Annotated in this window: 66 protein-coding genes and 4 pseudogenes; 39 read left to right on the top strand and 31 right to left on the bottom strand. The window is 72.5% G+C overall.

Annotation, left to right across the window (positions count from 1 at the left end; genetic code table 11):
- Positions 1-172 precede the first annotated feature (172 nt).
- On the top strand, positions 173-1090 hold the full coding sequence (locus ACFQE5_RS05230) for a LysR family transcriptional regulator (RefSeq protein WP_379583390.1): 918 nt from the start codon (positions 173-175) through the stop codon (positions 1088-1090).
- Positions 1091-1112: 22 nt separating this feature from the next.
- Here the strand turns inward: ACFQE5_RS05230 and ACFQE5_RS05225 are convergent.
- Positions 1113-1867: pseudogene (locus tag ACFQE5_RS05225) on the bottom strand (SDR family oxidoreductase).
- 173 nt (positions 1868-2040) lie between these two features.
- Positions 2041-2790, bottom strand: a complete 750-nt coding sequence (locus ACFQE5_RS05220) for an IclR family transcriptional regulator (protein WP_379583388.1) — start codon at positions 2788-2790, stop codon at positions 2041-2043.
- Between the two features lie 48 nt (positions 2791-2838).
- On the opposite strand from ACFQE5_RS05220, the gene ACFQE5_RS05215 reads away from it, so the two are divergent.
- The 15 genes from ACFQE5_RS05215 (at position 2839) to ACFQE5_RS05145 (ending at position 20164) form a co-directional block, all read left to right on the top strand.
- Positions 2839-4050, top strand: coding sequence for an FAD-dependent monooxygenase (locus ACFQE5_RS05215; RefSeq protein ID WP_379583386.1), 1212 nt, complete (start codon positions 2839-2841; stop codon positions 4048-4050).
- Entirely contained in the window at positions 4043-5509 is a 1467-nt protein-coding gene (locus ACFQE5_RS05210) for an aldehyde dehydrogenase family protein (protein ID WP_379583384.1), read from the top strand. The genes ACFQE5_RS05215 and ACFQE5_RS05210 overlap by 8 nt, the downstream gene beginning before the upstream one ends.
- A gap of 16 nt (positions 5510-5525) precedes the next feature.
- Entirely contained in the window at positions 5526-7634 is a 2109-nt protein-coding gene (locus ACFQE5_RS05205) for a hydantoinase/oxoprolinase family protein (RefSeq protein WP_379583382.1), read from the top strand.
- Positions 7635-7644: 10 nt separating this feature from the next.
- A complete protein-coding gene (locus ACFQE5_RS05200; protein WP_379583380.1) occupies positions 7645-9642 on the top strand; it encodes a hydantoinase B/oxoprolinase family protein in 1998 nt (665 codons plus the stop codon).
- Positions 9639-9920 carry a hypothetical protein gene (locus ACFQE5_RS05195; RefSeq protein ID WP_379583378.1) on the top strand — a complete coding sequence of 94 codons (282 nt, stop codon included), beginning with the start codon at positions 9639-9641 and terminating at the stop codon, positions 9918-9920. Before ACFQE5_RS05200 ends, ACFQE5_RS05195 begins: the two co-directional genes overlap by 4 nt.
- The gene (locus ACFQE5_RS05190) at positions 9917-10678 is read left to right on the top strand and encodes an SDR family NAD(P)-dependent oxidoreductase (RefSeq protein ID WP_379583376.1); all 762 of its coding nucleotides are present in this window, start codon (positions 9917-9919) and stop codon (positions 10676-10678) included. Before ACFQE5_RS05195 ends, ACFQE5_RS05190 begins: the two co-directional genes overlap by 4 nt.
- Positions 10675-11367, top strand: coding sequence for a class II aldolase/adducin family protein (locus tag ACFQE5_RS05185; protein WP_379583374.1), 693 nt, complete (start codon positions 10675-10677; stop codon positions 11365-11367). The genes ACFQE5_RS05190 and ACFQE5_RS05185 overlap by 4 nt, the downstream gene beginning before the upstream one ends.
- Before the next feature lie 48 nt (positions 11368-11415).
- Positions 11416-12483: an ABC transporter permease gene (locus ACFQE5_RS05180; protein ID WP_379583372.1), complete on the top strand. Its 1068-nt coding sequence runs from the start codon at positions 11416-11418 to the stop codon at positions 12481-12483.
- Between the two features lie 52 nt (positions 12484-12535).
- Positions 12536-13693 carry a sugar ABC transporter substrate-binding protein gene (locus tag ACFQE5_RS05175; protein ID WP_379583370.1) on the top strand — a complete coding sequence of 386 codons (1158 nt, stop codon included), beginning with the start codon at positions 12536-12538 and terminating at the stop codon, positions 13691-13693.
- Positions 13693-15252: a sugar ABC transporter ATP-binding protein gene (locus ACFQE5_RS05170; RefSeq protein WP_379583368.1), complete on the top strand. Its 1560-nt coding sequence runs from the start codon at positions 13693-13695 to the stop codon at positions 15250-15252. The genes ACFQE5_RS05175 and ACFQE5_RS05170 overlap by 1 nt, the downstream gene beginning before the upstream one ends.
- 99 nt (positions 15253-15351) lie before the next feature.
- Positions 15352-16260, top strand: coding sequence for a polysaccharide deacetylase family protein (locus ACFQE5_RS05165; protein WP_379583366.1), 909 nt, complete (start codon positions 15352-15354; stop codon positions 16258-16260).
- On the top strand, positions 16257-16943 hold the full coding sequence (locus tag ACFQE5_RS05160) for an isochorismatase family protein (RefSeq protein ID WP_379583364.1): 687 nt from the start codon (positions 16257-16259) through the stop codon (positions 16941-16943). The genes ACFQE5_RS05165 and ACFQE5_RS05160 overlap by 4 nt, the downstream gene beginning before the upstream one ends.
- Before the next feature lie 12 nt (positions 16944-16955).
- Positions 16956-18020, top strand: coding sequence for an LLM class flavin-dependent oxidoreductase (locus tag ACFQE5_RS05155; protein WP_379583362.1), 1065 nt, complete (start codon positions 16956-16958; stop codon positions 18018-18020).
- A 72-nt stretch (positions 18021-18092) separates the two neighbouring features.
- Complete coding sequence (locus tag ACFQE5_RS05150; RefSeq protein ID WP_379583360.1) at positions 18093-18812, top strand: SDR family NAD(P)-dependent oxidoreductase; 720 nt, start codon at positions 18093-18095, stop codon at positions 18810-18812.
- Between the two features lie 71 nt (positions 18813-18883).
- Entirely contained in the window at positions 18884-20164 is a 1281-nt protein-coding gene (locus ACFQE5_RS05145; RefSeq protein ID WP_379583358.1) for a hypothetical protein, read from the top strand.
- A gap of 52 nt (positions 20165-20216) precedes the next feature.
- On the opposite strand, the gene ACFQE5_RS05140 is transcribed toward ACFQE5_RS05145, so the two are convergent.
- Both ACFQE5_RS05140 and ACFQE5_RS05135 read right to left on the bottom strand, forming a co-directional pair.
- Positions 20217-20900, bottom strand: a complete 684-nt coding sequence (locus ACFQE5_RS05140; protein ID WP_379583356.1) for a DUF6777 domain-containing protein — start codon at positions 20898-20900, stop codon at positions 20217-20219.
- 153 nt (positions 20901-21053) lie between these two features.
- Positions 21054-21392, bottom strand: coding sequence for a hypothetical protein (locus tag ACFQE5_RS05135; protein ID WP_379583354.1), 339 nt, complete (start codon positions 21390-21392; stop codon positions 21054-21056).
- A 125-nt stretch (positions 21393-21517) separates the two neighbouring features.
- Between ACFQE5_RS05135 and ACFQE5_RS05130 the strand changes: the two genes are divergently transcribed.
- From ACFQE5_RS05130 to ACFQE5_RS05105, 6 genes and pseudogenes are all read left to right on the top strand, one after another.
- A complete protein-coding gene (locus ACFQE5_RS05130) occupies positions 21518-23548 on the top strand; it encodes a glycosyltransferase (RefSeq protein WP_379583352.1) in 2031 nt (676 codons plus the stop codon).
- Positions 23549-23553: 5 nt separating this feature from the next.
- A complete protein-coding gene (locus ACFQE5_RS05125) occupies positions 23554-25023 on the top strand; it encodes an oligosaccharide flippase family protein (protein WP_379583350.1) in 1470 nt (489 codons plus the stop codon).
- Positions 25016-27274 carry an ArnT family glycosyltransferase gene (locus ACFQE5_RS05120; RefSeq protein ID WP_379583348.1) on the top strand — a complete coding sequence of 753 codons (2259 nt, stop codon included), beginning with the start codon at positions 25016-25018 and terminating at the stop codon, positions 27272-27274. The genes ACFQE5_RS05125 and ACFQE5_RS05120 overlap by 8 nt, the downstream gene beginning before the upstream one ends.
- Positions 27271-27915: a hypothetical protein gene (locus ACFQE5_RS05115; RefSeq protein WP_379583346.1), complete on the top strand. Its 645-nt coding sequence runs from the start codon at positions 27271-27273 to the stop codon at positions 27913-27915. Before ACFQE5_RS05120 ends, ACFQE5_RS05115 begins: the two co-directional genes overlap by 4 nt.
- A gap of 4 nt (positions 27916-27919) precedes the next feature.
- Positions 27920-29032 carry a GNAT family N-acetyltransferase gene (locus ACFQE5_RS05110; RefSeq protein ID WP_379583344.1) on the top strand — a complete coding sequence of 371 codons (1113 nt, stop codon included), beginning with the start codon at positions 27920-27922 and terminating at the stop codon, positions 29030-29032.
- Positions 29029-30033: pseudogene (locus ACFQE5_RS05105) on the top strand (glycosyltransferase family 4 protein); the annotation flags it as partial. The gene ACFQE5_RS05110 and the pseudogene ACFQE5_RS05105, both read left to right, overlap by 4 nt.
- 92 nt (positions 30034-30125) lie before the next feature.
- Here ACFQE5_RS05105 and ACFQE5_RS05100 read toward each other — a convergent pair.
- Positions 30126-31247: a GNAT family N-acetyltransferase gene (locus tag ACFQE5_RS05100; RefSeq protein WP_379583342.1), complete on the bottom strand. Its 1122-nt coding sequence runs from the start codon at positions 31245-31247 to the stop codon at positions 30126-30128.
- A gap of 127 nt (positions 31248-31374) precedes the next feature.
- On the opposite strand from ACFQE5_RS05100, the gene ACFQE5_RS05095 reads away from it, so the two are divergent.
- A complete protein-coding gene (locus ACFQE5_RS05095; RefSeq protein WP_379583340.1) occupies positions 31375-32619 on the top strand; it encodes a hypothetical protein in 1245 nt (414 codons plus the stop codon).
- Here ACFQE5_RS05095 and ACFQE5_RS05090 read toward each other — a convergent pair.
- The 5 genes from ACFQE5_RS05090 to ACFQE5_RS05070 form a co-directional block, all read right to left on the bottom strand.
- Positions 32589-33404, bottom strand: a complete 816-nt coding sequence (locus ACFQE5_RS05090) for a PIG-L deacetylase family protein (protein WP_379583338.1) — start codon at positions 33402-33404, stop codon at positions 32589-32591. The genes ACFQE5_RS05095 and ACFQE5_RS05090 overlap by 31 nt on opposite strands.
- On the bottom strand, positions 33401-33643 hold the full coding sequence (locus ACFQE5_RS05085; RefSeq protein WP_379583336.1) for a hypothetical protein: 243 nt from the start codon (positions 33641-33643) through the stop codon (positions 33401-33403). The genes ACFQE5_RS05090 and ACFQE5_RS05085 overlap by 4 nt, the downstream gene beginning before the upstream one ends.
- 164 nt (positions 33644-33807) lie before the next feature.
- Complete coding sequence (locus tag ACFQE5_RS05080; protein ID WP_379583334.1) at positions 33808-35244, bottom strand: Hsp70 family protein; 1437 nt, start codon at positions 35242-35244, stop codon at positions 33808-33810.
- A 72-nt stretch (positions 35245-35316) separates the two neighbouring features.
- The gene (mmuM, locus tag ACFQE5_RS05075) at positions 35317-36225 is read right to left on the bottom strand and encodes a homocysteine S-methyltransferase (RefSeq protein ID WP_379583332.1); all 909 of its coding nucleotides are present in this window, start codon (positions 36223-36225) and stop codon (positions 35317-35319) included.
- A 29-nt stretch (positions 36226-36254) separates the two neighbouring features.
- Entirely contained in the window at positions 36255-37622 is a 1368-nt protein-coding gene (locus tag ACFQE5_RS05070) for an FAD-binding oxidoreductase (protein WP_379583330.1), read from the bottom strand.
- Between the two features lie 149 nt (positions 37623-37771).
- Between ACFQE5_RS05070 and ACFQE5_RS05065 the strand changes: the two genes are divergently transcribed.
- Complete coding sequence (locus tag ACFQE5_RS05065) at positions 37772-38470, top strand: winged helix-turn-helix transcriptional regulator (RefSeq protein ID WP_379583328.1); 699 nt, start codon at positions 37772-37774, stop codon at positions 38468-38470.
- A 27-nt stretch (positions 38471-38497) separates the two neighbouring features.
- On the opposite strand, the gene ACFQE5_RS05060 is transcribed toward ACFQE5_RS05065, so the two are convergent.
- The gene (locus ACFQE5_RS05060) at positions 38498-39016 is read right to left on the bottom strand and encodes a GNAT family N-acetyltransferase (protein WP_379583326.1); all 519 of its coding nucleotides are present in this window, start codon (positions 39014-39016) and stop codon (positions 38498-38500) included.
- An 89-nt stretch (positions 39017-39105) separates the two neighbouring features.
- Between ACFQE5_RS05060 and ACFQE5_RS05055 the strand changes: the two genes are divergently transcribed.
- Both ACFQE5_RS05055 and ACFQE5_RS05050 read left to right on the top strand, forming a co-directional pair.
- Positions 39106-39372, top strand: coding sequence for a type II toxin-antitoxin system Phd/YefM family antitoxin (locus ACFQE5_RS05055; RefSeq protein ID WP_379583324.1), 267 nt, complete (start codon positions 39106-39108; stop codon positions 39370-39372).
- Complete coding sequence (locus ACFQE5_RS05050; protein ID WP_379583322.1) at positions 39369-39752, top strand: type II toxin-antitoxin system VapC family toxin; 384 nt, start codon at positions 39369-39371, stop codon at positions 39750-39752. Before ACFQE5_RS05055 ends, ACFQE5_RS05050 begins: the two co-directional genes overlap by 4 nt.
- A gap of 239 nt (positions 39753-39991) precedes the next feature.
- Here ACFQE5_RS05050 and ACFQE5_RS05045 read toward each other — a convergent pair whose 3' ends face one another.
- A complete protein-coding gene (locus ACFQE5_RS05045; protein WP_379583320.1) occupies positions 39992-41611 on the bottom strand; it encodes a DUF222 domain-containing protein in 1620 nt (539 codons plus the stop codon).
- Between the two features lie 502 nt (positions 41612-42113).
- Here ACFQE5_RS05045 and ACFQE5_RS05040 point away from each other — a divergent pair.
- On the top strand, positions 42114-42959 hold the full coding sequence (locus ACFQE5_RS05040; protein ID WP_379583318.1) for a methylenetetrahydrofolate reductase: 846 nt from the start codon (positions 42114-42116) through the stop codon (positions 42957-42959).
- On the opposite strand, the gene ACFQE5_RS05035 is transcribed toward ACFQE5_RS05040, so the two are convergent.
- From ACFQE5_RS05035 to ACFQE5_RS05015, 5 genes are read right to left on the bottom strand one after another with little or no spacing between them, the layout of a single operon-like run.
- A complete protein-coding gene (locus ACFQE5_RS05035; protein ID WP_379583316.1) occupies positions 42937-43548 on the bottom strand; it encodes a DUF1638 domain-containing protein in 612 nt (203 codons plus the stop codon). The two genes, ACFQE5_RS05040 and ACFQE5_RS05035, sit on opposite strands and share 23 nt — an antisense overlap.
- A gap of 37 nt (positions 43549-43585) precedes the next feature.
- Positions 43586-45496 carry an ASKHA domain-containing protein gene (locus ACFQE5_RS05030; RefSeq protein ID WP_379583314.1) on the bottom strand — a complete coding sequence of 637 codons (1911 nt, stop codon included), beginning with the start codon at positions 45494-45496 and terminating at the stop codon, positions 43586-43588.
- A gap of 28 nt (positions 45497-45524) precedes the next feature.
- Positions 45525-46379, bottom strand: a complete 855-nt coding sequence (locus ACFQE5_RS05025) for a dihydropteroate synthase (RefSeq protein WP_379583311.1) — start codon at positions 46377-46379, stop codon at positions 45525-45527.
- A 21-nt stretch (positions 46380-46400) separates the two neighbouring features.
- The gene (locus ACFQE5_RS05020) at positions 46401-47066 is read right to left on the bottom strand and encodes a corrinoid protein (protein ID WP_379583308.1); all 666 of its coding nucleotides are present in this window, start codon (positions 47064-47066) and stop codon (positions 46401-46403) included.
- Complete coding sequence (locus ACFQE5_RS05015) at positions 47063-47827, bottom strand: IclR family transcriptional regulator (protein WP_379583304.1); 765 nt, start codon at positions 47825-47827, stop codon at positions 47063-47065. The genes ACFQE5_RS05020 and ACFQE5_RS05015 overlap by 4 nt, the downstream gene beginning before the upstream one ends.
- Positions 47828-47949: 122 nt before the next feature.
- On the opposite strand from ACFQE5_RS05015, the gene ACFQE5_RS05010 reads away from it, so the two are divergent.
- A complete protein-coding gene (locus ACFQE5_RS05010; RefSeq protein WP_379583302.1) occupies positions 47950-49389 on the top strand; it encodes a trimethylamine methyltransferase family protein in 1440 nt (479 codons plus the stop codon).
- Between the two features lie 4 nt (positions 49390-49393).
- On the opposite strand, the gene ACFQE5_RS05005 is transcribed toward ACFQE5_RS05010, so the two are convergent.
- The 5 genes from ACFQE5_RS05005 to ACFQE5_RS04985 form a co-directional block, all read right to left on the bottom strand.
- Positions 49394-51229 carry a putative nucleotidyltransferase substrate binding domain-containing protein gene (locus ACFQE5_RS05005; protein ID WP_379583300.1) on the bottom strand — a complete coding sequence of 612 codons (1836 nt, stop codon included), beginning with the start codon at positions 51227-51229 and terminating at the stop codon, positions 49394-49396.
- 107 nt (positions 51230-51336) lie between these two features.
- Entirely contained in the window at positions 51337-52881 is a 1545-nt protein-coding gene (locus ACFQE5_RS05000) for an APC family permease (protein WP_379583298.1), read from the bottom strand.
- Positions 52878-53912 carry a glycine betaine ABC transporter substrate-binding protein gene (locus ACFQE5_RS04995; RefSeq protein WP_379583296.1) on the bottom strand — a complete coding sequence of 345 codons (1035 nt, stop codon included), beginning with the start codon at positions 53910-53912 and terminating at the stop codon, positions 52878-52880. The genes ACFQE5_RS05000 and ACFQE5_RS04995 overlap by 4 nt, the downstream gene beginning before the upstream one ends.
- Entirely contained in the window at positions 53909-55471 is a 1563-nt protein-coding gene (locus tag ACFQE5_RS04990; RefSeq protein ID WP_379583294.1) for a GMC family oxidoreductase, read from the bottom strand. Before ACFQE5_RS04990 ends, ACFQE5_RS04995 begins: the two co-directional genes overlap by 4 nt.
- A gap of 38 nt (positions 55472-55509) precedes the next feature.
- Positions 55510-56979 carry an aldehyde dehydrogenase family protein gene (locus ACFQE5_RS04985; protein WP_379583292.1) on the bottom strand — a complete coding sequence of 490 codons (1470 nt, stop codon included), beginning with the start codon at positions 56977-56979 and terminating at the stop codon, positions 55510-55512.
- Between the two features lie 189 nt (positions 56980-57168).
- On the opposite strand from ACFQE5_RS04985, the gene ACFQE5_RS04980 reads away from it, so the two are divergent.
- The 5 genes from ACFQE5_RS04980 (at position 57169) to ACFQE5_RS04960 (ending at position 66004) form a co-directional block, all read left to right on the top strand.
- Positions 57169-57966: an IclR family transcriptional regulator gene (locus tag ACFQE5_RS04980; RefSeq protein WP_379583290.1), complete on the top strand. Its 798-nt coding sequence runs from the start codon at positions 57169-57171 to the stop codon at positions 57964-57966.
- A gap of 91 nt (positions 57967-58057) precedes the next feature.
- Positions 58058-60496 carry a GcvT family protein gene (locus ACFQE5_RS04975; RefSeq protein WP_379583288.1) on the top strand — a complete coding sequence of 813 codons (2439 nt, stop codon included), beginning with the start codon at positions 58058-58060 and terminating at the stop codon, positions 60494-60496.
- 266 nt (positions 60497-60762) lie between these two features.
- A complete protein-coding gene (locus ACFQE5_RS04970) occupies positions 60763-63153 on the top strand; it encodes a M4 family metallopeptidase (protein ID WP_379583286.1) in 2391 nt (796 codons plus the stop codon).
- Positions 63150-65681 (top strand): hypothetical protein, encoded by a 2532-nt coding sequence (locus tag ACFQE5_RS04965; protein WP_379583284.1) that lies wholly within the window; start codon positions 63150-63152, stop codon positions 65679-65681. The genes ACFQE5_RS04970 and ACFQE5_RS04965 overlap by 4 nt, the downstream gene beginning before the upstream one ends.
- Positions 65678-66004, top strand: a complete 327-nt coding sequence (locus ACFQE5_RS04960; RefSeq protein ID WP_379583282.1) for a hypothetical protein — start codon at positions 65678-65680, stop codon at positions 66002-66004. The genes ACFQE5_RS04965 and ACFQE5_RS04960 overlap by 4 nt, the downstream gene beginning before the upstream one ends.
- Positions 66005-66022: 18 nt before the next feature.
- Here ACFQE5_RS04960 and ACFQE5_RS04955 read toward each other — a convergent pair whose 3' ends face one another.
- From ACFQE5_RS04955 to ACFQE5_RS04930, 6 genes are all read right to left on the bottom strand, one after another.
- A complete protein-coding gene (locus tag ACFQE5_RS04955) occupies positions 66023-66553 on the bottom strand; it encodes a hypothetical protein (protein ID WP_379583280.1) in 531 nt (176 codons plus the stop codon).
- Positions 66554-66636: 83 nt separating this feature from the next.
- Positions 66637-67149, bottom strand: coding sequence for a GreA/GreB family elongation factor (locus ACFQE5_RS04950; protein WP_379583278.1), 513 nt, complete (start codon positions 67147-67149; stop codon positions 66637-66639).
- Between the two features lie 199 nt (positions 67150-67348).
- Positions 67349-67765, bottom strand: coding sequence for a MaoC/PaaZ C-terminal domain-containing protein (locus tag ACFQE5_RS04945; protein ID WP_379583274.1), 417 nt, complete (start codon positions 67763-67765; stop codon positions 67349-67351).
- Positions 67762-68211 carry a MaoC family dehydratase N-terminal domain-containing protein gene (locus ACFQE5_RS04940; RefSeq protein WP_379583271.1) on the bottom strand — a complete coding sequence of 150 codons (450 nt, stop codon included), beginning with the start codon at positions 68209-68211 and terminating at the stop codon, positions 67762-67764. Before ACFQE5_RS04940 ends, ACFQE5_RS04945 begins: the two co-directional genes overlap by 4 nt.
- A gap of 91 nt (positions 68212-68302) precedes the next feature.
- Positions 68303-68677 (bottom strand): cupin domain-containing protein, encoded by a 375-nt coding sequence (locus tag ACFQE5_RS04935; RefSeq protein ID WP_379583269.1) that lies wholly within the window; start codon positions 68675-68677, stop codon positions 68303-68305.
- Positions 68678-68741: 64 nt separating this feature from the next.
- Positions 68742-69803 (bottom strand): methyltransferase domain-containing protein, encoded by a 1062-nt coding sequence (locus ACFQE5_RS04930; protein ID WP_379583267.1) that lies wholly within the window; start codon positions 69801-69803, stop codon positions 68742-68744.
- A 138-nt stretch (positions 69804-69941) separates the two neighbouring features.
- Here ACFQE5_RS04930 and ACFQE5_RS04925 point away from each other — a divergent pair, with 138 nt between their 5' ends.
- A complete protein-coding gene (locus ACFQE5_RS04925) occupies positions 69942-70754 on the top strand; it encodes a GNAT family N-acetyltransferase (RefSeq protein WP_379583265.1) in 813 nt (270 codons plus the stop codon).
- A gap of 28 nt (positions 70755-70782) precedes the next feature.
- On the opposite strand, the gene ACFQE5_RS04920 is transcribed toward ACFQE5_RS04925, so the two are convergent.
- Together ACFQE5_RS04920 and ACFQE5_RS04915 are read right to left on the bottom strand one after the other, a co-directional pair.
- Positions 70783-73416 carry an ATP-binding protein gene (locus ACFQE5_RS04920; protein ID WP_379583263.1) on the bottom strand — a complete coding sequence of 878 codons (2634 nt, stop codon included), beginning with the start codon at positions 73414-73416 and terminating at the stop codon, positions 70783-70785.
- Positions 73417-73608: 192 nt separating this feature from the next.
- Positions 73609-74031 carry a VOC family protein gene (locus tag ACFQE5_RS04915; RefSeq protein ID WP_379583261.1) on the bottom strand — a complete coding sequence of 141 codons (423 nt, stop codon included), beginning with the start codon at positions 74029-74031 and terminating at the stop codon, positions 73609-73611.
- 394 nt (positions 74032-74425) lie between these two features.
- On the opposite strand from ACFQE5_RS04915, the gene ACFQE5_RS04910 reads away from it, so the two are divergent.
- Entirely contained in the window at positions 74426-76900 is a 2475-nt protein-coding gene (locus ACFQE5_RS04910; RefSeq protein ID WP_379583259.1) for a glycoside hydrolase family 65 protein, read from the top strand.
- A 545-nt stretch (positions 76901-77445) separates the two neighbouring features.
- On the opposite strand, the gene ACFQE5_RS04905 is transcribed toward ACFQE5_RS04910, so the two are convergent.
- The gene (locus ACFQE5_RS04905; protein ID WP_379583257.1) at positions 77446-79287 is read right to left on the bottom strand and encodes an ABC transporter substrate-binding protein; all 1842 of its coding nucleotides are present in this window, start codon (positions 79285-79287) and stop codon (positions 77446-77448) included.
- A 100-nt stretch (positions 79288-79387) separates the two neighbouring features.
- Between ACFQE5_RS04905 and ACFQE5_RS04900 the strand changes: the two genes are divergently transcribed.
- The 4 genes and pseudogenes from ACFQE5_RS04900 to ACFQE5_RS04885 all read left to right on the top strand — a co-directional run.
- A complete protein-coding gene (locus tag ACFQE5_RS04900) occupies positions 79388-80269 on the top strand; it encodes a nitrilase-related carbon-nitrogen hydrolase (protein WP_379583255.1) in 882 nt (293 codons plus the stop codon).
- Positions 80270-80293: 24 nt separating this feature from the next.
- Entirely contained in the window at positions 80294-81133 is an 840-nt protein-coding gene (locus ACFQE5_RS04895; RefSeq protein ID WP_379583253.1) for a polysaccharide deacetylase family protein, read from the top strand.
- Positions 81134-81541: 408 nt separating this feature from the next.
- Positions 81542-82529: pseudogene (locus tag ACFQE5_RS04890) on the top strand (IS701 family transposase); the annotation flags it as partial.
- Between the two features lie 248 nt (positions 82530-82777).
- A pseudogene (locus tag ACFQE5_RS04885) lies at positions 82778-83038 on the top strand (hypothetical protein); the annotation flags it as partial.

Genomic DNA, 83038 nt, shown 5'->3' with positions numbered 1-83038 from the left:
GGGGCTCGACCGGAGAACGGTCGAGCCCCACCGATCCAGTGGCCGACCGTCGTCGGCTGGGATATCGCTGTCAACTGTCGCTGTCGGTGCCCGACGGTTCTCCTGGCCCCGGCGCACCGGTACGTCCGGCCGCGCCGCCGCTATAGGCTCGATGGCCGTACGGACGCACCCCATGCCGAAGGGAGCGACGGCCCACGTGACGCTGGACCTACGCAAGCTGGAGCACTTCGTCCACGTCGCCGACGAGTTGAACGTCACCCGCGCCGCCCAGCAGCTGCACCTGAGTCAGCAGGCGTTGAGCACCTCGATCCGGCACCTCGAGCGGGAGCTGGGCGTCGTCCTGTTCGACCGGGCGGGACGTGGTATCAGCCTGACCCCGGCCGGGGCGGCGCTGTTGGAGGTCGGGCGACCGTTGCTCGCCGCCGCCGAGGCCGCGGTCGCGTGGTCGCGCGAGGTGGGGCGCGGTGAGGCCGGGCGGCTGCGCGTCGGGCGCACGCCGGCGGTCACCGGCGAGGAGGCCCACGCCGCCCTCCACGACGTCCAGCGGCACCACCCGGAGGCGTCACTCACCGTCGAGGAGGTGTACCCGGCGGCGCTCGTGCGCAGGCTGACCGATGGGGACCTGGATCTCGGATTCGCGCGGGCGATGGGCGTGCCCGCACATCTGGAGACCGCCATCGTCGGCAGGCACCGGATCCGGCTCGCCGTGGCCACCCACCATCGGCTGGCCGGACAAGAGCAGGCCGGTTGGGACGAGCTGGCCGGTGAGGAGCTGGTGGTCTGGGCACCGCCCGGGGTGTCCGGCTACACCGACGTCCTGCTCTCCCGATGCCGCGAGATGGGTATCCACCCGCGCCATCGAGTGAGCTCGCTGCAGGGCACCCCGCCGGTGACGGCGGTGGCCGGCTCCGACAGCGTCGCCCTGGTGACCGCGCCGCGCGGCCCCGCGGCCGACGGGCGAACCATGGTGATCGACCTGGTCCCCGGCCGGTGCGTGCCGCTGCAGGCGATCTGGCTGCGGCACACCACCTCACGGCTGCGCCGCGCGTTGCTCGAGGGTCTGGCCGCCGACCCGGCCCCGCAGTCCTGACCCGCGGCGCGGGCCGGGGAGGTCAGCGCGTGGTGTAGCCGCCGTTCGCGAAGATGGTCTGGCCCGTGATCCACCAGCCGTCCGTGGCCAGGAACGTCACGATGGGTGCGATGTCCTCGATCTTTGTGAGCTCGCCGTTCATCGACTGGGACTTGTGGAAGGCCACCCGCTCGGGTGTCTCGGCGGGGTAGAAGAACGGCGTGTCCATCGGTCCCGGGGCGACATTGGTCACGGAGATGCCGCGAGCGCCGAACTCCTTGGCCGCCGCCCGGGTGAAATGTTCCAGCGGCGATTTTCCGCCGGCATAGGTGGAGTATCCGTCGGTGAACGCGGCGAGCAGCGACGTCACGATCGAGATGATCCGACCGTTGTCGTTGAGTCGCCGGCCCGCCTCCCGGAGGAAGAAGTAGGCCGCCTTGGCGTTGATGTCGAACATCGCGTCGTACTCGGCCTCGGTGGTCTCCACGATCGGCTTGCGCAGCACCGCCCGACGGTGTTGACCGCCACGTCGACCCCGCCGAAGCGGTCGACGGCGGCGTCGAACAGCCGCTCGATCTCCGCGACCTGGGTGAGGTCACCCTGCACCGCGATCGCCTCCGAACCGGCCGCGGTGACCGCCTCCACGGTCTCGTCGGCGTCGGGTTTGGTGTCGTCCCCGTGGTAGTGCACGACGACGCGGGCACCGTCGGCGCCGAACGTCCTGCTGATCAGGCCGCCGAGGTTCTTCGCGCCGGCGCCGATGACAGCGACCTTGCCGCGCAATGACTGATCCGTCATGGGTTCTCCTGGTCGGGTGAGGCCGGCGCGCCGATCGCGGGCGCCGGCGGGGCGGTGCCGCCCACGACCAGAACGCTAGGCAGCGGCGGCCGCCCCGGGAAACGCACGTTTCTTGTGGGCCCACAACGTTTCTCGATGGGTCGGTCGCACGAACCCAGATGGTCCTGTATGGACTACTTCGCGGAGCCGGCGGCGAGGTCGCGCTCGATCACGGTTGTCGTCGTGGACAGCTCGGTTGCCCAGTGCGGCAACCGGTCGCGGTGGAACCGGACCGTGGGCATCGCGATGGAGATCGCCGCGATCGGCTGCCCGGAGGGGTCGTGCAGCGCCGCGCCGACCGCGGTGACCCCCGCCTCGGTGAGCTGGTCGTTGATGGCGAACCCCCGCTTGCGGATCAGGGCCAGTTCCCGCCGCAGCCGATGGAGGTCGATCTCGTCAAAGGAGTCGTACAGGGCCTCGAGCTGATCCACCGGCATGAGCGCGAGCAGCGCCCGCCCGCCCGAGGCCCGGTGCGCGGGCAGCGCCTGGCCGACGCGGTCCCCGACGCGCAGCGGCTGGTCGCCCTCGACGGTGGCCAGGAACCGGACCTCGGCGCCGACCAGCACCATCAGGTTCGTCGATTCGTGCAGCCGTTGCGCGAGCGCGCGCAGGTGCGGCAGCGCCACCCGCCGGAGCAGGGCGAGCGGCGCCTCGGAGGTCGGCGCAGGGCGCAGCATGCGGCCCGCGGTGTAGCGGCGGTCCGGCCGCTGCTCGGCGAAGTCGCGGTAGACCAGCATCGCCAGCAGCCGGTGGGCGGTGGACGGGGAGACGCCCAGCCACTCGGCGGCGTCGGTGACGCGCACCGGACCTTCCTGCTGCAGCAGCTGGGCGAGGCGCAACGCGTGGTCGACCGAGTCGATCGCGTACGACGGCTTATTCCTCACAGCAGAAAATACTATCCCATTCTTCAGAATCACCGCATGGTTGGCCGCATGACGATGACCCCCACCCGGTCCGATGAGATCGTCGTCGTCGGCGGCGGCATCGGCGGCTTGGCGACCGCGCTCGCCTGCGCGCAGGCCGGGCGGCCCGTTCGCGTGCTGGAACGCGCCGACGAGTTCGGCGAGATCGGCGCGGGCCTGCAGCTGGCTCCCAACGCCACCCGCATCCTCGACCGGCTCGGCGTGCTCGGCCGGGTGATCGACGCGGGCGTGCTGCCGCAGCGCCTGGTGTTCAACGATGCCCTCACCGGCCGGCGGCTCACCCATCTCGACCTCGGACCGGCGTTCCGGCGCCGCTACGGCGGACCCTACGTGGTCGTGCACCGCAGCGACCTGCTGGAGATCCTGCTCGCGGCCTGCCGCGAGCACGGGGTGCTGCTGGACACCGGCAAGGAGGTCACCGCAGTGGGCACCGAACCCGACCGGGCCACCGTGGCCTGCGCGGACGGCTCGGGCTACGACGCCGCGCTGGTCGTGGGCGCCGACGGGCTGCGGTCCGGGTTGCGCACGCTGCTCAGCGACGACGAACCGCTCTGCTCCGGCTACGTCGCCTACCGAGGCGCGGTGCCGCTGGAGCAGGTCGACGCGCACGCGCCGCTGACCGACGTGGTGGTGTGGTTCGGGCCAGGGCTGCACCTGGTGCAGTACCCGCTGCGCTCGGGCCGGATGTACAACCAGGTGGCGGTGTTCCGCAGCCGGCGGTTCGAGGCGGGCGAGCCGGAGTGGGGCACCCCGGAGGAACTGGACGAGGTCTTCTCGGCGACCTGCGAGCAGGTGCGCACGGCGATTCCCGCGCTGTGGCGGGACAAGCGCTGGCCGATGTTCGACCGTGAGCCGATCGACGAGTGGGTGGCCGGACGCGCCGTGCTGCTCGGCGACGCCGCGCACCCGATGCTGCAGTACCTCGCTCAGGGGGCCTGTCAGGCGATCGAGGACGCGGCCGCGCTGGCCGACGCGGTGGTCAAGCACCTGCCCGTCACCGGCGCCGACCTCGCCGCGGTCGAGCAGACCCTGCGGACCTACCAGGCAGACCGGGTCCCGCGCACCGCCCGGGTGCAGCGCAGCGCCCGGGTCTGGGGCGATGTCTGGCACGTCGACGGGCTGGCCAGGGGCCTGCGCAACGAGCTGTTCGCGCGCCGCGAACCCGACGACTTCACCGACACCGACTGGCTGTACGGCACCGAGGAGCCCACCCATGCCTGACCTGATCCCACCCGAGGTCGCGAAAGTTCTGGATCGGGAGTGGCGGCTGCTGATCGCGGGCAAGCTCACCCCTGCCGCCTCCGGCCGCACCTACCAACGGGTCGGCCCGTACACCGAGAGCGTGATCGCCGAGGTGCCTGACGCCGGCCCGGCCGACGTCGAGGCCGCGGCGGTGGCCGCCCACGACGCCCGCGCCGCCTGGCGGGACACGGAACCGCTGGAGCGCGCGCGGCTGGTGCAGGCGCTCGCCGACGTGATCGAGCGGCACGGCGAGGAGCTGGCCCTGCTGGACACCGTCGACGCGGGCTCCCCGATCTCCAACTCGCGGGTCGATGTGGCCACCGCGGTGGCGCAGCTGCGGATGTTCGCCGGCCAGGCGCTGGAGCTCAAGGGCACCTCGGTGCCGGCGAGCAGCGGCCTGCACGTCACCGTGCGCGAACCGGTCGGCGTGGTCGCCCGGATCGTGCCCTACAACCACCCGCTCATGTTCGCCTGCAAGATCGGCGCCCCGCTGATCGCGGGCAACCCGACAATCCTCAAACCACCGGAGGCCGCGCCGCTGTCCGCGCTGCGCCTGGCCGAACTCGCCGGGGACCTCTTCCCGCCCGGCGTGCTGTCGGTCGTGGTCGGTGACGGCCCGGCGGTTCCCGATGCGCTGGTGCGCCACCGCCACGTCCGCCGGATCGGGTTTATCGGTTCCGAGCCGACCGGGCGGGCCATCCAGCGCGCCGCGGCCGAGACCGGCGTCAAGGATGTGACCCTGGAGCTGGGCGGCAAGAACGCGATGGTCGTGTTCGCCGACGCCGACCTCGACCGGGCCGCCGAGGGCGCGGTGTTCGGCATGAACTTCACCTGGTCCGGCCAGTCCTGCGGCTCCAACTCCCGGCTGCTGGTGCAGCGCGAGATCCACGACGAGCTCGTCGCGCGGGTCGTCGCGCGGATCGAGCGGCGCGCGATCGGCGACCCGTTCGACGAGACCACCGAACAGGGCACGATGATCAACCGCGCCCAGTACGAGAAGTCGTTGTCCTACATCGACATCGCGGTCGGCGAGGGCGCCACCGTCGCCACCGGAGGCGGCCGCCCGCCGGGCCTGGACCACGGGCTGTTCGTCGCGCCGACGGTGCTCACCGGCGTGCGGCCGCGCTCGCGCATCGCCCAGGAGGAGGTGTTCGGCCCGCTGCTGTCGGTGATCGCGTTCGAGGACGAGGCCGACGCCGTCCGCATCGCCAACGACGTCGACTACGGGCTCACCGCCAGCGTCTGGACCCGCGACGTCGGCCGAGCGCACCGCGTCGCCCGCGCCTTCGAGACCGGCTTCGTGTGGATCAACGGCTCGTCCCGGCACTTCCCGAACGTGCCCTTCGGCGGCGTGAAGGGGTCCGGCGTCGGCCGCGAGGAGAGCCTCGAGGAGCTGCTCAGCTACACCGAGCTCAAGGCCATCAACGTCCTGTTCTGAGACCGAAGGAGCTCTCATGCCGTACGTCATCGGCATCGACACCGGCGGCACCTTCACCGATGCCTTCGTCGCCGACCAGCACAACCGGCTCGCGGCGGCGAAGACCCCGTCGACGCCGCCGAACTTCGCCGACGGTTTTCTCACCGCGATCGACGACCTGGCCGCCGAGCTGGGCATCGGCGTGCGCGAGCTGCTGGCCGAGACCGACTACATCGTGCACGGCACCACGTCGACGCTGAACGCGATCGTCACCGGCGACGTCGCCCAAGTCGGGTTCCTGACCACCCGCGGCCACGCCGACTCGATCAGCATCATGAACCTCGAGGGTCGCTACGCGGGGCTGGGCAGCGACGAGATCCAGCACATGGCCCGCACCACCAAACCCGCCGGGCTGGTTCCCCGCCACCGCGTCCGGGAGATCGACGAGCGCGTCGACTACAAGGGCGGCGTCGTCGTCCCGCTCGACGAACGGGGCGTGCGCGAGGCGGTGCGCGCGCTGGTCGCCGACGGCGTCGAGGCGATCGCCGTCTCGTTGTTGTGGTCGTTCCGCAACCCGGCGCACGAGCAGCGGGTGCGCGAGCTGATCGGCGAGGAGGCGCCCGGCCTGTACGTCGCGTTGTCCAGCGAGGTCAGCCCGCGTATCCGGGAGTACTCGCGCAGCGTCACCACGATCATGAACACCCAGGTCGGGCCGCGGCTCGGCGCCTATCTGGAGCCGCTGGAGGCCGAGCTGCGCCGCCGCGGGCTGACCGGTGCGCTGCTGGTCATGCAGGGCGCCGGGGGGTGCGTCACCTCGGCCGACGCCCCGGCGCACGCGATCACCACCATCGGTTCGGTGCTCACCGGCGGCGTCGTCGGCTGCACCCGGATGGCCGCCGCGCTGGACACGAGCAAGGTCATCTCCACCGACATGGGCGGCACCACGTTCCTGGTCGGGCTGGTGGTCGACGGCAAACCGGTGACCACCACCAGCACCGTGCTCAACCAGTACGCGGTCAGCACCCCGATGGTGGACGTGCACACCATCGGCGCCGGTGGCGGGGCGATCGCCTGGGTCGACCCGGGCGGAAACCTGCGCGTCGGCCCGCGTAGTGCGGGCGCCCGGCCCGGTCCCGCCTGCTACGGCGAGGGCGGGTGGGAGCCCACCGTCACCGACGCCGACCTGGTCCTGGGCATCATCAACCCGGACAACTTCCTCGGCGGCCGCAAGAAGCTGGACGTGCAGGCCGCTCGCGACGCGATCGACAAGGTGGTGGCCACCCCGCTGGGGATGTCGGTCGAGGACGCCGCCGCCGCGATCTACGCCATCCAGAACGCCCAGACCGCCGACCTGGTCCGCAAGGTGGTCGTCAACTCCGGGCAGGACCCGCGCGAGTTCAGCCTGTACGCGTTCGGCGGCGCCGGGCCGATGCACTGCGCGAACTACGCCGCCGACCTCGGGGTCAAGGAGGTCGTCGTCCCGCTCGGCTCCACCGCGGCCGTGTTCTCCGCCTACGGGCTGGCCGCCTCCGACATCGTGCTCACCGCCGAGCGCTCCCAGCCGGCCGCGATGCCGGTTGACGCCGACGCGTTCAACTCGGTGTACGCGGCGCTGGAGTCCGAGCTGGAGCAGCGGCTGTCCGAGCAGGGTCTGGCCTTCTCCGCCATCGCCTACGAGCGGGAGGCCGACATCCGCTACACCATGCAGCTGGCCGAGGTGTCCACGCCGGTGCCCGGCGGGACGCTCACGCCCGCGCAGATCGAGCAGGTCGGCCGCGAGTTCGAGGATCGTTACGAGGCCCTCTACGGCGAGGGCACCGGGTTCCCCGACGCCGGCCTGCAACTGATCACCTATCGGGTGCGGGCGGTCGGCACCCTGCAGATCCAGCCCGAACTACCCGAGCACGCCGTGCTGGGCGGCGTACCGGTGCCCAGCGGCGAGCGGGAGGTGTTCCTCGACGTCCGCACCGGTCGCCGACCGGCGACGATCTACGACTACCGCGCGCTCGGCACCGGTCACGAGATCCGCGGCCCCGCCGTCGTGGAGGCGCCGACCACCACCGTCGCGCTGCCGCCCGGCACCCACGCCACCGTCGACCGGCTCGGCAATCTCGTCATCCGCTACGGCGACACCCACAACGGCTAGGAGCGCCCTGATGCCTGTCATCCCCATCGCCGGCTCCGAGCGGTTCGCCCAGTCCGGCCAGCCCCTCGACGGCATCGACACCGTCGGCGACGTCACGCTGCACCGCATCCCCGCCGACGCCGCGGAGGTGGATCCGCTCACCTACGAGGTGGTCCGGCACCGCCTGGTGGCCATCACCGACGACATGGGCGACGCGGTGAAGCGGATGTCCGGCTCGGTCGTGGTCACCGACTGCAACGACTTCGGCACCGGCATCATGGACGAGGTCGGCGAGACCGTGCAGGTCGGCCTGTACAACACCCAGCTCGGCTCCGCGCTGGACATGGCGGTGCGCTGGACGCTGCGGAACCGGTCGGCCAACCCCGGCATCGGCCCCGGCGACCAGTTCCTGCTCAACGACCCGTGGGTCGGCGGGGGCCTGCACCAGAACGACGTCACCGTCCTGGCGCCGTTGTTCCACGACGGGCGGCTGTTCTGCTGGACCAGCGTGGTCGCCCATCAGGTCGATCTCGGTGGGGTGTCGCCGGGCAGCTGGTCGATCTCCGGTCGCGACGTGTTCGCCGAGTCCCTGCCCATCCCGCCGGTCAAGATCGTCGATGGCGGGCGGCTCCGCGCCGACATCGAGGACATGTACCTGCGCCGCTCCCGGGTGCCCAAGCTGATCGGGTTGGACCTGCGGGCCAAGATCGGCGCCAACAACGTGGCGCACGACCGGCTGACCGCGCTCCTCGGCTCCTACGGCCCGGACACGGTCAAGGCCGTGATGAAGAAGATGATGAACGACGCGGAGGCCCGGCTGCGGGCCAAGCTGCGCGAGCTGCCCGACGGCACCTGGTCGGCCGTGGCGCATCAGGACGGCGCCCGGGCCGGTGACCGCGACATCCACAAGATCGTCGTGGCGATGACCAAACGCGACGATCGGCTGATCTTCGACTTCACCGGCACCGACCCGCAGGTCGAGGGCATCATCAACTGCACCTTCGCCGGGCTGCGCGGCGGCCTGCTGCCGATCCTGCTGACCATGCTCTGCCCGGACATCTCCTGGTCGCCGGGCGGAATCTTCCGCTGTGTCGACATCATCAGCGAGCCCGGCACGATCAACAACTGCACGTTCCCGGCCGGTATCGGCAAGGCGTCGGTCAACTCCGCGTGGGCCACCCAGAACGCGGTGTCGGAGACGGTGGCCGCGATGCTGGGCACCCACCCCGAGCTGAGCCGCTCGGCGATGAGCGTCTGCCAGGGCACCTTCGACCTCGCGCTGCTGGCCGGAGTGGACCAGCGCGGAGGTGGGTTCGCGACCATGCTGTGCGACTCCATGGCCGGCGGGATGGGCGCCAAGATGGACGGCGACGGCGTCGACACGGGCGGGCAGAACTGCATCCCCATGGGCCGCATCGCCGACGTCGAGATCAACGAGTTCAGCTTTCCCATGCTGTACCTGTGGCGGCGGGAGGAGGCCGACTCCGGCGGACCCGGCCGGTGGCGCGGCGGCGTGGGCGCGTCCAGCTGCTTCATCCCGTACGACTCGCCCGCAGGCGAGGTGCACCTCGTGGTGTCGGCCAACGGCAAGGCGGTCCCGCAGTCACCCGGGATCTACGGCGGGTACCCCGCGGCCACCCAGTGGGACGTGCTCATCCGCGACACCGACGTCCGCGACCAGCTGGCCGCGGGTCGCATCCCGCAGTCGATCGAGGAGCTCGGTGGCAGGCCCGACACGCTCCCGCCGCACCTGGAGACCGATCTCGCCGCCGACGACGTCTACTTCACGCACTGGCAGGGCGGCGGCGGAATGGGCGACCCGCTGCAGCGTGAACCCGAGCGGGTCGCCGCCGATGTCGCGGCCGGCAAGGTCTCGCAGCGCGCGGCCCGCGACGTCTACGGCGTCGTGCTGGGTGACGTCGGTGCCGACGGCACCCACACCGCCGACGTCGCGGCCACCGAGGCGCTGCGGCACCGGCTGCGCCACCAGCGCGCCGGTCTCACCCCGCCCGAAGGAGCAGACACGTGAATCTCGATCTCAACCTGGAGACCGACGACTCCGGTGCCGTGCGGTGCCGGCACTGCGGGGCCCGCGTCGGCGACTCCGTCGGCGCCCCCATGGCGCACGCGTTACGCCACGAACGCCCCTCCACCGAGGCCGGGCCCGGCGTGCACGCCGATCCGTCCGCGTTCGTGGACCGGCCGATCCTGCTGCGCCAGGCGTTCTGCCCCGGCTGCCTCGCCCTGCTGTCCACCGAGATCGTTCCAGCCGACGAACCGTCGTACCGAACCTGGAGCCTGACATGAGCCTCCGTGGCCTCGACCAGAAGATCATCGTCGTGACCGGCGCCGCTCAGGGGATCGGCGCGGGCTACGCCCGGCGTCTCGTCGAGGAAGGCAGCACCGTGGTGCTCGCCGACCGCAACCGGGACGGCGTCGAGGCCACCGCCTCGTCGCTCGGCGGTCCGGGAAAGGCGACCGCCTACCAGCTCGACGTGTCCGACCGCGCCGGCTGCGAGGCGTTCGCGGCCCAGCTGACCGCGGCGTACGGGCGGGTCGACGGGCTGGTCAACAACGCCGCGGTGTTCTCCACCATCCGGATGAAGCCGTTCTGGGAGATCACCGACGAGGAGTGGGACCGGCTGATGGCGGTGAACCTGCGGGGGCCGTGGCTCCTGGTGTCGGCGCTGCTGCCGCTGCTGCGGGCCGCCGAGTCCGCCAGCGTGGTCAACATCGGTTCCGACGCCGTGCAGCTCGGCAGGCCCGGATACCTGCACTACGTCGTCAGCAAGGGCGGCGTGCACGGCATGACGTTCTCGATGGCCCGCGAGCTCGGCGAGTTCGGCATCCGCGTCAACACCCTCTCGCCCGGGCCGGTCTACACCGAGGTCGCCCGGGAGACGGTGACGCCGCAGCAGCGGGAGTCGATGATCCGCGCCCAGGCGCTGCACCGGCCCGCAGGCCCGGACGACATGTCCGGCATGGCGGCCTTCCTGCTGTCCGACGACTCCGCCTACCTCACCGGGCAGACCATCAGCGTCAACGGCGGGCTGGTGCACCGGTGAGCGCCGATATCCGCGGGTTGGTCGCCCTGTCCTCCCGCATCCTCGGCGCCAGCGACCAGGGCGACCTCGTCTGGGGCCATTCGTCGGCCCGCGATCCCGAGGGTCGCGGTGTCTGGATCAAGGCGGCCGGCTGGGGGCTGGAGGAGATCACGCCGGCCCGCGTGCAGCTGGTCAGCCCGGCCGGTGAGGTGCTCGAGGGCGAGGGGGCCCGGCACAGCGAGTACCCCATCCACACCGAGATCATGGCGGCGCGCCCCGAGGTCGGCGGTGTCGTGCACACCCACTCGCCCTACGCCGTCGCCCTCGCCGCCGCAGGCCAGGAGCTGCTGCCGGTCAGCCACGCCGCCAACTTCTTCGTGCCGCCCGGGGTGCCCCGGTTCACCGAGACCGCCGACCTGATCCTCACCCCCGAGCTCGGCAAGAAGGTCGCCGCGACGCTCGGGTCGGCCTCGGCGGTCTTCCTGGTCAACCACGGCATCGTCACCGTCGGCCGCACCCTGCAGGCCGCCACCGTCGCCGCGGTCATCCTCGAACGGGCCGCGTACCAGCAGTGGATCACCCGCGGCTTCGGCACCTGGCCCACCTGGTCGGATCCGGACGAGTCCCGCGCCAAGCGCGAGCACATCTTCCACCCCGAGGCGGTGGACCAGGTGTGGGACTACCTCGTCCGCCGTCTGGAGCGGGCGTGATGGTCGAGGGCAGCGGCCGGGCCGGCGGCTGAGGAAAGGAACCAGAACATGACGGTCGACAACAGCGCCGTCTCTGCCGCCGCCGCACCGCACGGTGCCCGGACCGGCGGCGCCGGCGGAGGCAGGCCACCGGCTCCCGCGACGGCCGCGGGCCGATGGCGAGGCCTGCGCGGCCTCGGCTACCGCTACGGGGTGCTCGTCGTGTGGGCGGTGGAGATCGTGATCTTCTCGATCCTCGCGCCGCAGACGTTCCCGACGGTCGCCAACGCCACCTCGATCCTCAACGCGCAGGCCGCGCTCCTGGTCCTCGCCCTGGCCGTCGTCCCCACGCTCGCGGCGGGGGAGTACGACCTGTCCGCCGCCGCGACGATGACGCTGTCGGCCACCATCGCCGGCCAGCTCAGTGGGGTGTCCGGGTGGAACCTGTGGCTCGCGGTCCTGCTCGGCCTGCTGGCCGCGGTCGCGGTCGGCCTCCTCAACGCCTTCCTCGCCGTCCGGGTCGGTGTGCAGAGCATCGTGGTCACCCTGGGAATGGGCACCCTGCTCGTCGGGCTCTCGGTGTGGTTCAGCAACTCCATGACGATCGGGGGCGTTCCGCGCGAGCTCGGCGCCGTGATGAACACCCAGCTGCTCGGCGTCAACGCGGCCGTGTACTACGCGCTGCTCATCGGCGCCGTGCTGTGGTTCGTGCACCGGCACACCCCGCTGGGCAGGCACGTGCTCTTCGTCGGGCAGAACCGGGAGGTCGCGCGCCTGTCCGGGGTGCCGGTCGCCCGCATCCGGACGCTCTGTTTCGTCACGACGAGCCTGCTGTCCGGCATCGCCGGGATCATGGTCATCGGCATCGCGGGGGGCCTGCAACCGACCTCGCTGCAGAGCCTGCTGCTACCGGCCTTCGCGGCGGCCTTCCTCGGCTCGGCCATCTTCGAGCCGGGCCGGGTCAACCCGCTCGGGACCATCGTCGCCGTGCTCTTCCTCGCGACGGGCATCACTGGGCTCGTCCTGCTCGGCCTCGAGGGGTGGATCCGGGACGTCTTCTACGGCGCCGCCGTCGTGCTCGCCGTGACGGTCTCGCGGCTCGCCTTTCTCCGTACCCAACGTCGAACCGTGCTGTGAAACCGATCCGCCACGATCTGTCTCCTCTCGGCATACAACGAGGTGTCGAATAGTGCATAACATCAAGCGATCTCTCGCGGCGATGCTCACCGCCGGGGCCGTCGTCGCCGCTCTCGGGGCCTGTTCGAGTCCGGGCGCGGGAGGAAGCGGCCAGGGCGGCGCCTCCGGCGATGTGCCCGCCGTCGTCGCGGAGAACCTGGCGAAGTACCGCGACGCGGCACCGCCGGACTACGCGGGCGAGCCCTTCGACGCGTCGCCCGCCAAGGGAAAGCAGGTCTGGTGGGTGACCATGTACAGCGGCAACCCATTCCTGGCCGCGGTCGGCGCCAACTTCAAGGCCGCGCTCGAGCACGCCGGCGTCGAGGTCACGACGTGCGACGGCAAGAGCAATCCGGTGGACTACAACAACTGCATCTCGCAGGCGGTCGCGCAGGGCGCCGACGCCATTCAGGTCGACGGTCCCGAGGCGGCGACCTACGCCAATGCGCTCGCCGAGGCGAACGCGGCCGGCATTCCCGTTCTGTCGGGGGCCGCGGTCGATGCCTCGGGCGAACTCCACCAGGGCCTGGCCGGGCAGAGCAGCCAGGCGTTCGTGCGCTCCGGTGAGCTGGTCGCCGACTGGATCGTCGCGGACTCGGGGGGAAGCGCGAACGTGCTCTTCCTGACCACACCCGATGTCATCGGCTCGCTGCAGGAACAGGAGGCGTTCAGCGCCCGGATGACCGAGGTCTGCCCGGCCTGCACGGTCACGGTCAAGGGCGTCACGATCGGCAACTGGGCGAGCGATCTGGGCCCGACGACGAGCGCCGAGCTCACCAGGAACCCGACCATCGACTACGTCGTCCCGGCGTTCGACCCGATGACCCAGTTCACCAACCCGGCGATTCAGCAAGCCGGCAAGTCCGGCCAGGTGAAGGTCGCGACGATCAACGGGAGCTACCAGCCGATGCGCGAGCTGGCCGACGGTGGTCTCGTGGCGGCCGAGATCGGAAACGATCTCAACGCGCTCGGCTACATCGAGGCGGATCTCGTCCTGCGCGCCCTAGTCGGCGCCCCGACGGTCCAGAACGCCATCGCACCGGTCCGGATCTTCGACTCGAACAACGTGGGCGAGCTCGCCCTGAGCCCGGAGACCACGATCGACGGTTCGTGGTACGCGGGGCAGGGAGTGACGGCCGACTACTTCGCCCGGCTCTGGGCGGGAACGTGATGGGTGAGTCCGGGACGGCCGTCGCGCTGAGGAACGTGCGCAAGGCCTATATCGAGGGGGTGCCGGTACTCGCCGGGGTCGATCTCGATATCCCGCACGGTGCGGTCACCGCGCTCATCGGCGCGAACGGCTCGGGCAAGTCCACGCTCGTGAAGATCCTCAGCGGATATCACCAGGCGGATCCCGGCTCGCAGATCCGCATCGGTGGCCGCGCCATCGGGCACCTCACGCCCGAGACCGCCAGGGCCGCGGGCGTCCGCTTCGTCCACCAGGACAACACCCTCGTCCCCGGTCTCAGCGTGCTCGACAACATGCTCGTCGGGGCATACCCGACGACGAGACTGGGGACCATCCGCTGGGCGCGCGAGCACCGCACCGTGACCGGACTGCTGGAACGCTGGGGGATCGACGCGCGGACCACGGACGACGTGGGCGCGCTTCCCCGCGCGACCTCCGCGAAGCTCTCGGTGCTCCGCGCGCTTCGCACCCGGCCGGGGGAGTCGCTGCGAGCGGTCATCCTGGACGAGCCGACCGCGGCGCTGGGCAAGGACGATGCGGCGGAGGTCCTCGAGTGGATCCGCGGCCTCGCCGCCGACAACGACGTGGGTGTCCTGTTCATCGGCCACCGGCTCGACGAGATCCTCGGCGTCGCCGACTCCGTCGCGGTGCTGCGCGGCGGGCGCGTCGTCGCCCACGAACCGTCCCGGAGCCTGACGCACGAACAGCTCGTCGAGCACATCGTCGGGACGGCACCCGGGCGGTTCTACCCGGACCGCGTCACGCCGTCGGCAAGTGCCGTCGGGCTCTCGGTGCGGTCCCTTGGCGGTGCCGCCCTGGGCGGTGTCTCCTTCGACGTCGCCGAGGGCGAGGTCGTCGGGGTCACGGGGCTCCCCGGATCCGGTTTCGAGGACCTCGCCCGGCTCCTGTTCGATCCTGACCTCGCGACGTCGGGGACGATCGAGATCGCGGGTCAGCGCATCGACGCGGCGACGACGCCGATCGCCGAACGCGTGCGCCTGGGGCTGGTCCTGGTTCCCGACGACCGTAAGCGTCTCGCCCTCGCCACCGAACTGAGCCTCAGCGAGAACGTCTCGTTACCCAGGATCAGGACCTTCATTCGTGGGGGATTGCTCCGCAGGACGGAGGAGAGCCGCCACACGGGGATTCTGATCGAGGACTACCGGGTCGTGCCGGCGGTCCCGCAGATCGCGGCGAACCGGCTCAGCGGGGGCAACCAGCAGAAGGTCGTCATGGCCAAGTGGCTGAGCACGAAGCCGAGGGTGCTCGTCGTCCACGAGCCGACGCAGGCGGTCGACGTCGGCGCCAAGTCCGAGATTTTCCGGCTCCTCGCGGCCTCGTCCGCGCGGGGGATGGCGACCGTGATCGTGAGCGTGGAATACGAAGACCTCGCGCATCTGTGCGACAGGGTGCTGGTGATCGGCGGCGGCGGGATTGTCGCCGAGTTCGGCGGTGACGAATTGACGACGGATGCGGTGACGGCGGCGGCATTTTTGTCGTCGACTCGGACAGGTCTGAACGGGAAGACCGTAGACGCCTGATCCGCGAGGAAGTTCTGCCTACCGGAATTCTATTGCAGAGTTCGTGTACGTGGTCGAGCATCGATCATGCCACCCGTGCACCTGTGGGAAGAGGAAAACATGCTGGAACCTCCGTACGACTATTGGCCGATCGTTGCGCGCCCGCCTCTGGTCTATCCGGACGGAAATCGGATGGCCTGTTATCTCGGATTGAACATCGAGCATTTCTACCTCGGCAAGCCATCCACGTGCCGAACGCCCGTCACGGTCGGCCTTCCCGTCGATCCCCTCAACTACGGCTGGCGGGACTACGGCGTGCGCGCGGGGTTCTGGCGGATGCTCGAGGCCATGGACGACTTCGGTCCCGCAATCTCGGTGCTGCTGAACTCCGACGCGGCCGTCCGCTATCCGGGGATCGTGCAGGCGGGCGTGGACCGAGGCTGGGCGTTCCTCGGTCATGGCCGCACGAACAGCGAACTCTGGACGGGTTTCGCCGAGGAGGAGGAGCGAAAGGGCATCGCCGAGATCGTCGCCACGCTCACCGCGGCCACCGGAAAGGCCCCGCGAGGCTGGCTGGGGCCGGCCCTCACCGAGACCGCCCACTCCGTCGAGATTCTCCGCGAGAACGGTTTCACCTACTCGCTCGACTGGGTGGCGGACGACCAGCCCTTCCCCATGGGCGACGAGCACAAGCGGTTCCTCTCGGTGCCCTACTCCATCGAGATCAACGACATCCCGGTGTTCATCGACCAGGCGATGACGCCGGCGCAGTTCACCCAGCTCATCGTCGACCAGTTCCAGGTGCTGTACGAGGAGTCCGCGACGCGGCCCGGTGCGGTGTTCTCCGTGTCGATCCACCCCTTCCTCGTCGGACAGCCGTTCCGGTTCCGGCACTTCGCGGAGGCGCTCAAGGAGATCTCGTCGGTCCCGGGCGTCTGGTATGCCAACACCGACCAGATCGCGGAATGGTATCTCGCCAACGAGTACGACGGCGCGCTCAAGAGCATCGCGGAGTTCCAGCGATCGTGACCGCGAGCGAGATGGATGGGGGAGAAAAGGACTTCTTCGCGGCCCGCGGGTTCGGCAATCGCATCGGGTTCGGAGACCGACCGGCGCTTTTGGTGATTGACTTCATGTGCGGGTTCACGAGTCCGGACTACCCGCTCGGCGCGAACCTCGATGCCGAGATCGACGCCAGCCGCACGATCCTGGACGCGGCCCGCCGGGCCCGGGTCCCCGTCGCCTACACCGTCGTCCAGTACGACACGGTCGACGGCGGTTTTGCCGGCGTGTGGCAGCGCAAGCAGCACGGCCTGGCCAGCTTGCTCGCCGGCGACAAGGCCGTCGAGATCGACGGGCGGGTGGCCCCGGTCACCGGTGAGCCCACCTTCGCGAAGAAGTACGCCAGCGCGTTCTTCGGCACCGATCTGCTGACCTGGCTCGTCAGCCGGTCGATCGACACGGTCGTGCTCGTGGGCTGCACGACGAGCGGATGTATCCGGGCTACGGCGGTGGACGCGGTGCAGTACGGGCTGCGGCCGATGGTCGTCGCCGAGGGGGTCGGAGACCGTTCCGCCCCGGCTCACCGGCAGGCGCTGTTCGATCTCGACCAGAAGTACGCCGACGTGGTCTCGGCGAACGAGGTCCTCGGGTATCTGGAGGGGCTCGGGGCCCCCGGCCGGGACCGCAACAAGTCCAAACACGATTCTTGAGGGTGTCAGACAGTGGTCAAAGTTGGGATTTTCCTGCCGAACGGAAGCAACGGCTACATCATGTCGGCGGGAAGTCCGCAGTATCTGCCGACCTTCGAGCACAACAAGCAGATCGCCGTCGAGGCCGAACGCTCCGGATTCGACATGATCCTTTCGATGATGAAGTATCGCGGATTCGGTGGGAGCACCGGATACTGGGACCACTGCCTGGAGTCGTTCACGCTCATGGCGGGCCTGGCATCGGTGACGACGACCCTCGAACTCTTTCCGACCGTCACGATCCCCGCGTTGCACCCGGCCGTGGTCGCCCGCTACGTCTCGACGATCGATGACATCAGCGACGGCCGGTGCGGGCTGAACATCGTCACCGGCTGGAACAGGGACGAGTACGACCAGATGGGGCTCTGGCCCGGGGACGACTACTACACCGAGCGGTACGAGTTCGCCGGCGAGTACGTCGGGTTGCTGCGTTCGCTCTGGGAACACGGCAGGGTCACCGCGAACACCGAGCACTTCACGCTCGACGACTGCACGGTCTATCCGCAGCCCAAGCACCGCGTGACCATCGTCTCGGCGGGCCAGTCCCCGGCCGCGGCGCGGTTCGTGTCCGAGTTCGCGGACCGGAATTTCGTGCAGGCGGGCCCGGACAAGCTGGCCGAGATCGTCGGCAAGGTGAAGGCCGCAGGCAGCGAGAAGGGCCGGGATGTCGGGACCTACGCCGTGTTCCATCTCATCGCGGACGCCGACAGCGCGAAGGCCTACGCGATGCAGGACGAGATCGTGCGGCGAGCCGACAGCGAGGCCATCGGGAACATGATCGCCAGCGCCATGCTCGACGCGAATCCGGACGGCATCTCCCGCCACCAGGCGACCGGTATGTCGCGCCCGCCCGAGGACGGCAACAGCGCCTTCATGACCATCCCGACCGTCACCGGGTCGTACACCGAGGTCGCGGAGCGTCTCGACAGGATCATCGAGGACACCGGCATCGACGGCGTGCTGTTCAGCTTCCCCGACTTCGTCGCGGGGGTACGTGACTTCGGCGACAGGATCCGGCCGCTGATGAAGAACCTGTGAGCGAGACGTGGGCGTCGTCGGCAGGGGTCGAACCGCCCGCGGGTGCCCCGCGCACACGACCGAGCGTGCGCGGTGACCGGCCGGAACGCGGGCGGCCGACTCGCCGGACAGGTCGCCGTGATCACGGGCGGCGGATCCGGCATCGGGCGGGGCCTCGTCCTCGGATTCGCGCAGGAGGGCGCACGGGTGGCGGTGCTGGAGCGCGATCCCGTGCGCGGCCGGGCGGTGGTCGAGGCGGTGGCAGCGGCGGGCGGTGACGCGCGATGGTTCGACTGCGACGTCAGCCGGGCGGAGCAGGTGACCCGCGCGGTCACCGCGGCGGCCGACGAGTACGGGTCGATCGATGTACTGGTCAACAACGCCGGTATCACCACGACCGCGCCGCTCGGCGAGCTGTCCCTGCGGCAGTGGAGCGAGACGATCGCGGTCGACCTCACGGGCGTCTTCCTGATGACGCAGGCGGTGTCGGGCGTGATGATGGGGCAGCGCCGCGGTCGCATCATCAACATCGCGTCCCAGTTGGGTCTTCGGGGTGCACCGCAGATGGCGCACTACTGTGCGGCGAAGGCCGGTGTGCTCGGCCTCACCCGCGCCTGTGCGCGTGAGCTGGTGGCTCACGGGATCAGGGTCAATGCGATCGCGCCCGGTCCGACGATGACCGAGAATCTCGCCGGCGTGCCCCAGGGCATCCTCGACGAGATCCGGTCGGAACTGCCGATCGAGTGCTTCGCGGCACGTCACCGTTGCCGCGGAACGCTCGGGCGAGCGGCAACGCGCGATCGCTATCAGTGACCATCGGTCGCGTTCTGCCGAGGAATGCTCCCTCGATCGTGGCATGGACTCCGGCGCGGGCCATTCATAAAGTGATCACCGTGCTGTGCCTGCTCCGGCCCGTTCGTGTCCTCGCCGTCGGGATCGCGATGGCCGCGACACTGACCGCGTGCAGCGCATCGAACCCGGTCGACCAGCCCGGGCGCAGCTCGGCGCAGGTACCGGCGTTCGACCCGCCGGTCGCGTTCGGGCCGACGGCGGCGGTGCTCTCGCCCCGGAACGGGCCGCTCCCGATCGTGCAGCTGCTGGACGGGCAGGTGGGTTGGGCTGCGGCACCGGACGGGCTGACCCGGGTGGATCTGGCCTCCGCGACCGTGGGCTCGTCCGCGGCACCGACCGGCGAGGGGCTCCGGCAGGGGCAGGTGTCGGTGGGTGCGCCGGTCATGGCCGGGGTCGGAGATCGACGCCTGGCGATCGCGGCGTTCCCCGTCGTGCTCACCGAGGCCGGTGCCGCTGCGCGGCAGCCGGCGGCCGAGCTCGTCGCCGCGGATGCCGCCTCCGGCGAGCGACTGTTCACCCTCACGATTCCGTTCGCGGAGTGGGCACCGGCGAGCTGGACCGACACCACGGTGGTCGGGGTCGGGAACAACCCCGCCCGCGCGGTCGTCACCGTCCGCGGCGTCGCCGACTCCGGCGCCCTCCAACAGGCGTCCTTCGGGGTGGACCTGGGCCGCCGGGAGATCCTCTGGAACGCGCCGGGCCTGGCGATCGACGCGGTGGTCGGCGACGTCGCCGTCGGGACGGTCACCGAGGGCACCGCGACCACGGTCCGGGCGGTCGGCATCGCGGACGGGGCGACCCGCTGGACCGACCCCGACGGTGGCCCCGTGTACCAGGCCGGGGAGGGACTCGTCGCGGTGTCGGGGAAGATCTTTCACTTCCTGACCACCGCGGAGGGCCGCCGGGTGGAGTACGTCGAACGCACCCGGCTGGCGCTCGACGAGACGGTCCGCTTCACCTGCCACTACGACGAGCGCGCGACAACGGTGTGCTCGCGGCCCACCGCGGCGGGTGGGCAGTACGTGGTCGCGTTCGACTCGACCTCGGCGAGCCCACTGTGGCGGTCGCCCGGTGGTCCGGGCGACCGGAGCCCGTCGACGATCACCGCGGTCTGGCACGGAGCGCTCTACGGGACCACCCCGAACGGCCCGGTCGTGCTCGACGCCCGCACCGGCGCCGAGCGCAACTCCGCACCCGGTGTGGCGCCACTGCTGGTCAGCGCCTACTACGGGATCGGTTCCGGTCTTCGGGCGGGCTCCGGAGCGGGCGACGCGTTCCAGAGCGTGATGCACGCACACGCGGCCACCGGCTGAGCCCGCGAACGTCATGGCTCCCTGACGCGCTGGGGAATGGGTCCGGCGAAGATCACGGAACCGTGATCCTGTCCTGCGCCGGGCGGACGTAGGCGATCGACGACGGCTGGAAGTACCGCCACGGCGCGCCGACGTAGTTGGCCTGCCCGAACGGCGGTGCGGCGGTGAGCGGGTTCCCGCTGACGCATTTGACCTTCGGCTCGCCCCGGTCGTCGACCAGCACCGCCGTTCCGGCCTGGAGCACGGCGGAGTAGGTGGTCCCGGCGCCGCCGGCGAAGCCGTGCTCGACGACCCCGGCGTCCGCGCGCAACACCACCGGGGTGAGACCGGCGGTGACCGTGGCGATGGTGTCCGGGCGGACACCCAGCGCGTTGGCCCAGGCTCTCGCCCGGCCCTGGTCGGCCTGCAGATCCTCCGCCAGCCGCTGCGCGTTGCACCCGCCGTCACCGGGCACGCCGAACAGTCCGGGGGTGTTCGCGGGCAGTTCCCCGGCGAGGCCGGCCATCGGGGCGACGTCGGCGCGGTCCTTGCCGCCGGCGGACATGAACGGGCTCGGCCCCGGCGACGAGGTGGCCTCCAGGTGTACCTCCACCGCCGGGACGCTCGGGCTCATTCCGGCCCAGAACGCCCCACCTGCCAGTCCGAGGGCGATCGCGGCCACGAGCAACGTGATCTGTGAGCGCACCGGGAACCCGGTGGAGATGACCGGGCGGGACGGCTGCCGGCGGTCCGACATCGCTGCTCCTCGTCTGCTGGGCCGGAGGCGGCTCCGGCGGGGACGTGCTGCGCAGGAGGATGGCGCTGGACCGGGACCCGGACGAGGGGGTGCGCCCCCGGATCGGTGGGCGGTGCCCCCGGCCGCGGGTAGGGCTGACCCCACTCGAGCGGGCTAGCCGATCTCCCGCGGGGCCTGAGCCTGCGGCCAGGCGGCGGCGCCGCCGGCGGTCGACCCGGGGGGAAGGCCGAACAGGGTGCGTTCCCAGCGCAGCCGACGCAGCCGCCGACGCACCGCCACATACCGCGCCCGGCACGTGCAGACGAACTCGTCACCGGCCTCGACCGGCTCGGGCAGCGGACAGCGGTGGTCGTCGATCGCGCCGCCCTCCTTCGTGCGCGCGGCGCCCGGCCGATGCCGCGCCCGGCGCCAGTTTCGACCCTCGCGGACCGCGCTGACAACCCGCCAGGGTCCGCGGTCGTGTGGGCAAGGGGGAAACCCCCCGTTCAACACGGGGGATGGCTCCGCGCGATCGGGGGAGCACACCATCGCTCGCGCCGTGCTCCGTCGAGACCCTGTTCCTGCCGGTTGCGCCACCGACAGCCGCTCCGGCACACCACGACGGGAGGCCCTCGGACATGTCTGCTCACCCCGCGGCCCACGATCTTCGCACCGCTTCCGGCTCGCTGCCCACGGGCGGGCGCCGCGCCCACGACCTGTCCGTCGTCGTCCCGACGTTCAACGAGGCGGAGAACATCGACGAGCTCATGGGGCAGCTGAGTGCCGCCTTACCGGCTGACCTGTCCGCAGAGGTGATCTTCGTCGACGACAGCACCGACGACACTCCCGCGGTGATCGCCGCCGCCGCCGAGCGACACCCGGTGCCGGTGACCCTGCTGCACCGGCCCGAGGCCGTCGGTGGGCTCGGCGGCGCGGTGGTCGAAGGCCTGCGCGCCGCACGCTCGCCGTGGGCCGTCGTGATGGACGCCGACCTGCAGCACCCGCCGTCGCTGGTCCCGACGCTGCTGACCCAGGCCCGGGCGTCCGGCGCCGACCTGGTCGTCGCCTCGCGGTACGCCCCTGGAGGCAGCAGCGCCGGGCTCGACGGCCGCTACCGGCAGGCGGTCTCGCGGGCCTCCACCGCGGTCGCCGCACGGGTCCTCGGCGCGCCGGTCCGGACGCTGACCGACCCGATGAGCGGGTTCTTCGCCGTGCGCACCGCCGCGCTGCGCCTCGACGACGCCCGGCCGCTCGGCTACAAGGTGCTGCTCGAGCTGATCGTGCGGTCGGGTCTGACCCGCGTCGCGGAGGTCCCGTACCGGTTCCGCGCCCGGCACGCGGGCACCTCGAAGTCCACCCTGCGCGAGGGCGTCCGCTACCTGCGCCATCTCGCCGCGCTTCGGCAGGCGCAGCGCCACACACCTGCCGTCGACGAGCCCGCCGAGGGCGAACTGCGGCCGGCCCGGTCCGTGCCCCGGCGCGAGCGCCGCGTCGTGTCGCTGCGGGAGCGGCGGCCCGAGGCCGCCCCGCGGCTCGACGTCCTCGTCATCACCAGCGAAGCCCCGCCCATCGTGTCGGGCATCTCGCGCTGCGTCGACCGGCTCTCCACCGGGCTGCGCGAGCGCGGGCACCGCGTCGACGTCCTCTCGTCGGTGCAGATCCCCCGGTTCGAGGCGGGCGAGTTCCGGCTGAGCGCGCTGGCGGCCCACTGGCCCGGCATCGCCCGCAGGCTCGACGACTACGACGTGATCAACCTGCACGGGCCGGTGCCCTCGATGAGCGACCTCGTCCTGCTGATGGCGGGCCGCCGCCGCAACACCCCGATCGTCTACACCCACCACTCGGCGCTCGCGGTGCGTGGCGCGGAACGGCTGTCCGCGGTATACAACCGGATCCACCGACTGTTGAGCGGACGGGCCGACATGATTCTCACGACGTCCGAGCACTACGCACAGTGGGAGCGCAGGCCCGGTGGCCCGCCGGTGCGCGTCGTGCCGTGGGGCGTCGACCTGCGGTCGCAGCCGCTGCGACCGCGGACGGACCGGCCGCTGCAGGTGCTGTTCGTCGGCCAGATGCGCCCGTACAAGGGCCTGGAATGGCTGCTTCCCGCGGTCGCGGGCCGGCCCGACATCGAGCTGACGCTCGTCGGCGATGGCCAGCACCGCCGCGACTACGAGCGGCTGGCCGCGGAGCTGGGCGCGTCGAACGTGCGCTTCCTCGGGCGGGTGCCGGACGAGGTGCTGCACCGCGAGTACGACCGCAACGACGTCGTGGTACTCCCGTCGGTCACGCAGGCGGAGGCCTTCGGGCTCGTGGTCCTGGAGGGCATGGCGGCGGGCTGCGTGCCGGTCGTGTCCGACCTGCCCGGGGTCCGCGACCTCGTCGCCGGTGTCGGCACGGTCGTGCCGCGGCGCGACGAGGCCGCCCTGCGTGCGGCGCTGCTGGACCTGGCCGCTGACCGGGCGCGGCTGCGTCGCCGCGGGCGGCTGGCCCGCCGCCGCGCCAAGGGGCTCGGCTGGGACACCTGCGTCGACCGCTACGAGGACGCGCTCTTCGACGCCGTCGCGCAGCGGGGACGGCCTGCTCGCCGGGCGCGCCGGACCGCCGCGGCGCCGTCGCTGAACCCGGTCCTGTCCGGGCCGGGCCTGCGCGACGAAGAGACGGGCTGAATCCCGTGCTGGACGTGCGGGCGCAGCGGTCGGCGGCCGGCGGCAGTCTCGTCCTGCTGGCGGGAATCGCCGTGACGGCGGCGCTGAACTACGGGCTCGGCCTCGGCCTGGCCTGGCTGCTGCCCCAGGATGAGTTCGGGGTCGTGGCGATCCTGCTGACCGTGCTGCTGCTGGCCACCTCCGTGCTGGCCGCAGGTTTCCCGTGGGCGTTGGCCCGGACCCTGGCGAGGGCCGACGGTGGCGCCGCGGACACCGCCCCGGCGTTCCGCGCCGCCGTGCTGGGCAACGTCGGTCTCGGCGCGGTCCTCGCGGCCGCGTTCCTCGCCGTGCAGCTGGGCACCGGCCGGCTGTTGCCGGGCGTGGGCGTCGGCCCCACCGTCCTGGTGGCGGTGACGATCGTGCTGCTGGCCCTCGGCTCGGTGCTGGCGGGCGCGTTGCAGGGCATCCGCCGCTTCGCCGCCCTCGGGCTGACCCGCGTGCTGGAGGTCGTGGTCAAGACCGGGCTCGCGCTCGCGCTGGTCGCCCTGCTCGGCCTCGGGGTCACCGGGGTGGCCGGCGCGCTCCTGCTCGGCGCGGCCGCCGCCGCGGCCTGGGCGTGGTGGGCGCTGGGCGACCGGCTGCCCGGCCGGGGCCCGGTCGCGGGTGCGCGGACGTTCGCCGCCGCGGTCCCGATGGCGGTGGGCACCACCGGTTTCGGCCTGTTGGGCACGTTCGACGTGCTGCTGCTCGGGGTTCTCGGCCACGGTCACGGGGTCACGACGGCCGTGGTGGCGATCTATCAGGCCGCGGCGATTCTCGCCCGTGCCCCGTTCTTCCTCGGCTCCGCGCTGTCGGACGCGATGTTCCCGTTCATCGCGGGCGGCCGCACGGCCGCCGACGCGCACCGCTGGTTCATGGTCGCCCTGCGCTGGGTGCCACTCGCCCTCGTCCCGCTGCAACTGGTGCTGTTCGTGGCGCCCGGTTCCGTCCTCGGCCTCGTCTTCCCCGCGGACTACGCCGACGCGGCGACGCTGTGCCGGATCCTCACCGTCGGCACCGCCGGACTCATCGTGGCCGACATGCTCCTCAAGGCCCTGTTCGCCCGCGGGCTGGCGCACGCGGTCGCCGCGCGTGTCCCGGTCGCCGTCGCGGTTCAGGTGGCGGCGCTGGTGGTGGCGGTCCCGCGGTTCGGCGCGACCGGCGCGGCGCTGGCCGCGGCCGCGGGCACCTGGACCGCCGCCGCGCTGCTCGCGGTCGTCTACCTGCGCCATCACCGGCCGGGAACGGTCCGGATGGGCACCGCCGCCCGCTGGTCGGCCGCGCTGGGCGTGCTGATGGTCTTCCTGCTGGCCGCCGGGTCGGCCCCGCGGATCCTCGATCTGCTGGTGGTCGTCGCCGGGCTCGGCGCCTACGCCGTGGTCGCCGTCCGCCTGCGGGTGGTACCGGAGGCCGACCTGGCGCGGGTGCGCGCGCTGCTGGGCGGCCGCCGTGGCTGACCCCGACTATCGGCGCCGCGTCCACACCGAGTGGCTGGTCATTCTCGGCGGAGCGCTGCTGTGCGGCGTGACGATGTTGTGGAACATCACCGCGAGCCCCGACACCCAGTACGACGAGGTCGTCTACACCCGCGCCGCCCAGCAGGTGGCTCAGGGATGGCACCTGACCTGGACGAACAGCCCGATGTTCGTGCACCCCCCGCTGTCGTTCCTCGCCCAGGCGGCGTGGCTGCGCCTGCTCGGCCTCGGTTCCGCGCCGCTGGCCGACGCGATCATCGCCGCCCGGATACTGACCGCAGGCGTGACCGTGTTCGCGGTCCTGCTCCTCGGGCTGATCGCCGCCTACCTCGCGCCCGCGGCGGGCCGGCGTCGCGGCCTGATCCTCGTCGGCATCGTCGTCGCGCTCGCCGCAACCGACCCGGTTCTGCTGCGTTACGGGCGGCTCGCGCTGATCGAGCCGTTGGCCCTGGTCGCGGCGCTGCTGACGCTGTGCCTGGCCATCTGGCTGCGCAGCGAGCGCGCGCTGCTCTACGTCCCGGTCGTCGGGCTGGCCTCCGGGCTGACCTTGCTGACCAAGGAGGTCACGGTCTTCCTGCTGTTCACGCCGGTCCTGCACGCCGTGCTGGGCCGGGAGTGGCGGCGCGCCGCGATCGTGCTGGGCGGGTTCCTGTGGGGGCTGGGGCTGTGGCTGCTGTTCCCGCTGTGGTCGGTCGCGTTGGGGCTCACCTCGGACTTCGTCGACATCAAGTTCGCCACCGTGCAGCGGTTGCTCGGCCTGCTGCAGATCACCGGCTGGAACCGGCCCGGCGTGTCGTTCCTGTCCGCGATCGGCGAGCAGTTCGGCCAGTACGCCTCGTCCTACGTCGTGCTGGCCACCGGGGCGATCGCGCTGGCGTGGCTGCTGACCCGCGCGGTCAGCGGGGCATCGCGCTGGCTGCTGGCGTGGCTGCTCACCAGCTACGCCTTCGGTGCCTACACCGTCCTGCTCGGCACGCTCAACGAGCAGTTCTTCGTCTACATCCTGCCCGCCGCGATCGTGGGCTCGGTCCTGGCGGCCGACGCGGCCCTCGCCCGGCTCGCCGCCGGGCGGGGACGGACGTCGTCCCGGATCCCGAGGGCGCTCGCCGGGGTGATGGCCATCGGCGTCCTCACCGTCGCGGTGCTGGGCTCCTCGCTGGGCGGCTGGGTGCGCCTGTACGCCTCGGACAACAACGGCGTCTTCGCCCTCGCGGACGACGTGCGGTCGCGGTTCCCGGCGTGCGCGGCGCTGGCCGTCACCGGCGACCCCGACAAGTACTCCTACCTGATGCCGGGGCATCCGGTTGCGGCGTTCGCCACCGGCGAGGGCGCGCAGAGCCACGGCCTGCACCTGTTCGTGATCAGCGACAAGGACGTCGCGGCCGGCTACGGCAACGCGACCACCGAGCTGACGAGGTGGGTGCGGGCCCGCGGCACCCTGCTCGCGACGTTCACCAGCGCCACCTACCACGGGCTACAGCTGTGGCAGACCCCGCTCGACCCGTACGACCCGCTCGCCGACATCGAGCCCGTCCCCGGCGGCGTCTTCGTGGGCACGGACACCACCCGCTGCGGCGGGTTCCCCGTGCTCGACGGCCCGCGCGGCGCCTTCTCGACGGCGTGGCAGACGCTGGGCGGCAAGGCCGTGCTGGGCGCGCCGATGAGCCGAAGCTGGACCGCGGCGGGCACGTCCTACCAGGTGTTCACCGGTGCGGTGCTGAGTCTGGACGCCACGGGCCGGGCGTCCGCGCTGCCGATCGTTGCGGACCTCGCGACCGCCGACCCTGCCGGGTATCGGGCCGCCGGGCTGCCCCCGGTGGGCGGCGGACGCGGCCTCACGGATCCGGCGATCGCGGCCGCCTACCGGCAGGAGCCGATGCGCGCGCTGCTGGGCGCCCCGGTCGGGCCGGTCACGCCGATGCCGGACGGGACGGTGCGCCAGGCGTTCGCGGGCGGTGTGCTCGAGCGGGCCGCCGACTCCGACCGCGTGCGGCTGGCCCCGCTCGGCCGGCTGGCGCTCCAGGCCGGCCTGGCACGCCCCGACCGCGAGGCCGTCGACCCGGTCGCCGCACCACCGCTGCCCTCGGATCTCGGGCCACCCCAACCCACCACCGTCCAGCCGTTCGTGACCGCCCTGCTGGCCGGGCTCGCGCTCTACACCGGGCTGCCGGTGGTGTTGATCGAGCTGATCCGCCTGGGGCACCGTCGAACCGACCGGAGGGGGCCGTCATGATCGATGCGCCGTTGCCCGACACACCCGCCCTGGGGACGACGGCACCACTGGGGCGGCGTCGCGTCCTGGCCCGCGCCGCGGTGCTCGTCGGCCTCCTCGTGGTCGCGATGGTCGTGCGGGCCACCGGGGTGCTGCATCCCGACCCCGGCGCCGATGGCCTGCCCCCGCTGCCGGGGGCCGCCCATGTGCTGCCCGGACTGCTGCGCGCGGGTGCACCGACCGAGACCGATCTCGTCCTGCTGCGGGACACCTTCGACGTCCGCGGGGTCGTCGTGATCGGCTCGGCCAGCGTGGAGGAGCAGGCCGTGGTGCCGGCCCTGGGGATGCGGCTGCTGCAGCTCGAGGTGGCCGAGGGCGCCGCGCCCTCGGCCGAACAGGTGCGCCGGCTCGACGAGTTCGTTCGGTCGGTGCGGGCCGCGGGCCCCGGCGTGGTCTTCATGCACGACGAGTCCGGCACCGGGCCGGTCGTCGCCACCGCGGCGATGGTGCAGCTCGTGGCGGGCCGGCCGCTGTCCGAGGTGCTGGCGGGGCTCTCGGCCGCGGAGAAGGAGGGCCTCAGCGCAGCGCAGAACCAGGCCCTGCAGGACATCGCCGGCGCCGCCGTGGCCCCGAAGGGCTCGGCACCGTCTACAGGTAGGTGACGAGATGACGATGATCGAGACGAGCCTTGCCGATGGCACCACGGTCCGGATCACCAGTCCGGCGCCGCGGGCGGTCTGGCGGACCGTGTTCGGCCGCGCGCCCGACGCCGTGGCCACCCAGGCCCCGGAGTGGATGGACGCACTGGGCACCCGCGGCTACCGCGACGCCAGCAGGCTCTACGAGCTCGACGACGGACGCAGGCTCGTGCTGCCGCTCGCGGCCCGCCGGGTCGCCGGCCTGACGCTGACGGAGGAGTCGTGGCCCTACGGCTGGGGCTACGGGGGGCTGCTCGCCGAGGGCGGCGGGCTCACCGACGCCGACTGCCGGCTGGTGCTCGACGACCTCGCGCGGCGGCCCGCCGTGCTGCGCGCGGTCGTCCCGATGCCGCTGCACGGCGCGCGGTGGGCCGCCGCCGCGCCGGGAACGGTGCGGCGGGTGCCCTACACCTGCCAGGTCGTCGACCTCGACGGTGGTTTCGACACGGTGTGGTCGACACGGTTCCGCCGCCAGGCGCGCAACTCGGTGCGCAAGGCCGAACGGTTCGGCCTCGACGTCCAGCGCGAGCACGCAGGCATGTCCCACGGGCGCGGGCTGGAGATGTTCGCGCAGCTGTACGCCGGGGCGGTGGACCGGTGGGCGGCCCAGCGCGGTCAGCCGTTGCGGATCGCCAGGCTGCTCGCCGCGCGCCGGGACCGGCCGGGCCAGCTGGCGGCCGCCGCCGCCGCGCTCGGCGACCGCTGCGTGATCTGGTCGGCGTGCCACCGCGGCGAGCCCGTCGCGGTCAACGTCGTGCTGCAGGGCGCCCGGCATGCCGTCGGCTGGTTGTGCGCGATGCAGCCCGAGCTGGCCAGGGAGACGCTGGCCACCTATCTGCTGCACTCGCTGACCATCTCCGACGCCTGCCGGGCCGGGGTCCGCCACTTCCACATGGGGGAGTCCGAGACCGGGTCGGGCGCGGAGCATTTCAAGCGCTACTTCGGCGCGACCCCCGTCGAGTACGCGGCGCTGCGCTTCGAGCGGCTGCCGCTGAGCCGGGCCGAGCAGCGGCTGCGCGCCGGCTATGCCGCCGTGTCGCGGCGCGGTCTGCGCCGGTCCGAGGAGAGCGGCACCCGATGAGCCGCGCGGACGTCGTCCTGTCGATCTACGACGACATTCACAACCCGCATTACGGCGGCGGCGGCGCCGCCGTCGTCGCCCGCATCGCCGCGCGGCTGGCCCGCGACCATCGGGTCACCGTCTACGCCGGGTCCTACCGGGGCAGCCGCTCGCAGGTCCGGGACGGCGTCCGATACGTCTTCCTGCCGGTCGGCTGGGCCGGTCCGCGGGCCGGGCAGCTGCTGTTCGCGCTGCTGCTCCCGCTGGTCGCGCTGGTGCACCGGCCCGGCGTGTGGGTGGAGAGCCTCACCCCGCCGTTCTCGGCGAGCCTGCTGCCGCTCGTGGCCCGCTGCCCGGTCGTCGGACTCGTGCAGATGCTGTCCGGCGCCGACATGGCGCGTCGCTACCGGCTGCCGTTCCCCGTGGTCGAGCGGTGGGGGCTCACCCTCTACCGGCATTTCGTCGTGCTGAACGAGACCGATGCGCAGGCCGTGCGCCGGGCCAACCCCCGGGCCCGGGTGACCCTGATCCCGGGCGGCGTCGACCTCCCCCCGGTCGACCCCGACGGCTACGGCCGCGGCGGGCACATGCTCTTTCTCGGCCGGATCGAGATCGAGCAGAAGGGCCTCGACCTGTTGTTCGACGCGCTCGGCACGGAGCCGCCGTTGCCGGTGGTGGTCGCCGGTGGCGGCCCGCCCGCGCAGGAGGCCCGGCTGCGCGAGCTGGTGCGCGGCGCGGCGCCGGACCGGATCCGGCTCGTCGGGCGCGTCGATGGCGCGGTCAAGGAGGCGCTGCTGCGGGACTGCGCGTTCATGGTCGTCCCCTCCCGCTACGAGACGTTCTGCCTCAGCGCACTCGAGGCGATGGCGCACGGCAAGCCGGTGGTGCATTTCGATCTGCCGCGGCTGTCCTGGATCGGGCCGGGCTGCGGGGAAGCGGTCCCGGCGTTCGACATCGCCGCCCTGCGCGCGGCCCTCGCCCGGTTCGCCGCGGACGGGTCGCTGCGGGCCGAGCTGGGCCGGGGGGCTCGCGCCCGCAGCGCCGAGTTCGGCTGGGATGTCGTCGCGGCGCGCTACGCCGAACTGGTGGCCGGGTTGCTGGCGGGCCCTGCCGGTCAGCGCCGCAGCCGGTTGCGCACCGCCGAGAGCCGGGTCCGCGTCTGCTCGGACATCCGGTTCACCAGGTACGTCCGCAGCTCGGCGGCCGAGACCGCCGCGGCGCGCTGGAGGGGCGCGATCCGCCGGCTCGGGAAGATCTGCAGTCGAAGCTGCTCATGAGTGCCACTGGCGAAGTCGGCCTTGTACTGCTCGTTCTCGCCGAGCAGGTCGAGTTGGGTGAGACCGGGCTGAGCGAAGGCATGATCGATCAGGCGCTGGGTGAACACGACCCCGGGGCCGAACCTCTGGTAGGCGTCGTCCATGCCGAGCTTGAGGAAGTACAGCGTCGAGTGCTGCTGGATGGTGTAGCCGAACGCGATCGGCCGCCCGTCGAGGCGCAGGAAGGCCAGCCGGAGGATGTCCTGCGCGGCCGCCCACCGGGCGACGGCGGTGTAGAACCGCAGCGCGGCCGGGCGGGACAGGATCGCCGATCCCGCCGCTCGCTTCCACGGCCGGGCCTCCAGCCGGAACCCGTCGCGCAGCAGCCCCTCGAGGCCCGCGCGGCCGTCGTGCACCTCGAAGGTGACCTCGCCGGCGTCTCGGAGCCGGTTCGTCAGCCTGCGCAGGCCGTGCCGCCGGTTCTTCGACAGGCCTCGCTGGAACGCGGCCGGGTCGCCGCCGACGTCGATATAGGGCGACTGCCGCAGCGGCCGGCGCAGCACGCTCACCCCGCTGTGGGCGACCTCCTCCAGCAGCGTCCGGGAGGCGGTCTCCTGCGGGGCGAGCGCGTCCAGGTCGACGACGCCGCGGCCCGCGGTCAGGAGCAGATCTGCCAGCCGCCCCGCCGCCTCGGCGTCGGCGGCGATCGGGCAGAACAGCGGCGTTTCGGAGTTGGTGGGGGAGCGCAGGGCCCACCTCCCGGCCAGCAGCGGCAGCGCGGCGGCCAGCTCCCCGTCGCGCTCGACGGTCAGCAGCCGCAGGTGGCTCGCCCGGCCGAACGCGGCCGCCCAGGCCCGCAGCCACCCCGGGCGGACGAACGGGGGGCTGCCCACCTCGACCGCCAGCCGGTCCCACCGCCGCTCGAGGGCCGGGTCGATCGGGCTGATGGCGGCGCCGGCGACCGAGCGAATCGACGACATCCGGTCCCTCCGGTTCCTCCGCGGGAGTGGCCGGGTGGTGACCGACCGGCCGGTAGCGCGAGTCTGGGGGTCCGGGGCAGGCTAGCGCCGATCACGGTGCGGGTCGAGCAGGCGCGAGGAGGCCGGGATGGGCATCGCTGACTCGCGTCGCGGCCTGCGTACGCCCGCCCTGTGGTGCGCCGCGCTGGCGGTGCTGACGGCCTGCGGCAGCGCAGCCGCACCTGGCCCACCGCCGGCGACGAGGCCGGCCTTCGGGACGCTCGTCTCGCTGGTCGAGCACGCGCGCGAGGAGGCGGACGCGGGGGTGTCGGCCGGAATGGTGGAGCTGTCCTGGCGACGGGCCCAACCCGACGCCGAGGCCTTCGATGACGCCTACCTGCGGTCGGTCCGGCGCGACGTCGAGGCGCTGCGCGTCGCCGGGCGCACGGTCACGCTCGGGCTGGGCCTGCACGACGTGCCGCGGTGGCTGCTCGCGATCCCGGGCAGCCGCTTCGTCGACCAGACGGGCGCGGAGTCCGACGAGGTGAACCTCGTGTTCGACCAGCGGCTGCGCAATATCGCCGAGCATTATCTGACCCACGTCGCCGCGGTGTTGGATCTCGGCCAGGTGGACGCGGTACGGCTGACGTCGGGGGGACTGCCCGAGGTCCTCTACCCCGGCGGCGGCGGTTACTGGGCGTTCGACGCCAACGCCCAGGGCGGCCCGGATCGGCCCGCGTCGCTGCCACCGAACCCGTTGCCGGGCTGGCGTCCCGGGCAAGGCGGGGTGAGCGAGCAGCAGGTCCGCGAGTGGGCGGACTGGTATGTGGGCGCCCTGACCGACGTCGTCGACTGGCAGATCGGCACCCTCTCCGGGCTCGGGTACCGCGGAGCCTACGAGGTGCTCACCCCGGGTGTCGGGGTCGGGCCCGCGGCGTACGACGCCGCGATCCGCCAGGGTTTGCCACCCGGCCTGCTCGGCTCCGGGGCGGCCTGGCAGGTGTTCTACGAGCGGCTGCCCCGGCGCGATGACCTGGTGGCCTACGTGAGCTCCGTCGCCGACGGCTCCGGCGACAACGACGGCTGCGCGCCCGGCGATGCCGCCGTCCCGTTGGACGCCGCGCAGGCCGAGAGTTGGTCGGCGACCCGCTGGGTGAGCAGGGTCGCGCACGAGTACGGCTTTCCGGTCGCCGGGGAGAACCCCGGCTGGAACCAGTCGGTCCGGCTCAACGCGTCCTATGTCGATCTCTCCGACAACGGCATGCTGGCCGCGGCGGTGCGGCAGGCCGACAGCTGTGGGTTCCGGTTCTTCTACTGGGCCCACGACCAGCAGCTGTGGGACGGGACCGTGCCCTTCGCGGCCTATGCGGAACGGATCGCGCGCGGCTCGTAGTAGACCTCCGGCCGCGCCGGGATCGTCCCGCCGGGGAACAGCGCGTCGGCCTGGGTGTGGTACCCCCGGATGAGCCGCTGCTTCTCGGTGATCCCGTGTTCCCAGCTCCACGGCCGCAGCCCGAGGCGTCCCAGGTAGGTGGGATCGGGCGCGGCGGACAGGTCGTAGGGGAAATCGGAGTAGTGGACGACGGGAGTGCCGAGCCCGGCGCCGATTCGGCGGGTGAGCAGATGATCGACATGGTTGCCGACGCCGACGGGACTGAACACGAGCTCCGCCCCGGTGGTGGCGACCAGGTCACCCACCTGTCGGGTCAGGTCCGCGACCAGGGTGTGGTCGCCCGCGGCGACGCGGCCCCGCGCGATGTCGAAGCGGTACGTCGGATACCGATGCACCAGTTCCGGCATCGCCCGGCCGAGCGGCCCGAGCGCGTCGCGACAGCGGCGGGTGCGAAACAGCGCGTCGACCGCCCCGAGGTGCACCTGCCGGACGCCGAGACCGGCGAGCACGTCCCGGTCCTCGGCTCGCCGCTCGGCGAACAACGTGCCGGCATCGGTGGCCGCACACTGACGCAGGAACGATCTCGCCGCCCGCGTGTGCGGTGGCTCGGTGGCCGCGGTGAACACGGTGGCCACCGTCACCGGGCAGTGTGGGGCCAGCGCCGCGAGCAGGGCGCCGCAGGAGAGCACCGCGTCGTCCAGATGGGCGGACAGGAACAGCAGCGGACCGCCCGCCGAGAGGATGGCGTCGAGCCGGGGCGAGGCGGTGATCCGACGGGGGTTCATGCGACCTCGAGGAGGGTGCGGCCCACCGGGGTGAGGTGCGGGCGCAGCGGCGACCGGCCCGACGCCGCGATGAGGCCGGCCTCGACCAGGCGGACACCGGCGAACTGGTCGCAGAAGGACAGGCCGTCGACGGTCAGTGCGGTGCCGTGGTCGTCGGAGACCGTGCAGCGGTCCGCGTCGATCGCCCGCAGCAGGGCACGATCCCGACCGCTCAGCTGGGGGAGAACGGAACCGGACATCATCCTCGCTCCTTCCGAAATCGGCCCGGACCACGGTCGCGGTGCGTACCTGCGATGGAGAACAGGATCTGTCCCGGCGACCTCGCGCACCATCGAGTCGCCCCTACACCTGCCCGGGACAACCCGCGTATCGAGGTAGGGATGCCCCCCGGCGGATCAGTGGGTCACCAGGGGCGGGGTGGCGCGGCCACAACCGCCGCGACGGCGAGGCTCCGCGGCGTGGTGCCCGCGGAGTCCCCCCGCAGCCGGAGGATCACGAAGTAGGTGACCACCGCGACGAGCACCGCCGCCGCCAGCAGGGCCACCCCGATGACGAGCATCCGCCCGATCGAGGCGCTCCTCCAGTCGCCGTCGCCGCTCGGGGCCTTCTCGGACGGTTCCGGGGCCGTCGGGCCCGGCGGCCACGGCGGGACCTGGTGCTCCTGGGCCGGCGCGGGCCGCGGTGTCGGCGGTGGCGGGGGCCCCGGCTCCGGTCTCGGCGGGTGGAACGTCGGGGCCGTCGGCCACGGTGCCGGCGGGCCCGGCCGCTCGGCCGCCGCCAGTGCCGAACGGGCGGCGAGCGCGGCGGCACCGAGCGCGGTGGCGTGGTCGGGGTGCAGGCGCACCACCGCGACGCCGAACTCCGCCTGGACCGCGCGGGCCACCATGGGGATCCGCGTGCAACCCCCGGTGAGCAGGACCGCGGCGAGGTCGCGTGGGGTGACGCGGGCCGACCGCAGGGCCCGCGCCAGCGCACCGAGGGTGGCCTCGACCGGCGCACGCAGCATGTTCTCGAACTCCGCGCGGGTGATCCGCACGTCGAGGTGCCGGTCGGGGAGCAGTACCGGGACCGTCGTTTCGGTGTCGCCGGTCAGCGCCTCCTTCGCCAGTGCGCAGTCCTGCCGCAACCGGGCGAGCGCGCCGGCGGTCCGCTGGTCCTGCAGGTCGAGCCGGCTCAGCGCGCCGTCGGTCCGATAGTCGACATACGACAGGATGGTCTCGTCGAAGTCGATCCCGCCGAGGCGCTCGATCCCCTCCGGGTCGCCCAGCAACTCCATCCCGTAGGGACGTTTGATCAGGACGGCGGCGTCGAAGGTGCCCCCGCCCAGGTCGTAGACGGCGACGATCTCGCCGTCGCGTGGCCTGCGGGTCTGCGCGAAATGCGCCGCGGACGCCTCCGGGTCGACGACGGTGCGGGCCCGGTGCAGCCCGGCGATCGCCGCGACCTGATCGAGCAGCCGGTACCGGGTCGGGTTCCAACTGGCCGGGCGGGTCAGCACCACGTCGTCGGGTGGGCCGCCCTCGGCGTCGACGACGGTGCGCACCACGTCGCGCAGGATGTGACCCATCAGGTCGGTGACCGAGTGGGACGCCCCCCCGAGGATCACCGGCGTGGGATCGCCGAGGTAGCGCCGCAGGCCGCGGCCGATCCGTTCCGGGTTGCTCAGCGCACGCCGGTTCGCGGCGGCCCCGGTGACGATCGTGCCGTCCTCGCGCAGATGGACGACGGCCGGCGCGGTCACGGACCGATCGCCGAGGATGACCATCTCGGTTCCGCCGGGGCGGCAGATGGCTGCCGCAACCGAAGACGTGCCCAGATCCACGCCGAGGCCGTAGCGCACCGCACCTCCCCCGTGGCAGGACGTTGCCCATCGTAGACCGGCTCGGCCGGGAATCGGTGCCTCCGCGCCCGATCATCCGGCCGAGTGCGCGGCGTCGGCGACGGCGCGGGCAAGGCCCGCGATCTCGCCCGGGCCCACCCGGCAGCAGCCGCCCAGGATCGCCGCGCCGTCGGCCACCCACCGCCTGGCCTGCGCCATCGAGTAGCGCACCGGGCCCGTCCACCGTCCCCGGGCGGCGTCCCATCCCTCGCCGCTGTTCGGGTAGACGATCACCGGTTTGCCGGTGATCGCCCGGGCTGTCGCGATCGCCGGGGAGACGTCGGCGGGGGCGCAGCAGTTGACGCCCACCGCCACGATCTCGGGAACGTCGGTGAGCAGCGCGAACGCCTCGGCCAGCGGCTGCCCGGCCCGGGTGCGGTCGCCGTCGATCGAGTACGACAGCCAGGCCGGGACGGGAGAGCCGGTGAGCGCGGCGACGAGCGCGCGAGCCTCGTCGAGGTCGGGAATCGTCTCCAGGGCGAGCACGTCGGGGCCCGCGTCGGCCAGCACCTCCAGCCGCGGCCGGTGCCAGGCGGTGAGCTCGGCGACGGTCAGCCCGTAGCGGCCCCGGTACTCCGAGCCGTCGGCCAGCGCCGCACCGTACGGGCCGACGGACGCGGCGACCCAGCGGCGACGGCCGTCGCCGGCCAACCGGGCGCGCGCGGAATCGGCGAGCTCGACGCTTCGGCGCAGCAACCGCTCCGTCTCGTCCCGCCCGAGACCCCGCGCCGCGAAGCCGGCGAACGACGCCTGGTAGCTCGCGGTCGTCGCGATCGCCGCGCCGGCCCGGAAGAACGCCAGATGGGCGGCGACGATCGCGTCCGGGTCGTCGGCCAGCAGCCGCGCCGACCACAGCGCGTCGGACAGGTCGTGCCCGCGCGCCTCCAGTTCGGTGGCCAGGCCGCCGTCCAGCACCGTGACCGCGGCCGGGGGGAAGCCCATCCGGCCACGATAGGCCGCGCCGGCCCCGCTCATTCGGGGCGGATGTTCTTGTTGTGGTGGAAGGCGTTGTCGGGGTCGTATTTGGCCTTGACCTCGGCGAGTCGCCGATAGGTGTGGTCGCCGTAGGCCTCTCGAACGCGGCCGGTGTCGTCGGAGTCGAGGAAGTTGACGTAGACGCCGGCGGCGCGGTGCGGGTGCAGGGCCTGGAGGAACCGCCGCGCCCACGCGGTCTCGGCAGCGGCGTGCTCGCCCGCATCGTCGGGCAGCCACACGCCGTCGATGATGATGTTGTGGGCCACGTCGCGACCGGCGTAGGCGGTCGCGTCGTGGGGGACTCGGGCGACGGCGCCCCCCAGGTGGAACATCGCCGAGTACGACCGGGCCGAGCGGGCGGTGTAGGCGTGATCGGCGATGACGGCGATGGCGTCGTCGGAGAGGCCGGTGAGGTCCGTGGCCTTCCAGTAGTAGTGCCATCCGTGGCGGACCGTGTCGTCGAGGGCGCCCTGGAAGGCGGCGTACGGCGTGGGCGAGATCAGGTCCACCAGCGGCGTCCCGAACCGGCGGAGGGCCTGCACGGCACGCTCGCCGTCGTCGAGGGCGCCGGCGTAGCAGCAGGCGACGGCGAGGGCCGGCCGCCAGTGCAGCTCCTCGGGGATGACCGGCAGTGGGGGAACGGTGCCGAGCCGCACGACGGTGCCCAGCTCGTCGGGTGCGTCGGCGACGAAGTCCCGGTAGAAGCGCAGCACGTCGCCGGTGTCCTCGGCCGCCCAGAAGACGGGGCCGGCGATCACGGTCGGGCCGACGGGGTGCAGCGCGAACCGGAACGAGGTGACGACGCCGAAGTTGCCGCCGCCGCCGCGCAGCGCCCAGAACAGATCGGGGTGTTCCTCGGCGGACGCCCGGACGATGCTGCCCTCGGCGGTGACCACCTCGGCGGCCAGCAGGTTGTCGACGGTCAGCCCGTATGGGCGCATGAGGAAGCCGATGCCACCACCGAGGGCGAGCCCGGCGACGCCGGTGTGGCCGATGATGCCGCCGGTGGTGGCCAGACCGTACGCCTGCGTCTCACGGTCGACGTCGCCCCACAGCGCGCCGCCCTGCACCCGGGCCGTGCGGTCGGCGGGGTCGACCCACACGGCCCGCATCGCCGAGAGGTCGACGACGATCCCGTCGTCGCACACCGCGGTGCCGCCCACGTTGTGGCCCCCGCCCCGTACGGCGATCTCCAGGTCGTGGTCGCGGGCGACGCGCACGGCCGCGGCCACGTCGGCGGTCCCGCTGCATCGGGCGATCAGCCGGGGGCGCCGGTCCACGGCGCCGTTCCACACGGCTCGGGCGGTGTCGTAGTCGGCGTGGTCAGCGGTGATCAGCCGGCCCCGGAACCCGTCGATCTGCATCGCGATCGCCTCCTCGGTCAGGTGGCCGACGTGTTCGGGAGTCGGGGTCGGCCCTGCGTTCGCGACGGCAATCGCACCGCCGCGGACCGCGGCGGTGAAGTCAGGATTCTGGACTTCCCGGCCGACGGTAGGGGCGCGACACTGGTGCGGTGCGGACGTACGGCCAGTACTGCCCGATCGCCCGCGGCGCCGAGATCTTCGCCGAGCGCTGGACGCCGCTGATCATCCGCAACCTGTACCTGGGCTGCGGGAGCTTCGGTGAGATCCTTCAGGGTGCCCCCGGGCTGTCCCGCACCTTGCTCTCGCAGCGGCTCAAGCATCTCGAACGGTTGGGCATCGTCGAGTCGGTGACCAAACCCGAGGGGCGAGGGCGCTCTTACGAGCTGACCCCGGCGGGCCACGACCTGTTCACCGTCTGCAAGTCGCTCGGCGAGTGGGGTGCGCACTGGCTCGAGATCGCGCCCGAGCACCTCGATCCCTTCGTGGCCCTGTGGTCGATGTGCAACGCGCTGCGCCGCGACCGGCTCCCGGATCGGCGCATCGTGATCCGCTTCGACTTCACCGGCCGCCCGCGCCGGGAGCGGTTCTGGCTGCTGATCGAGCACGCCGAGACCGAGCTCTGCAAGGAGTACCCGGGCCTCGACGAGGACCTCTTCGTCACGGCGGAGGCCGAGGCCTTCGTCAAATGGCACGCGGGCCAGCTCGCCTGGGCCGAGGCCACCCGAGACCGCCGCATCCAGCTGCACGGCCCCTCCTGGCTGGTACGCGCCTTCCCCACCTGGAACGCCCGCAGCGCCTTCGCCCATATCAAACCGGTCCCCCGGAGCACGGCGAGCCTGGCGGGCTGACGGCTTCGCCGCACCGGTGCGGGCTGGTCAACCAGCCTCGAAGGCGTCGTGATGGAGGACCTGCCCCGTGGGCCGCTGCGAGCCGAAGGCGAGCAGCTGGACGTACCGCCGCGGCACCCCACCCATCGTGACGTCCGGGTGGCTGCGAAAGCCGAAGCGCCCGTAGAGCGCCGGTTCGCCCACCACGACGCAGCCCGCTGCCCCGCGGGCGCGCAGCGCGGCCAGCCCCTCGTCGATGAGCGCCCGCCCGATGCCCTGGCCCTGCCGGGCGGGCACGACCGAGACCGGGCCCAGGGCGTACCAGCCCGCCGACCCGTCCGAGAACGCCACCGGCGAGAACGCGATATGCCCCACGATCTGGCCGGCCGCCTCCGCGACCAGCGAGACCGTCAGGGCGCCTGCCCGGCGCAGGCGCTCGATGATGTCCTGCTCGGTCTGCCGGCTGTGCGGATGGTCGCGGAAGGCCAGCTTCGTGACGCGGGTGATCGCGGCGGCGTCGTCCGGGCGCTCGGGTCGGAGGGCCGCGTCAGCAGGTGTGGGCTCCACACCGCGATCCTCACCCGCCCGGTCCCGGCGAGGCGACAGGTTTCGTGCGACCAGCGGTAGACCAGATCTGACCAGACTATGATTCGCGCATGGCCGAGAAGGTGAACGTCTACGAGGCGAAGACCCACCTGTCGCGGCTGTTGGAGCGCGTGGAGGCGGGTGAGGAGATCGTCATCGCCCGTAACGGGCGACCGGTTGCGAGGTTGGTGCCTGCCCAGCGCGCGGCTCCTCGGCGGGAGCCGGGTTCGCTGCGGGGCAGGATCTGGGTCGCACCGGACTTCGACGAACCCGAGGAGGACCTGGTCGACGCCTTCTACGAGGGCTCGATCTTCCCGGGCCAGGCGAGGGATCCGTGAGGTTGCTCGTCGACAGCCACGTCTTGCTGTGGTGGCTCGAGGGCAGTCCTCGCCTCTCACCGGTAGCGATCGAGGCGATGGCGAATGGGGCCAATGAGCTGTTCCTCTCGGCGGCGACGGTGTGGGAGCTGGCCATCAAGCAATCCGTCGGCAAGCTCCGTCTGGACGTGGATCTGCGGGCGCACGCCGAGGATCAGGGCTTCACCGAGCTCCCGGTCACCGGCGCGCACGCCTCGGTCGTGCGCGATCTGCCCTTCCACCACAAGGACCCGTTCGACCGCATGCTCGTGGCCCAGGCACGGGTCGAAGGGCTGACCCTCGTCACCGCCGATCCCGCGCTGCGCGCCTACGACGTCGCGATCCTGCCCGCGACGAGCTGACCGCCACCGCCTGTTGGCAGGAGCGAGCGAGGACGACCATCTGGCGCTGCCCGAGGTGCCGAACTCGTCGACGGCGTGCTTCTGGCTCAAGCAGGTGTGCACTGGGTCCAACGTGGAGCAATTCCCGTTGCCCGCCGATCTCCCGCTCGACCGCGCCCGCCCCTCGACTCACGTGCCCAACAGCTCTCCGCCACACCCCGATGCGATCGCCAGCACCGCCCAACCCGACCGGCCTGGACCTAGAACGGCGGTGGGTCGTCGGGGGCGGGTGGGGGTTCGGGTTCCGGTTTCGCTGCGACCGCGGCGATGCACTCGGCGCGCAGGGCGGCGAGTTCGGTGTCGGTGCGGTAGTCGTAGGGCTCGCTGGTGTAGACGTGCCCGGTCGGGGTGGTCCAGGTGACCCGGCCGTCGGGGTGCAGGGTGGTCTGCCAGCCGGCGTGGTGTTTGAGCTTATGCCCGTGCTGGCATTTGGAATCGATGTTCGCCGCGGCGGTCGGCCCGTCCGGGAACCGGATGACGTGGTCGAGCTCGCAGCCGGCGGCCGGGCGCATGCACATCGGTTCGCGGCAGTAGCCGTCGCGGGCGCGGACGTGATCGGCCAGGGCGGCCGGGGGGTGGTAGGTGGTGCGGCCGTAGTCGAGCAGCGCCCCGGAGGCCGGGTCGGTGAGCAGGCGGTGCCACACCGCGTCGGCGGCGAGCTCGCGGGCCATGTCGGCCGGGATCGCGCCGTAGCCGCGCAACTCGCACGGCTCGTCGGACTGCCCGGTGAGCGTGGGGTAGGGGACCACGACCTGGATGAGGGGTTTGCCGGGGCTGACCGGGCGCAGATACATCCGGCCCGACCCCGTCGCGGCGGCCCCGGGCGCCGATTCCGGCGTGGCCGTCGCGTCCGCCTCGGGATCGGTGGACGGCCGGTCCGGATCGCCGGTGGTCCGCTGGGCGTCCCCGTTCTCGGGGGCGAGGAGATCGACGTCGGCGGGGTCGGGGGCGGCGGTGAGCCGGCCGGTGAGCAGGTCGCGCAGCAGGTCGGCGCGGCGGGCGTCCATGCCGCGGGAGTCGCCCGAGCCGAGGCCGCGGGCCAGCCGGGTGAGCCATTCGTAGGCCGAGTACGCGTCCGGGGCCGAGAGCAGGGCCCACAGCGAGGCCATGCCGTCCTCGCGGGCCTGCACGGTGACCCGTCGGTCTCGTCGGGCGCGGCGGTGGCGTCTCGTGGCTCCGTCCGGGTCGACCGCGATGATCGCGCGGCGCAGCGCGGCACGCAGCTGGGCGAGGCTCTGCCCGCCCGCCTTGGGGAGCACCCGGGCGGCCACCGCGGTGGCCCGGTCCGGCTCCAGGTACAGGGTGGCCTCGTAGAGGGCGCGGACCTTGGTCGCGTCCAGCTCGCCACGCTCGTACGCGTCGCGCACCGCGTGCAGGGGGCCGGCCAGGGCGGTGGCCTGGGCGAGCAGGACGGTCGCCCAGCCGCGGGAGACCGCGAGCGCGCAGCCGATCTCGTCGGGGGCGAACGGGCTGCCCACACTGGGCTCGTTCGCCCGCAGCATGTCCGCGGGGTCGGCGGGGCGGCGGCGGGCGAACTCGGCCAGCAGTCGTGCCTGCCGCGCCCCGGCCCAGGACATCAGCCGGTGGAACCCGGCGACGGCCTCGACCAGCGCGGTGTCGTCCAGCGCGGCAGGGTCGGCGGTGCCCAGCTCCAACTCCAGGGCCGCCCACCCGGAGGGCGCGAACCCGGCTCCGGCCGGACGAGCGTCGGGTTCGGGCCGGGTCGACGGTGGGTCGACCGCCCAGACTCCCGGGGCGAGGCCGATCCCCGGTCCGGGGACGCCGCGACGGGCGCTCACCGCCGACCAGGTATCGAACACATGTTCGAGCATAGTCCATCCGGATCACCCACGCAACCGCGTGCCGATCGTCGTGGGCGGTTCTGACCAGGCAGAACCGGCAGCCGTGGCCGAGTGGAGTCGACATCGGACAGATCCTCGACCGGGTCGCCCACGTCGACAACGACGCGAGCCGCAGACGGCTGGTCCGCGACCTGCTACTGGGCGAGCTCGGCATCCGCGACGACGGGGCGTTCGAGCTTGAGCACCCGGTGGTGTGGCGGGGGAGCAGGCGTGTCGTCGAGATCGTCGACGGGAGCGGACCATCCCAACCTCGACCCCCAACCTCGACCCCCAACCTCGACCCCCAACCTCGACCCCCAACCTCGACCCGCAGCGCACAGGCACGCCGGTGACGACTCGCCGAGCACCCGGCTCCGGACCAGGGCCGGCCACTGCTTGCCGGGCGGTCACACCACGGCTACCCTCGACCCGTCCTGGTGCGCAATACGATATGAGTTGGGCAATGCGCAACATTTCGAGGATGCGCCCGCTGGTCGACCTGCTCCGCGTGCCGCGGTACGAGGTGATTCCGACCCCGGCCATCGCGCAGGCGATCCTCGAGGCGACCGAGCCGGGCGAGGTGACGATCACGGTCACCGCGTCGCCGGTCAAGGGGCTCGAACCGACCCTCGCGCTGACCGAGCGGCTGGCCGGACACGGCTACCGGGTGGTGCCGCACCTCCCGGCGCGGCTGGTCGTCGACGAGGTGCATCTGAAGGACGTCGTGGCGCGGCTGAAGGACATCGGCGTCGACGACGTGTTCGTGCCGGCCGGCGACGCCGACCCGCCGGCCGGCACGTACCACGGTGCGCTCGACCTGCTCGTCGACCTGACCGAGATGGGTCGGCCGTTCGGCCAGGTCGGGATCACCGGATACCCCCAGACCCATCCGGTGATCCAGGACGACATCGTCGTGCAGTCCATGTGGGACAAACGTCGGCACGCCAGCTACCTCGTCAGCAACCTCTGCTTCGACCCGGTGACGCTCACCCGCTGGATCCACCGGGTGCGGGCGCGCGGCGTCGAGCTGCCGTTGCAGGTGGGCCTCGCCGGCCCGGTCGATCGGACCAGGCTGGTCACGATGGCGGCCAAGATCGGGATCGGCGAGTCGACCCGGTTCCTGGGCAAGCACTACGGCTGGTTCCTCCGGTTCGCCGCCCCCGGTGGCTACGCCCCGGAACGCCTGCTGGGCCGGCTCGGTCCGACTCTGGTCGCCCCGGCCTCCCGGGTCGCCGGGCTGCACGTGTTCACCTTCAACCAGGTGGCCGCCACCCAGCGCTGGCGCACCGAGGTGCTGAACCGCCTCACCGGCCCGCCCGCGCGGTGATCGGCCGCGCCGACGGCGGACACGCGAGCAGCTGTTCGAGCTCGCGTTCCAACCCGGCGTCACCGACCCTCAGGACCTGCAACGGCAGCCCGATCGCCGCGGCCGCGTCCAGCGCCGCGCGGCGCAACTCGGCGGTCGGCCGCTGAGCCAGCCATACCACCCGGCGGTAGTGCCGGAAGTAGTCGTCGCGCAGCTGCGGGTGGCGGTCCAGCCCGAGCTCGGCGAGCACGGTCCGCCGGAACGACCGGACCAGGAAGTCGGTCAGCACATACGTCCCGGGCTCGGCGTCGAGCAGCGCGCGCATCCGCTCGACCCCCGCGAAGACGTCGTAACAGTGGTTGCCGCCGAGGCGGCGCAGCCCGAGCCGGGCGCACACGTCGTCCAGCGCGCCGCGGCTGCCGCAGTCGGCGTAGGCCACCGCCACCACCGGGTGGCGGTGGCGCAACGCGCGCGCGAGCTCCTCGACGGCCGGCGCGATCCGCTCCGGACGGTTGTGCAGCAGCGGCGGCAGCGGACGCACCTCGACCGGCCACCGCCGACGCCCGGCGATCTCGGCGACGTGGGTGGCGAGCGCGCCGCAGGCGATCACGGCCGCGGTCGGGGGCGGGACGCCCGCACCGGGGCCGTCAGGCCGGGAAGGCGAGCTGGTCGACGAAGCGGTCGTTGAAGTCCGGCCGGTCGGAGAGCTCGACATAGCGCACCTCCTCCAGCAACGCCGCCGCGCCGGACCGCTCGCGGACGCTCAGCAGCGCCATCTTGGCGCCCTCGCCCGCGACGTTGCCGGCATGGACGATGCGCAGCACCGACAGCCTCGGCACCAGGCCGATCTTGATCGCGTTCGCCGGGGACAGGTAGCTGCCGAACGAGCCGGCCAGCAGAACCTGCTGGATGCTGCGCGGGGTCACACCGAGCTCCTCGGCCAGCAGCGACCACCCGGTGGAGATGGCCGCCTTGGCGAACTGCAGCTCCCGCACGTCGCGCTGGGACAGATAGATCGCCTCCCGCACCTCGCCGACGCCGCCCCAGTGCAGGACGAAGATCCGTTCGCCGTCGATCTCGGTCAGCCGGTCGGCGAGCGTCGGCGCCAGCTCGCGCGCTCGATCGGCCGGGACGAACCGGCCCGAGCGGTCGATCAGCCCGGCCGTGAGCAGCTCGGCGACCGCGTCGACCAGGCCGGATCCGCACAACCCGCGCGGCTCGACGTCGCCGATCACCTGCAGCCGCAGCTGTCCGTCGGCGACCCGGACGACCTCGATCGCGCCGTCCGCGGCCCGCATCCCGCAGCGGATCGCCGCGCCCTCGAACGCCGGGCCGGCCGGTGCCGCCGTGGTCAGGATCCGCTCGCCGTCGCCGAGCACGATCTCGCAGTTCGTTCCGACGTCGATGAACAGCCGCAGCCGCTTGTCGCGGTCCATCCCGGAGGCCAGCATGCCGGCCACGACGTCGCCGCCGACATACGCCCCGAGCGAGGGGAACACCACGGCCCGGGCCCGTGGGTGCACCCGCACGCCGACGTCGGCGGCCAGCAGCTCCGGCCAGTGCCGGGTGGACAGGATGAACGGCGCCACCCCGAGCGGCTCCGGCGGGACGCCCAGCACCAGATGGGTCATCGTCGCGTTGCCGGCGAGCGCGATCTCGTACACCTCGGCCGGGTTGACCTCGCCCTGCTTGCAGACGTCGGCGGCGAGCTCGTCGAGCGTGTCCTGGGCCAGCGTCTGCAGGCGCTCGATCGCCTCCGGGTCCAGCATGGTCGCCGAGATCCGGGTGATCACGTCGGCGCCGAACGGCTGCTGCTTGTTCAGCATCGACCGCACCGCGACCGGGGTGCCGGTCGCGGTGTCCAGCAGTGTCGCCACCACCGTCGTGGTGCCGAGGTCGAAGGCGATCGCGTAGCGCCGCGCGGTGCTGTCGCCCGGCTCGACGTCGATCAGGACGTCGTCGACGACCACCGCGGTGATCGTGTAGTCGCTGGCCCGGAGCGCGGCCGGCAGGCGGCGCAACGCGTGCAGGTCGACCCGCAGCTGCAGGTCGTCGAGCGCGGCGAGCAGCCGTTCCAGGTCGCTGGTCTGGTCGGCGAGCGTCGGCTCGGCCAGCTTGAGGTAGCGCTTCTGGATGGCCGGCCGCAGGATCACCTGCCGGCCGACCCCGACGGTGGCCGCCTTCGGCCGGGTGACCAGCGGGGGCACCTCGACCGCCAGGTCGCCGTGCGCCGCCGCCAGGCAGGCCAGCCGCCAGCCCTGCCGGAGCTGCTCGGGGGAGAACGCCCGGACGTCCAGCCGGGACACCGGGGCCGGCCCGTCGAGCACCCGGATCCTGCACTTGCGGCAGGTGCCGTGCCCGCCGCAGGTGGAGTCGATCGCGATGCCGTTCCAGCTGGCCGCGTCGAACACGCTGACCCCGGCCGGCACCCGGACCTCGCGATCGGCCGGGGCGAAGTGCACCCGCACGCGACCGACGGCCAGCTCGACCTCAGCCCCCCGGGGCGTGGGGTCGAGCAGCCCCTCGCGGAGGAACTGGTCCCGATAGCCCTCCGTCATGTCGACCGCCTCGCGCGGCCTCGCGGCGTCACGTCGCCTGCCTGGCCCGATGCGCCGCGATCCAGCCGGCGCCCCAGTCGTCCCGGCCGAGCAGCAGGTCGGCGGCCCGTACCGAGTCGACGATCTGCGGGCTGCGCGCGTCCATGATCGCGCTGGTCAGCCCGGCGGCGGCGGCCATCGGCAGGAAGGCCGCGCCGAGGGTGTGCCGGCCGGGCATCCCGAAGGACACGTTGGACGCGCCGAGGGTCATGTTGACCCCGAGCTCGGCCTTGATCGCCGCGATCGTCTCCAGGGTGATCCGTCCGACGGTGGTGTCCGCGCCGATCGGCATGGCCAGTGGGTCGATCACGATGTCGGCGATGTCCATGCCGAACCGGCCGGTGGCGACGTCGATGATCTTGTGGGCCAGCTCGACCCGGCGCCGCGCGGTCATCGGGATCTCGTCCTCGTCGTTCGGCAACCCGATCACCGCGGCGCCGTACCGGCTGACCAGCGGCAGGATCGCCGCCAGCCGTTCGTCCTCGGCGGTCACCGAGTTGACCAGGGCCTTGCCTTGGTAGGTCGAGAGCCCGGCCTCCAGCGCCTCCACCACCGAGGAGTCCAGACACAGCGGCAGGTCGGTGAGCCCCTGCATCAGGGTGATCGCCTTGGTGAGCAGCTCCGCCTCGTCGGCCAGCGGGACGCCCATGTTGACGTCGAGCACCTGCGCCCCGCCGGCCACCTGGGCAAGGACGTCGCGTTCGATCGCGGACAGGTCGCCGGCCCGCAGCTGCTGCTGGAACAGGCGCCGGCCGGTCGGGTTGATCCGCTCGCCGATGATGCAGAACGGCTGGTCGTCCCCGATGACCACCGCGCGGGTCGGCGAACGCAGAACGGTGTGCATGACGCTCCTCGGCGGTCGGGCTCAGGCGGGGATCGGCGCGCGCCGCTCGGAGAGCAGCTGCTTGGCCCGTTTGACGGTGGCCGAGGCGTCGGCGGCGTATCCGTCGGCGCCGACCGCGTCGGCGTATTCCTGGGTGACCGGCGCGCCGCCGACCATCACGATCACCGAGTCGCGCAGGCCGGCCTTCTGCAGCGCGTTGATGTTCGCCTTGAACATCGGCATCGTGGTGGTGAGGAAGGCCGAGAACCCGACGATGTCCGGCTTGTGCTGCTCGATCGCGGCGACGAACCGCTCCGGCGCCACCTGGACCCCGAGATCGATCACGTGGAAGCCGGCGCCCTCCAGCATGATGTTGACCAGGTTCTTGCCGATGTCGTGCACATCGCCCTTGACGGTGCCCATCAGGAAGGTGCCGATCGTGGCGGCGCCGGTCTCGGCCAGCAGCGGCCGCAGCCGCTCCATCGCGCCGGCCATCGCCCTGCCGGCGATGAGCATCTCCGGGACGAAGAAGTCGCCGCGTTCGAACCGGGCCCCGACCTCCTCCAGCGACGGGATCAGCGCGTCGAACAGCAGCGTCTCGGGGCCCATCCCGAGCTGGAGGCCGGCCTCGGTCAGCTCCAGCACGCCGGGTGCGTTGCCGACCAGGGTCTGGTCGTAAAGCCCCTGCAAAATCTCCTCGGGCGTCATGCCGCCCCCTCCTTCCGTGGTGGATGTCCGAGCTGGGCGGAAAGCGTCGCGGTCTCGTTGACCAGCAGCTTTCCGATCCGTTCCAGCCGGTCGCCGAGCCGCGGCGTCGGACCGGACACCGAGACGGCGGCGATCACCGCACCGTCGCCGGAGCGGATCGGCGCGGCGACCGCCACCAGCCCGAGCTCGAGCTCCTCGCGGCTGACCGCGAAGCCTCGGCGAACCACCTCGGCCAGGTCGCGGCGCAGGGCCGCCGGATCGGTCCTGCTGTGCGGGGTGCGCTGCTCCAACGGCCCGGCCGGCAGCGGCAGCGCCTCGTGGGCGTAGAACACCTTGCCCAACGCGGTGCAGTGCGCCGGGACGTCGACGCCGACCCAGTTCGTCGCGCCGAGCAGGAACGTGGAGTCGACCTGGGCGACCTGCACCACCGCGTCGCCGCGGGGGACCGCCAGGTTGACCGTCTCGGCGGTGGCCTCCCCGATCCGCTGCAGCGTGGACCGGGCGGCGTCGACCAGGTCGTGCACCGGGTCGTGCCGGGCCGCGTACAGCGTGAACAGCGGTCCGGGCCGGAACGCGCCGTCGCGGTCGCGCAGCAGCAGCCGGTGCCGCTCCAGCGCCTGCAACAGCCGTGAGGTCGTCGACTTGGCCAGGCCGAGCTCGTCGACCAGCGAGGTGAAGGTGCGCGGCCCTTCGGCGCGCACCACCAGGGCGAGCAGGGCCGCGGCGCGGTCGACGGCCTGGGTGCCGGTCGGGGCTGTCATCGGCCACCTCGGGAGAGTTCGCTGCGGGGGAGAGTTCTATAATATGGAACCAAGGTCCCATATCATGAGCGTAGGATCCCGGAGCGGAGTCGGTCAAGAGCGATCGCGCCACGGGAGGCCGGATGTTTCGCAACCAGATGCCGCGTTACGAGGTGTTGTCCGACGACGCGATGGCGGTGCTCGACCGCGGCTGGCGGCGGATCCTGACCGAGATCGGCGTCGAGTTCGTCTCCGAGCGGGCGTTGGACCTGTTCCGCAAGGCCGGTCAGGACGTGGACGGGCAGACCGTCCGGCTCGACCCGGACTTCGTGCTGGAGCAGGTGGCGAAGGCCCCCCGCGAGTTCGACGTGCAGGCCCGCAACCAGGCCAACGACGTGCACATCGGCGGCGACCACATGGCGTTCGGCGCGGTCTACGGACCGCCGTTCGTCCGCCAGGGGGAGGTTCGCCGGGACGCCACGCTGGACGACTTCCGCAACTTCAGCAGGCTCGCCCAGTCCTTCCCGGAGCTGGACTCGGCCGGCGGGGTGATCTGCGAGCCCAACGACGCGCCGTTGGACTCGCGGCACCTGGACATGACCTATGCGTTGCAGACCCTCACCGACAAGATCTACATGGGTAACGTGGTGTCCGGTCCGAACGCCCGCGACACGATCGCCATGTCGGAGATCCTGTTCGGCGGCCGGGAGGCCATCGAGCGTACCCCGGCCACCCTGTCGCTGATCAACTGCAACTCCCCGCTGCGCTGGGACGACCGGATGCTGGACGCGCAGTTCGAGTACAGCGCCGCCAACCAGGCCGTCGTGCTGACCCCGTTCCTGCTCATGGGCGCGATGTCGCCGGTGACCATCCCGGCCACCCTGGTGCAGCAGATCGCCGAGGCGCTGTCCGGGATCGCGCTGTCCCAGCTGATCCGGCCGGGCGCGCCGGTGGTGTTCGGCTCGTTCCTCTCCAACATCGACATGCAGTCCGGGGCGCCCTGCTTCGGCACCCCCGAGTCGGCGATCGGCCTGTTCTGCACCGGCCAGATCGCCCGGCGGTTCGGACTGCCGTTCCGGACCGGGGGCGGGCTGACGTCCAGCCAGATGCCGGACGCGCAGGCGGCCTACGAGGCGATGATGACGTTGCTGCCGACGTTCCTGGCCGGCGCGAACTGGGTCATGCACTCCGCCGGCTGGCTCGAGGGCGGCCTGGTGGCGTGCTACGAGAAGTTCGTCATCGACATCGAGCTGCTGCGGATGCTGCAGGTGGAGTTCACCCCGCTGGAGATCGACGAGGCGTCGTTGGCGTTCGACGCGCACGCCGAGGTCGGCCGCGGCGGGCACTTCCTCGGCGCCGCGCACACCCTGGAGCGGTTCCGAACCTGCTTCTACCGGCCGCTGCTGTCCTCCTCGGCCAACTACGAGCGGTGGATGCGGACCGGCGCCCGGGACGCCGCCGCCCGCGCCGCCGAGATCTCCCAGCGGACGCTGGCCGAGTACGAGCCGCCGCCGCTGGACGACGCGATCCGCGCCGAGCTGGAGGAGTACGTGGTCAAGCGCCGCGCCGAGCTCGGCGACTGACCCATCACCACACGCCCAGCTGAAGCGTCGAGGCGACCCGGCGCTGGACCGAGGCGATCGCCCGGAACGCCTCCCGCAGCGACGCGCGGGTGAGCTGGCTGAGCTCGCCGGGCCGCACGTAGTCGTCCGGTGGCGTCCCCGCCCTGAGCTGGCCCACCTGGTGCTGCATCCGCAGCTCGACGATCAGATCGAAGGCCTCCTGCAGGGTCCGGGCCTCGGCGTCCAGAGTGCCCGCCTCGGCGGCGGCCCGCAGCCGCACCGGGGTCGACGCGCTGGTCACCCCGGCCGCCATGCCGGCCCACCGGGCCAGGTCGACGATCGGGACGATCCCACCCTTCTTCAGGTCGAGCTGGCCGCGCCGTTCACCGGAGTGCTCGACGACGAAGTCGCGCAGGAACCCGGTCGGCGGCCGGTGCGACAGGGCGAACCGGGCCAGCAGCCGCAGCAGGTCGGGGTGCCGATGGGCGGACCGGAACACGTCGGGCACGGACCGGGGGTGCCGCAGCCCCCACACCGGGCGGCCGTCGACGACGAGCGAGACCAGGACGAGCGCCTTCTCCTGGGTCGGATCGGTCAGCCAGCCGCGGGTCACCGCCTCCCAGCCCGCGGCGGACCGGGCGAACAGCGGGTTCGAGGCGACCGCGCCGTTGCGGTCGGCCGGGAAGCCACAGGCCGCCAGGCCGGTCATCACCCGATCGGCGATCGCCCGCACCGCCGCTGCGGCCGCCGGGTCGGAGTCCGGCCCGAACCAGACCAGCGCGCTGTCCACATCGGAGGAGGGAACGGCCTCCCGGCGGGCCAGGCTGCCCAACGCCAGCCAGCTGAACGGGCTCGGCGGCGCGCCCAGCTCGCGTATCGCGAAGTCGATCAACCGGCGGGTGAGCACGTCGGCCACGACGGAGTAGATCGCCGAGATGTCGCTCGCGGCGACCTTCGCGTCGTGCAACCCGATGATGGTCGGCCGGAGCCGGGCGGCCGCGTCGACGAGCGCGCCGACGTCCTCGGCCCGGGCGATCGCGGCCCGCAGGTGGAAGCTGCTGCGGGTGGTGACGGCGACCAGGTCGGAGTCCTCCAGCACGCCGAGGACGCGGCCGGTCGGCGAGAGCACCGGCAGGTGGCGGATGCCCCGGTCCAGCATGTCCAGCAGCGCCTCGCCGCCGAGCCGGTCCGCCGGGACGGTGTAGGCGGGTGCGCTCATCGCCTCGGTCACCGGTGCGGAGGTGTCGAGGCCGGCGGCGACCACCCGCTGGCGCAGGTCCCGGTCGGTGAGGATGCCGAGCCGGCCGGCGCCGAGGTCGACGACGGCGGAGGTGGCCGCGGACGCCGACATCCGCTCGGCGACCTCGCGCAGCGACAGGCCGGGCGAGCAGAGCACGGGTGGCCCGCGGAGCAGATCAGCGACCGGTCGCTGGGCGGGATTGAGCGCCGCCTCGACGCCGGGCCAGTGGCGCAGCGCGCTGGACAGCAGCGAGCGCGTCACGAAGCGCAGGCCGGCCGGCTTGCCCAGCAGCGGGCGCACGCTCTGCGCCGGGATCCGGTAGCACAGCGTGTCCTCGGCCGCGACCGCCGCGAAACCGGTGGGCAGCCCGGACAGCATCGACGCGTGCCCGAACAGCTCACCCGGCCCGAGCAGGTCGAGCAGATGGGTGTCGTGCACGATCTCGACCGCACCCGTGCGGATCACGCGAAGGTGGTCGATCGGGTCGGCCCCCTGGGAGAAGATCGTGCTGCCCGCCGGATGGAACTCGAGCTCCGCCGCGGCGGCCAGCTCGCGCAGCTCCTGCGCATCGGCGGTGTCGAAGGGGGGATGCGCCCTGAGGAACTCGGCGATGTCCGCCATGGCTTCAGCGCCCCCAGCCCGTCGAGAACGACATCGTGGCGACAGGGGATCGATCCGGCTCACCGCACCGTCGTTCTCGACGCGATGGGGCGGACCGCCCGGCCCGATCAGTCGGCTGCGCCGACCGTACCGGCCACCGTCGGCGGCGCCGCAGCGTGCTCGGCCAGCACCCCGGTCTTGTGCCGCTGTACGAGCAGGTAGTAGGCCAGGCCGCCGAACAGGACGATGCCGACGAACAGCACGGCACCCCACTGCAGGTACCAGCGGAACGGTTCGGTCGCGTTGTAGACCTCCTTGCGCGGCCAGGCCAGGTTGACCACCATCGCCGCGCCCCAGCCGACGGCGAGGATGTTGATCGGCAAGCCGAGCCGGCCGAGTGAGAAGTAGCCCCTGCTTCGCGCCCCCGCCGGCGGCCAGTGCCCGCGTAGCCGGGCGACCAGCATCGGCGTCGTCACCAGCAGGTAGGCAATGTAGATCATGATGATGCCGATGCTGGTCAGCACGGTGAAGATCTGCGGCTGCTGGATGTTCACCACCAGCAGCACGATCGCCAGGAAGCCGACGACGACCGCCGGAACGACCGGGGTCTTGAACCTCGGGTGCACCCTGGCCAGCCTCGAGCCGGCCGGCAGGTTGTTGTCCCGGGCCATCGCGAAGATCATCCGGATGGTCGCGGTGTGCACCGCCAGGCAGCAGACGGTGATCGCGATCGCCACCGAGCTCAGCATGAGGATGCCGATCGGGCCGCCCAGCACGTCCAGCACGATGAACTGCAGGCCACCGCGCTCGATGTTCTCGGAGTTGAGGTCGCGGGCCGCGAGGATCGCGAACAGCAGGATCGCCCCGCCGATCAGGAACGAGGCCACGACCGCCCGCAGGATGGCGGCGGGTGCGGTGCGCCGCGGGTTGATCGTCTCCTCGCCGAGCGAGCTGGCGGTGTCGAAGCCGTACATCACATAGGCGGAGGCGAGCGAGGCGATCAGGAAGGCGCCGAAGTAGCCCAGCGGGCTTCCTTCGCCCTTGCCCTGGGTGTCGAACAGCACCGCCGGGCTGTTGGTGATGTGGACCGCGAGCAGGATGACCAGCAGCACGGCGGCGATCAGCTCGATGAAGACGCCGGTGCTGTTGATGCGGGCCATCAGCTTGACCCCGAACGCGTTCACCAGCGTGGTGAAAACGATCAGGATGGTGCCCAGGATCACCGCGTTCACCGAGTAGTCGAAGGGGCCGGTGCCGTCGCCGATGAGCTGGAACCCGGACCAGATCTGCGGAAGCGTGTACTGGTAGGCCAGCGCCACCGCGGCGGTGGTCACCACCGAGGCGGTCAGCATCATCCAGCCGGCCAGCCAGGCGATAGTCGGTCGGCTGAGCTTCTTGGCCCAGTTGTAGATCGACCCGGCGACCGGGTAGCTGGCGGCCAGCTCGGCGAAGCAGAGCGCGACCATCAGCTGGCCGGCGAAGACCATCGGCCAGGTCCACCAGTACGCCGGCCCGCCGTAGGCGAAGCCGAAGAAGAACAGCTGGAAGGTGCCGGTCAGGATCGAGATGTAGCTGACCCCGGCCGCGAAGCTGGCGAACCTGCCGATGCTGCGGTCGAGCTTCTGCTCGTAGCCGAACTCGGCGAGCTCGCCGGTGTCCACCACCTGGGTCATGTCAGCCACCTCCGCCAGACCGGCTCGTTCTCGTTGACCCACTTCTCAGCGGCCGCCGCCACGTCGAGCCCCTGCTCGTCGACGAGGGCGCCGATCGACTCCTGGTCGTCGTTGGTGTAGCTGAAGGTGGACAGGAACCTGAACACCTCGGGTGACTTGCCCTGCAGGCCGAGCGAGAACGCCTTGAACAGCACGTCGGATGCGTAGTCGCAGTCGTAGCCCTGGCCGGCGCGCTCGCGGGCGGCGATCGCGCAGTCCTCGTCGTAGGCCGGCAGCCGCACCTCGGTGAGGTCGTAGCGGTTGTGCGCCGGGTGCGGGGTCCAGAAGTACAGCAGCAGCGGATCCCTGTTCCGGAACGCCGTGTCCAGGGCGTCGAGCAGGGCCTGCTCCGATCCGGCCCGCACCACCTGCAGGTTCAGGCCCAGGTTCTTGATGATCTCTTCGTCGTAGGAGACGTAGCTCGGGTCGCCGAGCAGCAGCTGGCCCTTACCGCCCGACGCCGGGGTCGCGAACAGGTCGGCGTTGGCCCGGAGCCCCTCGACGGTGGCCAGCTCCGGCCGCTCGGCGAGCAGGTAGGTGGGCACCCACCAGCCGATGTTCCCGACCACGCCGAGCCTGCCGCCGTCGACGACGCCGCCGTCGCGCAGCGGCCCGCCGCGCCTGCCCTCGATGTAGCGGACGATGTCCGCCGCGTGACCGGACGGCCAGACCTCGAGGGTGGCGTCCAGGTCACCGGCCGCGAGCGCCGGGAACTGGGCGTACTCGTCGATGTGCACCAGGGCGACCGGCTGCTTCAGCTCCCGCTCGATAATGATCTTGGCGACCTGGGCGTTGACGGCCGAGCCGGTCCACGGGTTGACCGCGATCCTGATCGCCGACCGCGGGATGCCCTCCTCGGTCGCCGGCTGGGGCGCCGGTCCTGCGCCGACCGGTGGCGCCCCGGGCGCCGCCTGGCCCCCGCACGCGGCCCCGACCAGGACGAGTACCAGCGCGGTGACGATCAGGCGGAGCCGTGCGCCGATGCTGCTCATGGGGTTTCCTTGATCAGGTCGGCGACCTTCTCACCGATCATCATCGTGGTGATGTTGGGGTTGATCGCCGGCAGGAACGGCATGATCGAGCCGTCGGCGATCCGCAGGCCGGCCACGCCCTTCACGCGCAGCTGCGGGTCGACGACCGCGTCCGGGTCGTCGGCGCGGCCCATCCGGGCGGTGCAGGCCGGGTGGTAGACGGTGTTGTGCGTCGTGCGGATGTAGTCGATCAGAGCGTCGTCGGAGACGGCGTCCGGTCCCGGCGCCAGCTCCCGGGCGATCCAGGCCCGCAGCGGTGGCTGCTCGGCGATCCTGCGGGCCAGCTTCACGCCGGCCAGCATCACCGCCAGGTCGTGGCCGTCCGGGTCGGTGAAGTACCGCGGGTCGACCTTCGGCCGGTCCCGGAAGTCCCGGCTGCGCAGCCGGACGGTGCCTCTCGACCGGCCGCGGGTGACGTTCGGGGTGAGACAGAAGCCGTTGTCGGTCGTCGGGTAGCCCCGGCGCACGGTGTTCAGGTCGAACGGCACCGAGCCGTAGTGCATCATCAGGTCCGGCCGGTCCAGCCCCTCCTCGGTCCGGGTGAACAGGCCGATCTCCCACCACTGGGTCGACGTGGTGACCATCGGCCGGGAGGCCTCCCACATCACCAGCCCCTCCACGTGGTCGTCCAGGTTCGACCCCACCCCGGGGCTGTCCACCCGCACCTCGATGCCGAACTCGCGCAGGTGCGCGGCGGGGCCGATGCCGGACAGCATCAGCAGCTTCGGGGTGTCGATCGCCCCGGCGGACAGGATCACCTCGCGGCGGGCCAGCACGCTCTCGCGACGCAGCGTCGCCGAGTCGAGGAACCGCACCCCGGTGGCCCGGTTGGACCGGTCGACGTCGACCTCGCTGACCCAGGCGTGGGTGCGGACGGTCAGGTTGTCCCGCTTCCCCATGATCGGATGCAGGTAGGCGCGCGAGGAGGACATCCTGATGTTGTCCTCGTCGGCGTTGATCTGGAAGAAGCCGGCTCCCTCGCAGACCGTCACACCCTCGTTGAACCGCACCGTCGGCAGGCCGACGGCGGCCGCCGCCTCCAGGACGGCAACCCCGCACGGGTCGTCCGGCGGGATCTGGCGCAGCTGCACCGGCCCGGACCGGCCGTGGTGCTCGCCCGGCCCGTCGTTGGTCTCCAGCCGGGCGATCAGCGGCCAGCAGTCGTCCGCGCCCCAGCCGGTGCAGCCCATCGCGGCCCACTCGTCGAGATCCTCGCGCGGGGTCCAGAACGCGATGCACGAGTTGTGCGACGAGCATCCGCCGAGCACCTTGCCCCGGGCGTGCCGCAGGAAGCTGTTGCCCCGCTCCTGCGGCTCCACCGGATAGTCCCAGTCGTAGCCGGAGTCCAGCAGGTGCATCCACTCGGCGAGCTGCAGGATGTTCGGGTCGTCCACATCGGATGGCCCGGCCTCGAGCAGGCAGACGGTGACCGAGGGATCCTCCGACAGGCGGGCGGCGACGACCGCGCCCGCCGAGCCGCCACCCACCACCACGTAGTCGAACTCGTCGGCTCGGCTCATCGGCGTACCCTTTCGACGACGTTCGATGGTGGGCTCGGTCAGCCCTTGAACCAGCGCAGCGGGGCCGGCGCGGTGTTGTGCCAGATGTGCTTGGCCTCGCGGTACTCGGCCAGGCCGGTCGGGCCGAGCTCGCGGCCGTTGCCGGAGCGCTTGAAACCGCCCCATTCGGCCTGCGGCAGGTACGGGTGGTAGTCGTTGATCCAGATCGTGCCGTGCCGCAACGCGGCCGCGACGCGCTGGGCCCGGCCGGGGTCGGCGGTCCACACCGCGCCGGCCAGGCCGTACTCGGTGTCGTTGCCGAGCCGGATCGCCTCCTCCTCGGTGCCGAACCGTTCGACGGTGAGGATCGGGCCGAACGTCTCCTCTCGGATCACCCGCATGTCCCGGTGGCAGTCGGCCAGGACGGTGGGCCGGTAGAAGAACCCGGCCCGCAGCTGCGGTTCGTCCGGGCGCCTGCCCCCGGCGACGAGCCGGGCGCCCTGCTGGATGGCTCCTGCGACGTAGTCCTCGATCTTGGCTCGGTGCGCGGCCGAGACCAGCGGGCCGGACTCGGTGTCCGGGTCGAGACCGTTGCCGAGCCTGATCCGGTCGGCCCGCGCGGCCACCGCGTCGACCAGCGCGTCGTGCAGGCTGTCCTGCACGATGAGCCGGGTCCCGGCCGAACACACCTGCCCGGCGTGCAGGAACACGGCGGTCAGCGCGTAGTCGACGACGGTGTCGAAGTCCGTGTCGGCGAAGACGATGTTGGGGTTCTTGCCGCCGAGCTCGACGGCGACCTTCTTCACCGTCTCGGCGGACGCCCGGATGATGGCCCGACCGGTGGCGAGCCCGCCGGTGAACGACACCAGGTCCACATCCGGGTCCTCGACCAGGGGAGCGCCCACGGTGCGTCCGTCGCCGAGCACCAGGTTGACCACGCCGTCGGGGGCGCCGGCCTCGGCCAGCAGCGCCACCAGCCTGATCGTGCTCAGCGGGGTGACCTCGCTCGGCTTGATCACCACGGTGTTCCCGGCGGCCAACGCCGGGGCGACCTTCCAGGAGATCTGGAGCAGCGGGTAGTTCCACGGGGTGATCAGCGCGCACACCCCGACCGGCTCGTAGACCACCCGGCTGAGCACATGGGGCCGCCCGGCGTCGACGAGCCGGCCAGGGTCCTTGTCGGCGAGGTCGGCGTAGTACCGGAACACCGCCACGACGTCGTCGACGTCGACCCGGCTCTCCACCAGCGTCTTGCCGGTGTCCAGGGTCTCGGTGCGGGCGATCTCCTCGGCGTCGCGCAGCAGCAGGTCGGCCACTCGGTCGAGCAGCCGGCCGCGTTCCCCGCCGGAGGTCCTCGGCCAGTCCCCACCGTCGAAGGCGGCCCGCGCCGCGGCGACCGCGCGGCGGACCTCCGCGGCGGAGGCCCAGTCGACCTTCGCGATCACGCTCTGGTCGTACGGGTTCACCACCGCGACGTCGGCGCCGCCGGAGCCGGATACCCACGATCCGTCGATGAACTGGCTCGGCACGGTTCCCTCCGGTCGGACACGTGACGAACACGGCGCGGGTCCGTGCCGGCACAGACAGGTGGACCAGGGAAGGGATGATCCTCGCGCCGCCCGATGACGTCAATGGCTGTTGCTCATCATGCGTATCGTTCTGATTTACGCAACGCTGAGGTCGCGTCGACGTCCCAGGGTGTGCGCTACCGTTTCGCCATGAGCAACAAACCGGCGGCTCAGAAGCGGGACGCCAGCCCTGTGCAGTCGGTCGACCGGGCGATCACGGTACTGGAGCTCCTGGCTCGGGACGGGGAGCTCGGCGTCACCGGGCTGGCTGCCGAACTGGGGGTGCACAAGTCAACCGCGTTCCGGCTGGTCGCCGCGCTCGAGGCGCGCAGCCTCGTCGAGCAGAACGCCGAGCGCGGCAAGTACCGGCTCGGGGTGGGCATCCTGCGGCTGGCCGGGGCCACCGCGGCGCGGCTGGATCTGGTGCAGGAGAGCCGCCCGGTCTCTCGCCGGCTCGCCGCCGAGCTCGGCGAGACGATCAACATCACGGTGCCCTCGGACGGTGCCGCGCTCTACCTGGACCAGGTCGCCGGCTCCTCGGCGGTGCAGACCCACAACTGGGTGGGCCAGCGGATCCCGATGCACGCGACCTCCAACGGCAAGGCGCTGCTGGCCTTTCGCGGCGACCGGGACCTGACGGAGCTGCTCGGGCGCAAGCCGCTCACGTCGTTCACCGAGCACACCATCACCAACCGCCGCGACCTGGAGGCCGAGCTGGATGCGGTCCGCGAGCTCGGCTACGCCACCGCGGTCGACGAGCTGGAGATCGGGCTGACCGCGGTCGCGGCCCCGATCCGCAACGCCGAGGGGGTGGCGGTGGCCTCGCTGAGCGCGTCGGGGCCGAGCTTTCGGCTGACCAGCTCGCGCATCGGGCAGATCGCGCCTGCCGTTCGCGACGCCGCCGACGAGGTGGCGCGCCGGCTGGGCTGGCACGGCGCGGTGCTCTGATCGGCTCGTCCGGCGCCTTGACAGGCGCTCGCGGGCGGCCGGAGACTGTTGCGCAGAACGCATGTTGTTGCGTAATCAGCAACGGGAGTGAATGATGCCGAGTCCCCGTGTCGTCGTCATCGGTGCCGGTGTGGTCGGGGCCGCGCTCGCCGACGAGTTGTCCGTTCGGGGCTGGACCGACGTCACGGTGCTCGACCAGGGGCCACTGTTCGCGACCGGGGGCTCCAGCTCGCACGCGCCCGGGCTGGTCTTCCAGTGCAACGGCGCCAAGACGATGACCGAGCTGGCCCGGTACACCGTCGAGAAGCTCGGCGCGCTTGATCTGGACGGCGCACCGTGCTTCCTGCCGGTCGGCGGGCTGGAGGTGGCGACCACCCCGCAGCGGCTGGCCGAGCTGCACCGCCGGCACGGCTGGCTGACCGCGTGGGGGGTGGAGGCCCGGGTGGTCTCCACCGACGAGTGCGTCAAGCTGCACTCGCTGCTCGACCCGCAGCGGGTGCTCGGCGGGCTGCACGTTCCGACCGACGGGTTGGCCTGCGCGGTCCGCGCCGTGACCGCGCAGGCCCGCGCGGCGCAGCGGCGCGGGGTGCGCTTCCTCGGCCGGTACCGGGTGCTGGAGATCACGCTGGACGGGGCCAACCGCGTGACCGGCGTGGTCACCGACCGCGGCGGCTTCGCCGCCGACATCGTGGTCTGCTGCGCCGGGATCTGGGGGCCGAAGGTCGCAGCCATGGCCGGCATGACGCTGCCGCTCACCCCGCTCGCCCACCAGCTGGCCTGGACCGGGCCGGTGCCGGGGCTGGCCGGCCAGACCGAGGAGGCGGTTCGGCCGATCCTGCGGCACCAGGACGCCGATCTCTACTACCGCGAGCGGGCGGACACGATCGGCATCGGCTTCTACGGGCACTCTCCGCTGCCGATCGGCGTCGAGGACATCCTCGACCATGCCGAGGCCGAGGTGATGCCGTCGGTGCTGCCGTTCACCCCGGAGGACTTCGCACCCGCCTGGGCCGAGTCGCTGCGGCTCCTGCCGCAGCTGCGGCAGGCCACGCTCGACGAAGGGATGAACGGGCTGTTCTCCTTCACCCCGGACACCATGCCGCTGCTCGGCCCGTCCCGTGAGGTCGAGGGGTTCTGGGTGGCCGAGGCGGTGTGGGTGACCCACTCCGCCGGTGTCGGCCGGGCGGTCGCCGAGTGGCTGGTCGACGGGGTGTCCTCGGTCGACCTGCACGACTGCGACGTCAACCGGTTCGAGCCGCATCAGCTCGGCCCGGACTACGTGCTGGCCCGGGACTGCCGCAACTACGTCGAGGTCTACGACATCATCCACCCGCTGCAGCCGATGCAGGACCCCCGGCCCCTGCGGACCACGCCGTTCTATCCCCGGCAGCGCGAGCTCGGCGCGGTGTTCCTGGAAGCGGCCGGCTGGGAGCGTCCGCAGTGGTACGCGGCCAACGAGACGTTGCTGGAGGGCCGGGACATCCCCACCCCGAACGACTGGGCGGCCCGGTTCTGGTCGCCGATCGTCGGCGCGGAGGCCCAGGTCACCAGGGAACGGGTCGCGCTCTACGACATGAGCGCGCTCACGCGGCTGGAGGTGACCGGCCGCGGTGCACTGGCCTTCCTGCAGTGGATGACCACCGGCGACCTCGACAAGCCGGTGGGCTCGGTGACCTACTGCCTGCTGCTGGACACCGGCGGCGGCATTCGCAGCGACATCACCGTCGCCCGGCTCGGGCCGGACCACTTCCAGGTGGGTGCGAACGGCAACCTGGATCTCGACCGGCTGCTCCGCCACGCCCCGGACGACGTGACGGTCCGCGACATCACCGCCGGTACCTGCTGCATCGGGGTGTGGGGTCCGCGGGCCCGCGATCTGGTGGCGCCGCTGACCCGCGACGACTTCTCCGCGCGCGGCTTCCGGTACTTCCGGGCCAAGCAGACCTACCTGGGGATGGTGCCGGTCACCGCGCTGCGGCTGTCCTACGTCGGCGAGCTCGGCTGGGAGCTGTACACCACGGCCGACCTGGGCCTCACGCTGTGGGACACGCTGTGGGAGGCCGGCCGGCCGCACGGCGTGATCGCCGGCGGCCGGGGCGCGTTCACCAGCCTGCGGCTGGAGAAGGGGTATCGCTCCTTCGGCGCCGACATGACCCCGGAGCACGACCCGTACGAGGCCGGCCTGGGGTTCGCGGTCCGGATGGACAAGGGTGACTTCGTGGGGCGGGAGGCGCTGGCCGGACGCCGCGCGCAGCCGACGCGGCGCCGGCTGAGCTGCCTGACGATCGCCGACCCGGCCGCGGTGGTCATGGGCCGGGAGCCGGTTCATGTCGGCGATCGGTGCGTCGGGTACGTGACCAGCGCCGGCTACGGCTACACGGTCGGGACCGGGATCGCCTACGCCTGGCTGCCGGCCGAGCTGGCCGCTCCGGGCACCGCGCTGCACATCGGCTACTTCGACCAGCGGGTACCGGCCGTCGTGGCCGCCGAGCCGCTGTTCGACCCGGCCATGACCCGGCTGCGCAGTTGAGATGGTCGTGGAGATGGCCGCCGAGATGGCTGTTTGAACGACCACCGAGACGACCACCGGGACGCCGCGGTCAAGGGCTACCAGGGCGAGACGTACCTGGGTGACGACTTCGTCGGCGACGAGTAGCGCGCGGCCGGCGACCGGCGACATCCCACCCCCCACCGCCTGGGCCGACGATTGCTCGCGCTCGGGAGGTTCCCCGGGATGCGGCGCGGTGGCATCCTGCTCGAACCAACCGGACGGGGCCGATTGTCGCAGGTTGTTCGATGCCAGACGGGGGAGCCCGGCCGCTGCGCACCGTTCCACGTGTCGGTGCGTCGATCCTGCTCGTCTCGGTCGTCGTCGCGGTGTTCGCCGCGTGCACGACGTCCACGGTCACCCCGCCGCCCCCGGGCTTCGACCGCTACGCCGACCTCCCTGCGCCCATCCGGGCCATCGCGCAACGGCTCGAGGCGACCGGCGGCTCCCCGCTGACGATCGCTCTCGACCGCGGCGTCGTCTCCCACGTCGCCGGTCGTCTCCCGGTCCCGGCCACGGCCCTCGCGGCCGACCCGCCGGACCAGGCCAAGGCGCTGCTCTCCGACGTGCGCGACCTGTTCCCGGGCACCGATCCCGACCTCGACCTGCGGCCGGTCGACACCCGCGCCGGGCCCGGCGGTCTGACGACGGTGGTGCTGCAGCGGCTCGCGGGCACGGTGCCGGTGCTCGGCTCCGAGGTGCGGGTGACGCTCGACGGGGCGGGCACCGCCCTCGCCGTCACCGCGGCCCTGCCCCCGTCGGCGCCCCCGCCGCCGGTCCCGCTGCTGCCCCCGGCGCAGGCGCAGCAGGCCGCGGTCGCGGCGGTGGCGGCCGACCCGGAGGCCCCGGCGGGCGCGTCGGCGCCGGTGCCCGGTGAGCCCACGCAGGTGGTGTTCGACGCCGGCCTGTTCGAGGAGGACGCCCCGCCGGAGCCGCCGCGCCCGGCGTGGCAGGTCCCGGTGACCACCAGCGAGCCGCCCCGGGCCCAGCAGGTGATCGTCGACGCCGACACCGGTGAGGTCCTGGCAAGCCTCGACGATCTCACCGACCTGGCCGACCGGATCGTCCGGGACGCCGGGCAGAGCGGTGACCTGACCGCGATCGAGCGGTTCCGGACGGTCTTCACCGGCGGGCGGGCCGTGCCCGGCCAGCACCCGGACGCCGAGGCGACCGCCGTGCACGACCACCTCGGCACGATCATGACCTTCTTCGCGGACCGCTTCGGCCGCGACGGCATCACCGGCCGGGGCGACCCGGTGGTGGCCGTCGTGCACTTCTCCACCACCGCCCGCGGCGCCCACTACTCCCGGACGCAGCAGCGGGTGATCCTGCAGGACGGCTACGTCACGCTCGACATCGTCGCCCACGAGTACACCCACGGCGTCGTGGCCGAGACCGCCGACCTCGCCGCCACCGGATCGCCGGCGGCCCTGAACGAGTCGATCGCCGACGTGTTCGCCGAGCTGGTCGAGAACGACGGGCAGTGGGTGATCGCCGAGGACCTGGCGCCCCCCGCCGTCAAGCGGGGCCCGATCCGCAGCCTGCGGGACCCGTCGGCCTTCGGGCACCCCACCCAGGCCAGCGAGTACATCCGGGACGACGACCCGACGGCACGCGCGGCCGGGCCGCAGGCCGAGTCCTACCGTGCGCACCGCAACAACGGGATCATGAACTACGCCGCCTACCTGCTCGCCACCGGCGGCACACACGTCCGCAGCGGCATCGTCGTGCCCGGCGGCATCGGCCCCCGCAAGCTCGGCGAGCTGTGGTACCAGACCCTGCTGAGCTCCAGCCGGAGCACCAAGCTCCGGGCGTGGGCGGCGAACGCGGTGGCAACGTGCCGGTTCCTCGCCACCGGGACCATCCCCAGCCGAGAGGGCATGCAGCATCGCGACTGCGGGCTTGCCAACGCCGCCTTCCACGCCGTCGGGCTCAGCGCCCCCGACACCGACCTCGACGGCTGGGTCGACGGCAACGACAACTGCCCGACCGCGTTCAACCCGGACCAGGCCCCGTGCGACGCCGCCGCCACGACGACGACCGCACCACTGACCACCGAGACGACGACCGAGACGACCACGGAGCCGACGGCCACCGAGACGACCACGGAGCCGACGACCACCGAGCCCGCGACCCCGACGACCACCGAGCCCGCGACCCCCGGGGTACAGATCAGCACGGGGCGGCACAATTTCGCCCAGCAGGACGTCGACTGCACCTTCTCCCCGGCGCCGCGGCTGGTCGGCGATCCGGGCAGCTTCACCCTGGTCTGGCAGCCCGACGGCACGATCACCGGCACGCTCCGGGCCAGCGGCAGCGGCAGCGGCCCCGTCGCGTGCAGCGGTGGCACCGCGGTCCGGACCTGGCGGGTGGAGTTCACCGGCGGCTTCAGCGGGAGAGTGGTCGGCGGTCGGCTCGCCGACACCATCGGGACGATCAGCGGCCACAGCGACATCGTCCTCAGCAACTGCGCCGACACCGCCGGCCGGCAGTTCGAGTGCCCCACCCACGGCCCGGCCGGTTTCACCCACGAGATCCACCTCCAGGGGAGCTACGACGTGACCACCGGCGGAGGCAGCGGCACCTACTCCTTCCCCGCCGCCGACCTCCCCACGTCCGGAGAGTGGTATGTCGAATGAGACCGCTTCACCTGCTCGTCATGGCGGCCGCTCTGGCCGCCGCGCTGCTGGCCGCGGTACCGGCGTCGGCCCAGCCCGAGCCGCCCGACCCGGTGCTGTCCGGCACGTGTGCCGACCACGCGCCCGCCGGGTGGGCGGTCATCGAGGCCCGGGCGATCGACCGCGGGCTCATCTGCAACTACCGGATGGAGCGGAGCGTGGGCGGGGTCGACCAGGTCTCCGGGACCGCCGTCACCGTCGAGTACTACTGCACCCCGGCGCAGGGACAGCGGGCGTTCGAGGTCAAGACCCACGATCGCGGGGACATCGAGACCCAGCGCACCCCCACGCGCGTGGTGATCGAGGAGGGGCCGGGCGCCCGCAACCCGGACAACCTCCAGAGCGGCGGCGTGTTCTCCGAGTTCTTCCCCGACGTCGTGGACGGGTTCGCACTGTTCGAGAAGGCGTGGGTGGCGTTCAACCCGCAGGTGGTGGCCACGATCGTGGTGCTCACCGACGAGGGGGAGACGCTCGACGCCGCGGCGCGGTTCGGGGTGGACGACGTCGAGCCGGTCGCCCGCCGGTTGGCCGACGCGAACCGGCCCGACTCGCCCGACTGCCCGATCCCCGGCTCTGCCGCCGGCGGGGGAACCGGTGGCGACGCGCCGACCGGCGCCCCGGGTTCGCCCGGTTCCGCGGTCGCGCCGCGGGGCGGTGCCGGCGATCTGGTGATCCCGGTGCTCGCCGCCGCCGGACTCACCGCTGTCGTGATCATCGCCGGACGCACGGTGCGCAAGCGGCTGCGCCTCAAGCCTCCTCGGCAGTATCCGGGCGGGCGGTCCAATCCGTGGGACCCGGCCGAGGACGAGCAGCGGGCCCGCTGGGCGAGGGACCGCACGGTGTGGGATCCGCAGACCCTCTCCTGGCGGGACCCGCGGGCCTCCGACTTCGAGACCATCCCGGAGCGCCCGCCGCCGGTCGAACGGCAGATTCCGGAGGATCGGGTCCCGACGAAGTGTCTGCGCGCCTACACCCGGTACTCGACGACGCAGGCGAAGGCCGTCGAGCTCGCCAGGCAGATCGAGGCGGCGCGCATCCGCCTGACGCAGGCCGACCGGCGCTTCGGCGCCAACATCCTGCGGGCCAACGCCCAGCTCGGCATCGATGTCGGCGCCGCCGTCGCCGGGATCAGCCTCGCGACGGTCGACGCCGCGCGTGTCGCGCTCCGGCCCAAGGGCGGCCGGATCGGGTCCGTCGCCGCGGTCAGCGAGGAGGCCCTCGGGCAGCTGCGCGCCCGCGTGAAGGACCTGAAGGACGAGCTGGGCGCGGCCCGGTCGCGGTTGGCCCGGTCCCAACAGGAGGCGCAGCTCGTGCCCCCGCCCCCTCCGGGCGCGGCGAGGGCCGCCGCCGACGCGGCGAGCGAGGTCGCCGACCTGACGAAGCAGCTGGCCGGGCTGGGCGAGCCCACCGAGCTGCTGGCCCGACAGGCGGCGCAGCGGGCCGAGGCCATGCGGCTGCGAACGCAGCTCACGGACGTCGAGCGGGCCTGGAAGGAGCGGGCCTGGAAGGGCGGGCGCGGCGCCGAGCTCCGGGAGGCGATCGAGGAAGTGGGCGAGGAGCTGGCCGCGGCGAAGGCCGGGAAGGTCGTCGCTCCGGACTGGGACGAGAGCGGCTTCCGCCGGATCGTCGGGGAGGTGCTCGACGCGAAGGCCGAGGGCCAGCTGACCGGCGCCGAGGCCGGCCGGATCCGCGCGGAAGCGCTGCGGGGCAAGTACGTCGACGCCCCGGCCGGGGATCGCGCACTGCGGAACCGGGTGCGGGAGCTGACCGCCCGCAGGAAGGAGCTGGAGGCCATCGAGAAGGCCGAGCTGGCCACGGTCATGGAGGCTCCCCTCACGCCGGTGGAGCAGAAGCTCGTGCAGCCCGAAGCCGGTCGGATCCAGCAGCGGCTGCACGAGCTGGCCGCCGCGGAGGACCGGCTCGACGGGCAGATCTACGAGGCGCGACGGGCCACCGCGGCCCCCCGGGAGCGGCTGGAGGGACAGCTGGCGGCGGCCAAGGCCCGCCACCGGGCCGCGCTCGCCGACCAGGAGCAGGCCACCCGGGCCAGGATGCGCGCCCGGAAGGACGCCGGCGTGGTCCGTGAGCTGGAGCGTCAGCTCGCCGCCAAGGAGGCCGAGCTGACCCAGATCTCCGGGGCACTGGCCGCCTTGGCGAAGGGCCGCAGCCCCGGCGCCCTCCCCGCCGTGACCCTCGGCGCGCTCCTCGCCGCGGTGTCCCCCGCCGCCGCGGCCACCGTGCTCGTCGGGCTCGCCGCCGCCAAGGCCGCCGACGCGCTCGGCATCGGCCCGCAGAGCCCGGAGGAGATCTGGCGGATCATCCTGCGTAACAAGGGCCAGTTGCTCGTCCTGGAGCAGGAGCTGACCGGGCTGGAGACGAGCTACACGCGGCTGGTCCGGCGGCTGCCGAGGGCGGCGGACGAGCTGTCGCGGTGCATGTCCGCCGCCGACACGCCGGTTGACCCGCATCCCCCGACGCCCGCGCCATGATCCTGCCGTCCGCCGACGCCGACCACAGCCCCGCCCAGGCGGAGGCGCTGCTCGACCGCGTGCTGACCGAGTACCGGCACGGTCTGCTGTCCGCGCAGCAGCTGGCCGCGCTCCTGCCGCGGCTGCGCTGGCGCGACGCCACCGGGGGCCGCTTCACCCTCGGCGTCCGGTCCCGGCGCTGGTACGCCTGGGACGGCCTCGGCTGGGTCCCCGCCGGGCCCGCCCCGGTGCTGCGCCTCGACGCCGAACCCGAGCCCGAGCCGGTCGTGGACGTGCGCACCCCGCTGGAGGACGAGCCGGAGCCTCGGCCGCGGACGACCTGACGGCGGATCCCGGGCGGCTCAGCCACCGCGGTGGCGGACCGGCCCACCACCGGGACCCGGCCGGTGGGGCGACCGACCGAAGTAGACGTTGGCATGCGGGCTGAACATCAACGCGCAGGCGAGGACGATGGCCGCCACCTGGGCAAGCGCGAGCAGGCCCCAGATCCGCACCGACCCGAACGGTGCGTCGCCGAACGCGTTGTAGAACCCGACAACGAGCATGAGCAGGCCCCAGATGCCGCCGACGACCGCGACCCGGACACGACCGTGCCGTTCGCCGGCCGACATCCGGCGCGCATAGTGGCGGATCGAGCCCAGGAAGATCAGCATCACGAGGACCACGGCCACCAGGCCGAGCAAGGACGAGGGCGAGTTGTCGCCCAACGGGAGCGTGAAGCCCGAACGCCACCAGAGGTACACGATGAGCAGAACCAGCCCCGGCAGGACGAATCCGAGGCACACCGCGAGCATCCACAGCCGGTACGACCACCGCACCGCCCCTGGCGTGTCCGGCCGTTCAGGCCGCTGCCGCTCGCTGTCGGCACACACCTCGATCTCCCCGGTCGACCGAGCCCGGGACCGACTCGCACCCGTCGCATCGTCCTCCGGCCCGGAGGGTTCGTCCAGACCGCTCATCTCTCCAGGGCGGTGGCGTCGGCCCCCTCATCGGTGGGCGGCCGGATCGCGACGACCTCCGCCACGATCTCGCCGTCCGGACCGGGGTAGGCGATCCGCTCGCCGGGCCGGGCTCCGACCAGCGCCCGGCCGAGCGGGCTGGTGCGGGTCAGCGTGTCCGCGGCGTCCGAGGCCTCCTCGGGGATGGCCACGACCCGCATCGTGGCGGCGGTGCCATCGCTGAACCGCACGGTCACCTCGGTGCCCTCGGGCAGGGCGTCGACCGGCGACGGGGCGATCCGGCCCGCCAGCACGTCGACGATCTCGCGGATGCGCTCCGCCAGACGGGCCAGGTCGTCGGCCAGTTCGAGCCGCTGTGCCTGGTCGGCGCGGTCCTCCACCCCGTCGGTGCTGGCGACGACCTCGTCGAGCGCGCGGTGGCGCGCGCGCAGTTCGGCGAGCTCCCGCTCGAGGCGTTCCCGGGTCTGCCCGCTCAGCCGACTGCCACCGCCAGGTCGTTGCTCGTTCACGATGCCCGCCTCCCCGCTCGCCGATGACCGCGCCGTTCCGCCATCATGCGCCCTGTACCCGAAATACGGCTTGGCTTGACCGAGGGCCCGGCGCGACCACGCTCCGTCGACCATGATCGGCGAACCGGAGCCGTGCGCCGCGGCAGGCGCGGCTGCCCGGGCCGAAGCGGCGATCACTGAGCGAGGCGATCCGGAGCAGTCAGGGCAGGGCGATGACCGCGCTGCCGGTGAGGGTGACCGTACCGTCGACGAGGGTGACGGCCAGCTCCAGTGTGGCCTGCCGCTCGCCGTCGACCTCGTCGATGGCGACCACCCGGCCGGTGCAGGTGGGCCGGGCGTGCACCGGGGTGATGGCGGTGAACCGGACGCCGAACGAGCGGATCCGGCGCTGGTCGACCCAGCCGGTGAGCAGCCGGCCGAGATAGGCCATCGACAGCATGCCGTGAGCGAGCACATCGTCGAGCCCGGCCGAGCGGGCCACGTCGATGTCCAGATGGATCGGGTTCAGATCCCCGGAAGCCGGGCCGAACAGCGCCAGCGTGGTGCGACTGATCGGCGCCACGCTCAGCGGCGGCAGCTCGGTGCCCACCCGGACGTCCGCGAGCTGCACGGTCACGACGCACCGCCGAGCTTGCGCACGATCATGGTCTCCCGCAGGTCGGCGACCGCGCTGCCGTCGTCGCGGCGAACGGTGATCTCCCGGACCAGGAACTGCAACGCGCCCGCGCGCTTGCTGAACACCTCGACGATCCGCGGGGCGAGGATCAGGGTGTCCCCGGCATGCGCAACGTCGTGGTAGGTGAAGTGCTGCTCGCCGTGCAGGACGCGCCGCAGATCGACGCCGAGCCCGGTGAGCCAGGCGAAGTCGCCTGCGCCCAGGCCGAACAGGAACGTCGGCGGCACCGGCAGGTCGGGGTGCCCGGCGGCGCGGGCCGCGTCCAGGTCGGTGTAGACGGGGTCGGTCTCGCCGATGGCGTGCGCGAAGGCACGCAGCCGGCCGCGCTCGACGTCGACGGCCACGGTCGGCTGCGCGGCGCCGACGGCGGCGGGGTCGATCGTCATCTGCCGAGTTCCTCTCCGGGTCGCAGGGCGCCCGGGGCTCCCGGGCCAGAAGGTCACGGTATCGCCGTGGGTGGTCCGGCCCCGGGACGGCTCAGGCGCCCTCGACGGTACCCGGCGGCAGGAACTGGACGTCGCACGTCGCGGAGAGGCGGACCACCTCCGCGGGGTCCTCCAGGTTGTGCAGCGTGTCGAACAGTTCGGCCAGGCGACCCGCGGGACTCACCCAGAACAGTCCGCGGGTCGGGTTCTCGCTCCGGTTGTAGTACGCGTGGGGACGGTCCCTGGGCATGAGCACGGTGTCGCCGGGGCCCGCGGTCGTCCACTCGCCGTCGAGGTAGAGGGTGAAGACGCCCTCGAGCACGTAGATGTGTTCGTCCTGGGTGGGGTGAACGTGCGGCGGGACGCCCGTGCCGGGTGGGTCGACCGTTTCGAACGCGAAACTGGATTCGCTGACGCCCGCTGACACTCGAGCGGCACAAGCGTCGACCAGCGGTGCTTGCGCCGCTCACGTGCCGACCGCGAACTCCGCGTCACCTCGGCTCCAGCCGGTAGACGCGGAAGAAGCCGGCATCGACGTCGACGACTCGGGTGGACGCGAACCCGGCCGCGGCGCCCAGGTCCCCGACGACGTCCTCGCGCAGGACGGTCCCCAGCCCGGCGGATGGTTGCTCGGCGAGTGCCGCGGGCAGGCAGTGGCTGATGCTCCACCCGTACATGAGCCGCTCGGCCAGATCGCCCGGCGCGGTGAAGCGCGGCGCGACCTTCTCGTCGACGACGATCAGCGTGCCGTCCTCGGTGAGCGCCCGGCGGCAGGCGGCGAGCGTCTCGCCCGGCCGCGCCAGGTCGTGCAGGACCTCCAGCGCCACGATCGCGTCGAACGGGCCGTCCTCGGCGATCGCCCCGGCATCGGCCCGCACGAACCGCGCGGCGACCCCGGCCGCGGCGGCGTGCCCGCGGGCCTCCGCAATCGATGCGGCGTCGGCGTCGTAGCCGATCACCTCGGCGTCCGGGTACGCGCGGGCCATGGCGATCGAGGACCATCCGTGTCCACAGCCGACGTCGGCGATCCGGGCTCCGGGTCGCGACAGCCGGGCGTGCACGTCCGCGGCGGCGGGCAGCCAGCGCCCGGTCAGCTCGGTGAGGAAGGCCGGCCGGTTGATGCCGCCCTGGCCGCGGCGGAAGTCGGCGCCGTAGTCGGCGTAGGGCACGCCGGAGCCGTCGCGGTAGGAAGCGGCGACGCGGTCCAGGACCTGCGCGATGCCGACGACCATGTCGGCGAACGGGGCGACGTGCGCCGGGTCGACCGGGTCGACCAGAACGCCGGCATGGTCGGCGGGCAGCCGGTAGCGCCGTGCGTCGGCGGGTCGGGCGGGATCGTCGACGGCGACGAAACCCGCAACGGCCTGCTGTTCGAGCCATTCGCGGGCGTAGCGGGGGTGCACGCCGGCGGCATCGGCCAGTTCGGCAGCGGTCATCCTGCCGTGCCGCGCCAGGGTCCGGTACAGCCCCAGCCGGGTGCCGAGGTAGACCCCGAACAGCTCCAGGGCGCCGGTGGTCGCCTCGAGGAGGCGTTCGTCGAGGGTGCTGGACATCGGGTGCTCCTTCGTCGGCGGTGTTGCCTGCACCCGTGAAGGCGGGAGGCCGGCCCGCACGCCGGGAGGCCGAACCTCACGGACGCTCGATGCCACGAGGGCCTTGTGGCCGAGCGGATGCGCCGCCATCGTTCATCCATGAGCGCATCGATACTCCCGCCGGAGGGCGAGCGCCTCACAGCGGGATGGGAGCCGGAACTCCCGTCCGGCGACACCCTGCTGCGGCAGGCGGTGCTCGTGCACGCGTCCTGGCCGGTGACGGTGGCGCGCGCCGCGGGGCGGCCGTGGCGGTCCGGGACGACCTGGGCGGGCGGCTGGATCGGTGACCGCGGGGCGCTGACGAACCCGGTCGTGCTGACACAGCCGCTGACGGACCCCGAGCGCACCCTCGCCGAGGTCGCCGACCTGCTGCCGATCCACGTCCCCTACCTGCTGATCAGCGCGTGGCCCACGCCGGACCTGCGCCCGCACGGGCTCGGGCTGGTCGGGCACCCGCCGCTGATGGTGCGGTTCCCGGGACCTGGGTCGCAGCGGTCGGCGTCGGGGGCCGAGGTGCGTGAGGTCCACGACGCGGACGGCCTGGCGCTCGCCGAGCGGGTGCTGGTCGAGGGCTACCCGATGCCGGAGCTGGAGCCGTTGCGGCCGGGGGACCTGCTGGGTCCGGCGATCCTGCAGGCCGATACCCGGGTGTGGCTCGCGTGGCAGGACGGGAAGCCGGTGGCGGTGGCCGCCGCCCACCGCCACGGCGGGGTCACGCTGGTCGAGTTCGTCGCGACGCTACCGGCGGCGCGCGGGCGGGGCGCCGGGGCGGCTGTGACGTGGGCCGCCACGCTTTCCGACCCCGCGGCAGCCGCGGTGCTCATCGCCAGCGACGACGGGCGGCCGGTGTACGAGCGGATGGGCTATGTCGCTCTGCAGCGGTGGACCGTCTGGCTCCGCCCGGAGCGGTAGCCGTCCCGTCGAGTCCGCTGCTCGGGACCTACGACCGCCACCGGAGCGGGTCGACGGGCTGGTAGGAGCACCAGACCCCGGTCCGCACCGCCTCCCGCAGATGCCGGCCCAGCGCGGGGTGCGCCTCGCCGATCCGTCCGATTGCCGCCCGGATCCGCCAGCCGACCGCGGATCGGGCGCGTTCCTGGCTGCCGCCGCCGCGCCGGGTCCGCCCGCCCAGCCCGGTCGCCGCGGCGAGGTGCTCGACGAGCAGATCCAGCTCCAGCCCGGCCCGCTCGGCGGTGCCGCGGTCGTGCGCGGCCTCGGCCTCGGTGAGTTCGGCCTGCAGTTCCCGGATCCGTGACTCGTAGGCGCGGCGTGCCTGCGTATCCAGGGTCGGTCCGGTGCCGGACTCCGCCACCGATCCGCCGATCAGCTCCATGCAGTGGATGTCGCGACCGGGTTTCGCCAGCAGGGCGGCCAGGTCGTGCAGCCCCTTCGCGTCGGGCAGCCGCACGGTGGTGCCGTCGAACGCGATCGTCCACACGGCACCTTCGTGGCGGAACACCGGTTCGGTGAGCGGCGGCCCGGTGCCGAACGCCGACGCCGCGGCGAGTACCTCACCCGCGAGCGCGATCGCGTCGCGCAGGGTCGGCAGGGGTGCCGCGTCGGGAAGACCGGCGAGGCGGCGGTCGAGCCTGCTACGCCCCAGCAGGTCGCCGAGATCCGCGTACGAGGGCTCGCCCGCCGAGGCGCGCAACCTGGCGGCGTCGTCGTCGCGCCCGGCGGAGCGGGCCAGCGCGGCGGTCCAGCGCAGCGTCGAGCGCAGATGCGCCTCGTCGACGTGGACGAACTCGTCGAGCGCCGCTCGAAGCTGGGTGGCTGCGGTCCCGAACCGCCCCGCCAGCAGCGCGATCGCGCCGAGCCCGCGGTGGCCGAGTCCACGACCGAGGGCGCGGTGTGATGAGCGGTCCACGACCTCCTCGAACACCTGCTGCGCGGCGTCCGGGTCGTCCAGCGCGAGCAGTTGTCCGTGGACCAGCGCGCACCAGACCGCCAGTTCGGGGCTGTCGGTGGCCGCGGCCTCGCGGTGTGCCGATGTCGCGATGTCGGTGGCCATGGCAAGGGCCCGGACCCGGTCCCCGGGGCGACGGGGGTCGGCGAGCGCGAGCGCACGCAGGCTCTCCAGCTCGATGCGCCACGGCCGCAGGTCCTGCTCCCGCGCTCGCGTGCCGGTCTCGTCGAGAACGGCGAGGGCCGGCTCGATGTCCCCGGCGACGAGATGGGCGAGGCATCGTGCCCGACCTGCGAGCACCGACGTCAGGGGGTCCGCAGGCGCGTCGAGTGCCTGCCGGCTCAGCTCGATGGCGCGGACGCCGTTGTCGGCCACGACGTGTGCGGTCGCGGCGACGGCGGCCACCTCCGCGAACCCGGGCTCGTGCGGGTCCGGCCAGCGCGCGAGCAGCCGCTCACCCAGTTCCGCGACCATCCGGGCCCGCCCGTGGGGCACGTCGGAGTGCCACAACACGCCGTAGAGCCCGAAGGCGCGCTCCGGCCGCTCGTCGTGGTCGAGCACGTAGCGCAGCGCGTCGTGGACATCGGGTCGCAGGGCCTCGGCGGTGTCGCTCAGCTCGACCGGCCGGGACCGCAGCGACCGGTCCCGCAGCGCGCGGCACTGGGCCACGGTGTGGTCGATGCACCGACCGGTGAGCACGTCGAACTCGCCGCTCGCGACCAGTTTCGCCCGCGCATAGGCGCGAATGGTCTCCAGCAGCCGGTACCAGGTGCGGCCCGCGCGGCGCTCGGTCCGCACCAGCGATCGGGCGACGAGCCGGTCGAGGTGGCCGATCACCGCGAGCAGGTCCTCGCCGGGTTCGCCGCCGACCGCGAGCGCCGACTCCGCGGTGAACAGGCCCTCGGCCACCCCGAGCCGGTTGAACAAGCGCTGGGTGGCCGGGTCCAGCCGCTCGTAGGACCAGTCGACCACCGCTTCCAGGCTGCGGTGCCGGGTGGGGGCGCGCCGGTGCCCGACGAGCAGGTCGAGCCTGCGGTCGAGGTGGCCGAGGATCTCCGCCGGGGTCAGGGTCCGGGTTCGGGCCGCGGCCAGCTCGATGGCCAGCGGCAGCCCGTCGAGCCGTCGGCAGAGCTCGACCACCGTGGAGGTGGTGTCCGCGTCGGGTTCCACCGCGGTCCCCGCCGCGGCCGCGCGGGCCAGGAACAGCGCCACCGCCGGCGAGGTTGCGGGATCATCGCCGACCGCGAGCGGGTCCAGCCACAACACGTGCTCGTCGGGGATCGCCAGCGGCTCCCGGCTGGTGGCCAGCACCGACGCGGTCCGGGTCGCCACCAGCAGCAGCTCGACGGCGTCGGCGGCCGCGTCGAGCAGATGTTCGCAGCAGTCCAGCACGATCAGCGCCGGACGGTCGGCCAGGCCGACCAGCGCGGCGTCCCACGACGGGTACCCGAGCGAATCCGCAATGGCGGCGGGCACCTGGTCGGGCCGGCTGTGGCGGGCCAGCGAGCAGACCGCCGCCTGCGGGGTCCGCCCGGCCACGGCCAGCGCCAGCCGGGTCTTGCCCACCCCGCCGGCCCCGGTGATCGTCACGGCTCGGTGCGCGCCGAGCAGGTCGGCGAGCGCGGCCAGCTCGGCGTCCCGGCCCAGCAGCGCCGGATCCCTGTCCATCGGTTGGCCCCTCCGCGCACCGCCACCGGACCATCGAGCAGGCTACCGGGGGGCGGCGGTTCCGGGTAATGACCGGATCCGGTGTGGTCGCCGTTCGTACCGGCACGTGCAGCCGGAACGCGCCGTTCTCGGCCGCACGGCGCCGGACCGCTCCACGACCATCGCTGTTCCCGGACCGCGAGCCGAGTGGGGTCAGGCCTGGGGGGATCCGCCGGCGATGTTCACCATCCAGTTGATGCCGAACCGGTCGGTCACCATCCCGAACTTGTCACCCCACGGGGCGACGTCGAGCGGCACGGTGACCGTGCCGCCGTCGGACAGCCGCTCGAAGTAGCCCGAGAGCTCGGCGTCGTCGTCGCCGCTGAGTGACATGCTGATGGTGGAACCGGGGCTGTGCTGCATGCCGGCCGGGGTGTCGGCCGCCATGAAGACGATGCCGTTGTCGGCCTCCAGCGTCGAGTGCATGATCTTGTTGTCGTCGGACGGGTCCGGGGACCCGCCGAACTCCTTGAACGTGTGCTGGTCGAGCGTGCCCCCGAAGACGGTCCGGTAGAACTGCATGGCCTGGCGGGCGTTGTCCGTGAAGCTGAGGTAGGGGTTGAGCCTGCTCTGCACGGTTTCCTCCTCCTGGGCCCCGGTCGGGTCCCCGACGCTCGGGAGTCTCCTCCGCCATCCGGCCAGGCGGAAGGCGCCCGGCCCCGCTCAGCCTCCGCGCTGCGCTGCAGCCCGTGGGCGGCGAGTAACGCTCCAGCGGGTACGCGCTACCACGAGCGCCGGGGGTGTTGCATGCGATGAACGCGGCCACCCGGCTCCGGGGTGCGGTGACCCCGGAGCCGGGCCTGGCGTCGTTCGTCGGGACGGCCGGTGGCCGGCGTCCAGCGGCCACCGGGCCGATCAGGCGGGAGCAGCCGCTCCGCCGGACCGGGACCTTGGTCCCGTCGTCGCCGCCGTTCGGCCGTGCTCCGCCAGCGAGGTGGTCACCTACCGTCGCGCCTGTCGGAGGTGGCCGATGACGGATCCGTGGACGCTCGTGTTCGACGGGTGGGATCCCGCCGACGAGGGCCGGCGGGAGGCGTTGTGCACGCTCGGCAACGGCCGGTTCGCGACCCGGGGTGCGGCGCCGGAGTCGAGTGCCGACGGCGTGCACTATCCGGGTACGTATGCCGCGGGCTGTTTCAACCGGCTGCGGGACGAGGTCGCCGGGCGGTGCGTGGAGAACGAGAGTCTGGTGAACCTGCCCAACTGGCTGGATCTGCGGTTCGCGGTCGGGGACGGGGAGTGGCTCGAGCTGTCCGGGGTCGGCGTGCTCGAGCACCGGCTGGTGCTGGACCTGCGCCGCGGGTTGTTGAGCCGCACGACGCGGTTCGTCGATGGCGCCGGTCGGCGGATCTCGGTGCGTCAACGCCGGTTCGTGCACATGGCCCGGCCGCACCTGGCCGGATTGCACACCGTGATCACGGCCGAGGACTGGTCCGGACGGCTGCGCGTCGCGTCCGGGATCGACGGTTCGGTGACCAACTCCGGGGTCCGGCGCTATCAGGGTTTGTCGGGCAGGCACCTGCGGACCGTCGGTACCGGGCAGCCGGATCCGAGCACGCTGCTGCTGGTCGCCCGCACCACCCAGTCGTGGCTGCGGGTCGCGGTGGCGGCGCGGACGCGGGCGTGGCGCGACGGGGATCGGAAGGAGCTGCCGCGCCGCCTGCGCAACGGGACCGACCGAACCGCCCACGAGCTGGAGCTGGAGCTGCGCGCCGGGGAGTCCGTGGTGATCGAGAAGGTCGTCTCGCTGGTGACCTCGCGCGACGTCGCCGTCTCGGAACCGGCTGCCGGGGCCGTGGAGTTGCTCGCCGATGCGCCCGGCTTCGACGAGCTGCTGGACAGCCACGCGCTGGCCTGGCATCAGCTGTGGCGGCGGTTCCGGTTCGAGCTCACCGACGGCGATGGTCCCGCGACCGTCGAAACGCTGCGCACCCTGAGGCTGAACCTCTTCCATCTACTGGTGTCGGTCTCGTCGCACAACGTGGATCTCGACGCCGGAATCCCGGCACGCGGGTTGCACGGCGAGGCGTACCGCGGCCACGTCTTCTGGGACGAGCTGTTCGTGTTCCCGGTGCTGACCCTGCGGCTGCCCGAGCTGCCGCGGGCGCTGCTGCGGTACCGGACGCGGCGGCTGGACGCGGCCCGGCGGGCCGCGCGGCTGGGCGGGTACCGCGGGGCGATGTACCCGTGGCAGTCCGGCAGCGACGGCCGAGAGGAGACCCAGCAGGTGCATCTCAACCCGCGGTCGGGCCGGTGGCTGCCGGACACCAGTCATCTGCAGCGCCACATCGGCCTGGCCGTGGCCTACAGCATCTGGCAGTACTACCAGTCCACCGGTGACGTGGAGTTCCTTGCCACCCACGGCGCCGAGACGATCCTGGAGATCACCCGGTTCTGGGCCGGGCTGGCGAGCTACGACCCGGCGCTCGATCGTTACCGCATCCGCGGCGTGATGGGCCCCGACGAGTACAGCACCCGCTATCCCGGGGCGGCCGAGCCGGGCATCGACGACAACGCCTACACCAACGTCATGGTGGTGTGGCTGATGCTGCGGGCGGAGGAGACCCTCGCGTTGCTCCCGCCCACCCGGCGGATCGAGCTGGAGGAGGGCCTGGGGCTCTCCCGGGCGGAGCGGCTGCGCTGGCAGCAGCTGAGCCGCCGGATGTACGTGCCGATCGCGCCGGACGGGATCCTCTCCCAGTTCGAGGGCTACCGGGAGCTGCCCGAGCTCGACTGGGACGACTACCGCCGCCGCTACGGCGACATCCAGCGGCTGGACCGCATCCTGGAGGCCGAGGGCCGGTCGGTGGACGAGTACCAGGTTTCCAAGCAGGCGGACGTGCTCATGCTGTTCTACCTGATGTCCGCCGACGAGCTGCGCGAGCTGCTGGGGCGGCTGGGCTACGAGCTGCCGCCCGAGGCGATTCCGCGCACGATCGACTACTACCTGGCCCGCACCTGCCACGGGTCCACACTGAGCGCGCTGGTGCACGCGTGGGTGCTGGCGCGGGCGCATCGGGAGCAGGCGATGGAGCATTTCGAGCGGGTGTGCAGCAGCGACATCGCCGACATCCAGGGCGGAACCACCGCCGAGGGCGTGCACCTGGGTGCCATGGCCGGCAGCGTGGACCTGCTGCAGCGCTGCTTCGCCGGGGTGGAGACCCGCCAGGATGCGCTCTGGTTCAACCCGTACTGGCCGGACCGCTACGGCCGCCTCACGTTCGCCATGGAGTACCGGGGACATCCGCTGACCGTCGAGGTGTGCGGACGCCGGGTGCAGGTGTCCGCCGGACCCGGCACCGGCGGCCCGATCCGGGTCGGCTGCGGAACCCAGGTGTGCGAGCTGCGGTCGGGCCAGACCGTCGGATTCGTCGCGGCCGGTGCGCTGGGGTACGTCGCGGCCGAAGAGCCCCGCGCGGCGGGCGATCTCGAGGACCAAGGCTGACCGGCGCTGTCCGCGGCGGGTTTCCGGTTTTCCCCGGGATGGATCGTTCATCCCGGTTTCTGAGTGGCCCCGCCGCCACGAGAGGTTGCCTCACCGTTGGATCGGAGCCGAAAGACAGGCCATTCGGCCCTGCCGTACCGGTAGCGCCTCGCCAATTCTGGTCGTGCCGGAGGGCAGGCTGCTGTCATACGCAGCCTCCGACTGCGGGCGTGGGGGTGCTCGCGGCCGGCTGGCGCGGTGACCGGCCAGATCTCGTGGATGGGCTGGAGTTGCACGGGATCGATCTCCGGTAGGCCGGGGGCTGCCGACGTGCTGGGGAGCGACGGTTGGCAGCCCCCGGATCCTTCGACGGCGCCGGGTCGAGGTCACCGGGCGGTGCGTGGAGAACGAGAGTCTGGTGACCTGCCCAACTGGCTGGACCTGCGCCGCGGTGTGGTGAGCCGCGCGACGCGGTTCGTCGATGGTGCCGACTGGCGGATCTCGGTGCGTCAACGCCGGTTCGGTACATGGCTGCACCCTCGTCGGTGACCGCGCGGGGCCCTGGCTCACGCACGCCGGTGTGTCCGGCGAGCACGGGGTGCAGCCGCAGGCCGCCGGGCTGCTTCGGGCGCTGGTGGCCGGAAGGGTGCCGAGGGGTACGGGGCCGGAGCGATGATCCGGTGCTGACCGGCTTGTATCTGGTAGACGAGATGGGCTTGCGCGATCGAGGGGTCAGCGGACTCGTCGGGGTAGACGAGATTGGTCTGGTTGGTGGTGCCGAGGTGATAGGCGCCGTTGACTCCCCGATGGATTCGATTCCGGAGCAGGTTGTTGACCTGGCGGAAGTCGTGTGTGGTGTCGCATTGCGACCAGGTGGCGGCCAGCAGATGCACGATGTCGTAATGGATTCCGGCGCTGGACATGCCGGGTTCGGCGTGGTAGCGGTGGCGGAACCGGCGGCCGAATTCGTTGCCGAAACTGTCGTTGTAGCGACCGGTGACGGTTGCCCAGAGGAGATCTTCGGCAGCTGTCCCGGCTTGTTCGAGGAATTCCGGTATCGAGGGTGAGTAGAGCGCGTAGAGCAGCGCGTCGGTGGGAGCCTCCCGGAAACGGTGAAGGAAGCTCGCGGTCTGCGGGGCGGAGAAGCAGGCGATCATGACGGCGGCGGGGTCGAGGGCATGAATCCGGTCCACCGCCGCGCGCCAGTCGGGCTCAAACGGGCCGATGTGATCGACGACCGGTTGCCATCCGCTGCGTTCGGCAGCGTCGCGAGCCTGCACCGGGAAGGTGGTGAGGTCCGGATCGGCGGAGTCGAGCACGAGCAGCCGTGTCGATCTCGGGCTCCAGCGGCCGGAGTCGCGCAGGGCGTTGAGCGTGCGCAGGAACCCGGCGCCGTATGTGCTCTCCTGCGCGCAGACCTGGAAGACGTTGCCGAACCGATCCGGTTCGTCGGCGACGAGCCGGGCGGCGCTGGCGGACGTCGAGTGGTGCAGCAGCGGGCAACCGGCGACGGACGCGGGGCCGAACTGGGCGGCAAGACCGCTGCGGCTGCGTTCGAAGGTGTAGCCGATGGTGATCGCGTCGACGTCGCGGGCCACCAGCTGCTCGACGGCGGCGCGGATGGCGGCGCCACGGGTGGCATCGGCGGGTACGGCGAGGTGCTCGAGCAACCGGCCGCCGACGCCGCCGCGCCGGTTGATCTCCTCGACCGCCAGCTGGGCGCCGCGCTGCATCTGCTGACCGTCGCGGGCGGAATCGCGGTTCGCGGGATAGACCGCGCCGATGACCAGGGGCCGTCGCCGCGGCGGGCGTGATCGGCGTGGGGCGGGGGCCATCGCGTCGGCCGCCCCGCGGACCTCCGCCTCGAGCCGGAGCAACCCGACCGGTGCGAGTCCGCCCAGGCCGGTTCCGGGTAGGGGCAGGGCGAGCAGCCCACGGTCCAGGGCGAGCGCGGCCGCTGCGGCCCTGCTCGGAACCTCCAGCTTGCTCAGAACCCGCTCCACATGGGTGGCGACCGTGCGCCGGGACACGCCCAGGCGCACAGCGATCTCGGGATTGGTCAAGCCGCACGCGAGCAAGGTCAGTACCTGTAGCTCCCGCCCGCTGAGCCCGGCGACGTCGTCCGGCTCCACCCGGTCCAACTCCACCTCGCAGCTCCCCGTCAGGCGGCCGGCGGTGATGCGTACCCGAAGCCGCCCGCCGGCCTCGACCGAGCCCGGCGGGTCGGGGGCGAGATCTCCGATCCACAGGAACGACAGCGGTGAGGCCGAGCCGAGCCGGGCGGCGGCCTGCAGGTACTCGGTCAGGTGCGCGTGCCGGGTGACCGCACCGAGGGGCCGGTCGCGCACCACCCCCGCGTGTGACACCTGCGCTGTCGCTCCCGACCAGCGCGCCGCACTGGTGACCATCAACGGATGCTAGCCCGGCCTTATCGGTCAGGTGACCGACGCGAAGCCGGCCAGGGCCCGGTCACGATGCTCCCGACCCACAACCTCGAGGAGGACTTCGATGCCCCGCATCGCCGCCTGCACCTCCCAGTTCCGCGAGGTCACCGACTTCGACGCGTTCGCCGCGCACCTCCGGGAGCTGCTCGACCGGGCAGCCGGCGCCGATCTGGTGGTGCTTCCGGAGCTGGTGACCTTCGAACTCATGACCGCGGTCGCCGGATGGCGGGATGCCACCGACCTGCAGCCCGCGATCGAAACCGCCCAGTTCGCCGAGCAGTACCGCGAGTTCATCGCCGCCGAGGCCGCCCAACGCCGCCAGCACGTCCTGGCCGGATCGCATCTGGTCCGCACCGGCGACGGCGGCCTGCTCAACGTCGCACCGCTCTACGGCCCCGACGGAACGCTGGTCCACGAGCACGCCAAAACCCACCTGTTCCCGCTCGAGTTCACCCTCGGTATCACCGAGGGCGACGAGATGGCGGTGGTCGAGCTGCCGTTCGCGACGGTCGGGGTCAACATCTGCTACGAGGCGGAGATCCCCGAATGCTCGGCGTCGCTGGCCGAGCAGGGCGTGCAGATCCTCCTGTGCCCATCGCTGACGCTGACCGAAGCCGGGTTCTGGCGGGTCCGGCACTGCCTGGCCGCCCGGGCGATCGAAAACCAGATCTACACCCTGCACTCCGGCGCCGCCGGCCCCGCCCGCGGGCCATGGCCGGGCGCGTGGGCGCGCAGCTCGATCCTCGGCCCGTGCGACACCGGCTGGCCGGACAACGGGGTCCTCGCCGAGACCGCACCGAACGTCGACGCGGTCGCGGTCGCCGACGTCGACCTCGATCGACTGGCCGAGAACCGCAAGACCGGCGCCGCGACCACCTTCGCCGATCGCCGCCGCCGCGCCGACCGCTACCAGGTCTGGCCCTCCCACCACATCCCCACCCACTGACCCATTCCCGAGGAGACCGCTGTCATGAGCAAGCCCACCGTGTGCCTGACCTTCGACTTCGACGCCATTTCCGTCTGGCTCGGCAGTTTCGGGGTCGCCACCCCCACCTACGTCTCGCGCGGCGAGTTCGCGGCGAACGTGGCGACCCCGCGGATTCTCGACCTGCTGGAACGCGAGGGCGTCACCAGCACCTGGTACATCCCGGGTCTGGACGTGGACACCTACCCGGAGGTGTGTCGGCGGATCCGCGACGCCGGCCACGAGATCGGCCACCACGGCTACGCCCACGAGGGCCCCACCAGCTTGGAGGAGCCCGCCGAGCGCGCGGTGCTCGAACGCGGGCTCGATGCCCTGGACCGGGTTCTCGGGGTGCGCCCCGCCGGGTACCGCTCGCCGGCGTTCGACCTCTCGCCGAACTCCACCCGCCTGCTGGCCGAGTACGGGTTCCGCTACGACAGCAGCATGATGGGCCACGACTTCGAGCTCTACCGCTGCCGCACCGGCGACGTGATCCACACCGACCGGGCGATCGAGTTCGGGCCCGAGCTGGACCTGGTCGAGGTACCGGTCTCCTGGACCCTGGACGACTTCCCGTTCATGGAGTTCGCGCTCGTTCCACCGATGATCGTGCCGGCATCCACCGACGTCGAGGGCCTGGCCAACCGCTGGCTGTCCGATTTGGACTTCATGGTCGAGCACGTTCCGCACGGGGTGTTCACCCAGACCTTCCACCCCCAGTCCATCGGCCGCGCCGGACGCATCCGCATCCTCGAGCGGATCATCCACCGGGCGAAGGACCATGGCGCCCGGTTCGCCACCGTCAACGAGGCCGTCGGCTCCTGGACGGCACGGGCCGCCGCGTGAGAAGTGGGCTCTGCCTGGGAAACATCTGGAGCCATTTGGCGGTCTGCATGCGCCTCTCAGGTGATCGTCGACTCCACCCGCTCGGCCATCAGCCGGACCTGCCATACATCGCTGTGTAGGGGGTCCCAACTGGTTTCCGGGTCGCACGCGGTTGCTGAATCCAGACGCCGATTGTGGCGTCGAACCGTGGGGCGTCCAAACGTCGTGCGACCCGGCGGATCATCGACTCATACGGGCACCGCCTGCCCAGTCGGAGTTAGTACTCCAGCCGGACTTCGTGATCTAGCTCCTGGTGGCGGACCCAGACATGGTGCGACCACCGCGTGATCATCATCAGTTGTGTGGACATCTGAAGATCAGGCGGTGGCCGCGGGTCACAGCGTAGAGCCCGATCGGTGGGCGGCGGCGATGCAGGAGCTGCTCGGGCGGATGGCGGGCCGGTTCGGCCGGGTCGAGTCCCGGCGTCGGTTCGCCGGGTTCCTGCGCCGGATGCTGGCCGAGCTGCCCCGGAAAACTGCTGGACCATCGCCGAGCACGCCGGGGACGCCACCCCGGACGGGATGCAGCACCTGCTCAACGGGGCGGTGTGGGACACCGACGGGGTCGCGGCCGATCTGCGCGACTATGTGGTCGAGCATCTCGGCGAGCCGGCCGCGGTGCTGGTGGTCGATGAGACCGGCGACCTGAAGAAGGGCGATCAGACAGTCGGAGTGCAGCGCCAGTACACCGGCACGGCCGGCCGGATCGAGAACGCCCAGGTCGCCGTCTATGTGACCTACACGAGCCGGGCCGGGCACGCGATGATCGACCGCGAGCTCTACCTGTCCCGGTCCTGGGCCGAGGACCCCGACCGGCGGGCGGCCGCCGGAGTGCCCGAGGATGTCGAGTTCGCCACCAAACCCGCCCTGGCCACCGCCATGATCACTCGGGCGGTCGAGGCCGAGGTGCCGGCGCGGTGGCTGACCGGCGACGAGGTCTACGGCGCCGACCCCCGGCTGCGCGCCCAGGCCGAGGCCCTCGGGCTGGGCTACGTGCGGGCCATCGGCTGCGACCGCCGGGTGCCCACTCACGGCGGGCCGCTGCGGCCGACGCCATCGCTGCCGCACTGCCCGAGCGCTGCGGGCCGCGGTACTCGGCCGGGGCCGGGGCGAAGGGGCCGCGGATCTACGACTGGGCTTCATCGCGCTCACCCCGTCCACCGGCGATCAGCCCGCCGGTGAGACGGACCAGGCCGGGCATCGCTGGCTGTTGCTCCGTCGCTAGCCGCGCACCGGCGAGCTGGCCTACTACCGCTGCTACTCGCCCACCGCAGTGGCCGCTGGCCGAGCTGGTCCGGGTCGCCGCCGGCGCCCGCTGGACCGTGGAGGAAACCTTCCAGGGCGGGACAGGCCTGACTGTGAGGATGGTCGAGCCGGCCCGGTGATGGTGGGCTGGTGGTGACAGCAGCGGGTGTGACCCGTGCTCTGACTGGCGTGATGCCCTTGAGCGGACTTGTCCGCCTGCTGTTGTCGGCACCGGCCCGGCCGGAGCAGCTGGCCTGATCAGGAGCATGACCGCCGGACTCGACCTCCGACGTGTCCCGTCACAGTCCTGCCGGGCTCCGCACCGGACCGGACCTCACGTCCGCCACGGTCAGGAGAACGCATGTCCATGCTGGCAGAACTGGTCGAGCTCGTCATCGGGGTCGACACCCACGCCGATACCCACACCGCCGCGCTGGTCGCAGCCGGCAATGGTGCCCTGCTGGCCACGCTCACCGTGCCCGCCGACGCCGACGGCTACACCCAGCTGCTGGCCCTGGCCGAGCAGCACTCCGGGCTACGGGCCTGGCCGAGCAGCACCGCGGGCTACGGGCCTGGGCGATCGAGGGTGCCGGCGGCTACGGCGCCGGTCTGGCCCGCCACC

Origin of the sequence: Pseudonocardia hispaniensis, assembly GCF_042658695.1 — a bacterium.
Classification (GTDB): domain Bacteria; phylum Actinomycetota; class Actinomycetes; order Mycobacteriales; family Pseudonocardiaceae; genus Pseudonocardia; species Pseudonocardia hispaniensis.
Note: the sequence above shows the minus strand (reverse complement) of the source record. Positions and strands in the feature narration are given on the sequence as shown.

What these genes read in the sequence shown, in the direction of transcription:
- ACFQE5_RS05030 (WP_379583314.1), bottom strand. Translation starts at nt 45,496, where the DNA reads ATGACGGAGGGCTATCGGGACCAGTTCCTCCGCGAGGGGCTGCTCGAC.
- ACFQE5_RS05000 (WP_379583298.1), bottom strand. Translation starts at nt 52,881, where the DNA reads ATGACCCAGGTGGTGGACACCGGCGAGCTCGCCGAGTTCGGCTACGAG.
- ACFQE5_RS05025 (WP_379583311.1), bottom strand. Translation starts at nt 46,379, where the DNA reads ATGCACACCGTTCTGCGTTCGCCGACCCGCGCGGTGGTCATCGGGGAC.
- ACFQE5_RS05095 (WP_379583340.1), top strand. Translation starts at nt 31,375, where the DNA reads ATGGGCATCGCTGACTCGCGTCGCGGCCTGCGTACGCCCGCCCTGTGG.
- ACFQE5_RS05215 (WP_379583386.1), top strand. Translation starts at nt 2,839, where the DNA reads ATGACGATGACCCCCACCCGGTCCGATGAGATCGTCGTCGTCGGCGGC.
- ACFQE5_RS05190 (WP_379583376.1), top strand. Translation starts at nt 9,917, where the DNA reads ATGAGCCTCCGTGGCCTCGACCAGAAGATCATCGTCGTGACCGGCGCC.
- ACFQE5_RS05020 (WP_379583308.1), bottom strand. Translation starts at nt 47,066, where the DNA reads ATGACGCCCGAGGAGATTTTGCAGGGGCTTTACGACCAGACCCTGGTC.
- ACFQE5_RS04925 (WP_379583265.1), top strand. Translation starts at nt 69,942, where the DNA reads ATGAGCGCATCGATACTCCCGCCGGAGGGCGAGCGCCTCACAGCGGGA.
- mmuM (WP_379583332.1), bottom strand. Translation starts at nt 36,225, where the DNA reads ATGGGCTTCCCCCCGGCCGCGGTCACGGTGCTGGACGGCGGCCTGGCC.
- ACFQE5_RS05200 (WP_379583380.1), top strand. Translation starts at nt 7,645, where the DNA reads ATGCCTGTCATCCCCATCGCCGGCTCCGAGCGGTTCGCCCAGTCCGGC.
- ACFQE5_RS04995 (WP_379583296.1), bottom strand. Translation starts at nt 53,912, where the DNA reads ATGAGCAGCATCGGCGCACGGCTCCGCCTGATCGTCACCGCGCTGGTA.
- ACFQE5_RS04910 (WP_379583259.1), top strand. Translation starts at nt 74,426, where the DNA reads ATGACGGATCCGTGGACGCTCGTGTTCGACGGGTGGGATCCCGCCGAC.
- ACFQE5_RS05100 (WP_379583342.1), bottom strand. Translation starts at nt 31,247, where the DNA reads ATGTCGTCGATTCGCTCGGTCGCCGGCGCCGCCATCAGCCCGATCGAC.
- ACFQE5_RS05010 (WP_379583302.1), top strand. Translation starts at nt 47,950, where the DNA reads ATGTTTCGCAACCAGATGCCGCGTTACGAGGTGTTGTCCGACGACGCG.
- ACFQE5_RS04975 (WP_379583288.1), top strand. Translation starts at nt 58,058, where the DNA reads ATGATGCCGAGTCCCCGTGTCGTCGTCATCGGTGCCGGTGTGGTCGGG.
- ACFQE5_RS04905 (WP_379583257.1), bottom strand. Translation starts at nt 79,287, where the DNA reads ATGGTCACCAGTGCGGCGCGCTGGTCGGGAGCGACAGCGCAGGTGTCA.
- ACFQE5_RS05090 (WP_379583338.1), bottom strand. Translation starts at nt 33,404, where the DNA reads ATGAACCCCCGTCGGATCACCGCCTCGCCCCGGCTCGACGCCATCCTC.
- ACFQE5_RS04940 (WP_379583271.1), bottom strand. Translation starts at nt 68,211, where the DNA reads ATGACGATCGACCCCGCCGCCGTCGGCGCCGCGCAGCCGACCGTGGCC.
- ACFQE5_RS05130 (WP_379583352.1), top strand. Translation starts at nt 21,518, where the DNA reads ATGTCTGCTCACCCCGCGGCCCACGATCTTCGCACCGCTTCCGGCTCG.
- ACFQE5_RS05140 (WP_379583356.1), bottom strand. Translation starts at nt 20,900, where the DNA reads ATGTCGGACCGCCGGCAGCCGTCCCGCCCGGTCATCTCCACCGGGTTC.
- ACFQE5_RS05210 (WP_379583384.1), top strand. Translation starts at nt 4,043, where the DNA reads ATGCCTGACCTGATCCCACCCGAGGTCGCGAAAGTTCTGGATCGGGAG.
- ACFQE5_RS05055 (WP_379583324.1), top strand. Translation starts at nt 39,106, where the DNA reads ATGGCCGAGAAGGTGAACGTCTACGAGGCGAAGACCCACCTGTCGCGG.
- ACFQE5_RS04990 (WP_379583294.1), bottom strand. Translation starts at nt 55,471, where the DNA reads ATGAGCCGAGCCGACGAGTTCGACTACGTGGTGGTGGGTGGCGGCTCG.
- ACFQE5_RS04960 (WP_379583282.1), top strand. Translation starts at nt 65,678, where the DNA reads ATGATCCTGCCGTCCGCCGACGCCGACCACAGCCCCGCCCAGGCGGAG.
- ACFQE5_RS05230 (WP_379583390.1), top strand. Translation starts at nt 173, where the DNA reads ATGCCGAAGGGAGCGACGGCCCACGTGACGCTGGACCTACGCAAGCTG.
- ACFQE5_RS04900 (WP_379583255.1), top strand. Translation starts at nt 79,388, where the DNA reads ATGCCCCGCATCGCCGCCTGCACCTCCCAGTTCCGCGAGGTCACCGAC.
- ACFQE5_RS04895 (WP_379583253.1), top strand. Translation starts at nt 80,294, where the DNA reads ATGAGCAAGCCCACCGTGTGCCTGACCTTCGACTTCGACGCCATTTCC.
- ACFQE5_RS04970 (WP_379583286.1), top strand. Translation starts at nt 60,763, where the DNA reads ATGCCAGACGGGGGAGCCCGGCCGCTGCGCACCGTTCCACGTGTCGGT.
- ACFQE5_RS05165 (WP_379583366.1), top strand. Translation starts at nt 15,352, where the DNA reads ATGCTGGAACCTCCGTACGACTATTGGCCGATCGTTGCGCGCCCGCCT.
- ACFQE5_RS05180 (WP_379583372.1), top strand. Translation starts at nt 11,416, where the DNA reads ATGACGGTCGACAACAGCGCCGTCTCTGCCGCCGCCGCACCGCACGGT.
- ACFQE5_RS05070 (WP_379583330.1), bottom strand. Translation starts at nt 37,622, where the DNA reads ATGCAGATCGACGGGTTCCGGGGCCGGCTGATCACCGCTGACCACGCC.
- ACFQE5_RS05040 (WP_379583318.1), top strand. Translation starts at nt 42,114, where the DNA reads ATGCGCCCGCTGGTCGACCTGCTCCGCGTGCCGCGGTACGAGGTGATT.
- ACFQE5_RS04920 (WP_379583263.1), bottom strand. Translation starts at nt 73,416, where the DNA reads ATGGACAGGGATCCGGCGCTGCTGGGCCGGGACGCCGAGCTGGCCGCG.
- ACFQE5_RS04965 (WP_379583284.1), top strand. Translation starts at nt 63,150, where the DNA reads ATGAGACCGCTTCACCTGCTCGTCATGGCGGCCGCTCTGGCCGCCGCG.
- ACFQE5_RS04980 (WP_379583290.1), top strand. Translation starts at nt 57,169, where the DNA reads ATGAGCAACAAACCGGCGGCTCAGAAGCGGGACGCCAGCCCTGTGCAG.
- ACFQE5_RS05085 (WP_379583336.1), bottom strand. Translation starts at nt 33,643, where the DNA reads ATGTCCGGTTCCGTTCTCCCCCAGCTGAGCGGTCGGGATCGTGCCCTG.
- ACFQE5_RS05115 (WP_379583346.1), top strand. Translation starts at nt 27,271, where the DNA reads ATGATCGATGCGCCGTTGCCCGACACACCCGCCCTGGGGACGACGGCA.
- ACFQE5_RS05005 (WP_379583300.1), bottom strand. Translation starts at nt 51,229, where the DNA reads ATGGCGGACATCGCCGAGTTCCTCAGGGCGCATCCCCCCTTCGACACC.
- ACFQE5_RS05205 (WP_379583382.1), top strand. Translation starts at nt 5,526, where the DNA reads ATGCCGTACGTCATCGGCATCGACACCGGCGGCACCTTCACCGATGCC.
- ACFQE5_RS05110 (WP_379583344.1), top strand. Translation starts at nt 27,920, where the DNA reads ATGACGATGATCGAGACGAGCCTTGCCGATGGCACCACGGTCCGGATC.
- ACFQE5_RS05170 (WP_379583368.1), top strand. Translation starts at nt 13,693, where the DNA reads ATGGGTGAGTCCGGGACGGCCGTCGCGCTGAGGAACGTGCGCAAGGCC.
- ACFQE5_RS04930 (WP_379583267.1), bottom strand. Translation starts at nt 69,803, where the DNA reads ATGTCCAGCACCCTCGACGAACGCCTCCTCGAGGCGACCACCGGCGCC.
- ACFQE5_RS05015 (WP_379583304.1), bottom strand. Translation starts at nt 47,827, where the DNA reads ATGACAGCCCCGACCGGCACCCAGGCCGTCGACCGCGCCGCGGCCCTG.